Source organism: Bradyrhizobium sp. BTAi1 (genome assembly GCF_000015165.1).
GTDB classification, from domain to species: domain Bacteria; phylum Pseudomonadota; class Alphaproteobacteria; order Rhizobiales; family Xanthobacteraceae; genus Bradyrhizobium; species Bradyrhizobium denitrificans.
The window spans coordinates 4,227,752-4,340,896 of the sequence record NC_009485.1 but is presented as its reverse complement, the minus strand read 5'-3'; the positions used below and the strand labels follow the sequence as shown (position 1 = coordinate 4,340,896).

Sequence of the window (113,145 nt, the reverse complement as noted above, 5' to 3'; positions counted from 1 at the left end):
AGGGCGCGGCGCACCTCGCGCGCAATCTCCACGGCGCCGGCGGTATCGCCGTGAATGCAGACGGTGTCGGTCCGCATCTTCATGACCTTGCCGGTGACCGACACCACGGCCCCGTCCTGAACCATGCGTACGACCCGATCGGCGATCTGCTTGGGGTCGTGCAGCACCGCGCCCGGCTTGCTGCGCGACACCAAGAGGCCGTTGTCGTCATAGGCGCGATCGGCAAACACCTCATGCGCCATCGACAGATTGGCCTTCTCGCCGGCCGTCACCAGCTTCGAGTTGGCGAGCACGACGAAGATCAGGCTCGGATCGACGGCCTTGATCGCCCTGGCGATCGCGTTCGCCGTCATGTCGTCCTCGCAGGCGACGTTCGACAATGCACCATGCGCCTTCACATGCGTGACCTTGTGGCCGGCGGCGGTGGCGATCGCCTGCAGCGCGCCGATCTGATAGGCGACGAGGTTCTCGATCTCCGATGATGTCAGGCCGGGCACCGGGCGCCGGCCGAAGCCGTGCAGATCGCGATAGCCGGGATGCGCGCCGACGCTGACGCCCTTGGACTTGGCCATCTCGACCGTCCTGCGCATGATGTCGGCATCGCCGGCATGAAAGCCGCAGGCGACGTTGACCGACGTCGCCAACTCGATCATCGCGGCGTCATTGCCCATCTCCCACGGGCCGAAGCTTTCTCCGAGGTCGCAGTTCAGGTCGACGGTGCTGGTCATGTCAGGGCTCCGCGCGTTGCTGGGTCCGAAGCGTCAGGGGTGATCAGATGAATCGAGCGCCAATCCGGGCCATGTGGTGACATCAGTTGCGCTGACCGCGTGGCCGGCCACATTGGCCGTGAACAGGGCATCAATGTTGAAGGCGCTGCTCGTAAGCTCGGTGACGCGGCCGGGCAGGCTGCGCAACAGATCCTTGTACCTTCGCAGCTCGGCCTGTGCCTCCGCCATGCTGACGGCCTTGAAGCGAAACGGCGTGCCGGCGGGCGTCTGCGCCAGACGGCCAAAATCGGCCGTGATCACGGTCGCGATCTTCGGATAGCCGCCGCTGGTGCCGCGGTCGGCCATCAGCACGATCGGCGCGCCGTTGCCGGGAACCTGGATGCTGCCATCCACGGTGCCGTCGGAGACGATGTTGTGGCCGTGCAAATGGCGGATGGGCGGACCCTCGAGGCGGTAGCCCATGCGGTCGCTGGTCGCCGAGATCGTCCAGTCGCTGCCCAGGAACTGCGCCTTCATCTCGTCGCTGAACTCGTCGTCCTGCGGTCCCATCACGACGCGGATGGGGCCGCCCGCCTTGGGCAGTTCGAGGCGCAGCTCCGGCGCGTCGCCGGCGGGGGCGACCTCGAAGACATCGCCCGACTGCAACGGCCGAGGATAGGGGCTGCCGAGCCCGGCGCGCGCATTGACCGAGAGGCTGTTGAACATCGGCTCGCCGCTGATGCCGCCTGCGATGGCGAGATAGCTGAATGAGCCACCGCGCGCGAATCCGAGCGTCAGCTTTTCTCCCTCGCTCAGCGTCACCGACGTATTCATCTCGACCTGGCGCTTGGCAACATCGGCAGGCCGGGGCGCGCCGGAGAGGGCGACGCGCACGGAACCGCCTTTCGCTGTGAACGTCGCGCCGAATGGACCGATCTCGATCGCGGCCGCCAGCAGCGCGTTGCCGACCAGACTATTTGCTGCCGCCAGCGACAGCTTGTCCATCGCGCCCGATGGGGTCAGCCCGTAGCGCTGCGCGCCGAACCTGCCGCCGTCCTGGACCGAGCTTGCCGGACCGATCTGTGCGACGACCAGCGTGCTCATGCCGCAATCCGCTCGGCGATCAACTCGCCGCCCTCGGCAGCGCGCTCCTGTTCGGCAAACATCTTGGCGTCCACGGCGGTGAAGCTGACCTCGTCGCCCGGCTCGAGCAGGAAGGTGGGCTGGCGATGAAGCTGAAAGGTGCGCATCGCGGTGCGCCCGAGCAGGTGCCAGCCGCACGGGCCGGCGAGGCACTGGATGCCGGTCTGGATGCCGCCGATCGCGACAATGCCCGGCGGCGTCGCGAGGCGCGGGTTCTGCCGGCGCGACATCTGCAGCGTGGGATCGAGGCCGGACAGATAGGACCAGCCGGGCGTGAAGCCGATCATCGCGACCCGATAGGTCGCGGCGACGTGGCGGGCGACGACCTCGTCGGGCGTCAGGCTCAGCGCCTTGGCGACATCCTCCAGGTCGATGCCGTGTTCGCCGCCATAGCAGACCGGAACCCGCCAGCGCCTGACCTCGGTCTCCGGCGCGAGCGTGCCCGCCGACAAAGCCAGCAAATTTGCGCCGAGCGTCGCGTGATCGATCACGCAGGGATCGTAGTGCACCAGCAGCGAGCGATAGGTCGGCACCGTCTCGGTGATGCCCGCGAGGCTGGCCGCCGCCAGCGCGTGGTCAAGCGCGAGCACGCGGCGGTTGGCGGTCTCGTCGATGGTCCGGCTGAACTCGACGGTCACAGCGCTGTCGCCGCTGGGCAGGAGGCGTGGAGGTGGAAAAGGATCGGCCATGAGTTCGGGGACGGTTCGCGATGTCGCTTCCTGATTAGCTGCTTTTGGCCGCCAGTGGAATTGGGGCGAAGTCAAAAACTCTCGAAAATTCAATAAATTAATCGCATGTCCCGCGATAAGAGAACTTTATCGGGCGCAGCGCAACCCCGCATGCGCTGCGCGCACGCGCATGCCCTTGACGGCGCGACCGTCGCTCGCAAGATGCGCCTGTTTTTTCCGCCAGCCCTGTTGGAGCACCAGTCTCACAATGTCCCTCACTCCCGAAGCCATCGCCACCCTGTCCCAGGTCACCACCGCGACCATCACCACGGTCCTGCTGAAGAAGGGGTTGCGCAATGTCTGGATGCGGGGCGCGAAGCCGCTGCGTCCGGGACAGAAGCGGCTGGTCGGTCCCGCCTTCACCTTGCGCTTCGTTCCGGCGCGCGAGGATCTCGCGACGCCGGAATCCTGGTCGTCGCCGATCTCGACCCGCACTGCGATCGAGGCCATGCCCGAGGGCTGCATCGCGGTCGTCGACGCGATGGGCGTCAAGGACGCCGGCATCTTCGGCGACATTCTCTGCGCGCGCATGGTCAAGCGCGGCGTCACCGCGCTGATCACCGATGGCGTCGTGCGTGACCTCGAAGGCGTGCTCGGCACCGGCCTGCCGGTGTGGTGCGACGGCTATGCGGCGCCGCCCTCCGTCGCGGGCCTGACCTTTGTCGGCTGGGGCGAGGCGATCGGCTGCGGCGGCGTTGCGGTGTTCCCGAACGATGTGGTCGTCGCCGACCAGGACGGTGCGGTGCTGATCCCGCAGGCGATGCTCGATCACGTGCTCGCCGAAGGGCCGGAGCAGGAGCGCATGGAGGCCTGGATCGTCGACGAGGTGAACAAGGGCGCGGTGCTGCCGGGCCTCTATCCGATGAATGCCGAGACCAAGGCGCGCTACGCCGCGTCGAAGAAGTAAGCTCGAACAGCCGCAGAAAGGCACATTATGGATTTCCACCCCGCAGGCTCGCGCGCGACGCGCCGGGCGCCCGCCGAATACTTCACCGGCAACGTGCTGCAGGATCCGCTGATCATGGCGCCGGCACCGGCACGGCTCAATGCCTCGCGCGTCTCGTTCGCGCCGGGCGCGCGCACCGCTTGGCACACCCATCCGCTCGGGCAGACACTCTATGTGATCTCCGGGATCGGCCGCATCCAGGCCAAGGGCGGACCGGTGCGCGAGATCCGGCCGGGCGACGTGATCTTCATCCCGCCGGGTGAGAAGCACTGGCACGGCGCCTCGCCGGACAATGAGATGACGCATATCGCGATGCAGGAGGCGCTCGACGGCGTCTATTCGAACTGGATGGAGCACGTCACCGACGAGGAATACGCCACACCGGTCGGCTGAGCGGCCTCTGACGAAATGCGAGTGCGCGGTCGCAGGGCCGCGCGCTCGTTGTCGGCAGCGAGCGCTGCGCTCAGTTCACCCGCGTCCAGGTTTGGCCGCCGCAGAACATGCCGCCAAAGGCGCAGCCCTGCACGCGCAGGCTGTTCGAGCCCTTCAACGCGATGGTCGAATCGTAGGTGCTGCCGCTGTTGGGATCGAAGATGCGGCCGCTCCACTTCTTCTCCTGCGACTTGTCGCTCGGGCGCATGTTGATCAGGATCTGCTCGCCATTCTGGTTGGTCTTCGCGTCGATCGAATAGCCACAGAGATTGGCGCCGCACGGCTCGATGCGGATCTTGCCTTCCTTCTCCTCCGTCAGCCAGATGCCGATCGGCGAGTTCGGATCCTGCGACGCTGCGGGCGCGGGCGACGGCGGCAGCGCGGCTGTCGTGACCGCGGACGGAGCTGGAGCCGGCCCAGGCACCGCCGCAGGAGCAACCGGCGGCGTCACCGGCGCCGTTGCCGTGGGTGCGGCAGCGGCCGGTGCGACTGGCGCGGCAACCGCTTGTGCTGGCGGAACTGGGTCGAGGGGAGCCGCCGGCAATGGAACCGCCGGAGCGGCGGCCTGCACCGGCGCCGCCGGAGCTGGCGCCGGTGGCAGGCTTGCGGGGGCGGCAGCTGTCGTGGCGGGAGCGGGTGCAGGCGCAGTGGCAGCTGTCGCTGGCGGCTGAGGCGGAGGTGCCGGCGTGACCGCCGCCTCGGCAGGCGCCTGGGCGGGCTTGTCTGCTGCTGCCGGCGATTTGCGCGTCGCATCCTGCTCGCGCTTGGTCTTCTTTGCCTTTTTCTGCTCGGTATTGTCGTAGACGCCTGGGATCGACACCGTGCCGCGCTCCGGATCGATGCGGATGGTGTTGCCGCCATATTCGATGACGTATTGCGCGTGCGCGGCGCTGCTCGCCAGCACCAGCGCGGCAACAGCCAACAACCTCTTCATCAGGATCTCCGCCATGTCCGTTGCTGAGGTGAGCGAGCTCACGCGCTGGTAAGTCGCCGGTGTGGCGGCCTCGGTTCAATCCGCGACCCGCTTAGAAATCGAGCGGCGCATTGTCGACCACCTCCTTCATCACGAAGAAGGTGCGCGTCTGGCGCACGCCGGGCAATGAGATCAGCTGATCGCCGTGCATGCGGTTGAAGTCCTGCATGTCGCGGACGCGGATCTTCAGGAAGAAGTCGAAATCGCCCGCGACCAGATGGCAGTCGAGCACGAATTTCAGCTTGCGGATCGCGGCCTCGAAGGTGCGAAAACTCTCCGGCGTCGAGCGGTCGAGCACGACACCGACCAGCACCAGCGCGCTACGCTCGACCTTCTCGGGCGCGATCTGCGCGCGCACGCTTCTGATGTAGCCCTCCTCGAACAGGCGCTGGGTGCGGCGATGGCAGGTCGCGGGGCTGACATGGACCGCGGCCGCCAGCTCGGCATTGCTCATGCGGCCATCCTTCTGCAGCAGCTGCAGAATGCGGCGGTCGACGCGGTCGAGAACGGGCTCGGAAGTTTCTTTCATCAATAGACGATCTAGCGAGAGGAAATTTCGCCATAATGGCTCATCTCCGACGTAAGCACGAAAGAAGAGGCCAATAAAGAGAGCACCTTTCTCAGGCTTTCTCGTATGTTTCCGCGGCCCTTTCACCCATCCACGGAGAGATCCCGTGCTTCGGCTCGACAAGTTCAAGAAGTATCCACTCACCTTCGGCGCGACCCCGATCGAGCATCTCCCGCGCCTGACCGCGGCGCTCGGCGGCAAGGTGCAGATCTACGCCAAGCGCGACGACTGCAATTCCGGCCTCGCGATGGGCGGCAACAAGCTGCGCAAGCTCGAATACATCGTGCCCGACGCGATCGAGTCGAATGCCGACACGCTGGTGTCGATCGGTGGCGTGCAGTCCAACCATACCCGCATGGTGGCGGCGACCGCGGCCAAGATCGGCATGAAGTGCGTGGTGGTGCAGGAGAGCTGGGTGCCGCACGAGGACGCGGTCTATGACCGCGTCGGCAACATCCTGATGACGCGCCTGATGGGCGCCGACAGCCGCATCGTGCCCGACGGCTTCGACATCGGCATCCGCAAGAGCTGGGAAGACGCGATCCAGTCGGTGAAGGATGCCGGCGGCAAGCCCTACGGCATTCCGGCCGGCGCCTCCGTGCACAAGTTCGGCGGTCTTGGCTATGTCGGCTTCGCCGAGGAGGTGAGGGCGCAGGAAGCCGAGATGGGCATCAAGTTCGACTACATCATCGTCTGCGTGGTCACCGGCTCGACCCAGGCCGGCATGATCGTCGGCTTCGCCGCCGACGGCCGCGCCGACCGCGTCATCGGCATCGACGCCTCCGGCACGCCGGAGCAGACCCGCACCCAGGTGCGGCAGATCGTCGACAACACTGCTGAGCTCGTCGAGCTCGGCCGCAAGGTGCGCGACGACGAGATCGTCATCCTCGAAGACTACGCCTATCCGGCCTATGGTGTCCCGAGCGCCGAGACCAACGAGGCCATTCGGCTGGCCGCCCGCACCGAGGCGATGATCACCGACCCGGTCTATGAGGGCAAGTCGATGCAGGGCATGATCGACCTGGTCAAGAAGGGCTACTTCCCGGAGGGCTCGAAGGTGCTCTACGCCCATCTCGGCGGCGCCCCCGCGATCAACGGCTACAGCTACACGTACCGCAACGGCTGAGGGCAATTCGAATTGCGCCGGCTGCTTCGGGGTGAGCCGGGCGTCCGCAAACATACTCCGCTGTCGTCCCGGCCTTGAGCCGGGACGGCGAACGGCTTGTGTGATGAACTCGGCCAGGCCAGCGCCTCGAATGCCTTCAAACGTGTCGAGAAGGCGCATTCTTCCTTAAACAACATTTGTCAGATGTTTCGGCGGCTTGAGCCTTTTGAGGACGATCGCCGAATGACAATTCGCTTCCTTGCCATCGCCCTCATCTGTCCGGCCTTGTTGTGGGGCGCTTGGCGGCTCGGTCATTTCAGGTTCGCCGCTGAGTTCGTCGTCGTCGCGGTCATTATGCACGTGCTGACCCGGATTCAACGAGGCAAGTTGCCGGCCGTGGCAGGTGAGTGGAAGGTCCTCCGCGTCGGGTTGATGGAACGGCTGGCCATTGGTCTTGGTACAGTCCTGACGCTGCTGTTTGCCTACATCTTCTTCTTCGTGGGCTCGGGGAGGCAGGACGCTGAACAGCAGATGTTGATACTGAGACTGCTGCTCATCGCGTTTGCGCTGATGACCGCCTATGTCTCGTACTTGGCACTCATGGTCACAATCCGCTGGAACACGCGGCAGATCGAACAGGACGCCTCCGTGTTCGGCAAGCGTTCGATTCAGTTTGCGGACATCGCTCAGCTGTCCCCACTGCGCTGGGCGGACATGCTTCGGATCACCTCGATCGACGGCACCCGCATCTACGTTCCCCTCTACAGGAATGGTGCTGACGTGTTCATGGATGAGCTGGCAGCCAAGCTCGGGCTGGGCCAGGGACAAAGCCCCGACCAAGATCGGACGACGGACCGCTAACTGCCGCGGACCAATGATCGGCTCGTCACACCTGGAAGATCAGGCAGGTGGTCGTGCCATGCGCAAGCAGGCGGCCGCCTGCGTCCGTGATCCGGCCCTCGGCGCTGCCGATGCGACGACCGCAGGTGAGGACGTTCCCCTCCGCGCGGAGCACCCCCGTTGCCGGTGTGATCGGCCGCAGCAGTGAGATCTTGAACTCGAGTGTGGTCTGAGCCACGCCCTTGTCGAGCATCGACCAAACCGCCAGGCCCATGCAACTGTCGAGCAGCGTTGCTGACAGGCCGCCATGCACGGTGCCGGCCGGATTGAGGTGGGCCTCCGTGGGCATCGCGGTCACGACGACCCGTCCTTTCGACGCCGCGGTGACGTCATAGCCAAGCGTGCGCGCGATCGTGTTGAGCGGCAGCGTCCCGTCTGCGAGACCCTGGACGAATTCGAGGCCGCTCATCTCCTGGCGCCTGGCGTCGTCGACCGTCCCGTAGTGTCGGTCCGACATGTCAGATCCCTTTATCGTTGCTGCATCGATCTTGGCTTGCGCGGGCGCAGCTTCGACGGCGGCCGACCGTAGAGAGCGACAAATGTCGCGCTCATGCGGCGCGCACTGGAGAAGCCGGAGCGGCTTGCGATGCGCGCAACCGGAAGATCGGTCTCATCCAGCATCCGCTTGGCGCGCTGGATGCGCAGCGATTGCGCGATCTGCGTCGGCGATGCGTCGAGATGCGCCGCGAACAGGCGCGCCAGATGACGCGCAGACATCCCGAGGCGATCCGCCAGCGCATCGATTCCGTCATGGTCGAGCGCGCCGGCCTCGATCAAGGTCAGCGCCCGTTCTACGGTGCTCTGGGTTCCCTTCCAGGCCGGACAGAACGGCGCGGTCTCGGGCCGGCAGCGCAGGCAGGGGCGATAGCCGGCGCCTTCGGCCGCTGCAGCGCTCCGGTAGAACAGGACGTTACGCGCCAGCGGCGTCCGCACCCGACAGACCGGCCGGCAATAGACGCCGGTCGTTCTGACCGCGACGAAGACGCGGCCGTCGAGGGCAGGATCGCGACGACAAAAGGCTTGGTAGAGAGCTGCAGGGTCTTGCATGACATGCAGTGTACCCCGATCGGCCGCCGGTTGTGAGCTGCGGCCGATGATGAGGTCCGAAAACGACCGTTGCGGGCCCGCTGCCTTTGCCTCACTCGAACCAGATCTTGTAGATCGCCTGATAGCTGCCGTTCTCCGTCGAGATATGCAGCCACTGATCGACGAACGCCTTGAGGGCGACGTCGCGCTGCAGCCAGTAGGCCTTCTCGGAAAAGTCGAACGGCTTGTCGGGGTGGACGGCGCAGAGCACGCCGGGATGCAGCTTCTGCTGGTAGCGCGTCTCGGAGGCGTCGGTCATCATCAGGTCGGCATCGCCCTTGGCGATCTCCTCGAAAATGGTGACGTTGTCATTATGGACGCGGATGTCCGCCGCCTTGACGTTGGCGCGGGCAAAGCGCTCATTGGTGCCGCCGGGATTGACGATGACACGGGTGCCCGGCTTGTCGATGTCGGACAGCGTCTGGTATTTCGAGGTATCGCTGCAGCGGGCGATCGGAGTCTTGCCCTCGCGCATGATCGGCGTCGAAAACAAGCCCTTCTTCTGGCGGTCGAGGGTGATCGACACCCCGCCCATCGCGACGTCGAACTTGTCGGCCTCGAAATCCTTCATCAACTGCGGCCAGCTGGTCGGCACGAACTCCACCTTCACGCCGAGTGCCTTGCCGAGCGCCTCGGCCATGTCGACGTCGAAGCCGGAGAACTTGCCGGTGGCCTTGTCGAGATAGGTAAAAGGCTTGTAGTCGCCGGTCATGCCGACTCGAAGGCTTCCCCGCTGCATGATCTCGTCGAGGCGCGAGGCCTGCTCGGCCAGCGCTGCGCTGGCGACTCCCCACAACAGCGCAATCCCGGTCAGGGTCGCGATCGTCCGGTCGAAAAATCCCATATCGAGGCACCTCGGTTCGTTTGGCCGGCCTCTTCTTAGCGGAGGTCGGCACGCGCGACGAGGGGGGCGGAGAGGCAGCCGTCAGCAGGCCAGCCGGCGGGGGCAGGGCCGGGGCGCTGGCGGTTTGAGAAAGGCGCGATGGGGTATTCGGATCGAACGACAGCCAGGCCGGCTGCAGCGCCTAACGCGATCCCAACGGGTTGACAGGACCGGCCGGGCCCCTGCCGGTCATCTCGTTCTTCAGCGCCTCGAAGCGGTCTTCCGCCTCTCGCGCGCGGGTATCGACCAGCTTGATGGCGGCTTCGGCGCTCAGCGGACCGCTGCTCACGGCGATCGAAGCGGGGCCGACCGTTTCGTCGACATAGTAGCCGTCCTCACCGCGCCGCACCGTCCAGCGGAAGCGGATCGCGGAAATCGGACCTGGACCGAGCTTGGTGTAGCCATCGGCCTGTCCGAACGGCACCACCGTCGCGCCAGCCTGCTTCGGCGGCACCGGCTTGTCGGCCTGCCTGGCGGTTTCCTGCTGATCCAGAATGCTCGCTATTGTTGCGAGCGCGTGCTCCGTCGCAACACTCATGACCGCCTCTGTTCCTATTGGCGCGCGCCGTGGCTGGCGCCAATAGTCATAGTTGTAGCGGCCTTCGGGCAGGATGCAAGAAATGCGTTGAAAATGGGGCAAGAATGCGGTGGACGGACGCCGGTCCTCAGGCTGTCAGCCGCAGGGCTCCTGACGCCGTCCCATCTGTGAAGGGGGAGGATCCCCGCGATCGATACCGCTCGCGCGTCTACAGCACGTCCTGATTGATCACGTTCTGCCGGATCGGATCGCCATCCAGCACGCTGAGGATATTGCGCGCGGTCTGTTCGCTCATGCGATCGACGGCTTCACGGGTGACGCCGGCGACGTGGGGCGCCATGATCACGTTGGGCAGCGCATGCAGCGCATGCCCGACCGGCGGCGGCTCCTGCTCGAATACGTCGAGACCGGCGCCGGCCAGCCGGCGGGACGAGAGCGCGTCGTACAGCGCGGCTTCGTCGATCAGGCCGCCGCGCGCGGTGTTGATCAGGTAGGCGGTGGGCTTCATCAGCCTGAGACGGGCGGCATTGAACAGGCCGATGGTCTCCGGCGTCTTCGGACAATGGATGCTGACGAAGTCGGCGCGCGGCAACGCGGCGTCGAGATCGGCGACCGGCTCGCAGCCGGCAGCGGTAATGTCGGCCGCGGGCTTGTAGGGGTCATAGACCAGGACCTGCATCTCCATCGCCTGGCAGCGCTTGGCGGTCCGGGTGCCGATGCGGCCGAAGCCGATGATCAGCACGGTCTTGCCGTAGAGATCGAACGGCAGCACGCCGAGCCGGCTGCCCCAGGTGCCGTCTCTGACCATCGCATGCATCTCGTTGGCGCGCTTGGCGAGCGTCAGCATCATGAACAGAGCCTGTTCGGCGACCGACGGCGAGTTCGCGGTGCCGGCTACCATCAGCGGCACCTTGTGCTTCGACAGCGCGGGAACGTCGACCGCGTCGAAGCCGACGCCGATCCGGGTCACGACCTTCATGTCGCCGGCCGCCAGCAGCTCCGGCTCGCCGAAGCGGGTGGCGCCGAGCGCGACACCGTGGACGGGCGCATGGGATTTGAGCAGCGCAGAGAAATCAGCCGCCGAGATCATGTTGGGGAACTCGATCATCTCGACATCGTCGCGCGCCGTAAGCAGTGCGCGGCCCTTGGCCGAAAAGGATTCCGTGACGAGGATCTTGTTCTTGTTGGTTGCCGTCCTGGTGGTCATGTCCTGCCCTTGAAGCTTCTTGTGCTCGTCAGATCACGAGCCCGGTCGCCTCATTTAACAGGTGCATGTTGTTGAGGTCCATTGCCATGCGCAGAGGGCTGCCATCTCGCGCGCCTGCATTGGGACTGACCCGGCCGCAAACCGGTGCCTCGTTCAGGCCGAAGTAGACCAGGGTTTCCATGCCCATCGGCTCGGTGACGTCGAGCATGGCCTCGAAGGGCTCGACTCCCGGCTCGGCATGCGGCTTGGTCTCGGTGATATGCTCCGGCCGGATGCCGAGCAGCAGCCGGTCATTCCGCGACACGGATTGATAGCGCGCAGCGCGCAGCGGCGGAAGCGGGAAGGCGATGCGGTCGGTGAGCCGCACATGGAGCCGGCCATCGGTCTCCTCCAGCCGGCACGGCAGGAAGTTCATCGCGGGCGAGCCGATGAAGCCGGCGACGAAGCGCGTGGCCGGATGATGATACAGCTCGTTCGGTGTACCGATCTGCTCGATGCGACCCTTGTTCATGACAACGACGCGGTCCGCGAGCGTCATCGCTTCGACCTGGTCGTGGGTGACGTAGACCGTGGTGGTGCGGACCTTCTGGTGGACCTTCTTGATCTCGATGCGCATCTGCACGCGGAGCTTGGCGTCGAGATTGGACAGCGGCTCGTCGAACAGGAACACTTTCGGATTGCGCACGATGGCGCGGCCCATCGCCACCCGCTGGCGCTGGCCGCCTGAAAGCTGTTTCGGCTTGCGGTCGACGAGGTCTGCAATGTCGAGCATGCGCGCGGCCTCCGCCACGCGGCTCTTGATCTCGGCCTTTGGATAATGTTTGAGCCGCAGCCCGAACGACATGTTCTCGGCTACCGTCATATGCGGATAGAGCGCGTAGTTCTGGAACACCATCGCGATGTCGCGATCCTTCGGCGGCACGTCGTTGACGACATCGCCGCCGATGGTGATGTCGCCGTCGGAGATGTCCTCCAGTCCTGCGATCATCCGCAACGTCGTGGACTTGCCGCAACCGGATGGGCCGACCAGCACGACGAATTCGTGGTCGGCGATGTCGAGATCGATGCCCCTGACCGCCTCGACGTCGTCGTAACGTTTCACGACCTTGCGCAAGCTCACTTCAGCCATCTGTGGTCAACCCCTCATCAACCCTTGGTCGCGCCGGCCGTCAGTCCGGCGATGTAGTAGTCCATCAGGAATGCGTAGATGATCAAGGGCGGCGCGGCGCCGAGCAGCGCGCCGGTCATGATCTGCCCCCAGTTGAAGACATCACCCTTGATCAGCGTGGTGACGATGCCGACCGGCAGCACCAGCTGGTCGGCCGAGGTCGTGAACACCAGCGGATAGAGGAACTGCGCCCAGGATACGGTGAAGGCGAAGATCGTCGCGGCGATCAGGCCGGGCAGGGCGACCGGGATGAAGATGCGCGTCAAGGTCTGCAGCCAGGAGGCGCCGTCGATGATCGCGGCCTCGTCGAGCTCCTTCGGGATCGAGGCGAAATAGCCGATCATGATCCAGGTGCAGAACGGCACCGTCAGCGTCGGATAGATGAACAGCAACACGTACCAGCGGTTGATCAGCTGGATGCCGGTGACGTCGCCGATCAGCGCGAACATCTTGAACAGCGGAATGAACAGCAGGCTGTCCGGGATCAGATAGGTCAGGAACACGCCGGTGGCGAGCGTGGCCGAGCCCCAGAACTTCATCCGTGACAGCGCGAACGCGGCGGGGATGCTGATCAACATGGTGATGATCACGACGATGATCGAGACCATCGCCGAGTTGAAGAAGAAGCGCAGGAACTGGTTCGAGGTCAAAAGCCCGGCATAGTTCTCCAGGGTCGGATGGAACACCCACCACGGATTGGTCGCGGCGGAGATCTCCGCGCTGCCCTTCAATGATGTGATCAGCATATAAAGCGGCGGCACCAGCGAGAAGATCGCAAACAGCGTCAGGAAGAAATACGACCAGCGCAGCGCCCAGGCGCGGTCGCGGCTCATCGAGCCGTATTTGACGGTGCGGGTCGGGCCGGCCTTGTCGACGGTCATCGTGCTCATCAGGACTCGTTCCCCCGCTTGGAGACATCGCGCAGGATGAAGATCGCGGCCACCGCCAGGATCGGCACCATGAACAGCGAGACGCTGGCGCCGAGCGGGATATCGCTGCCCTCGATACCGACGCGGAACGCCCAGGTCGCGAAGATGTGCGTCTTGTCGAGCGGGCCGCCGGCGGTGAGGATTCGGACGATGTCGAAATTCGCGAACGTCACGATCAGCGAGAACAGCGTGGTGATGGCGATGATGTTGCGCATCATCGGCAGTGTCACGAACCAGATCCGCTGCCACCAATTGGCGCCATCGATGGCGGCGGCCTCGTAGAGTTGCTCCGGCACCGATTTCAGCGCCGCCAGATACATGATCATGAAGAACGGCGCGCCATACCAGACATTGACCAGGATCACCGAGAACCGTGCCCAGGCGGCGTCGCCCGTCCACGGGATCGGACCGATGCCGAAAAACGCGAGCGTGTAGTTGAAGGCGCTGTAGGACGGGTCGAACAGCCACAGCCAGGCGAGCGTGCTCATCGCCGGCGGGATCACCCAGGGCACCAGCAGCATGCCGCGCCATTTGCGCTGCCCCTTGGCCGGGATGTTATGCACGAAATGCGCGACGATGAAGCCGATCAGGGCTTTGAACACCACCGCCGTGATCGCGAAGATGCAGGACTGCTTGACGACCAGCCAGAACGTGTCGCGCTTGAAAAGGAACTCGAAATTGCCAAAGCCGACGAAGCGCTGCATCGACTTGTTCAGGGTCGCCAGATGCACCGAATAGGCCGCGGGATACACCACGAGCAGCGTGATCAGCAGGATCAGCGGCAGGGTCAGCAGGAAGGCGACGGTCGATTTTCGCTTCAGCGCATGGCGGAGGCCTCTGCGGGTGGCGGCCCTGCGCGGGCGGGCAACGGTGTCTTCGCCGATCGCGGCATCAACCATGAGAACAGGCTCCTCGTGAGACTCCCGGCAGGCCGGGTTTCACTGGGCGGGCAAGACAATGCGCGGAGGGAGGCGGCCCGCGCGATGCGGACCGCCGGATTTGCGAGAGGGCCGCTCAGCTGCGCATGAAGCCTTCGCACTCGCCCTCGGCCCAGGCGAGCGTCGTTTCCATCTTCTCGCCCTGGGCATAACGCAGGCACATCTTGGTCATCGTCGCCTGTGCGTAGATCTGCTGCGCGATCTTGGGCGGAGCAGGGGAGGCCGCGATCGACAGCGTCTGATGATTGTAGGGATTGGGGTAGTGATAGAGCGTACCCTTTGGCGGTCCCTGCTCCTGCCAGACCTTGAGCGTGGTCAGCTTCTCATAGGCTGGCAGGTCATAACCGCCGCTGGCGACCACCATCTTCTCGATCGAGGCTGGCTTGGACAGATGGACGATCAGACTCTTGGCGGCCTCCTTGTTCTTGGAGAACGACCAGACGCTCCAGAAGTAGGGCAGGAATGGCGCGAAGCGGCCCTTCGGTCCGGCCGGGAAGCCGTGGGTCCAGCACTGCTCGGCGATCTGCGGCGCGTCGCGCTTGGCCACCGCCCAGGCGCTTGGCGGATTCATGATCATGGCGCCCTTGCCCGACACCAGCCATTTGTTGTTCGAGGCGTCGTCCCATGAGGCGACATCCGGCGGCAGCGCCGCGATCAGCCGCTTGTAGAATTCGAGCGCCTGGCGGACGGCGTCGGTCTTCACGGTGACATCGCCCTTGGCATTGACCAGCTCGGCCCCGAACGCCTGGAAAAAGGCGCCTGCGGAATCGACGCTATCGGTGGTCTCGCCGAGGCCGATGCCGAAGGGAACGCCGGCCTTCTGGCAGGCTTCCGCCGCCTTCAGGAAAGTTTCCGTCGTCCAACTGTCCGCTTTCGGCGGGCTGCCGGCCGGGTAGAGCTCCTGCACGTCGATCCCGGCGTGCTTCTTCATCAGGTCGATGCGGGTGCAGGGACCCTTGATCTGGCTGCCGACGCAGGCGGGCACCGCGAGCCATTTGCCGCCCGATTGCCCCAGATACTTGACGGTGCCGTTCACCTCGCCGTTCTCCTGGATGATCGGTCCCATGATGTCGTTGACCGGTTCGAGCAGCTCGGCATGCGCATGCGGCCACCAGGTCGGCATCGCGATCAGATCGTGTCCCGATTTCGCCGCGGCTTCCGCGGCGATGGTCAGCTCGATCTTCTTGCCCTGGCTGGTGATGTAGTCGATCGACACCTCGACCTTTTCCTTGGCGGCCCACTCATTGACGAGATCGGTCGAGGCCTGGTTGGCACCGGGAACCCAGTGGTCCCAGAATCCCATCGAGAGCTTGCCTGCGGCATAGGCGCCGCGAACATAGGGGGCGGCGATCATGACCGCGGAACTGGCAGCGGTCGCAGCAACGAATTGTCGGCGGTTCAGCTTCCTCCGTGACATGGCGTTCCCTCCCTGGTGAGCCAAGCATGCGGTTGATGCGAATCCGTCTTGTTAGTTATTGCGTCGCGTCATGCGCGCACGGATTTCGCTTGAATGCAATCAGAGCAGAATTGCACGCCACTGTCGAGAAAGCAGGTGAGGCAAACCCTTGAACTAATGGCGGGTACGCGGTGCTGCGGCAGCGTGTCGCGATCGCGGTGCAGCGATCGGCCGCTGCAATGCAAATCAGAGCTGACGGTGCTTTCACGCCGGAGGCCTTGCGGGGAGCGCGAGGCTAACCGCATGCGAACATGGACTTGCGCGCTGCGGCAACGCTACACTGAGCAGGAATCACAGCGCCCACTCACTGACGTCGGCTCCGTCCGGTCAGGCCCTGTCGTGCGGAGCCTTCACTGATGATCGTGAAACGGATGATCACGAAGCAACCGGCCAGCCGGCGGCGCCCGTTGCTGTGCATTGCGGCAGGAGTCGGAGTGGTGCTGGCGGGGCTTGTGTGCCTGCCGCGTCAGGTTGACGCGCAAGGCCTGTTCAAGGGCATGGAGCAGGGGGCTCGCGAGGGCAACAGGGCCGCCGGTCCGGTTGGCGGGGTGCTGGGCGGCGCGATCGGCGGGGTCGTCGGCGTGGTCACCGGCGTTACCGGGGTACTCACCGGAAATGAGGCACAGCCCAACCCGCGCAGCGCAGCTCCGCCGGAGGGCAACCCACCGGCGGAAGCCAAGAAGGGCAAATCGTCCAAGGTCGCCAAGGCCAGCAAGCCTGCCAAGGCCGCGCCGATGCTGACGCAACAAGGTACGCCGCAACTGACCGCCGAGCAGATCGTCGCCAACAGCGACAGCAATGTCGAGCGTCTGAAGGTCGGTCTCAACCTCACCGCGGAGCAGGAAAAGAACTGGGCACCGTTCGCCAATGCGATGCACGCGCTTGGCCGCAACGGCGCCGATCGCTTGAACCTGCGCATCGCGCGGTCGAAGCGAGATCCGCCGGATGACATCATCGAGCAGATGCGCAACGAGGCGCAGTTCCTGGTCGATCGCGCCGCCGACCAGCGCGCGGTGTCCGACGCGGCGGAGCCGCTCTTCACCAGCCTGGATGACAAGCAGAAGCAGATGTTCATCGACGAGATGGTCCGTCTCAGCCACGAGCGTGGGCTGGACTGAGATCGCTACCGAGCAGCTCGCCCACTTAATCTCTGGCGCCATCGAGACGAGATGCGCGCCCGATTCAGCGAGCAGGATAGATCGGATCCCGTCAGGCATGCTTGCGCGCGGCGTCCACGTGCCCGACGGCACCTGCCGGCCGGAGCGCCAGCATCAGCAGCAGTCCGAATGTGGCAACGTCCCTGCCTGCGTTGCGAGACAGATCCCGAAGCGTGTCGTGGCAAAAAGATAGCGGTCACTTCCCGCAAGCAACAGCAGCCAGGCTGCCTCGATCGGCACATCGAGCAGGCCGCGAATGACCGGGATCAGCGACAGCATCGAGGTTGCCAGAACCACAACGCCCATGGATCAGATCTGCTCAACTCAATTTTCGAGCGACGTGAAGCCAAGCGAATCAGTCCTCATTATCCTCCGCCACACAGATGGGATTGAAGAAAAGGACAATCATTCGCCGATCTGCTGATGATACCCCGAGACCCGCCAGCATCGATGTTGTTAGCGGTCAGAAGTTCATTGGCTTGTCGTGACGTTGACTCGGAACATATTGCGCGTTCGGAGAGACGTCCGGCCTCTCCCCGTGAACCGAGGACGTCGTCGGTAGAAGCGTGGATCAACCGAAATCGTCTGGTGGGCAGGGGATTGTTGTCGAGCTCGCGGTGCGTGGACGCGAGCAGGGCGGGCGTGCCTACAACACCTGTGTGAAAACCGATTTGTGTTGTTGAACGATCTGTCGACAGCTGTCCTGCGCGATAGACGAACGAATGTCCGATCTGTGCTTGATGACGACGGGCGATGAGGCATCCGCCTCGCGGAGGTCGGTATTCTCAACGCGTAGTTGGGATGCTCGGCAAGCAAGGTCGAATTGCTATCATAAGTTGTCTACGGCAACGGCCTTGACACCAAAATTAAAACGAAGTCTGCCGACAAACCGCCGAGCCGAAAAATCCTGCTCCGTCATGACCAGAATGTGCATGCTCAGTAGTCTCCATGCGCACGCTCGAAGGGGGGCTCTCGAACTGAGCTGCGGATTGTTCTGGTCCGTCTTGAAAAAATGACTCACATGCTGATCGTCAATCGATTGCAGGGATCCTGATCATCCCTCTCGATCCTTCGCTCAAGAGCCGGGGTCCGATAGACGATCACCCGATGAATATCGTCTGCTGGCGCTTCGGAGTGACCCAGTCATGAGAGACTCCCGAGGATACTCGTAGTTTATCACAGTTCGCTGCAGACAGGTCGATGGCTATATGATGTCCGCAGATCGGACAATCTCGGCGGAGGCCATGGCCACAACTAAGACCGAGTCTTCCAATCGTTGTTCCAAATGTGAACGTCGCGCGATTTTGATTAGCGACCTCTGAACGCGCCGCTCTACTATCAACTTCCGGGCATCACTCCGTGAGCTCAGCGTGAGTTCTGCGAACGCTTCGGAGTCGTCTGATGGTGTAGATGTAAAACTTGGAGGTTTTGATACAACCTTAGATGGTACCAAGAATGTCGTGAACGTGGAGGAAATTCTCCGGACGGCTCTCAAAATTCAGTAAGTAACCAACGGTCAGTAGGCACGATGATCTTCACCGCCAATGCAATGGTCCGACGGCAATATCGCCAAGAGGGACCAGAAGTGTCGCCACATCACGCAAATCGGTTCTGGATCAGCTTGAAGAAGGGCAAGGCTGTTTTGGGTAGGGGGGCGCATGAGGATATTTGAACAGTTCGTTCAGACTCTCCCGGCATGCGACACCACGCATGAAATTGAGAATCTTTTGCGACAAACCTTGGAGCAATATGGCTTCCCATGCTTCGCCTATCTCAGTTTCGCGCCGCGCGGCGACGAGGATGACGCGCTGGCAATCACGACCTATCCGAGCGCCTGGGTGGAGCAGTACCGTGCAAATCGGTACGACAGGATCGATCCGGTGATCGCCCGCTCGGTTGCAACAACGCTTCCCTTCGCGTGGTCAACTGATCAATTCGATGCGCTAAACAATCGGCAGAAGTGGTTCTTGGAAGAGGCCAGCGAGTTCGAGATTCGACATGGTGTCACGATTCCGATCCATGATCGTCAGGGCAAGGTTGCAACGCTCACGCTCGCTGCTTGCGAGGCCCGTTCGGCGTTCGAAGCCCAAATCAGCAAGTACCGCCATGAACTGCATCTCATTGCGATCTACCTCTATGCTCGATTGCGGGACGTAACGCCCACGCCCGCATCACCGCTTCGTCCATGCCTGACTCAGCGCGAGAGGATCTGCCTGCAATGGGCCGCGCGCGGAAAGAGCGCTTTGGATACGGCGGAAATCATCAACGTCAGTCGACGAACGGTTGTGTTTCATACCCAGAACGCCAAGCGCAAGCTCGGAGTTGCGACCGTACAGCAGGCGGTCGCCAAGGGACTGGCGTACGATATCATCGGCATGTAGCCATCCGTCGGGCAGTCTAAGGTGCCGTGACCTGAGAGTAGCGGCACCTGCGCTTGCCGATGTGTGTCTGGTAGGTGTGTCTCGGAGACCGTGTCCTGCTCCTCTTGCTCTCCTTGGAGCGATTCTTGGAAGTGGAGTCCAGGAGCAGGACCATTGAGTCTGCGTCCGTCGGTAAGACCTTGGGTGTGTGGGCGACGCATGTTCGGTGTTGTCCGCCATATCCGCCGTCTTTGCTGAGGCGCCGGCGCGCGCGACCACCATAGGGCTGCGGATGGCCGGATGCCAGTGGTCGCCAGTACGCTGGAGGCCGTGCTGGTGAACTTAGCTGTCCTGGCGCTGTCGAAGATGAGCGGCTTGCCGAGCCGCGACGGCGCGTCTTCCGCGGCATCAACGCAGAACGGCACTTGCACCGTATCGTACAGGCGCCAATTCAGCACGGCGCGGCTCACGCAATCGATCGCAGGCATCCGATAAGCAAGTGGCGCCCCATCCAAGAGCTGACGCTTCGAGGTACGATCTGGTTGGGGGGCGCCTCGTAGCATAGCCCCAGATCGGTCATGCTCACTTGTTCGAGTAACGCCGCCAAGGCGATCGTCGCCTTCAGCACCGTGTCGATCTTCCGTCTCGTCTTCTTAGTTCTCGTCAGCTCCGTCTACCGAACGGAGAGAGTCAACGACACTGAGACCGAATTGTAGGGCAGTCGCAGACCGCAGGATACCTGCAAAGGTAGACAGCTCGAGTTGATGTAGCTGCCGGATAATGTCCAGCCTGACGGACGGGACGGGGACCCAGATGCTTCGAATTGTCACGAAAGACAATGCAGGACGCCACATCAGCAGCTTGTACCAAATGCATCGCCTTCGGAAGACGGTCTTCAAGGACCGCCTGGGTTGGGACGTCATCGTCAGCGGCGAACTTGAGGTCGACAAATATGACGCCTTGTCGCCCCGCTATCTGCTCTCGATGGACAGACACGGTATCCTGAACGGTTGTGTCCGCCTTCTGCCGACGACCGGTCCGAATATGCTTCGCGATGTCTTCCCGTCCCTTGTGACCAGAGCAGCCGTACCTTGCGGAGGACGCGTGTGGGAAGCCAGCAGATTTGCGGTGAGCGGAAACACCGCCGTTACTCAATCGGGCATATCGCGAACGACCTACGAGTTGCTGATCGGGGTTCTGAAAGTCAGCCTGTCGAACGACATAAACACCATCGCCTGCGTCGTCGACGTGGGTATGGAGCGTGTCCTGCGGCGGTCCGGCTGGCGACTCGAGCGCCTCGGTCCCGCGCGCCGGATCGGCGACACCATCGCCATGGCTGGACAGCTTCACGTGTCCACACAAACCCTTCGACAGCTTGAAGCACGGTTGGGCGTCGCGCACGCGGCTGCAGCCTGATCGTCAGCATCGAACTGAGCGCAATCCCTCGCCGAAATCGGAGCACGAGACGTGAGCAATCCTTTCGACGATCAGGGCGGCAGCTTCGTCGTCCTGGTCAATGATCAAGGACAACATTCGCTGTGGCCCGCAGCAGCGGAGGTCCCGGCCGGCTGGTCTGCGGTCTGCGCACAGAACAGCCGCCAGGCCTGCATCGACTACATCGACACGAACTGGACGGACATGCGTCCGAGAGCCCGCGGTCACAACCGTACGGCATAGCCACAGAATCGATATTCGAACATTCTCTTAACTCATACATCGGTGGGGAAGTCGTGAACGCGATCAACGAGTTTTCACAGGTGTTGCCACTCTCCGCGGCTCAGACGGGCATGTGGTTTGCGCAGAAATTCGGCTCGTCGGATTCGATATTCAATCTTGCGGAGTCCATAGAGATCCACGGGCCGATTGATCCCGTGTTGTTCGAGGCGGCCTTGCGGCAAGCCGGGATGGAAGCGGACACCGTGCGAGTGCGGTTCATCGAGCAGCGAGACGGAATCCGCCAGACGGTCTCGCGCACCTTGAATACGACCTTTCCGTTCATCGATGTCAGCTCCGAACCTGACCCGCGGGCGGCGGCTGAAAGCTGGATGATGGCAGAGTTGACTCGGCCGGTCGATCTGCTGACAGGGCCGCTTTGGACCTGCGCCCTGTTCAAGGCCGCGGCGGATCATTATTTCTGGTATCATCGCAGCCATCATATCGTCATGGACGGTTTCACCGGCGGGCTGTTCGCCCGGCGCGTCGCCGAGATCTACACGGCGCTCACCGAGGGACGGTCTCCCGGACAAAGTACGTTCGGTCCCTTGGCGCTTCTCCTTGAGGAAGAGAACGCGTATCGAAGCTCCGAACGATTTGCACGCGACCGCGAGTACTGGCTGAAACAGTTCGCCGATCGCCCGGCTGCGTTTAGTCTCGCCGGTCAGCGGAGGCAGAATGTCGGTGGCCTTCTCCGTCAGACAATCCATCTCTCGGCGGAAAGTGTGGCGGCGCTGCGCGCAACGGCGCAGGCCAGCGGCGCAAGTCTTCCACAGATCATCATCGCCGCGACCGCAGCCTATCTTTATCGCGTGACCGGGATCGACGATCTGGTCATCGGCCTGCCAGTGACAGCCCGGCCCAAGGGACGGCTGCGGCGTGTTCCCGGCATGGTCGCCAACGCGGTGCCGCTCCGTTTGGCCATGAGTCCGGACATGAGCGCGACGTCTCTAATTCGCGACGTGGGGAGGCGAGTTCGCGACGCTATACGACACCAATGCTACAGATACGAGGACCTCAGACGGGACCTCAACCTGCTTTCCACGAACGGGCACCTTTTTACGACGGTCATCAATATCGAACCATTCGACTACGATCTCTGCTTCGGCGGCCATTCCGCAACGACGCACAACCTGTGCAATGGCTCCGGCGACGACCTTGCGATTTTCGTCTACGACCGCGGTGATGGGAAAGGGCTTCGAATTGATTTCGACGCCAATCCTGCTCTTTACACCGCGCAGGAGCTGGCCTGTCATCAGCAGCGTCTCGTGAGATTTGTCGAGGCGATTGCACAGGATCCCAGTCGGCCGATTGGCGCAATTGACATTCTTGATGCGGCGGAGCGGCGCCGGGTGCTGGTGGAGTGGAACGACACGGTCCGCGCGGTGTCGCCGACGACATTGCCGTCGCTGATCGAGGCTCAGGTCGCGCGGCGCGGTGACGCCACCGCGCTGGTGTGCGAGGATACCACGCTCAGCTACGCTGTCCTCAATGCGCGCGCCAACCGGCTGGCGCATCTGCTGATCGCACAAGGCGCTGGTCCCGAGCAGATCGTCGCGCTCGCCCTGCCGCGCTCGGCGGAGCTGATCGTCGGCCTGCTTGCCATCGCCAAGAGCGGCGCCACCTATCTGCCGCTCGATCCGGACTATCCGGCTGACCGTCTGGCCTTCATGCTCGCCGACGCCAGGCCGGTGTGCCTGGTCACCAGCAATGCCATTGCCGAGCGCCTGCCCGAGGCGGGCCGGCGCCTGCTGCTGGATCATCCCGACACCGCCGACCTTCTTGCCCGGCAGCCCGACACCAACCCGCGGGACCAGGATCGCATCGCGCCGCTGACCCCGGTCAACTCCGCCTACGTCATCTACACCTCCGGCTCGACGGGAATCCCAAAAGGCGTCGTCGTCTCGCATACTGGCATCACGAGCCTTGTCGAAGCTCAGATCGAGCGGCTCGGCATCACGCCTGACTCGCGCGTCCTGCAATTCTCCTCATCCAGTTTCGACGCGTCGATCATGGAAGTGCTCATGGCGTTTCCCGCTGGAGCTGCGCTTGTCGTTCCGCAGGCTGGCCTCATGGCCGGCAAGGTACTTGCCGATACGCTGACCCGCTACGCCGTCAGCCACGCGCTTATTCCGCCGGCGGTTCTGGCCGGCATGCCGACCGAGCAGCTCGCGCAGTTGCGCACGCTGATCGTTGGCGGCGATGCCTGTCCGCCCGATCTGGTCGCGCGCTGGTCGGAAGGGCGGCGGATGATCAACGCCTATGGGCCGACGGAAACGACGATCTGCGCCACGATGAGCATGCCGCTCTCCGGCGCGGCGGATCCGCCGATTGGGCATCCGATCTGGAATACGCGGGTCTATGTTCTGGACGATGGTTTGCAGCCTGTTCCGGTCGGGGTGGCGGGCGAGTTCTATATCGCCGGCAGCGGTCTGGCGCGCGGCTACCTCAACCGTCCGGGCCTGACCGCCGAGCGTTTCGTCGCCGATCCGTTCGGTCCGCCGGGCAGCCGCATGTACCGCACCGGCGACCGTGCGCGGTGGCGGCCGGAAGGCACGCTGCATTTTCTTGGCCGTGCCGACCATCAGGTCAAGATCCGCGGCTTCCGGATCGAGCCCGGTGAGATCGAGGCCACGCTCGGTCAGCATGAGAGCGTCGCCCAGGCCGCCGTCATCGCTCGCGAAGACCGTGCCGGCGATAGGCGCCTCGTCGGCTATGTCGTTCCCGCTGCTGGTCATGCACCGCATGCCATGATGCTGCGCCAACATCTTACGCGCACCCTGCCGGACTACATGGTTCCCGCCGCGTTCGTCGTGCTTGACGCGCTGCCACTCACCCCCAACGGCAAGCTCGATCGCAACGCTTTGCCTGTTCCTGACCACCAGCCGGTGACCGAATACACCCCGCCGCGGACGGCACAGGAAGAGAAACTCTGCGCTCTGTTCGCCGAGACCCTCGGGCTCGAGCGCGTCGGGATTCATGACAGCTTTTTCGATCTCGGCGGCCATTCGCTGCTGGTGACGCATCTGGTCTCCAACATCCGTGCTGCGTTTGGAGTCGAGCTGCCGTTTGCGACGCTGTTTGAAGTGTCGACCATCGCCGGGCTCGCTGAACGGCTCGACCCTGATGGATCTTCGACGGGCGCCGTGGACTTGTCGCACGACATTCTCCTGCCGGCGCATGTCAGGCTGACCGGCGGGCGGGCGCCGCAGAACCCCAAACGCATTTTTCTGACGGGAGCGACCGGCTTTGTCGGTAGTCACCTTCTCTCCGCGCTGATCCAGGAGACGGATGCGCAGATCGTGTGTCACGTCCGCGCCGCTGATCGGCAATCGGGCGAAGCCCGTTTGCGGCAGGCGCTCGACAAGCGAAAGCTTTCGGTGAGCGGGGACGAGCATCGCATCGAGGTTCTGACCGGAAATCTCGGACATCCGGCGCTCGGACTCGATGAAAGGGGAATCCGCATTGTGCGTGACGAGTGCGAGGCGATCTATCATTGCGGAGCGAACGTCGATTTCCTCCGTCATTATGCTGCGCTCAAACCCGCCAATGTCGACAGCGTCCTCACGCTGCTCGATTGGACCGCGAGTGGACGACCAAAGCGACTGCACTATGTGTCCACCCTTGCGGTGATCGACAAGTTTCAGGCCGGTCCGGTGTCGGAACTCACTGATCTGACCTCGTGGCAGGGACTCACGAGCGGCTATAGCCAAAGCAAGTGGGTCGGCGACACGCTTGTCCGGCAAGCGCAGCTTCGCGGCCTGCCGCTGGCGATCTATCGCCTGAGCAGCGTCACCGGTGATCGCGCCAATGGCATCTGCAACGAAACGGACCTGATGTGGCGCATTGTCCGGCTTTATGCGGAACTTGGCGCAATTCCCGACCTGGACTTCAGGCTGAACATGACGCCGGCCGATGACGTCGCGCGAGCGATCGTCCGGCTCGCGGGCAGCGAAGCGTCCTGGGGCAGTGTCTATCATCTCATGAACAGTCAACCCGTTGATGTACGCGAGGTCCCACGCATCTTCCGCCGGCTCGGCGTTCCGATCGAAATCGTGCCGCTTGATCAATGGATCGACATCGGGCGACGGCGGCTGGCCGAAACACAGGACAACGATCTGGCGGCCATCCTGTCGATCCTGTCAAAAGAGGATACGTCGCGATCGCACCCGGAAGTGACCTCGGACCTCACGCAGCAACAATTGGCTGCGGTGGGCGCGCCGATCGGTCCGGTCAGTTCGGCCCTTCTCGATCGCTATTTTGGCAATCTGCGGCTTGTGGAAACCGTGCCTGATGTTCGGTTGCCGGAAACAGCGGAATAAGCGGCGATCGGTTGGTGGGTTAGGATAGGGGAGAGCACAACATGGCGCGGTTTCTCATCGCGGCTACGGCGCTACCTGGTCACGTCTTTCCTTTGTTGGCCGTATCCCAACTCCTCGTGAGTCGGGGCCACGAGGTCGTCGTCAATACCGGCAGTCTGTTCAGGGAGCGAGTGGAGGCGACCGGCGCACGATTCGTCGCGTTTCGCCCGGAGATCGATCACGATTATCGGAAACTCGACGAGCACTTTCCCGAACGCCGCAAGATTGCACCTGGTCCCGCGCTGCTCTCCTTCGGACTGAAGCACATCTTTGCGGATGCAATACCGCATCAGGCCGCCGGGATACGCGACTTGCACCGCGAGTTTCCTTTCGATGCGATCATCACCGATACGATGTTCTGCGGGACGTTTCCGCTTCTGCTGGGCCCGCCGGAAAAAAGAGTCCCGATCATCGGGCTTGGGATCACGGCGCTCGCTCTGTCGAGCGCAGACACCGCCTTCTTCGGCACCGCGCTCCCGCCATCCATCACGCCGGCCGATCGCGCGCGCAATGCTGCGATGAATAGCCACCTGCAGAACGTGATGTTCGGCCCGGTGCAGCAATACTTCAACGATGTCCTCGTGAGGATCGGGGCGCGCCCTCTGCCGGCATTCCTGTTCGATAGCATGATCACGCTGCCTGACCTGTATTTGCAGCTGACGGCCTGGGAGTTCGAATATCCGCGTGGCACGATGCCAAGCAGCATCCGCTTCGTCGGCCCGCTGCTGCCGCCGCCATCGACCGGCTTCCGCCCGCCGCCTTGGTGGGACGAGATCGACAATGCCGGCCCGATCGTGCTGGTCACTCAAGGCACGCTCGCAAACGAGGATCTTGGGCAGCTTGTCGGGCCAACGCTGAGGGGCTTGGCGAACGAGGACCTGACGGTGATCGCGTGCACCGGCGGCCCACCAACCGAATCGATCCCGGTGGTGGTGCCGCCCAATGCGAGGGCGGCGACATTCCTGCCGTTCGACCGCCTGCTCCCGAAGGTGAGCGTCATGGTGACCAATGGCGGCTATGGCGGCGTCAATCACGCGCTCAGTCTCGGTGTGCCGTTGGTCGTCGCCGGGGATAGTGAGGAAAAGCCTGAAATTGCCGCGCGCGTCGCGTGGGCGGGCGCCGGCATCAATCTTGGGACCGGCCGGCCATCCGCCTCGCAGATTCGCGACGCGGTCCGCGCCGTGCTCACCACGCCGCAATACCGGCAGCGTGCACAGGCGCTGCGCGCCGCGTTCGCCAGCTACAACGCTCGTAACGAGATTGCGGAAAGGGTCGAACAGCTCGCGGCCACCGGATTGCCAGCCAGCTCTCAGGGAGATCCACCTCGCAGGTTCGACCTTGTCGGGACTCCTGCGGAGCCTGCAAGTCGCTGAGCGCGATCGATTTCGACGCTGGCCTGAGGCGCGGGACGTCGGGACTGGGTTGATTCGCCCCTATTTTCGAATCGGGCTTCGGGCTCGTCTCCGAACGCAGTCGATCGCGGATGCAGACTGCCGGAGTCGGGCGTCATGCCGACTTCGCGGTCGGATCCAAAGGAAGGTCGTCGCGTGAAAAGGCCGCTGTCGAGGTTCGCGTGGATCGCCTTCCCAATGCTCGCCGTAACAGTCTGCGCCGCCATGTTCGCTGTGAGCGGCGCGAGGCGCCAGCAGGTCGAAGCGGCCGCAACGCAGATCTCCGATCCGCGACGGGACGCAGGCGAACGTTCGGGTGCGGCACCGATCGCGACGACGCTTGCCCGCGCCGAACGGCAGTCGATCACCGAGACGCTGGCCGTGACCGGATCGCTTGTGGCCCGCGAGGAAAATGTTGTCGGTGCGGAGGTCGACGGGTTGCGCATCGTCGAACTGCTGGCCGACGTTGGCGATCGCGTGGAAGCAGGGCAGGTGCTCGCTCGCCTCGACGGCACGATGCTCCGGACACAGCTCGCGCAGAACACCGCGATGATCGCGATAGCCCAAGCGTCGGTCGCGCAGATGCAGGCCTCGATGGCGGAGATGCAAGCCAACGAAGCCGAAGCGGCCGACGCGTTGAATCGCACGCTGACCTTAAACTCCACCGGCACGATATCTCCAGCGCAACTCCTGGCGCGTGAGACCCAGGCCAAGGTCGCCGCGGCAAAGTCCACCGCAGCTGCGGAGAATTTGCGCATGGCCAAGGCCGAGGAAGCGTTTGCGGAGGCGCAACGTGGTGAGATCGAGCTGAAAATCGCGCGGACCGAACTGAAGGCGCCGACTGCGGGGATCATCTCGCACCGCGCCGCTCGCCTCGGCGCGGTGACCGGCACGGCGGGCGAACCTCTGTTCCGCCTCATACGTAACGGTCAGATCGAATTCGATGCCGAGGTTCCGGAAACCGTGCTGCCGCAGATCGAGCCGGCCCAGGACGTGGAAGTTTGGTTGCCCGGCGTCAGCCAGTCCATCCGCGGCCGCGTGCGGCTGGTCGATCCCACTGTCGACAAAGCGAGCCGTCTCGGTCGCGTCGCGGTCGCGCTCTCTCCCCATGCGGCCATGAGGGCCGGTGTTTTTGCCCGCGGCAGCATTACACTCGGCAAGCGACAAGCCGTCACCGTACCGCTGTCCGCCGTCAGCTTCAGCAAGAATGGCAGCTATGTTCAGCTCGCGACCAACAATGTCGTCGAACTCCGGAATGTCCAAACCGGACTTGCACGCGGCACCCGTGTCGAAATCGTAAGCGGGCTGATTGAAGGCCAGGAGGTCGTCGTTCGAGCCGCCGCTTTCGTCAGGCCGGGCGACCGGATCTTGCCGGTCCGCAGTGATGCCGGATCTGCGGGAGAAGACTGAGATGGCCCTCAACATCTCCGCCTGGTCGATTCGGAAACCCATTCCATCGCTGGTGCTATTTGGCGTCCTGATTGTGCTCGGTGCGGTCAGCCTGAAGACCCTGCCGATCACGCAGATGCCCAATATCGACATCCCCATCGTCACCGTCACGATCGCCCAGACCGGTGCTGCGCCGAGCGAGCTGGAAACGCAGGTCACGAAGAACGTCGAAAATGCGGTCACCGGGGTCGTCGGGGCCAAGCACGTCACGTCGAGCATCTCTGACGGCGTGTCCGTGACGACAATCGAGTTCCAACTGGGGACGCCGGCCGATCGTGCGGTCAATGACGTCCGGAACGCGATGGCGAATATCCGGTCGGAGCTGCCGCAGAGCATCGAGGAACCGTCGATACAGCGGGTCGAGGTCGGAGGGATGGCCATCGTCACCTATGCCGTGTCGTTTCCCGCTTGGACAGCCGAGCAGGTGTCCTGGTTCGTCGATGACGTCATCACGGGAGCTCTCCAGGGCGTTCGCGGCGTCGCGCAGGTGAAGCGCGCCGGCGGCGCCGATCGTGAAATCCGGGTGTCGCTGCAGCCCGACCGGCTGATCGCGCTCGGCATCACAGCGGCGGACGTGAACGCGCAGCTGCGAGCGACCAATGTCGATCTCTCCGGCGGGCGCGGTGAAGTGGGGGCGGGAGAGCAGACCATACGCATGCTCGCGGGGGCCGCGACGATCGACGGACTGGCCAATACCGCGATCGTGCTGCCCGGCGGCCGAAGGACTGCGTTGAAGGAGATTGCCACGGTCATCGATGGCGCGGCCGACGCCCGCAGCTTTGCTCGCCTCGATGGACGACCGGTGGTCACCTTTGGTGTCTTCCGTGCGAAGGGCTTCTCCGACGTGGCCGTCGCAGAGGCCGTCGGGAAGAGATTGGAGCTACTCGCCAAGGAGCATCCCGATCTGTCCGTATCCGAGATCGACAGCACGGTGCGCTACACCAAGTCCGATTATAGAGCCACCATGCAGACGTTGACCGAAGGCGCCATCCTCGCGGTCGTCGTCGTGCTGATTTTTCTGCGCGACCTTCGCGCGACGGCAATTTCCGTGCTCGCGATACCGTTGTCGATCCTCCCGACGTTCTGGGTGATGGACATCATCGGGTTTTCGCTGAACGCCGTCAGCCTGCTCGCAATCACGCTGGTCACCGGCATCCTGGTCGATGATGCGATCGTCGAGATCGAGAACATCGTCCGCCACATCCGGATGGGCAAATCAGCCTATCGCGCCTCGCTCCAGGCGGCCGACGAGATCGGACTCGCGGTCGTCGCGACGACCATGACCATCGTCGCCATGTTCATGCCGGTCAGCCTCATGGACGGCATCGCCGGTCAATACTTCAAGCAGTTCGGCCTCACGGTCGCCATCGCAGTCACGTTTTCCTTGCTGGTCGCAAGGCTGATCACGCCGCTGCTTGCGGCATATTTCCTTCGCGCCCCTCAGCGCCATTCCGAAGGGCATGGAGTGCTCATGCGGCACTATCTCCGCATGCTCGAATGGTCGCTTCGCCACCGCTTCGTCACGCTCGCGTTTGCTGGCCTGGTCTTCCTGGGCTCGTTGATGGTCGCAGGCGCCTTGCCGCTCGGCTTTCTGCCAACCGATGACCTGTCGCGTTCGGTTCTCCTGATCGAGCTGCCACCGGGCTCGACGATCGCGGATACCGTGGCCGCCACGGACCGCATCACGGCCCTGCTCAAGAAGCGGCCGGAAGTCAGGAGCGTCTATGCGGTCGGCGGCACCGCCGGCGCCCACGGGCTGAGCGTCACCGCGGGTGACGTGCGCAAGGCCACCATCATCGTCGACCTCGTTGCGCGCAGCAACCGGTCGCACGGCCAGAAGGCCTTCGAGCACGACATGCGCGCGGCGCTCGGCGCGATCCCGGATCTTCGCTACAGCTTCGGCAACGGCGGCGGCGGACGCGAATTCACGCTGATCCTGTCCGGACGCGATGGCGCCGTGGTCGAGCAAGCGGCGTTCGCGGTGGAGCGGGACGCCCGGCAGAACGTGTCCGTGCTCGCGAATGTCGTCTCGACCGTGGCTCTCGCCCGGCCGGAGATTCGCATCCTGCCGAGGCTGGAGGAGGCTGCCGATCTTGGAATCTCCGGGACGCAGATCGCCGAAGTGGCGCGGATTGCGACGATCGGCGATGTCTCCGCGCGTCTGGCGAAGTTCTCGGCCGTCGACCGCCAAGTGCCAATCCGCGTGCAGCTCGACGAGCGAGCTCGAGGCGATCTATCGACCCTTGATATGCTGCGGATCAAAGCCAGGAACGGCACCGTACCGCTGGCCACGGTCGCCGAAATCGGCTTTGGCGAGGGGCCGATGACCATCGAACGCTATGACGGCAGGCGTCGCGTCGCCATCGAGGCCGACCTCGTCGGAAGCACCCCGCTGGGCGAGGCCATCGCGCAAGTGATGGCGCTGCCCTCGGCACGCAACCTGCCCGCCGGCGTGACGATTGCGAGGTTCGGCGATTCAGAGATCATGGACGACGTGTTTTCGAGTTTTTCGTTCGCGATCGCTGCCGGGGTACTCATGGTGCTCGCCGTCCTCGTTCTGCTCTTCGCCGACGCGATGCATCCGATCACCATCATCTTCTCCATGCCGCTGTCGATCGGCGGAGCGCTGCTTGCGCTGCTGCTGGCCGGCCATGCCATCAACCTCTCGGCCATTATCGGATTCCTCATGCTCATGGGAATCGTGACGAAAAATGCGATCCTGCTCGTGGACTTCGCCATCACAGAGGTCGCGAGCGGCGTCGAACGCACGACGGCGTTGCTCGAAGCCGGCCGCAAGCGCGCTCAACCCGTGATCATGACGACAGCGGCCATGACGGCAGGGATGGTTCCTTCTGCATTGGGGCTCGGCGACGGCGGCGCGTTCCGTTCCCCCATGGCGGTCGCATTGATCGGCGGGCTGCTCGCCTCGACCTTTCTCAGCCTTGTCTTCGTGCCGGCCGCCTTTACGATCATGGACGATTTCGGCCGGCTTCTCGACAGCAAGCTCTCGCGCTTCATCGGACCGAAGGACGACATCAAGCTCTTGGGCAATTCTCAGGTCTGAGCCGAGGAGAAAGAGTTCAAGGCGCTGATCGTCGGATGCGCGATGAGGTCGTGGCTCAGGATGGGCTCCCGCGGCACGACCTAGCGGTCGCCATCGCCGTGGAGACGCGCTGGGGGCCCCGGACTTCGATCAGGACTGGCGGAAGGGGTGGGATTCGAACCCACGGTACCCTTGCGGGCACGCCGGTTTTCAAGACCGGTGCCTTAAACCACTCGGCCACCCTTCCATCCTGTGCTGGTCCGGAGCAGCGCGATCGCATGCGTCGCCGCGCACCAGCCTGACCACGCTTGTTTAGGGTGTTGCCTTGCGGCTCGTCAACGGCGCTGCATCAGAGATGCGCGCCATCATGCGTTGCGGAATTCGTTCTGAACCAGGCCCGGTCGAGGCTGATGGCGACCGGGGGCGATCATTCGGCCGATGTCAGGCCGGCAGGGCATGGCGCCGCTCTCGTGCGGGCCGTACCGAGGCCTCCTCACCTGAACGCAAGGGCGACCAGGCCAGAGCACAGGATTGCCGTGCTCACCGCTGCCAGGGCGAGAAATCCGCCCGAAAGCATATCTTGATGTTGCATCCACCACCGCCTGCGTTCTGCCGCTGTCACGCGCGCGCTCGGCGGCTGGACAAAGGCAATGTGCAAACGGCCAACTTGCACAACTGCTGCTTCAAGCCGTCTCTGAAGCAGCCCGGCCCGTTACGCGGGCCCGTTCGACATCAGGCCCGGAAACGCACGCCCTCAAAGGCGTGAGCGAGGAAGATCCCGGCGCCAACCAAGCCCATCACTGCGGTAACTGCTTCGATCATAGCGAACACATCCTGTTGCGCCCCGCGAGAAGGAAACGACGTGCAGCCCTGCACAGTCAAAATGATTCAGGTCCCGGAAAATGAGATCAGACTGAGCTGAGGATTTCGAGCAACATATGTGACCAAAAAGGTGCACTCGAAACACGATCGTGCTGTCTGGGTGGGGGACGAGAGCGGCCTTCTCGTCTCAGTTGCAGTCGGAAAGCTCCGGTTAACCACGGCGAGCCCACCCCATTTCCGCCGTGTTCGGGTTGCGTTATCCTTACTTGATGAGTTGCGGGGATGCGACTCGGGGACAAGCTGGGACGATTCGAGCCTGATCGCGTGCTCAGGCGCTGCCGGCGAAGTGGTAATTGGGGTCGATGGGGATTGGTCAAACACATCCGGTCGAGAGAGCGGTGCGTAGCGCTGTCGCCGTCCTCGCCTGCCTGATGGTCGCGAATTGCGCCTCGTCGAACAAATTCGCCAGCAAGGTCGATCCGAAATACGGCGTGTCGTCGAGCCCGCGCGTGGTCGGCTTCGGCGAGCCGGTGCCGAAGGGCGGTGGTGTCTACCGGGTCGGCAAGCCCTATACCGTCGCCGGCAAGACCTATGTGCCCGAAGAAGACACCAATTATCGCGCCGAAGGCATGGCATCCTGGTATGGCGATGACTTCCACGGGCGCCTGACCGCCAATGGCGAGGTGTTCGACATGGCCTCGCTGACGGCGGCGCATCCGACCCTGCCGATGCCGAGCTATGCCCGGGTCACCAACCTCGCCAATGGCAAATCGCTCATCGTCCGCGTCAACGATCGCGGCCCGTATCATGCCAACCGGTTGATCGACGTCTCCAACAAGGCGGCTGACCTGCTCGAGTTCAAGGGCACCGGCGTCGCCCGCGTGCGCGTCGAATATGTCGGCCGCGCCCCCCTGGAGGGGTCCGACGACGTCCAGCTGATGGCGACCTTGCGCACGGGCATCCCGGCGCCGGCGCCGTCCCTGGTCCGCGTCGCCTCGGCCAAGCCGTTCGTGCCGGACGTCGGCGCGGGCCGGCCGATTCGCGGCGAGGTCCCGCTGCCGGAGGGCCGTCCCTATACGCTGGGCAATGGCTCGGCCGACCTGGCCTCGATCGCCGCAACGTCGGAAATGTCGGCGTCCAGCAGGACGCGGGGGCGGAGCCTCGATAATCCGCGCGCCGTCTCCTATGATCAGAACGGCCGCTACGCCGCGCAGGGCAGGGCAGAGGCCAATGATGGCGCCGACGAAGCCCGAGACATCATGAGCGGTCGCGGGCTGTACTGATTGAGGTCCGCTGACATCGACGAAGCGCCTCGCGTCGGCTGACGCGGCCGGCTTGGCGCGACCAGTTGCGCCCCCATTGTCGAGGACATCCGCTGTCGAGCGCGGCCAGGGATAAACCGGCAGGGATAAACCGGCTCGCAAAAGGCCAGGGCTTCGCCCGCGCGCTCGATCCGGGATTCGGTGTTACCGTGCCGGCCTTCAGGCCGCATCGGGAGGCTGCGCATTCGTCGCTGAGTTCCACCGTGACGGCCCGCAGTCGATGTCATGTCGACGGCCGGCAGTGGATCGGCTAGCTAGGCATCCGCGATAGTTGCGGCTGCACCGGCGTGATTCGCCATTGTTCAAAAGCCATCGGCGACCCCGACAATGTTTTCGAGCACATTATCGACCTATATGAACCTCGTGCGCGGGATCGCAGCCATGGCTGTGGTGCTGTACCATATCCGCGACAACGGACTGAGCCCCGTCTGGCTTCGCCCGTGGCTCCCGCCGAACGGCCAGGCCTATGTGATGATCTTCTTCGTCATCAGCGGCTTCGTCATCGCGCATCTGGCCGACCGCAAGACCGCCTCGGAGTTCGTCACCGATCGAGCGGTTCGGATCTTTTCGGTTGCGCTGCCGACATTGGTGATCTGCGCGCTGCTGTCGGTTCTGCTTCCGGGCGCCTCGACGAAATATCCTGAAGCGCTCGCGCATCCTTTCGCAAGCTTTGCGCTATGCGCCGTATTCCTCAACGAATCGGTGGCATTGGACATTCATCCATTTCTGGATGGACCATATTGGTCGCTGTCGTTTGAAGTGTTCTACTACCTGATTTTTGGCCTGTGGATCTATGCGGACCGTTTCAAGCTGCCGTTGACTGCGCTGGCCTGTGCGGCCGCCGGTCCGAAGATCCTCTTGCTGTTTCCGTGTTGGCTCGCCGGCGTCGCCGTCCATCGTGCGACGCGGATCAGCAATGACAACGCGCTGCTGACCTGGACCGCCGTCATCGTCGTTCCGCTGCTCTTGCTGGCCCTGCTTGGCATCAGCAAGCAATCCTTGAACGTCGTGTCGCGCGACCTGGTCGGCTATGTCGAGCACTCCGGAGAATTCCTGCGCAATTGGCTGGTCGCTGCCGCCTTTGCCGTTCACCTGTGGGGCGTCTCGCGTCTGCATGCCCGCATCCCGGCGTTTCTTGCCGACGCCGCGAACCGCTTTGCGGGCATGTCGTTCAGCCTGTACCTGCTTCACCTGCCGATTCTGCTCGCGGTGTTCGCGCTGCTGAGGGATCAACAACAAGCCGACCAACCGGGCATCGGCGTCGTCCTGATCGCACTGTCGGCCGCCGTGGCGGGCTCATTCATGTTTTCACAGGTGACCGAGCAGCGTCGCCATGTCGTCCTTGCGTTCGTCCGTCGGCAGTTGGTGCGCGTGCGCGCGACGTACGCTGCCGTTCCGAGCGGGAGTTGAGATGCCCCAACGGTGGGACCGGCTCGCGCCCCCATGACGAGCGTTAGCTCTGCGGCGCCACCTCGCGCAGGAATGCGATCAGCGCCGCGTTCACTTCGTCGGGCCGTTCCTGCTGGATCCAATGCCCCGCGCCGGCGACGATCAGCTTGCGCCGGAGATCGGGAAGCACGCGCTCCATGTCCTGGACGCGCTTGGCGCCGATCAGTCCGGTCACGACCGCGTCCTCGCCGCCTGCGATGAACAGCGACGGTTGTCGGATCTGCGCATCCTGCCAGGGCGCGGTGAGCTCCCAATTGCGATCGATATTGCGGTACCAGTTGAGGCCGCCGCGAAAGCCGGAGGCGCGATAGGCGTCGACAAAATAGGCCAGGTCGTCCGCGCTGAGCCACGCCGGCAAGGGCAGGTCGGGATCGACCTCGCCGAGGAAGCCTTTATCTGGCGTGACGAACAGCGACTGCGGATCGGAGAAGCCGCGGGCCAGCATCGTGCGCATCGTCAGCGCGATGTCGCGTTCGAGCTCCGCCTCGGCGACACCGGGCGCCTGAAAATACTGCCAGTAGAAGGTTTCGATGCCACCAGCCCGCAGCATGTCGAGCGGCCGGGCGCGGCCGCGGAACGGGGGAGGGACGCTCAGGCCTGCCACGGCCTTGAACAGGTCCGGCCGGAACAAGGCGGCGTGCCAGGCCACCGGCGCGCCCCAATCATGGCCGATGATCACCGCGTCCTGCGCTCCGAGCGCGCCCACCAGCGCGACCATGTCGCCGACGATGTCGAAGATCGAATAGGCGCCGATCTCGGCCGGCGCCTGCGAACCGCCGAAGCCGCGCATGTCCGGGGCCACGACGCGATAGCCCGCGGCGGCGAGCGCCGGGATCTGATGCCGCCAGGAATAGGACAGTTCGGGCCAGCCGTGGCACAGCAGCACGAGCGCACCTTCGCCTTGCTCGCGCACGCAGAGTTCGATGCCGTTGGCCTTGATCATCCGCGTCGATGACATCGCTTCCCCCTCGATTGATTGATTTTTTATCGCGCTCCCGGAATGCTATCGCACCCTGCGCGAGGCGGCGCAAATTCCGGGACAGCGGCCGCCTCCGCAGGACTGCCGTGTTGTTTGCGCCGCAGCCAGCTGTTAGAAACGGCCCGCGCGCTCCAGGGCTTGGCCGATGGCTTTCATGACCTCACCGTTCCGCCGCTCCGGTTTCATGACCGGCCGGATAACCCGCGCGATCGTGGCCTTGACAGCGGCCGTGGCGATCGGCTGGAGCGGGATGCTCTACGCCGCCAATCAGAGCGTGCAGGGCGCACGCAAGGAGGAGGGCGGCTTCGACGGCGACGCGCCGACCGCGATCCTGATGGAGGCCAATAGCGGCAGCGTGCTGTTCGAGAAGAATGCCGACGAGCTGCGCGCGCCGTCCAGCATGATGAAGCTGATGACCGCGGAGGTGGTGTTCAACGCCGTCAAGGAAGGTACGATCAAGCTCAACGACGAATACCGGATCAGCGAGAATGCCTGGCGCCGGGGCGGCGCGCCGTCCGGCGGCTCGACGATGTTCGCGGCCCTCAACAGCAAGGTCTCGGTCAGCGACCTCCTGCATGGCGCGATCATCCAGAGCGGCAACGACGCGTGTATTGCGCTGGCCGAGGGCATGGCGGGCAACGAGAAGATCTTCGCCGCCGACTACATGACCAAGCGGGCGCGCGAGCTCGGTCTCACCAAATCGACCTTCGCCAATTCCAACGGGCTGCCGGATCCCGGCAACAAGATGACCGTCCGCGAGCTGGCGATGCTCGCCCGCCACATCATCCTCGACTTTCCCGAATTCTATAAGATCTTCGGCGAGAAGGAATTCACCTGGAACAAGATCCGGCAGCAGAATCGCAATCCGCTGCTGAATGCGATGGAGGGGGCCGACGGCCTGAAGACCGGCTTCACCAAGGAGGGCGGCTACGGCATGGTCGGCTCGGCCGTGCAGAACGGCACCCGGCTGATCGTCGTGGTCAATGGCCTCGAGGATCCCGAGGACCGCGCCACCGAGGCCAAGAAGATGCTGGAATGGGGGTTCCGCAATTTCGAGACCCGGACCCTGTTCGCCGCCGACCAGCCGATCGGCTATGCCAAGGTGTTTGGCGGTGAGAGCCGCTCGGTCAAGCTGTCGAGCCCGGTGCCCGTCAAGGTCATGGTGCAGAAGAATGGCGGCGACAAGCTGATCGCGCGCATCGTCTATAGCGGGCCGGTGCGCGCGCCGGTCGAGCCCGGACAGAAGGTCGGGGTTGTCAGGGTCTGGCGCGGCCCCAATATCGCCATGGAGGCGCCCGTCTATGCCGCGGAGGCGGTGGAGAGAGGATCGACGATGCGGCGCGCGATCGATGGGGCCAGCGAGCTCGTGATCGGCATGTTCCGCGCCGGGGCCGAGAAGCTTTAGAGAGATGGCGGATGTAGCTTTGAAACGTGGTCCTGGCCGCGGCCGATTCGTCACCTTCGAGGGCGGCGAGGGCGCCGGAAAGTCGACCCAGATCAAGATGTTGGCGGCCCGCTTGGAGAGCGAGGGGATGCGCGTCGTGCTGACCCGCGAGCCCGGCGGATCGCCCGGCGCCGAGATCATGCGCCACCTCGTTTTGTCGGGCATGGGCAAGCTGCTGGGCGCGGAAGCGGAGACCCTGCTGTTCGCCGCCGCGCGCGACGACCACGTCCGCAACGTGATTCTCCCGGCGCTGAGCCAGGGCAGCTGGGTGCTGTGCGACCGCTTCTTCGACTCGACGAGGGCCTATCAGGGCAGCCTGGGCAAGGTCGCCCCCGACGTGCTCAATGCGATGCAGCGGGTTACGATCGGCGACCTCAAGCCGGACCTGACCCTCATCCTGGATGTGCCGGTCGAGGTCGGCCTGAAGCGGGCCGCGGCGCGGCGCGGCGCCGGAGCGCCGGACCGGTTCGAAGCCGAGGACATCAAGTTCCACAAAGGGCTGCGCGACGCCTTCCACAAGATCGCCGACGACGATCCCAAGCGTTGCGTGCTGATCGATGCGACCGCCGGCCCGGACCCGGTGTCGCTGCTCGTCTGGGACGCGGTCCGCGAACGCCTGTTCACGGCCGTGGCGGCGGCGTCATGAGCGCGCGCAAGGTCGAAGCCGAGATCGCGGTCCGCCATCCGCGCGAGACCACCGCACTGTTCGGCCACCGCGACGCCGAAGCCGCGCTGCTGGCGGCCTATCGCAGCGGCCGGATGGCACATGCCTGGCTGATCGGCGGCCCGCAGGGGATCGGCAAGGCGACCTTGGCCTACCGCATGGCGCGGTTCGTGCTGACGCATCGCGATCCCAGCTCGCCTGCGGTGCGCGCGGCCACTTCGCTGCATGTCGAACCGGATGACCATGTCGCCCGCCTGATCGCCTCGGAAGCCCATGGCGGGCTGCTCACCTTGGAGCGCTCGGCCAACGACAAGGGCGTGCTGCGGACCGTCATTACCGTCGACGAAACCCGCGAGACCATCTCGTTCTTCGGCTCGACCGCGGCGGTCGAGGGCTGGCGCGTGTGCATTGTCGACACCGTCGACGAGCTCAATCCGAATGCGGCGAATGCCTTGCTCAAGATCCTCGAGGAGCCGCCGCAGCAGTCCCTGTTCCTGCTGGTCAGCCACGCGCCGGCACGCGTACTCGCCACCATCAAGTCGCGCTGCCGGCGGCTTGCGCTGCGGGCGCTGTCGACCGACGATGTGATCAGCGCCGCCGCCGAGGCCACCGGCATGGCGGCTGGAGATCCCGCGCTCCGCGACGCCGCCCGGGCGTCCGAAGGCAGCGTCGCGCGCACCCTGATGCTGATGGGCGGCGACGGGCTGCAACTGCAAAGCCGGACGACGGCGCTGCTGGCGAGCTTGCCGCGAATAGACCCCGGCGAGCTGCATGCGCTCGGCGATGCGCTCGGCACCAGCGACCGTGTGGCGCTTGCAAGCTTCCTCGACAGCATCGAGCGCTGGGTCGCGGAGCGGCTCCGGACTTCAGATCCCAATGCGGAACTGCCGCGCCTTGCACGGCTGGCGGAGGTATGGGAAAAGATCGTCCGCGCCGCGCGCGACACCGAATCCTATAATCTGGAACGAAAACCGCTGGTTTTCTCGGTGTTCGGGATGCTCGCCGAAGCCACGCGGTAACCGCGCCGACCATCATCCCGGGATCGCCAGGATCAATCCGTCGACCGACGTCGTCAAAGAGGAATTTGCCGTGGCCAAGGCCAGCAAGACCACCGTGAAGAAGGGCAAGCCCGCGAGCGCCGCGAAGAACAAGGCTGCCGCCAAGTCGCCCGCAAAAGCCAAGTCGCCCGTGAAGGCCGGCGCCAAGACCAAGGCGAAGGACAAGGACGCCAAGGACAAGGCCACCAAAGCAAAGGCTGCCAAAGGCAAGGCGGCCAAGACGGCGCCGGCCAAGGCCAAGACCAAGGCCAAGAGCAAAGCCCCGAAGGCCAAGGCGACCAAAGTCGTCGCCAAGAAAGCCGTGAAGGCGCCTGCCAAGAAGGTCGTCGCCAAGCCGGCCGCAACTGCAGCCAAGAAGCCGGCCGCAACGAGCAAAGCCGCGCCTGCGAAGAAGCCCGCGGCCAGCAGACAGCCGGCCGCGCCGAAGGCGGCTGCGCCGGCCGTTGCAGACGTGCCGAAGCCGCAGCGCGCCGCCAAGCCGAAAGCGCCGCGCAAGCCGAAGGTCGAAGCTGCCGAGACCGTTGAGATCGAGACCGTTGAGATTGAGGTTTTTGAGATCGAGGCCCCTGAGAGCGAGGCTGCCGAGGGCGAAATCGCTGAGACCAGCGCACCGGAGGAGGTGAGCGCCGCGGCGCCCGCCGCAGTCGCGCCCGCAGACAACAACACGTTCTACGTCACGACCGCGATCGCCTATCCGAACGGCAATCCGCATATCGGCCACGCCTATGAGGCGATCGCGACTGATGCGATCGCGCGCTTTGCGCGGCTCGATGGCAAGGACGTGTTCTTCCTGACCGGCACCGACGAGCACGGCCTGAAGATGGTGCAGACCGCGCAGAACGAGGGCCTGACGCCAGGTGAGCTCGCGACCCGCAATGCCGGCCGCTTCCGCGACATGGACGAGCGGCTGAATGTCTCGTTCGACCGCTTCATCCGCACCACCGAGCCGGCACACCACAAATCGGTGCAGGCGATCTGGAATCGCATGCTCGAGAACGGCGACATCTACGCCGACACCTATGCCGGCTGGTACTCGGTGCGCGACGAGGCCTATTACGCCGAGGACGAGACGGTCGTCGGCGAGGACAATGTCCGCCGCGGTCCGCAGGGCACGCCGGTCGAATGGGTCGAGGAGAAGAGCTACTTCTTCCGCCTGTCGGCCTATCAGGACAGGCTGCTGGCGCTGTATGAGAGCCAGCCGGACTTCATCGGTCCGGATGCGCGGCGCAACGAGATCATCAGCTTCGTCAAGGGCGGTCTGAAGGACCTGTCGATCTCGCGCACGACGTTCGACTGGGGCGTCCGCGTGCCCCATGACGACGAGCACGTGATGTATGTCTGGGTCGACGCGCTGACCAACTACATCACCGGCGTCGGCTTCCCCGACGAGAACGATGCGAACTGGAAATACTGGCCGGCCGACGTCCACGTCATCGGCAAGGACATCATCCGCTTTCACGCGGTGTACTGGCCGGCCTTCCTGATGTCGGCGGGCGTGCCCGTGCCGAAGCGGGTCTATGCCCACGGCTTCCTGTTCAACAGGGGCGAGAAGATGTCGAAATCGGTCGGCAATGTCGTCGATCCGTTCAATCTCGCCGACCAGTATGGCGTCGACCAGCTGCGCTATTTCTTCCTGCGCGAGGTGCCGTTCGGCCAGGACGGCAACTACAATCACGAGGCGATCGTCGCGCGCATCAATGCCGACCTTGCCAATGACCTCGGCAATCTCGCGCAGCGCTCGCTGTCGATGATCGCAAAGCAGCTCGGAGGCCAGCTGCCGGAGCCCGGTGAGTTCTCGGCCAACGACAGAGCGATCCTGGCGGAGGCCGATGCGATGATCGGCGCCGCGCGGAAAGCCATGGCGACGCAGCAGATCCACCAATGGCTCAACGCCGTCTGGTCGGTCGTGGCCGAGGCCAACCGCTATTTCGCCGGCGAGGCGCCGTGGGCGTTGGCCAAGACCGATCCGAAGCGCCAGCACACCGTGCTCTACGTCACCGCGGAGGTGATCCGGCAGGTCGCGATCCTGACCCAGCCGGTGATGCCGACCGCGTCCGCAAAGCTGCTCGACAGCCTCGGCATCCCCGAGGATGAGCGCAACTTCGCGCGGCTCGGCGGCGAGATCCGGATTGCCGCCGGCACGCAGTTGCCGGCACCACAGGCGGTGTTCCCGCGCTACATCGAGCCGACGGCGGCGTGATGCTGGTCGACTCTCACTGCCATCTGGATTTTCCGGATTTCGCTGAGGATCTGGATGGCATCGTCGCGCGCGCCGCCGCTGCCGGCGTCGGCCGCCTGGTGACGATCTCGACCCGGGTACGCCGGCTGCCCGAGTTGCTCGCGATCGCCGAGCGGTTCGAGAACGTGTTCTGCTCGGTCGGCACCCATCCGCACAATGCGGATGAGGAGGACGGCATCCCGGCCGCGGAGCTGATCGCGCTGACCCGGCATCCCAAGGTGGTCGCGCTCGGCGAGGCCGGGCTCGACAATTTCTACGACCACGGCTCCAGGGACGCCCAGGAACGCGGGTTCCGCGCGCATATCGCAGCCGCGCGCGAGACCGGCCTGCCGCTGGTGATCCACACCCGCGAGGCCGATGACCAATGCAGCCGCATCCTTGAGGAGGAAATGGCGCGCGGACCTTTCAAGGCCGTGCTGCATTGCTACACCGGCGGACGCGAGCTGGCGATGAAGGCGATCGATCTCGGACTGCACATCTCGTTCACGGGCATCGTGACGTTCAAGAAGTCGGAGGCTTTGCGCGCGCTCGCCGCCGAGGTGCCGGCCGACCGCATCATGGTCGAGACCGACGCGCCGTATCTGGCGCCGGGCAAGTTTCGCGGCAAGCGCAACGAGCCGGCCTATGTGGTGGAGACCGCGAAGGTGCTGGCGGAAACCCGCGGCGTCTCGCTCGATGAGTTCTCGCGCCAGACCACCGAGACCTTCTTCAAGCTGTTCTCCAAGGTGCCGCCGCCAAAGGAGGCTGCATGACGCTGACGCTCACCATCCTCGGCTGCGGCTCCTCGGCCGGCGTACCGCGCCCGGCGCTGGGGTGGGGCGCCTGCGATCCCAACAATCCCAAGAATCGCCGCCGGCGCTGCTCGCTGCTGGCCGAGCGCCGCGCGGCGCATGGCGTGACGCGGGTGGTCATCGACACCTCGCCCGATCTGCGCGAGCAGCTGATCGACACCCAGGTCGATCACATCGATGCGGTATTTCTCACCCATGAGCATGCCGACCAGACCCATGGCATCGACGATCTGCGTTCTGTCGTCATGCACCAGCGGCGGCGCATTCCGGTCTATTTGAACCAGTCGACCGCCAAGGACATCATGCACCGGTTCTCCTACTGCTTTGTCTCGCCACCGGGCAGCGACTATCCGCCGATCCTGACCCAGCATGCGATCGAGGCCGGCGAGACCCAGGCGGTGGAAGGCAAGGGCGGCGAGTTGAAGCTGACGGCCTTCCTGGTCCAGCACGGCAACATCCCCGCGCTCGGCTACCGCATCGGCAATGCCGCCTACACGCCTGACCTCAACGACATTCCCGAGGAAAGCTGGGGCGCGCTGGAGGACCTCGATGTCTGGATCGTCGACGGGCTGCGCCCGGCGTCGCATCCGAGCCATTTCTCGGTCAACGACGCGCTCGCCTGGATCGAGCGTTTCAAGCCGAGGCGCGCCGTCATCACCAACATGACCGCCGATCTCGACTACGAGGTGCTGCGCCAGAGCCTGCCCGACGGCGTGGTGCCGGCGTATGACGGCATGCGGCTGGAAGTCGGATAGGGCATTCGTCCGTCGGTCGGCCAAGGCCGTCATTGCGAGGAGCCAAAGGCGACGAAGCAATCCAGAGTCGTCGGAATGACTCTGGATTGCTTCCACCTTCGCTCTACGAGCTACGGCGGACAAGTCGCCGCGCTCGCAATGACCATCATGCGCGGCCGGCTGCGATGGCCACCGCGTTTGAAGTTCAGCCGACGTCCAATAATACGGAGACGCTGCCATGCTGTCGCTGTTCTTCGAGGTCGAGGTCAAGCCGGGCCGGCTCGATCAGTATCTGCAGCTCGCCGCCGCGCTGCGGCCGGAGCTCGATGCGCTCGGCGGCTGCCTGTTCCTCGACCGTTTCCGGAGCCTGTCGCGCGACAACCTGATCCTGTCCTATCAGATCTGGCAGGACGAGGGCGCCATGACCGCCTGGCGCGTCCACGCCCATCACCACGACATCCAGACGCTCGGCCGCGACAAGGTGTTCTCCGACTACCGCCTGCGCGTCGCCGAGATGGCCCACGAGGTAAAGCCAGGGCATGCGGCCTGGCAGCCGGAGCGGCGAGGCACCTACAATGATCCGAAGCGGCGTGCGCCGACCTATGTGCTGGCCGTCGAGACGGCGGCCCCGCAATTGAGCGGCGTGAAGGACCTGCCGGTCGCGAGCTTCTCCAGCGTCTACCGGGAAGGACGCTTCGCGCATCTCGTCGAATTGCCGGACGAGCCGACCGGCCTCGCGCTGAGCACGCAGCTGCTCGCCGAGCCCGACGTCGACAACATCCGCGTCGTCGAAGTCACTCGCGACTACGGCATGTACGACCGCCGCGAGGCGCCGCAATTTTATCCCGAGAAGAGCAGGGATATCTAATTTAGTCTCCGCCATTGCGAGCGCAGCGACTTGTCCGCCGTAGCTCGTAGAGCGACGGTGGAAGCAATCCAGGGGCTCAGCAAGGATTCTGGATTGCTTCGCTCCGCTCGCAATGACGGCTTGGCTGGTATCGCGCCCCGCTTAAGCCGAGATGGCCTTGGCCGAGTTCACTTCGTTGCGCAGCAGGAACTTCTGGATCTTGCCCGTCGACGTCTTCGGGATCGGGCCGAACACGACCACCTTCGGCGTCTTGAATCCGGACATGTGGCTGCGGCAATAGGCGATGATCTCGGCTTCGGTCGCTTGCGCGCCGTCCTTCAGCTCGATGAAGGCGCAGGGCACCTCGCCCCATTTCGGATCGGGTTTGGCGACGACGGCAGCGAACAGCACGGCGGGGTGCTTGTAGAGAATATCCTCGACCTCGACCGAGGAGATGTTCTCGCCGCCGGAGATGATGATGTCCTTGGAGCGGTCCTTGATGATGACGTAGCCGTGCGCGTCGAGCACGCCGAGATCGCCGGTGTGGAACCAGCCGCCGGCAAACGCGTCCTGCGTCGCCTTCTCATTCTTCAGATAGCCCTTCATGACGATGTTGCCGCGGAACATCACCTCGCCGATGGTCTCGCCGTCGCGCGGCACCTCCTGCATCGTCTCTGGATTGAGCACGGTGACGGCTTCCTGCAAGGGATAGGGCACGCCCTGGCGGCGCTTGAGCTGCGCGCGCTCGGCCGGCGGAAGATCATCCCAGCCAGGCTGCTCGGCGCAGACGGAGGCGGGGCCATAGACCTCGGTCAGGCCGTAGACATGGGTCAGCTTGATGCCGATGTTCTCGGCGCCTTCGAGCACCGCGACCGGCGGTGCGGCGCCGGCGATCAAGCCAATGACGGGGGTCTCGCGCTTGCCCTTGGGCGCATCGGGCGCGTTGATCAGCACGTTGTAGACGATCGGCGCGCCGCACATATGGGTCACGCCGTGGGTCTTGATCAGCTCGAAGATTTTCGTGGGGTCGACCTTGCGCAGGCAGACATTGATGCCGGCGGCGGCGGCCATGGTCCAGGGAAAGCACCAGCCGTTGCAGTGGAACATCGGCAGAGTCCAGAGATAGACCGGATGCTGACCGAGCCCTCCCGCAAGGATGTTGCTGACGGCGTTGAGATAGGCGCCGCGATGATGGGTGACGACGCCCTTGGGGTTGCCCGTGGTGCCCGATGTGTAGCTCATCGCGATCGCGTCCCACTCGTCAGCGGGACGGCGCGGCTCGAAGCCGGGATCGCCGGCGGCGACCGCGACCTCATATTCGATCTCGCCGATACGGCTGCCACCGGCATAGGAGGCATCGTCGACGTCGATGACGAACGGCTTGGGGCCGCTCATCAGCTTCAGCGCCTCGCTGATCACGCCGGAGAATTCCGGGTCGACCAGGATGATCTTGGCCTGGCCGTGATCGAGCTGGAACGCGATCGACGGAGCATCGAGGCGGATGTTGAGCGTGTTGAGCACGGCGCCGGTCATCGGCACCGCGAAATGCGCCTCGTTCATCGCCGGGATGTTCGGCAGCATCGCGGCCACGGTGTCGCCCTCGCTGATGCCGCGGCCCGCGAGATAGGACGCGAAGCGCCGGCATCGCTCATAGGTCTGGCGCCAGGTGAAGCTGCGGCCCTCATAGACCGTGCTGACATGGTCCGGATAGACGGCCGCGCTGCGCGCCAGGAAGCTGAGCGGGGTCAGCGGCACGTAATTGGCCGCGTTCTTGTCGAGTCCGAGCTGATACTGGTTCGTGCTCATCGTCACCCTCCGTCATCGCCTGAAGAGTTTACAGGAACCCGATCGAAATCCACGGAAAAATCGCAACGATGATCAGGCCGATGAGAAGCGCCAGCAGGTAGCCCCAGATCGGGCGGATGCCCTCGGCGGGATCGACCCGGCCGATGGCGCAGGCGGCGTAATATCCGACCCCGAATGGCGGCGCGAACAGGCCGATTCCCATCGCCAGGATGATCACCATGGCATAATGCACCTCGTGTACGCCGACGGCCCGGGCGATCGGAAACAGCAGCGGCCCGAACAGCACGATCGCCGGAATGCCCTCCAGCACGCTGCCGAGGATGGTGAAGGCCACGATCGAGACCGCGATGAACGTCGCCGGGCCGCCCGGCAAGCCCGTCATGGCCGCTGCCAGCGCGCGCGAGAAGCCGGACTGGGTCAGGCCCCAGGCCATGCCGGTCGCCGTGCCGATGATCAGCAGGATCGCGCCGGACAGCGCCGCCGTCTCGATCAGCATCGGCATCAGCCGACGCCAGTCGAAGCGGCGATAGACCAGGAGGCCGGCGAGCACGCCATAGACGATGCCGATGGTCGAGACTTCCGTCGCTGTGGCGATGCCCTCGACCACGGCGGCGCGGATCACGAAGGGCAGGGCCAGGGCAGGGAGCGAGACGATGAACGCCTTGCCGATCTCGGCGCCGGTCGCGCGGCGCACCCCGCTCATGTCCTCGTGGCGATAGCGCCACCACACCAGCGCGCACAGCGTGACGGCCAGAACCACGCCCGGCAGCAGGCCGCCGGTAAACAGCGCCGCGATCGACACGCCGGTGACCGAGCCGATCGTGATCAGCACCAGGCTCGGCGGAATCGTCTCGGTCTGCGCGCCGGTGGCGGCGAGCAGGGCGACGAGATCGCCGGGACGGGCGCCGCGCGCCTTCATCTCCGGAAACAGCACCGGCGCGACCGCCGCCATGTCGGCCGCCTTGGCGCCGGAAATCCCCGAGACGAGATACATCGCGCCGACCAGCACGTAGTGTAGTCCGCCGCGGACATGCCCCAGCAGGCTCGCCAGGAACGCGACCATCGCCCGCGCCATGCCGGTCATCTCGATCAATAGGCCCAGGAAGACGAACAGCGGCACCGACAGCAGGATGAGGTGACTCATGCCCTCGTCCATGCGCCCGACCAGCACCATCAGTGGCGTGCGCGTCGTCAGAGCCAGATAGCCGAAGATCGCGAGCCCGAAGGCAAAGGCGATCGGAACGCCGGCGAACACGCAGAAGCCGACCACGCCGACGAAGAAGATCACGAGATTGAGGTTGCCGAGCGGCTTCAGCACCGGCTGCGCCACCCAGAACAGCGCCACGATGGCCGCAATCGAAAACACCGCCAGCAGCATCGTCCTGGGACGCGCGGCGCGGGCGAGGCGGATCAGCGCGAACAGCGCCATCAACCCGATGCCGACCGGCAACGCCGCGGCGCGCCAGATGTTGGCGATCTGCAGCGCCGGCGTCGTGATGTAGCTTTCCTCGTAGGCATACTCCCATGACGGCCAGGCGATCATGACCAGGAAGGACAATGCGGCCGCCGTCGCGACGAGATCGAGAAAAGCGCGCAGGCCGGGACTCGCGCGCGCCACCAGTGCCGTCATGCGCATGTGCTCGCCGCGGCGGAACGCGACCGCCGCGCCGAGCATCGCGAGCCACAGGAACAGGATCGAGGCCAGTTCGTCCGACCAGATCAGCGGCTTGTGCAGCACATAGCGGGCAACGACGCCCGCGAACAGGATCACGATCTCGGCGACCACCAGCAGCGCGGCCGGAATCTCCACCAGGAGACCCAGCCCCGCCTCGAGCGTATCGAGAAAGGATCGGCGGCGATGGGTCTCGATGACCACCTCGCTGATCGCAATTTCCGTGAACTCGGCATGCGCCATGACGTCACCCGAACGCGCCCTACGCAATCATTGTCCAGGTTACGACAGCTTGCCGACGGCCTTTTCGAGCAGCGCCCAGGCCTCGTCGCCATACTTGCCCTTCCACTCGGCATAGAAGCCGGCGCTGCGCAGCTTGTCGCGGAATGGCGCCACGTTGGGCTGGTTGAAGGTCAGTCCCTTGGACGCGAGTTCCGCTTGCAGGCCGGCATTGAGCTTGGCGACGTCCTCGCGCTCCTTCACGGCGGCGGCGTTGATGTGCTTGGCGACGATCGCGCGCATGTCGGCCGGCACGGCTTCCCAGGCGCGACGGTTGGCCAGGAACCAGAAGCCGTCCCACATGTGGTTGGTCAGCGAGCAGTATTTCTGCACCTCGTAGAGCTTGGCGGTCGAGATGATCGCCAGCGGGTTCTCCTGGCCCTCGACGACCTTGGTCTGCAGCGCCGAATAGACCTCGCTGAAATTGATCGAGGCGGGCGCGGCCTCGAACGCCTTGAACATCGAGGTCCACAGCGGCGAGACCGGCACGCGGATCTTGAAGCCCTTGAGATCGTCGGGACCATTGATCGGCTTGGTCGACGACGTCGTCTGGCGGAAGCCGTTGTCCCAGATCTTGTCCATGACCATCAGGCCGGCCTTGTTGATCTGGCCGCGCACATAGGCGCCGAGATCGCCGTCCATGGCCTTCCAGACCGTGTCGTAATCCGGGAAGGCGAAACCGATGCCGTTGATCGAAGCGGCCGGCACCAGCGTGGCCAGGATCAGCCCGGACAGCGTGAAGAACTCGACGCCGCCGGAGCGAATCTGGCTCAGCATGTCCGTGTCCGAGCCGAGCTGGTTGTTCGGGAAGATCTGCAGGTCGAACTTGCCGTTGGTCTCGGCCTTGATCGCTGCCGCCATTTCCTTGGCGCGGACGTTGAGCGGATGCGTGTCGGGCAGGTTGTTGGCGTATTTATAGGTAAACTCGGCGCTCTCAGCGCGCGCGACATGCGGGGCCGCAATCCCACCCAGGACGGCCGAAGCCGCTGACATCCTCAACAGCGCGCGTCGTGACAGGCTCATTCTCGTTTCTCCCTGAGAAGCTTCTTCTTGTTGCATCGGACGCCATGACAGCGCGGACGAATCCGGCGACGCTATCGACGTCATCTGCGCTTATTGCAGCGATGAGCCGCAGCAGCAATATCGGCGTTCGCTGCACGCGCTCCGGCACGGCCGTCCAGCGGGAGGGAGCAGCCGCATGGTCCGGGGCACAGGCCGCACCAACCTTGAACCTGCCGCATATCCAATTCGCATAAGGTATATTATGGAATATTTATATGATCAGGAGAATCATGGACTTGCGGCCAAATGTTCGGATTTCAATCCAGCCGTAATCGTCCGGCCGCGAATCCAGCGCCATGCTGGCGGCGTCCCGGCCGCTGTGCCAAATCGCCTCTCGCTTGTCACCACCCAGTCTTGGTTTGGTCAAAGCCCTTGGGTCAAAGCGCTACCCGAGGTTTGGGCACGGGCGTATCGCGAATGGGACCGAGGACATGCCAGTTCAGTCGGCGCCGAAGGAAGTTGATCCGGGTGATGTCGCGCTGTCGCCCGATCATGAGATCTGCGAGGAGATCTATCAGCGCGTCCTGACCGAGGTGCGCGCCCGGATCGATCAGCGGATTGCCGATATCGAAGCCCAGGCGGTGTCGCTGCCCGTGGAAGCCGGCGATCCGGCCGAGGACGGCGAGCCCCGCGGCCTGCAACAGCCGCCCCGCCGACGGCCGTTGTTGCGAGCCGTCGTGACGCTGGTGGCGTCCGCCGGCCTGGTCGGGGCTGTCGTCACCTTGGCGCGAGACCATCGGGAGACCATCCATTCGGTCACCGAGCGGATCGATGCGGCTGTCCAGGCCGTGCGCGACAGCTTTCCCAAGGCGGCGTCAGGCGCCGGGCCGGAGGTCGCCACCAGCGCAACGACCGCCGCCGTCGTCGCGCAGCCGGCTGCGGTCGCGCTAGCACCATCGACAGCACCATCGACACCTGCCCCCGAGCCTCCGATGACGCGGTCGAGCGATCCATCCTCCGCGATGGCGGAGGCTCCGCCGGAGCGAGACACGCCGCCTGCACCGGAGCGCGATCTGGTGCCCCTGCTCGACAAGATCGCGCGTGACGTGACAGATCTGCAGACCGGGCTTCGCGAACTCAAGGCCAGCCAGGACCAGGCCAGCCGCGATCACAGCAAGGCGATCGAACAGCTGCAAGCCAGCCAGGATCAGCTCGCACGGGCGTTCCGGGCCGCGAAGAACGACGCCGTTGGTGCCGCGACCCCGGCACGCCTGCCACCGCGACCGCCTCCGCCGCGCTCGCCTCGATTTCCCTGAGGCCAGGGGCAGGGTGGCAGAGACTACCCTGCCCCCCTGGCCCGTCTCACTTGTCCTGCCTCACAGATAGGTCGCCGCGGCCTCGGCCTCGAACCGGTCTGGCGGCCCTTCCCAGACGATCTTGGCATGATCGAGCACGTAGACGCGGTCCGCGTGCGGCAGCGCGAAGGTGACGTTCTGCTCGCCGAGCAGCACCGTGATCTTGGTGGTCTCGCGCAGGCGATCGAGCGCCTTCGACAGCGTCTCCAGGATGACCGGCGCGAGGCCCAGCGTCGGCTCATCGAGGATCAACAGCTTCGGCTTCATCATCAGCGCCCGCGCGATCGCCAGCATCTGCTGCTCGCCGCCGGACAGCGTGCGCGCCAGTTGCGGCTGCCTGGTCCTGAGGATCGGAAACAGGCCGAACAGCCATTCGAGCCGCTCGGCGCGCTCGGCATCGGACAGCGCATTGCCGCCGAGCTCGAGATTTTCACGCACACTCATGTCGCCGAACAACTCGCGTGTCTCCGGGCATTGTACGATGCCCGCGCGCGCGATCGCCGCCGCCGTGCCGCCGGCGAGGCTGCGCCCTGCCCATTTCACGTCGCCTGAATATGGCACGAGCCCGGAGATGGCGTTGAACAGCGTCGTCTTGCCGGCGCCGTTGAGGCCGACCACGGAGACGAACTCGCCCTCATGGACATGCAGCGAGACGTCCTGCAGCGCCTGCGCCTTGCCATAGAGCACGCCGACCTTGTCGACCTGCAGCGCCGGTGTCACGTCCTTGAAGCTCGCCTCGGGACGCGCGGTCGACACCAGGGCGCCGCCGAGATAGACGCGGCGCACCGTCTCGTCCTGCATCACCTCGCTCGCTTTGCCCTCGGCAATCCGTTCGCCGAGATACATTGCGAGCACGCGGTCGACCAGCGCCGACACGCTCTTGACGTTGTGGTCGACCAGCAGCACGGCGCGGCCGTCATCGCGGAATTCGCGGATCAGGTCGGAGAAGTCGGCGACTTCAGACGCCGTGAGGCCGGCGAAGGGCTCGTCGACCAGCACCAGTTTCGGGCTGCGCGCCACCGCCTTCGCAAGCTCCAGCCGGCGCAGATCGGCGAAGGCCAGCGTCGGCGGCCGCCGGTCGATCACGCCGCCGAGGCCGACACGCTCGGCGATCGCCCGCGCTCTGGCATCGACATCCTTGTCGGCGAACAGCCGCGTCAGCTTGTCCGGCAGCAGCGCGACCTTGATGTTCTCCAACACGGTCTGGCGCGCCAGCGGCCGCGAATGCTGAAACACGAGCCCGACGCCCATGCGTGCGATGCGGTGCGACGGCAGGCCGGCCAGCTCCACGCCGTCGAGCTTGACCGAGCCCGCGGTCGGCCGCTCCACGCCCATGACGCTTTTCATCGCCGTCGATTTGCCGGAGCCGTTCGGCCCGATCAGGCCGAGGATCTCGCCCGGCCGGATCGAGAAGCTCAGATTCCTCACGGCGACGAGGCCGCCGAAGCGCTTGGTGAGGCCGCTGACTTCCAGCATCGGCGCGCCGCTCATGGTCTCGCTCATGCTTTGGCCCCTCCCCTGATGATGCCGAGGAAACCGTCGGGGAAGAACAGGATGACCACGAGCGCGATCACCGACACGATCAGCGTGGCAAGCTCGCCGAGCGGCCGCAGCAGCTCGCCCATGCCGATCAGGAAGATGGCGCCGATCGCGGCGCCGATCACGGTGCGCCGGCCGCCGAGCACGGCCGCGATGATGATCTGCACGCCGACGCCGACATCGACGAAGGTCGAGACCGAGGCGGTGCCCATGTAGAACACCATCAGCGCGCCGGCGAGACCGGAGAAGAACGCGCTGACGACGAAGGCGGCGAGCTTGTGCTTCGTCACGTTGAAGCCGAGGGCGCCGGCCTGGATCTTGTCCTGCCCGCTCGCCTGCAGGATCAGGCCAATGGCGCTGCGCGACAGGCCGAACAGGATGGCTCCGCTCACCAGCATGAAGCCGAGCGCGATCCAGTAGTTGGTCTTGGCGTCGATCGAGATGACGTCAGGCACCGCGAGGCCGATCTCGCCGCCGGTCAGCCCTGCCGCGACGACGATGAAATTCTGCAGCATCAGCACTGCAACCAGGGTCGTCAGGCCGAAATACGGCCCGCTGACGCGGAGCGCTGGGAGCGCCAGCACGACACCGCCGACCACGGCCGCCAGCGCGCCGGCGGCGATGCACAGCCAGATCGACAGGCCCGGCGAGAAATGCGCGTCGAGAATGCCGGCCGTATAGGCGCCGACGCCGATCAGAAAGGTCGGCCCGAAATTGACCTCGCCGGCAAAGCCGAACAGCAGGTCCCAGGACATCGCAAAGACGGCCGTGTAGTACGCGACCGTCAAGAGGCCGAGGACGTAGCCCGAGACGTAGGTCGGCAGCACCAAGGCGACGATCACGGTGAGAGCGCCGATCCAGAACAGCCGCGAGGTGACAAAGTTCGGCATGCTCACCTCCGCCCGAACAGCCCTTGCGGGCGCAGATACATGACGACCACGAGCAGCAGCAGCGCCGGGATCGTCCGGTAGGCCGGCGAGATCAGATAGGCCGTGCCGGTCTCGAGATAGCCCACCACATAGGCCGCGATCAGCGAGCCGGAGACGCTGCCGAGGCCGCCGAGCACGACGATCGAAAACGCGCTCGCCGTCAGCGGCCCGACGCTGTAGGAGCTGACGCCCAGGAACATCCCAAGCAGGATTCCCGCGACGCCGGCCAGCAGCCCGTAGATCGCCCAGACCGTGAGGTAGATCGACGACAATTCAATGCCGAGCAAGGTGACGCCACGTGGGTTCATCGAGGCGGCCATGACGGACTTGCCGCGTCGCGTGCGGTTGACCAGGAACCACAACAGCCCGATCGCGACCCAGCAGATCACGGCGGTGAAGTACTCGTTCCGCGGCGTCCGCACCCCAAACACCGTGGTGACACCCTCGACGATCGGCAGCACGGTCTTGGCGTTGTTGGTGAACAGATAGGCGATCGCCTCCTGGGTGATGATGCCCCAGAGCAGCGTCGCGGTCAGGATGAAGATCTCCTTCTCCGACTCGGCGATCGCCTTGGAGCGCTGGATCGGCCTGACGGCGATGAAGTAGGTGGCGAAGGCCAAGATGAAGCCGGCGAGGATGCCGATCAGCGCGCCGGTGTAGGGCCCGACGCCGAATTCGCTGGCGGCCGCCCAGGCTGCGACCGCGGCGCCCACCATGATGGCGCCGTGAGAGAGGTTGAGCACGCCCGAAACGCCGAAGATGAGCGTGAAGCCGGTCGCGCCGAGCGCATACAGCGCGCTGATGGCGAAGCCATCAATCAAGATCTGCCAGAACAGCATTGAAAACCCAAAACGTCGGACTGAGGCACCAGAAAAATGGGCCGCCCTCTCGAGCGGCCCCGCGATGCGTCAGTTGCTGGCCGCCTTGAGCTTGATGAAGGACGGCCAGGTGATCGTGCCGGCCGCGAGCTCCTTCGGCCAGACATTGACCTGCTTTCCGCTCTGCCATTGCAACATGAGACCGGTGATGTAGCCCTTGCCGGTGCGCAGCGCGTGCGGGTTTGGATCGCCCTTCGGCTTGAACGCGATGCGGCCGATCGTACCGACATAGTCGGTCGCCTCCATCGCCTCGACCATCTTGTCGGGATCGGTGCCGCCGGCCCGATGGATCGCGTCCGCAATCATGTAGACGTCATCATAGGACGTGTAGCCGGCATAGGACGGGAAGTTGCCGAACTTCTTCTGAAAGGCCTCGACGAAGGGCAGCGTCTTCGGCGTCACCGCAACGCCCGGGCCCGACACGGCATTGTAGAACACGCCTTCGACAGCGCCATTGGTGTCCTTCCAGAACGTCGAGTTGGTGGCCTGCGAGGAGATGCCGAACATCGGGATCGGCACTTGCTGGCTCTTCCATTGCACGGTCGGCTGGGTGCCGACATGGGAGATGCCGGTAATCATCACGTCCGGCTTCAGGCCCTCGATCTTGTTGAAGATCGGCGTAAAGTCGGTGGTGTCGGGCGACATCCGGATGTGGTCGACGACCTTCAATCCGATCTCCGGCAGGCACTTCTCGTAGCCGGCATCGAGCGGCGTCGTCCATGCGGCGTCCTCGCTCATGATCACGGCTGTCTTCATCTTGTACGGCTCGACCAGCAGATCCTTGGCGGCGTCACAGACCAGTCCGGCCAGCGAGGTCGAGGTCAGATAGCCGTGGAAGGTGTATTTCAGCTGGTCGTAGTTCTTGGCGATGTTCTGGGTGATCACGTCGGACGCCGCACCCGGCGTGACCATCAGGGTCTTGAGGCGCCCTGCCCACGGCTCCAGCGCAAGCACGACTTCGGAGATGTAGCTGGCGATGACCGCATTGACCTTGTCTTCGCTCACGGCGCGCTGGAACGCACGCACCGATTCCGCCGAGGAGGAATGATTGTCGTAGACGACGATCTCGATCTTGCGACCGTCGACACCGCCCTTGGCGTTGATCTCCTCAGCGGCGAGCTGGGCTGCAGGCGCGATCGACGAGCCGGCGACGGCTTGGGCCTCGGCGATGACCCCGATTTTGATCGGATCAGCAGCCCATGCGGCCGAAGACATGAGCGCAGTCGCGCAGCTCGCAAGCAAGAATGACTTGAGCGAAAACATGAGACCTCCCGATTCCTTATGCCTCTGACGGGCACCGGGACTTTGGTCTCCCACATGCCACGGAGCAAGGGCGCACTCCCACTCCTGCTCTGCGTTCAGTGCAATGTGATGGAGCGCCGCGCTCATGGCTGCATAAAGTCTCATGAGGCAGTGAGGTTCCTTGTTGCAACGCGTAACACACGCTGCATTGCAGCGGCACAGACACGCGCCTGCACTCATGCGTAGCATGCCAACTACGTCGAACTACGCGGAACCTGCTGAGGTTGGCGGTCGGCTGTGAGTACGTTCCGCCGTCTTTGCGTTAGACAGCGCAGCTCGTCGTCATCAACGGATTGGCGGGAATCAGCGCGGCGCTGATCTTTCGACCCCGGTCGAGCAGTGGAATATTACCGCGAGCCCTCATCCCTCCAGCACGATCAAGTCTGCGCCGGACGCTCGATCGCGGTCCGCGCCAACGGGGAAGATTGTCCGAAAAGGCCCCCTCCTCGTCACGACGCTGTCTTGCTTTCGGCCAAAGCGGCGGGTCGAGTCACGTTTGAAAATTCAAAGACAAAACAGCGTCGGCGGCGGGCGTTCAGGGTTTGGGGATCACCAATGCAGTCCACACAGAATGTGCAACAGATCGATCCGAGCGAAGTCGGTCTCGCCCCGGAGAAGCCGGGCAAGGCCAGCTACGATCAGCTGTATCGGCGGGTCCTGCGCGAGGTCCTGACACGGATCGACACGCGCTTGGCGGCGATCGAAAGGCCTGGCGTGGCGGCAGATGCTGCGGCGGCCGCCAGCACCGCGGAGGCGACCAGCGCCGAGGGCGGGCGCTGGGCCCGACTCAAGGTCAAGATTCCGCTGGGCAAGCTGCGCGGTCGCACCGGCGTGGGTCTCGCTCTGTTGGCCCTGTTGGTCGGCGGCTCCGTCGCGTGGTCGCAACGCGATGCCACCACGTCGTTGATGGATCGCTGGATGCCCTCCTCGGCCGAAGCGTCGCAGGATGAGGCCTCCGGCCAGGGCCATGAGGACGGTATGATGTCGAACGCCTCGTTGAGAGGATCGGATGACGGAGCCGCGAGCGGCGCGGGTGGCGGTCCGACCACGATGATGCAACGCATGGCCCGCGACATCGCCGAGCTGCAGCAGGGCATCGAACAGATCAAGGCGACGCAGGACCAGGCCAGCCGCGACCACACCCGCGCCATCGAACAATTGCAGGCCGGCCAGGATCAACTGATGCGCCTGGTCTCGCGGATGTCGAACCAGGCCGCACAGGCGCGCGGCACGGCGCCGCCGCAGCAGCAGATCATCGTCAACCCGCAGCGCACCACAACGGGGCTGGCGCGACCGCAGCCCGCTCAGCCGCAGCAGCAGGGATCGACGATCGGCACGTTCCTGACCCGCAACACGTCAGGCATCCAATCGCCGATGCCGCGCTGATCTGTCGACCAGTCGCGGCTGGCGACATCGCGCCACGATACGTCGCGCTATGAGCAGCTGTGGACGCGCCCGTCATAGCCGCGATAGGTGCCGCTCTCGGCATCATAGGTCCGGTAGGTCTTGCAGTTGCCGCTGCTCCGCCGCTTGCTGACGTGGTGCTTGCGCCGCGGGCGGTCGTCCTCATGCGCATGGTGCCGGTGCGCGTGAGCCTGTTTCTCGGGCTTGGCTTGGTCCGCGCCCGCTTTCGCGCTCGATTTGTCCTGCACGGCAGCTGGCGCAGCGGCTGCAGCCGCCGGCTCGGTCGTCTTGGGCTCGGCGGGCGCCGGCTTCACGTCCGCCGCGGCGGGCGCGGCCATGGCAGGCTTGCTCTCGTCCGTCTTCCCTTCGGCCTTGTCCGGCGCCGGGGCGTCCTTGGCGACGACCGGCTGGGCCGCCGGCTCCGCTGGTTTCGTCTCGGTCACGGCCGGGGTCTGCGCCGCGGCGGCGTCGGACTTGGTGTCAGATTTCGCATCGGCCTTTGCCTCGGATTTGGCCTCCGATGGTGCGTCGGACGTCGCGCTCTCCTTGACCTCGGCCGGCTTGGTGTCGGCAGCCGGTTCCGCCGAAGCCTTGGCGGGGGTCGCCGGCGTGTCCGGAGCCGGTGGCTTGGCCTCGGCTTCGCCCGGCTTGGCCTCCTCGGCGGCGGCAGGCTTCGGCTGGGGGTCGGCAGGCTTGTCGGCTGGCGCCGTGGCGGATTGTTCGGTGGCGGGCTTGGCCGCATCGCTTGCGGCGCTCTGGGCCCAGGCGCTTGGGCTCGCGATCGCGCCGACGACGCAGAACAGGATGCCGGCGCGCAGGACGACGGCAGACGGACGAACAACGAACAGGGGCATACGGAAGATCTCGATTGAGGGACCGGCAGATGGCCGTTTACGGCAAATCCCCGGGGCTTTCCGCTGCAAAACAGCGCGCGCGCAAAAGAGTCGCACGCGGTGTGCTTTCCTCACCATGCCCTTGCAATCGGCGGGTGAAGATCGGGCGAAATCAATCAAACCCGGCGCCGCATCCCACCACCATCCGAGATCACGCACTCACGGCATTGCGCGTGATGACGTGACGATAATAGGACGCGCTGAGCTTGGGTGTACGCAGCTGGGTGTCGAAATCGACATGATAAACACCGAAGCGCTGCTTATAGCCGAACACCCATTCGAAATTGTCCATCAGGCTCCAGAGGAAATAGCCCTTCACCGGCACGCCTTCGGAGGTTGCGCGCTGCAGCTGCGCGAGATAGTTGCGCAGATACATCACGCGATCGAGGTCATGAACCTTGCCGTCCGCCGTCACCTTGTCATCCGACGAGGTGCCGTTTTCGGTAATGTAGATGGTCTTGAGGTTCCAGATCTTGGCCGCGAGCTTCGGCACCCAATAAGCGGTCTCGGGTCCGACCAGCAGCCAGGGCGAGCTCATATGCGGGAACGAGGACGGCATCGGCAACACGTCGAACCCCGGCGCGCGCTCAGACGCCACGACATAGGCCTGCGGCGCGTAGATGTTGAGGCCGACGAAATCGACCGGCGTGGAGATCGTCTTGAGTTCGTCCGCGGTGAATGTCGGCGCATCCTTGCCCGACCAGGCCAGGAACGCGTCGGTGTAGCGGCCCTCGAGGATCACGTTGAGGAAGCCCGCATTCATCTCGCGCGTGGCGATCTCGGCGGCGCGGATGTTCTCTGGCGTATCGATCGCGGGCAGGCAGGCGGTGATGTTCTCGGCCATGCCGACGCGCGTACCTGCCCTCCCCTTGGCACGGATCGCCTGCACCGCGAGGCCATGCGCCAGCGCCACGTGATGGCGCGCCTGGTTGACCTCCTGCTGCGGCAGTTTCAGCCCGGGCGCATCGATGCCGAGACCATAGCCGAACGGAATGAACCGGCCGCATTCGTTGATCGTGAAGATGGTCTTGACCCGGTCGCTCAGAGTCTGGGCCACATATCCGGCATAATGCGCGAACGCCGCTGCGGTCTCCGCCGAGCGCCAGCCGCCGACGCGGTCCTGCAGCGCCTGCGGCAGATCCCAATGATACAATGTCGCATAGGGCTCGATGCCGTTCGCCAGGAGCTCGTCGACGAGGCGGCTGTAAAAGTCGAGCCCCTTCGGATTGGGGGTCAACCCGCCATCGGGAAACAGCCGCGGCCACGCAATCGAGAAGCGATAGGCGCGGCAGCCAAGCTCCTTGATCAGCCGCACATCGTGCTTGTAGCGATCGTAATGATCGCAAGCGACGTCGCCGGTGCTGCCGTCCTCGATCTTGCCGGGGGTGTGGGTGAAGACATCCCAGATCGATGGTCCGCGGCCATCGGCGGTGGCGCCACCTTCGATCTGGTAGGACGAGGTGGCCGTCCCCCAAACGAAATCAGAGGGAAAACGACGCCCGGCATCATCCGTCACCGCAGCCTCCTCCGCGTGCGCGGGTCCGGCCGCCGCCCCCATGGCAGCCAGTCCGGCCAGCTTCGCAAGATCACGGCGGGAGACGTCGTTCGGCATTGATGGACCTCAATCATGTGGTGCTTTCGCCTCGCATTGGCAGGCGAGCGTCGCAGGGAACCATATCCGGGCGCCGATTTGAACAGGGGGAACCGGGCCGAATTGAAGCTCCGCCCAGGCCCACGCTGCGCCGTCCGCGGCCGGACCACACGCCTTGCTCGACAACCCCCCAGGGTTACCCTTATTTTGATCGGATGACCGACCACCACCACGATCATCATCACCACGATCACTCGGAATTGTCCGAGACCGACCTGCGCGTCCGCGCCCTCGAGAGCATCCTGACCGAAAAAGGGTATATCGATCCGGCCGCGCTCGACGTGCTGATCGAGACCTATGAAAGCAAGGTCGGCCCGCGCAACGGCGCCCGTGTCGTCGCGCGCGCCTGGACCGATCCGGCGTTCCGCGCGCGGCTGTTGTCCGACGCCACGCCCGCGATCGGCGAGCTCGGCTATGCCGGTCGCCAGGGCGAGCACATTGTCGCCGTCGAGAACACGCCGGAGCTGCACAACATGGTCGTGTGCACGCTGTGCTCCTGTTACCCCTGGCCCGTCCTCGGCCTCCCGCCGGTGTGGTACAAATCCGCGCCCTACCGCGCCAAGGCCGTCAAGGATCCGCGCGGCGTGCTGCAGGATTTCGGCTTTGCGCTGCCGGCGACGACAAAAATCCGGGTCTGGGATTCGACAGCCGAGATCCGCTATTTCGTGGTGCCGATGCGCCCCGACGGCACGGAAGGCTGGAGCGAGGATCAACTCGCCGAGTTGGTCACCCGCGACAGCATGATCGGCACTGGCCTGGCCAAGCGGCCCGATGAGGTGACGCGCTGATGGACGGAGCGCACGACATGGGCGGTGCCGCCGGATTCGGCCCGGTCCGTCCCGAGCCGAATGAGCCGGTGTTTCACGCGGCGTGGGAACGTCGTGCCTTGGCCATCACCTTGGCCATGGCGATGCCGGGCGGCTGGAACATCGACATGTCGCGCTTCGCGCGCGAGAATCGTCCGCCGGCCGACTATCTCGGCATGAGCTATTACCAGGTCTGGCTCGCCGGTCTGGAGCGCCTGATGCAGGAGCGTCATCTGGTCGAAGCGGATGAACTCGCCGCCGGCAAGGCGCTGCATCCGGCCCGACCTGTCGCCAAGATCCTCACCGCCGACGGCGTCGCCCCGATGCTGCGCCGTGGCGGTCCGACCGAGCGAGCCCAGACCAGGCCGGCGCTGTTTGCGGTCGGCGATCGCGTGCGCGCCAAGACCATGCACCCGCCGACGCATACGCGACTGCCGCGCTATGTGCGCGGTCATGTCGGCCGCATCGACGCGATCAGAGGCATGCACGTGTTTCCCGACAGCAATGCGCATGGCCACGGAGAAGACCCGCAATGGCTCTACACCGTGTCCTTCAGCGGCACGGAGCTGTGGGCCGATGCCCCCGATCCGCTCCTGGAAGTGACCGTCGATGCGTTCGAGCCGTATCTGGAGCGCGCATGACCGCTCCCGATCGGCACGCCGCCTTGGCAGCAACCCGCGCTTTGCCCGGCATTCCGGTCGACCAGGACGGGCCGGTGTTTCGCGAGCCTTGGGAAGCGCACGCCTTCGCGATGGCGGTGACGCTGCACGCGCGCGGCCTGTTCACCTGGCCCGAATGGGCGGCTGCGCTCGCCGAGGAGATTTCCCGCGCCCAGGAGGCAGGCGACGCGGATTGCGGCGACACCTATTACCGGCATTGGCTGGCGACATTAGAGCGGCTGGTGGCGGAAAAGGGCGTGACCACGCCGGCCCATCTCGCGCGCTACCGCGACGCCTGGGATCACGCCGCCGATCGCACCCCGCATGGCAAGCCGATCGAGCTGCGGCCTGAGGACTTCGGCGGTTGAGCGCCTGCGGCCAGTGACATCGTTAAATTCGCGTGACCGGTTTGCGAGGCATTCGATGATCCCGTCTTAACGGGCAGGTATTCATGATGCGAAGAGCCGTATTTGTTCGAAATTGAACGTTCATCAGTGTGCCCATAGCGTCCCGCATGCTTTCTGAGGAAGTTGAGGGGACGTCGTAATGCCTGCGCCTGAGTCTTTCGCTTCTATCGTCGACACGCTCGCCGGCGTGCGTCGGGACTATCACGAGAAGCTCAAATCGATCCCGCAATATGAGGCCTTCCTGCTGATCGAGAGCTCGACCGAGAAGGCCGCCGGCGCGCTGCACGGCACCGAGGCCTCAGGCTCCAGCATTGCCGCCGACGTGATCGACTCGCTGCAATATGCGCGCAACCGTTTCGAGCAGCACATGACCTCGATTCCGGAATACCGCGTGCTGATGGCCATCGACAAGGTGATCAAGGAGATCTCGCAGCATCTCGGACTGGCCACCAATGATGACGCGGCAGCCGAACCGAGCAGCGCGGCGGAATCGGAGTCACAAGCGCCGGAGACCGCGGCAGTCGCGCCCAGCGCACAAGCCGATGACGCCGAACTGGAGGCTCCGGCAGAAGAGCTCGCTTCCGCCGAGCCGGACATCGAGACCGCATCGGTGAGCGACGCGGACGCGGCCGTCGAGGCTGAGGTCGCGGATGAAGACGTCGCCGAGCCGGAAGAAGCTGGCGCACCGGCGCTGCGCGTCGTCGAAGCGGCCGTCGAGTCGCCCTCGATCGTTCCCGTCGATCATGACGCCGAGGCCGTCCATGACGATGACATCATCGTGCTCAACGCGCCGGCCTGGGAAAAGGCCGGCCGCGACGGCAATGACGACATCACGGCACGTCTCGCCGCGAAGGCCGCGTCCGCTGCTGCGAACGATGTCGACGATGGTCACGACGTTGCAGACAACGATCTCGTCATCGTCAGCCAGCGCGAGCCGTCGGACCACGAGGCAGCCTGAGTTCAACCGCCAATCACGCCTACGCTGGGCCTCCTGGCCCGCGTCGGGTCAGGACTGTGCGCTCCCTGCGATGTATTCGTGCCATCCTCTGGCGCGCAGATCGCAAGCGGGGCACGCACCGCAGCCATAGCCCCAATCGTGGCGCGCACCTCGCTCACCGAGATAGCAGGTGTGTGACTGATCCCGGATCAGGTCGACCAGATCTCTTCCGCCGAGATCATAGGCCAGCTGCCATGTCGCCGCCTTGGAGAGCCACATCAACGGCGTGTGCAGCTCGAAGGGGCGCGCCATGCCGAGGCTGAGCGCACCCTGCAGCGCCTTGATGGTCTCGTCGCGGCAGTCGGGATAGCCGGAATAATCCGTCTCGCACATGCCGCCGACAATGTGGCTGATGCCGCGCCGATAGGCCAAGGCGGCGGCGAAGGTCAGGAACACCAGGTTGCGGCCTGGGACGAACGTATTGGGCAGGCCATCGGCGCCCATCTCGATCGCGACATCGCGCGTCAGCGCGGTCTCGGAGATCGCGGACAGCGTTGGAATCTCCAGCGTGTGACCATCGCCGAGCTTACCGGCCCATTCCGGCCGCAGCTGCGCAAGTCCGTCCAGCAGACGGGCCCGGCAATCGAGCTCGATCGCATGGCGCTGACCGTAATCGAAGCCGATCGTCTCGATGCGTGCGAAGCGGTCGAGCGCCCAGGCCAGGCAGGTCGTGGAATCCTGCCCGCCCGAGAACAGCACCAGGGCCGTCATGTCATGCGTGTCGCTCATCTGCATCGCTTAGCACCATCGCCTGGTGCGGCCAACCCGCTGTCCTGCGGCGTTGCATCGCCTTTTCGCTGGGAGCTGCGGAAGGGTTGAGGCATACAGGAGCGGAACGACAGCTGCTTCAGGACCTGCCATGCCCCCTTCCCGCGACATCTCACGCCTGATCGAGATCATGGCGGCGCTGCGCACCCCCGTGACCGGCTGTCCATGGGACGTCGAGCAGACCTTCCAGACGATCGCACCCTACACGATCGAGGAAGCCTATGAGGTGGCGGACGCGATCACGCGCAACGATCTCGACGACCTCCGCGAGGAGCTCGGCGACCTGCTGCTGCAGGTGGTCTATCACGCCCGCATCGCCGAGGAGCAAGGCGCGTTCGCGTTCGGCGACGTCGTCGAGGGCATCACCAAGAAGATGATCCGCCGCCATCCGCATGTCTTCCCGGACAAGGATGGCAACGTCACCCAACCGACCAAAGGCACCTGGGACCGCATCAAGGCCGAGGAGAAGGCCGAGCGCGCCGCGCGTCGGCCGCCCGAGGAGCAGACCGGCAAGGCCTCGCTGCTGTCGGGCATCAAGGCCGGACAGCCGGCGTTGGTGCGGGCGATGGAGCTGCAGCGCAAGGCGGCGACCGTCGGATTCGACTGGAAGGATCCGCGCGCCGTGCTGCAGAAGATCCGCGAGGAGGCCGACGAGATCGAGGCCGCGCTCGACAAGAGAGATGCGACGGAGCTGAGCGCAGAGACCGGTGATCTCCTGTTCGCCCTGGTCAATCTCGCCCGTCATGCCGACGTCGATCCCGAGACCGCCTTGCGGGGCACCAACGCCAAGTTCGAACGCCGCTTCGCCTTTATCGAGCAGGCACTGGCCGCGAACGGCCGCACGCTGGAGGAAGCCTCGCTCGACGAGATGGACGAGCTGTGGAACGAGGCGAAGCGCCTGGAGACCTAGCGCCGCCGCTCCGCGGCGGCATCAGCCAGCCTTGTTCGAGAGGAGGTCTTTTGCGATCTCCACAAAGCGCTGTGCGGCCGGCGACAATCCAAAGTCGGCGCGGCTCAGCAAGGAGACGTGTCGATAGATCGTCGGCTGCGACAGGGGGACGGCGGCCAGCGTCGGGAATTGTGCCTTCGGCAGCATGTGCCCGGGCAGGATGCTGATGCCAGCCCCTTCGGCAGTGAGCGCCAGCGCGGTCGTGATCAGCGACACTTCCCACGCAGGCTTCAGCGCTCGCCCGGTCTGTGCCAGCGCCTCGTCGATCTGACGGCGGATTCGCGTGCCATGGCGCATCATGATCACGTCCGCGCTCATGATGCCGTCCCATGTCAGACGACGTTGCTGTTCGAACTCGCCATCCTTGATCCCGATGGCCGACAGCGGACTTCGCATCAGCGTTTCGACACGCGCCTCCGGCACCCCCTCGTCCTCGACGCTGCCGAGGCCGAATTCGGCACGCCCATCCATCACGACAGCGAGCAGTTCGTCGGGCGCGACGTCGAGCAGATCGATGCTGACCTCCGGATGGCGCGAGCGAAACGTCGAAAACACCCGGGGCAGCAGCGCCGAAGCGACGCCGGCTGATACGGCGATGGAAATCCGCCCGGCCTTGATCTCGGCAAGATCGCGCATCCTGCGCGACAATCCCTGCGCCCCCGCCAGGATGCGCTCGGCAGCCATGATCGCTTCCCGGCACGCTGCCGTCGGATGCAGGGCGCGCGTCGTCCGGTCGAACAGCTTGAGCTGAAAATTCTCCTCGATCTGCCGGATCAGCAGGCTGATGGCCGATTGCGTGACGCGCATTTCGGCGGCGGCCTTGGTGATGCTGCCGAGCCGATACACCAGGACCAGCGCCTCCAATTGCCGCAGGCTCGGGGGCATTAGCTTTCCTCATGAATGAATGAGAATTTTGTGGCTAATCGAAAGAGTTTGATCATGCAACATATTTGCAAAACCGCCTGTGCCGCGACGGGCGGGACGGTTGCAACAACAACGCAAAACGGGGGAGGAACACTTGACGCAAGGGATCAATCTCACGCGCTACGTCGACGAACGACCGCTGTCGGCATTTCAGATTCGTGTCGTCTGCCTGTGCGCGCTCGTGGTCGGGCTCGACGGCTTCGATGCCCAGGCGCTCGGCTTCGTCGCGCCCGCGCTCAGCAAGGACCTGCATCTCGCGCCGGGCGCGCTCGGTCCGGTGTTTGGCGCATCCCTGTTCGGCGTGATGATCGGCTCCTTGGTGTTCGGCGCCCTCGCCGACTATCTCGGGCGCAAATGGCTGGTGATCGCCGGCGTTCTCGTCTTCGCGCTCGGCTCGCTGGCGACGACCCAGGCGACCAGCGTGTCCGACCTCGTCATGATCAGGTTCGTCACCGGCATCGGGCTCGGCGGCGTCCTGCCCAATACGATCGCCCTGACCGGCGAGTATTCGCCGCAGCGTCGCCGGACCCTGTTGATCATGCTGATGTTCATGACGGTGTCGCTGGGGTCGGCGATCGGCGGCGCGGTGGCGGCCCGGCTCATCACCGCCTATGGCTGGCAGGTCATCTTCCTGATCGGCGGCGCTCTGCCACTCATTCTTTGTCCGATCCTGATCATCTGGCTTCCGGAATCGTTGTCGCTGCTCGCGCTCGACACCAGCAAGAGCGATCGCGTGCGCACCTTGCTGATGCGCATCGATCCGTCGGCAATGCTCCCCGCCGATGCGCGTTTCACAATCGTCGAAGAGAGCGGCAAGGGTTTTCTCCTGCCGCAGCTGTTCACCAAGCGGCGGCTGCTGCCGACCCTGCTGCTCTGGATCATGTTCTTCATGAACATGATGGACATCTATTTCCTCAACAGCTGGCTGCCGACGTTGACGCATGGTGTCGGGCTCGACGTCCAGGCGGCGATCGCCGTCGGCATCGCGTTCCAGCTCGGTGGGATGCTGGGCACGATCGGACTCGGCCTGCTGATCGAACGGTTCGGCTTCGATCGCGTGCTGTTCGCGACCTACGTCGCGGGCTTCCTCTCGATCGTCACCATTGGCATCGCGGGCGCATCATTGCCGATCCTCGTGCCAGCCGTCTTCATCGCCGGCGTGGCGGTGATCGGCGGACAGATCGGCTGCAACGCCTATGCCGCGCGCATCTACCCCACCTACATCCGCGGCACCGGCATCGGCTGGGCGCTGGGCATCGGCCGCTTTGGCTCCATCCTCGGCGTCACCCTGGGCGGCTTGATGCTCGCCGCGCATTGGGATGTTGCCGCGCTGTTCCAGGCCAGCGCGGTGCCGCAGCTGTGTTCGGCGCTGGTGATCCTCGGCCTCGCCCTTCTCGGCATGCGCGGCCGTCTTCCATCCTCCGACGACGCGCAACCGGGTGTGCTCTCCACACCTGAGCGGGCCTAGATCCAAAGCAAGAGAGACTGACATGAAGACGATTCAAACCCAGGTCCTCATCGTGGGCGCCGGTCCGGTCGGACTGACCGCCGCCATGGACCTTGCCTCGCGCGGCATCGACGTCGTGGTCGCCGAAATCAGGCGCGCCGGCGAGCCGCCCAACGTCAAATGCAACCACGTTTCCGCGCGTTCGATGGAAGTGTTCCGCCGTCTCGGCATCGTCCGGGAGGTCCGGGAGGGCGGCCTGCCGGCCGACTTTCCGAACGACTGTGCCTATCGCACCGCGGTCGTCGGCCGCGAACTGACGCGCATTCCGATCCCATCCCGCCAGGACCGCTACACGGCGACGGGAGGACCGGACACCGATTGGCCGACGCCGGAGCCGCCCCACCGCATCAACCAGATCTATCTCGAGCCCATCCTGTTCGCCTGTGCGCAGGCGCAACGCGAGATCCGAATTCTCAACCGGGTCCAGCTCGATCATTTCGACCAGCGCGACGACGGCGTGATCGCGCGGGCGCGCGATCTGGACGCCGATCAGGAGATCGTCATCGCCGCCGATTATCTGATCGGCTGCGATGGCGGCCGCTCCACCGTGCGCAAGCTGATCGGCTCACGCCTCAGCGGCACCGACGTGGTGCAGCGGGTGCAGTCGACCTACATTCACGCCCCGGCGCTCAAGGAGCTGATCACCCAGAAGCCGGCGTGGATGACGATGTCGCTCAATCCGCGCCGCTGCGGCACCACGGTCGCGATCGATGGCCGCGACAACTGGCTGATCCACAACCATCTCGCGGCGGAAGAGGTCGAGTTCGACAGCGTCGATCGCGATTGGGCGCTGCGCACCATTCTTGGCGTCGACGACCGCTTCCAGTATGAGATCATCAGCAAGGAGGACTGGATCGGCCGCCGCCTGGTCGCCGACCGCTTCCGGGATCGCCGCGCCTTCATCTGCGGCGATGCTGCACATCTGTGGATTCCCTATGCCGGCTACGGCATGAATGCCGGCATCGCCGATGCGGTCGATCTGTGCTGGATGCTCGCCGGCGTCATCAGCGGCTGGGCCAGCCCTGCCCTGCTCGACGCCTATGAAGCGGAGCGGCAGCCGATCACCGAGCAGGTCTCGCATTTCGCGATGAACCACGCGCTCGCCGTCATGAGCCAGAGACGCTCCGTGCCGGCCGAAGTCGAGATCGATGGTCCGGTCGGCGACGCGGCGCGCAGCAAGGTCGGCCAGGCCGCCTATGATCTCAACGTGCAGCAATATTGCTGCGCCGGCTTGAACTTCGGCTACTACTACGACCGGTCACCGGCGATCTGCTACGACGGCGAAACGCCGCCGCCCTACGGCATGGGTCATTTCACCGCGTCGACGGCACCGGGCGCCCGCGCACCCCATGTCTGGCTGCCCGATGGGCGCTCGCTGCTGGACGCGCTGGGGCCGGCCTACACGCTGGTCCGGTTCGACCTGGCCGTCGATGTCGCAGGCCTGGTCGATGCGGCCGCCCGCCACGGCGTCCCGCTGGCGCTGGTCGACGTCGATCGCGCCAGGGCCGGTTATGGCTTTGCGGAAAGTCTGCTCCTGATACGGCCGGATTCGCACATCGCCTGGCGCGGCATGACCGCACCGCATGCACCCGGACGCCTGTTCAATCGCCTGCGCGGCAATGCCAACGAACTGGGGACCACGCACCGTGACGAAGCTGCCCTTGCCTGATCCGCAGTCCCGCGCCACCACGCACCATCGCACCGCGCATTACTTCCTCGAAGCCCTCATCGATCTCGGCGTGGAGTACATCTTCGCCAATCTCGGCACCGATCATGTCTCGCTGATCGAGGAGATCGCGCGCTGGGACAGCGAAGGTCGACGGCACCCGGAGGTGATCCTGTGTCCTCATGAAGTGGTCGCGGTGCACATGGCGATGGGCTACGCGATGACGACCGGCCGCGGCCAGGCCGTCTTCGTTCACGTCGATGCCGGCACCGCGAATGCCTGCATGGCCATTCAGAATGCGTTCCGCTATCGGCTGCCGGTGCTGCTGATTGCGGGACGAGCCCCGTTCGCGATCCATGGCGAATTGCCGGGCGGACGCGACACCTATGTTCACTTCGTGCAGGACAGCTTCGACCAGGGCAGCATCGTGCGTCCCTACGTGAAGTGGGAGTACACGCTGCCCTCGGGCGTGGTCGTCAAGGAGGCGCTGACCCGCGCCGCCGCGTTCATGCACAGCGACCCGCCCGGGCCGGTCTCCATGATGCTGCCGCGCGAAGTGCTTGCCGAAGCCTGGGACGACGATGCGATGCCGGCCTACCCGCCCGCGCGCTATGGCAGCGTCAGGGCCGGAGGCGTGGATCCGGAGCGCGCTCAGGCGATCGCTGACGCGCTCATGACTGCGGAGAACCCTATCGCCTTGACCGCCTATTTGGGCCGCAGCGCCGAAGCCGTTTCGGTACTGGATCGACTGGCGCTCGTCTGCGGCATTCGGGTCGTCGAGTTCAACCCCATCACGATGAACATCTGCCAGGACTCGCCCTGCTTCGCCGGCTCCGACCCGGCGGCGCTCGTCGCAGACGCCGACCTCGGTCTGCTTATAGACATCGACGTACCGTTCATTCCACAGCTGCTGAAGTCAGCCGATCGGTTGCGCTGGATCCAGATCGACATCGACGCCCTCAAGGCCGACATCCCGATGTGGGGATTTGCGACCGACCTTCGCATTCAGGGCGATTCCGCGGTCATCCTGCGCCAAGTGCTGGAGATCGTCATCGCCCGAGGCAACGATTCCTACATGCGGAAGGTGCGTGATCGGATCGCCAGCTGGAGGCCTGCGCGCGAGGCCGCACAGGCCAAGCGGATGGCGGCCGCTGCAAACAAGGGATCCCCCGGCGCAATCAACCCGGCCTATCTGTTCGCGCGGCTGCAGGCATTGCTGTCGGAGGACGACATCGTGGTCAACGAGGCTGTCCGCAACGCGCCGGTGCTGCAACAGCAGCTGCGCCGCACCAAGCCCATGACCTATGTGGGCCTCGCCGGCGGCGGGCTCGGCTTCAGCGGCGGCATGGCGCTCGGATTGAAGCTCGCCAATCCCTCGCACCGCGTGGTGCAGATCGTCGGCGACGGCGCCTTCCATTTCGCTGCCCCGGATTCGGTTTATGCCGTGTCGCAGCAGTACCGGTTGCCCATCTTCTCCGTGATCCTCGACAACAAGGGTTGGCAGGCGGTGAAGGCGTCGGTGCAACGCGTCTATCCGGACGGCGTCGCGCAGCAGACGGATTCGTTCCTGTCCCGGCTCGCCACCGGCCGCCAGGACGAGCAGCGGCGGCTTGTCGACATCGCCCGCGCCTTCGGCGCCCATGGCGAGCGGGTCGACGATCCTGATGAGCTCGATGCTGCCATCCGGAGCTGCCTTGCAGCCTTGGACGATGGCCGCGCCGCGGTGCTGCACGTCAACATCACGCCGTTGTAGCTGCATCTGCAGGGAGAGCAGAAAAAAGGGCAGCTCACGCGACCCTGGGCACGCCGTGATAGCGCTCGACGACGATATCGCGCTTGGTCGCATCCACACGCACCGTCATGTCGTAATGCCCCTCGTGCAGCTCCTTGCTCAGCACCTCGGCATTGCGATGGAGCCAGGAGATGCCGGCGCCGTCGGCGGCGTCGATGGTCAGATCGAGCGTGGTCCGGGCCGCGGCAAGCCGGTCCTCGATGGCCTGCAGCAGCGCGTCGACGCCCTCCCCGGTATGGGCAGACACCAGCAGGCATGGCCGCTCCGGCGGCCGGCGGCTCGCGATGTTGGCGAGGTTCTCGCGTGCCGCCTCGTCGAGCCGGTCGATCTTGTTCCAGACTTCGATGATGGTGTCGGTCGCTTCGGGATCGATGCCGAGCTGACCGAGCACCAGCTCGACATCATGCTGCTGCGCCTCGGCGTCCTCATGCGACATGTCGCGCACGTGCAGGATCACGTCGGCCTCCAGCACCTCCTCGAGCGTGGCGCGGAATGCCGCGACGAGCTGCGTCGGCAGATTCGAGATGAAGCCCACGGTGTCCGACAGCATCGCCTTGCCGCCATGGGGCAGCGTGATCGCCCGCAAGGTCGGATCGAGCGTTGCGAACAGCATGTCGGCGGCCTGCACGTCGGCGCGGGTGAGACGGTTGAACAGCGTCGACTTGCCCGCATTGGTGTAGCCGACCAGCGCCACCACGCGATACGGCACGCGCTGCCGTCCGGCGCGGTGCAGCCGCCGCGTCGCTTGGACCTTCTTCAGCTCGTTCTCGAGCCGGGTGATACGGTCGCCGATCAGCCGGCGGTCGGCCTCGATCTGGGTCTCGCCCGGACCGCCCATGAAGCCGAAACCGCCCCGCTGGCGTTCGAGATGGGTCCAGGACCGTACCAGGCGGCTGCGTTGATAGTTGAGATGCGCGAGCTCGACCTGCAGCGCGCCTTCCTTGGTCTTGGCGCGGCGGCCGAAGATCTCAAGGATCAGCCCGGTGCGATCGAGCACCTTGGTGTTCCAGGCCTTCTCCAGGTTGCGCTGCTGGATCGGCGACAGCGCGCAATCCATCACGACGAGCTCGGCCCCCTGCCCGGCGATCACGCCCGCGATCTCGTCAACCTTGCCTTTGCCGAGATAGGTCGCGGGGCGGATCTGTGCGATCGGCGCGAGGATCGCCTCCGTGACGGTGAGATCGATTGCTCGCGCCAGGCCGGCGGCCTCGTCGATTCGGGCTTCGAAATCACGCATGTCGGCGTGGCTCGCTTGCGCGCCATCGTCGCCGCGGCGCGCTCGCAAGTAAGGGCCGACCACGACGACCAGCCCGCTCCTCTTGTTGTCATCTGGCCTCGCGAGGCCGATGGTCCCTTCGCGATCGCGGGGTTCCAATCAGGTCACTCTCACGCAGAAGCGTCCTCGCCGCCCTCGAACAGCTGGATCGGCGCGCCGGGCATGATGGTGGAGATCGCATGCTTGTACACGAGCTGCGAGTGACCGTCGCGCCGGAGCAGCAGGCAGAAATTGTCGAACCATGTGACAATCCCCTGCAGTTTCACGCCATTGACCAGGAAGATCGTGAGCGGCGTCTTGGTTTTGCGAACATGGTTGAGAAAGGTGTCTTGAAGGTTCTGTGCGCGGTCTGCCGCCATCGTTGTTATCTCGCAGTCTTGTGCTTTTTCTTATTGATCCCATGACGCTCCGATTGCAGGTCTCGGAACCGCCGCGGTGGCCCATGATCCATTGAGATCCCCCTCGAGGGATCATGGGACGTTGGATTAGAAGACAGGCGAGCATATTAGGCAAGCCGAATGCAGGGAAACCGGTTCCAAAAGACCCGGATTCGTCCGTAAAACTTCGGGGCCGGACGAATTTTCCAACGTAAATTCGTCCCGCCCGGCAAGTTTGGCCGACCTGGAACCGTCAGCCCACCCCAAGGGCCTTGAGCTTGCGATGCAGCGCTGATCGCTCCATGCCCACGAACTCGGCAGTGCGCGAGATGTTGCCGGAGAACCGGCTGATCTGCGCAATCAGATAGTCGCGCTCGAACACTTCGCGCGCCTCACGCAGTGGAAGGCCCATAATGTGCTCGCCATTGTTGCTGGTGGGCATGGCCGGCACCATCGACCCCACATCCGGCGGCAGCATGTCGGCGGTGATGATCACCTCGGGCCCGCCGGCCGCGAGAATCATCACGCGCTCGACATTGTTGCGGAGCTGGCGGACATTGCCAGGCCAGACATGCGACTGCAGCACCGCCATCGCATCCTGGCCGATCTGCCGCTTCGGCAGTCCGGTCGTGACCGAAATCTGGTCCATGAAATAGTCGATCAGCTCGGGAATGTCCTCGCGCCGCTCGGACAGTGGCGGGACGCGGATCGGGACCACGGACAGGCGGTGATAGAGGTCCTCGCGGAAGCGGCCGGCGGCGATCTCCTCCTCGAGATTGCGCGCGGTCGACGAGATGATGCGCACATCGACGTGCACTTTGGTGGTGCCGCCCGCACGCTGGAAGGTCTGGTCGACCAACACGCGCAAGATCTTGTTCTGCGTCTCCCGCGGCATGTCGGCGATTTCGTCGACGAACAGCGTGCCGCCATGGGCTTCTTCGAGCGCGCCAGTCTTGCGTGACTGCTCGCCGTTGGACTGCTCGACGCCGAACAGCTCCTCCTCCATCCGCTCCGGCGTGATCGCCGCAGCGTTGATGACCACGAAGGGTCCCTCGGCGCGCGGCGATTGGGCATGCAGCGTGCGCGCGGCGAGCTCCTTGCCGGAGCCGGGCGGACCGACGATCAGAATGCGGCTGTTGGCCTTGGCGGCGCGCTCGATGGTCTGGCGCAATTGGTTCATCGACGGCGAGCGGCCGGTCATCGTGCTCGCGGTCGGTGCCAGCTGCTTCAGCTCGCGCACCTCGCGCTTGAGCCGCGACGTCTCCAGCGCGCGTGTCGCGACCAGGATCAGGCGGTCGGACTTGAACGGCTTCTCGATGAAGTCATAGGCGCCGCGCTTGATCGCGGCGACTGCGGTCTCGATGTTGCCGTGACCCGAGATCATCACGACCGGCAGGTCCGGATGATCCTTCTTGATCTGCTCCAGCAGCTGCAGGCCGTCGAGCTTGGAGCCCTGCAGCCAGATGTCGAGAAACACGAGGTTGGGTCGGCGGCCGGCGATCTCGGCCAGTGCCGAATCGCTGTCGCGAGCGGTTCGCGTCGTGAAGCCCTCGTCATCCAGGATGCCGGCTACCAGCTCCCGGATATCGGCTTCATCGTCGACAATCAGAATATCACTCGCCATGGTCACGCCTGTCTCGTCAGCCGCGTGTTGCGGCCTGGATTTTTGGTTCGCTATTGGTCGTTTCAACCGGGCCCGCGGTTTCCCCCGCGGACTCATTTGTTGGTGCGCCGTCGGTTGCGGCGATTGCAGCGGGCTGCTCCTTGGCACCCGCCTTGGCGGCCTGTCCCGACACGGCAAAGCGCAGCCGCATCCACGCGCCGCGCTGGCCAGGACGGAAATCGGCGGCGTCCTTCAGCTCCAGCCGGCCGCCGTGATCCTCCAACACACGACCGACGATCGCGAGGCCGAGGCCGGTGCCCTTTGCCCGTGTCGTGACATAGGGCTCGAGCAAACGCTGCCGTGCCACTTTCGGCAGGCCGATGCCGTTGTCGATCACGTCGATCGTCACATCGTCGCCCTCGCGCGACGCGACGACGTCGATGCGGCCCTTGCCCAGCTCCTCTTCCGGCACCACCTCGATCGCCTCGGTCGCGTTCTTGATGATGTTGGTCAGAGCCTGCGAGATCAGGCGCCGATCGAATTGCGCGCGCAGCGGGTCCTGCTTGATCTCGGTCTCGATATCGATCTCGGGATGCGCGACCTTCATCAGGAAGACGGCCTGGCGCACCGTGTCGGCGACGTCCTCGCCCTCCATCACCGGCTTCGGCATCCGGGCGAAACGCGAGAACTCATCGACCATTCGCCTGATGTCGTCGACCTGCCGCACGATCGTCTCGGTGCACTGCTCGAATACGGCCTTGTCCTCGGTGATGACCTTGCCGAATTTGCGGCGAATCCGTTCTGCGGAAAGCTGAATTGGCGTGAGCGGATTCTTGATCTCATGGGCGATGCGCCGCGCGACGTCGCCCCAGGCGGACGTGCGCTGCGCCGAGACGAGTTCGGTGATGTCGTCGAGCGTGATGATATAGCTGTCGCGGGCCTGATTGGTCTGCTCGGCGGTGACACGCACCGACAGGTTCCGCTCATGGCCGTCCCGCTGGATGGTGATCTGCCCCTGCACCAGGCGCTGCTTGCCCTCGCGCGCGGTCTTCATCATGTCGTCGAGCTCGGGCAGCACCTCCGACAGCGGATGATCGAGCACCTCCTGCTCCGCATGTCCGATCAGCTTCTCGGCCGAGCGGTTGAGGATGCCGACACTGCCCGAGGCATCGACGCCGATGATGCCGGCCGAGGCCGACGACAGCACCGCCTCGATGAAGCGGCGCCGGCTGTCGATCAGCTCGCTGGCGCTGACCAGTTCGTCGCGCTGCGTGCGCAGCTCCTGCGTCATCTTGTTGAAGGTCTGGCCGAGCTGGGCGAGATCGCCTTCCGAGCGGTGCACGGGAACCTGGACGTTGAGATCGCCGGTCGAGATCACATGCGCGGCATTCATCAGCTGGCGAATCGGGGCGACCAGCCAATTGGCGAAGTTCAGGCCGATCAGCACCGAGGCCATCAGAATGGTCAGCGCGATCACCGCGAACATCAATGCGAAGGCGACCTGGATGCCGAACCGCCGCGCCTCGACCTGGGCATATTCGGCGACCGACAGCTCGGTCTGTTTGAGCTGGTCGACGACCTGCGGATCGAGCGGGCGCGCGACATAGAGGAAGGTATCGTTGAAGGCGCGCAGCCTGATCACCGCTGCGACGTAGTTGGACTCCGGCAGAACCGCGATCTCCGGCTCCTGCTCGCCGACATTGTTCAGGAATTCGGGCGCCGGCGGCGAATAAGCCAGCTGCACACCGCCGGTCTCCGCCCACACGATCGGGTTGGTGTTCTTGTCGATGATCATCGCGCCCGGCAGGTTGCGCGAGGCGGCGCTGGCGGTCAGCAGCTCGCGGAAACTGGCGCGGTCCTGGTCGAACAGCGGCCGGGCCCGGGCGATGTCATTGGCCATGCCGAGAATGTCGCCGCGGATGAACTGCGCATGCTCCTGCATATAGGCGCGGGCGATGGTCAGCGAATTCTGGATCGCGACCTTGGCCGGCCCGGAAAACAGCCGATCCAGGCCGCGGTCGATGGTGACGTTGGCGACGACGGCGACCAGCACCGCCGGCAGCACGGCGATGACGGAGAACAGGCTGACGATCTGGACGTGCAGCCGCGCTGCCGCCCGGCCCCGTCGGCGGGCCTGCACGACCTGCCAGACCTCACGGATGATGATGCCGACCAGGATCAGGATCGTGCCGGCATCGATCAGATAGAAGGTTTTGACCACCTCGGTCGTCGGCTCGATCGGGCTCAAGCCCACCAGCACGATGAAGGTGAGGAAGCCTGAGGACAGCGCGACAGCCACCGCCACCGGCGCCAGCCAGGTGCGCCAGGTCCAGCGCCGCCCCTCAGGGGGCGAGGCATCGAAAGGGGTGGCCGAGGTGTCTGCGCTGGTCATTCCGGCAATTGGTGATGGTGGCACGTCCGAAGGAATCGGACTGATGCATTCCTACCACGCTGTTGCCAAATTGCGACAATTCCGCGGCGCACAGCCACGCCGCGGATTTGTCTACATAAATTCTCAAGTCCGGCGGTATCGCGGCCTGCCCGGAGGGCTATAATACCGCTCTAGCCGCCACTGCGGTAGACCTGGATATCGAGGTCGCGAATCTTCTTGCGCAGCGTATTGCGGTTCAGGCCAAGCAGATCGGCCGCGCGGATCTGATTGCCGCGGGTGGCCGCCAGGGCGGCCGTGAGCAGCGGGATCTCGATCTCCTTGAGAATGCGGTGATACAGGCCCGGCGGCGGCACGCCATTCGGGAAGCCCTGGAAGTGCGAGGACAGATAGGCCTCCACGGCGCCGCCGAGATTGTCGATCGAGGTCGGCGTGCTGGACCCGGTCGTGACCGCGGGCGGCGCCAGCTCGCCATCGATCACCGAGGCCGTGATGACGTCTTGCGGATACAGCGCGGCGAGGCGGCGGGCGAGATTTTCCAGTTCGCGGACATTGCCCGGCCAACGGTGCTGCTTGAGCCGCTCGAGCGCGGCGGCGTCGAGCTTCTTGGGCGGCAGCCCGTCCTTCTCGGCGAGCGCGAAGAAGTGCCGGACCAAGTCCGGCAGGTCCTCGATGCGCTCGCGCAACGGCGGCAGCCGCAGCGGTACGACGTTGAGGCGGAAGAACAGGTCCTCGCGGAACAGCCCCTGCTGGATCAGGATGCGCAGGTCCTTGTTGGAGGCCGCGACGATGCGCACATCGGTCTTGATCGGGGTGCGGCCGCCCACGGTGGTGTATTCGCCCTGCTGCAGCACGCGCAGAAGCCGCGTCTGCGCCTCCATCGGCATGTCGCCGATCTCGTCCAGGAACAGGGTGCCGCCCTCGGCCTGCTCGAAGCGCCCGGAGGCTCTCGTGTTGGCGCCGGTGAAGGCGCCGCGTTCATGGCCGAACAGCTCGGATTCGATCAGGTCGCGCGGGATCGCCGCCATGTTGACCGCGACGAACGGGCCGTTGCGGCGCTTGCCGTAGTCGTGCAGCGCGCGCGCCACCAGCTCCTTGCCGGTGCCGCTCTCGCCCGAGATCATCACGGTGAGGTCGGTCTGCATCAGACGCGCCAGCACGCGGTAGATTTCCTGCATCGCCGGCGAGCGGCCGACCAGCGGGATCGATTCGAACTCGTTGTCGTCGGGTTGGCTCGCCGCCCGCTCCTTCGGCTCCGCCAAGGCGCGGCCGACGATCGCGATCAGCTCCTTCAGGTCGAACGGCTTCGGCAGATATTCATAGGCGCCACGCTCCGAGGCCCGGATCGCGGTCATGAAGGTGTTCTGCGCGCTCATGACGATGACCGGCAGGTTGGGCCGCATCTTCTTGATCCGCGGCAGCAGGTCGAACGCGTTCTCGTCCGGCATCACCACGTCGGTGATGACGAGATCGCCCTCGCCCTGACTCACCCAGCGCCACAGGGTGGCGGCATTGCCGGTCAGCCGCACCTCATAGCCGGCGCGTGACAGCGCCTGGTTCAGGACCGTGCGGATGGCCGTATCGTCGTCGGCAACGAGAATGCTACCTGCAGGCATAGATGGTCCTCAATTTGATCCCTGTGAGGCATGCAACGGCGTTCCCGAAACGTCATCGCCATGGCTGTTCTTTGGGCTTTGGTCTGGTTGTTTGGTTGCGCTGTACATCGGCATCAGCACCCGGAAGGTCGTCTTGCGCGGCTGCGACTCGCATTCGATGATCCCGCCATGGTCGCCGATGATCTTCGCGACCAATGCAAGACCGAGGCCGCTTCCGGTCGGCTTGGTGGTCACGAACGGATCGAACAGATTGGGCATCAGGTCTTCCGGCACGCCGGGGCCGTTATCCTTGACGCAGAACTCCAGCGGCAGCGATACGCGGGACTTCTTGCCGGGCACCGACAGCCGCACGCCCGGGCGGAACGCGGTGGTGAGCTGGATCTCGGCGTCGGCGCCGAGGTCGACGACCGCTTCCGCGGCGTTCTTGACCAGGTTCAGGAACACCTGAATCAGCTGATCCTGATTGGCGAGCACCGGCGGCAGCGACGGATCGTAATCCTCGATGAAGCGGATGTTGCGGGCAAAGCCGGACTGCGCCAGCCGCTTCACGTGATCGAGCACGGAATGGATATTGACCGGTCCGCGCGCCACCGGCCGGTCGTCGCCGAACACCTCCATGCGGTCGACCAGCGTGACGATGCGATCGGCCTCGTCGCAGATCAGCCGCGTGAGCATGCGGTCCTCGGAGGAGGCCTGTTGCTCAAGGAGCTGCGCGGCGCCGCGGATGCCCGACAGTGGGTTCTTGATCTCATGCGCGAGCATCGCGGCCAGCGCGATCACCGAGCGCGCGGCGCTGCGATGGGTCAGTTGGCGGTCCATCTTGTCGGCGATGGTGCGCTCCTGCAGCATCACGACGATGGCGCCGGGCCGTTCGGGAAGCGGAGCGACATGCAGGTCGACGAGGCGGTCGGCGCCGGTCCGCGGCGTCCCCAGGTCGACCTTGTACTCGTTGACCGGCGCGCTCGTGGTGCGGACCTGATCGATCAGCGCCAGCAGCGGCGAGCCGAACGGCACCAGCTTCTTGAGCGATTGCCGCTGCAGAAACTGGGTCGAGGAATCGAAGAACGATTCGGCCGCCATGTTGGCGTCCATGATCATGCCATCCGGGCCGATGACGAGGACCGGATTCGGCAAGGCGTTGAGGATGGCGTCGCCATCCGATGGAAGTCGCTTGCGCTGTTCTGCGGCTGAGCTCATGCGGCTGCACTCCAGGCAAAATCGTCGAACGCGTCTCGCAGCGCCCCCTGCACCAGAGCCGGCTGCTCCGACGTCAGGATACGCTCGCGCCAGGCCTTCAGTTTTTCAGCCGGCGCCTTGGCGTGCCGGGCAGCCACGTCCAGCCCCCAGCTGAGATGTTTGCGGGCGTGGCGCAGGCCGACACGCTCGCCATAGTGGCGGCAGATCTCGTCATAGAGGGCCGTCAAATAAGCGAGCTGCTGTGACAGCGCGGGCGCGCCCTCTTCCGCGCCGCCGTCGAGCCGACGGCCGATCTGGCCGGGCAGCCAGGGCTGCCCCTGCGCGCCGCGGCCGATCATGACGGCGTCAGCGCCGGAGGCGTCGAGCGCCTCGCGCGCATCCTCGTAGCTCGTGATGTCGCCATTGACGACGACCGGCAGGTCGACCGCCTGCTTGACGGCGCGCACCGCGCTCCAATCGGCCTCGCCCTTGTAGAACTGCTGCCGCGTGCGGCCATGCACCGTGATCAACTGCACCCCGGCCGCTTCCGCGCGGCGCGCCAGCTCCGGCGCGTTGAGGCTACGCTCGTCCCAGCCGAGGCGCATCTTCAAGGTCACCGGCACGTCGACAGCCTCGACCGTGGCCTCGATCAGCGCGAGCGCATGATCCAGGTCGCGCATCAGGGCCGAGCCGGACTGGCCGCCGGTGACGTGGCGCGCCGGGCAGCCCATATTGATGTCGATGACATCGGCGCCGCCATCCTCGGCGACCTTGGCACCCTCGGCCATCCAATGCGCCTCGCAGCCGGCCAGCTGAACCACATGCGGCCCGACGCCGCTGGCTTCGCAGCGCAAGCGAGATATCCACCGCCCTCTGACGAGATCGTCGCTCGCGGTCATCTCGGAGACGACGAGCCCGGCGCCGAGATCGGCTGCGAGTCGGCGGAACGGCGCGTCGGTGATCCCCGACATCGGCGCAAGAAGAGCCCGGTTGGCGAGAGAAACCTCACCTATTCTCAAGGACTTGGCGGTAGGCTTTACCGGACCGGTCACGGACGACTCATGATCTCATCAGACGCACCATTGCGCCGCCCTGCACTTTCGAGCACAATTCTTGGGCAGTCAAGCGTCATGCCTACACTTTAGACAAAACCGTCAACGTTTCAAGTGCAGTGCAGCAAAATATGCTTGTTCGGCAGTCATGGTAAACCCTTGAGCCGCTGGATTTTTGCATGGCTGAAGGCCGCGCGCTCCTGTCCCTCCCCGCTCTGTGGCGGATCGGCGCAGCGGGCCCCGGAGCGACGGGTTCTGCGACTGCGTCGGACTCGCGGTCACGATGCAAGCAACGTGTGATCCCGCTCGCTTAACTTTCGCTGCAGATGTAAGAAGCCGCGAAATCCCTCACCCGATCTTCTTCATCAGCATCGATACCCTGTTCCCATGACGATTTCTCAGCGGACTGCAGCCATTCTCGTCGCGGCCGGACGCGGCCTGCGCGCCGGCACCGGCGGTCCGAAGCAATATCGCGCGATCGGCGGCCGCACCGTCATCCACCGCGCGCTCGCCGCCTTTTCGGAGCATCCTGACGTCGCCGTCGTGCAGCCGGTGGTGAACCCCGATGACATCGACGTCTTCAATGCCGCGGTCAGTGGCCTGCGCCACGAGGTGCCCGCGCATGGCGGCGCGACACGGCAGGCGTCAGTGCTCGCAGGCCTGGAAGCGCTGGTGCCGCACCGACCGGACATCGTGCTGATCCACGACGCCGCGCGCCCGTTCGTGACATCGGCCGTGATCTCGCGCGCGATCCAAGCGGCCGGCAAGACCGGCGCGGCCATTCCCGTCGTGCCCGTCACCGACACGATCAAGGAGGTCACGGCGAGCGGCGACATCATCGCGACACCGGAGCGCGCGAAGCTGCGCATCGCGCAGACGCCGCAGACCTTCAAATTCGAGGTCATCCTGGAGGCGCATCGGCGCGCCGCGCGCGACGGCCTCACCGAGTTCACAGATGATGCGGCGATCGCCGAATGGGCGGGATTGACCGTCGCGACGTTTGAGGGCGATGTTGCCAATATGAAGCTCACCACACCCGAAGATTTCGTGCGCGAGGAAGCGCGGCTCGCCGCTCAGCTCGGCGACATCAGGACCGGCACCGGCTACGACGTGCATGCCTTCGGCGAGGGCGACCATGTCTGGCTGTGCGGCCTGCGCGTGCCGCATAGCAAGGGCTTCCTGGCCCACTCCGACGGCGACGTCGGATTGCACGCCCTGGTTGACGCAATTTTGGGCGCCCTGGCCGATGGTGACATCGGCTCGCATTTCCCGCCCTCGGACATGAAGTGGAAGGGCGCCTCGTCCGATCAGTTCCTGAAATACGCGATCGAGCGGGTCACGGCGCGCGGCGGACGGGTGGCCAATCTCGAGGTGACGATGATCTGCGAACGGCCGAAGATCGGTCCCCTGCGCGACCAGATGCGCGCACGCATCGCCGAGATTTCGGGAGTCGATATCTCGCGCATCGCGGTGAAAGCCACCACCAGCGAGCGCCTCGGCTTCACCGGCCGCGAGGAAGGCATCGCCGCGACCGCAAGTGCGACGATCCGGCTGCCGTGGAGCGCATGACGCCGGCGGCGTCGAGAATGTGAGATCGAAGCGATCGATACGCGAGGGGACGTCGACCGCTAAGTTGAAATACGAGATCGAACTGATCTCTGGAAGTTGGAATCGAGCTATCACCGCGAGCGCGGTGCGCTCCCTCGCCCCGCCTGCGGGAAGAGGGTTGGGGTGAGGAGGACTCTCCACGAGCGCGGTGCGCGGAGAGTCCCCCTCACCCGGATTGCATCTTGCGATGCAATCCGGCCTCTCCCCGCGCGCGGGGGAGAGGCCGAGTTCGCGGCGCCATCTCGAACTCGTCAAAAGCCATCGCTTTGGTGGCGAATCCTGAAGTCTCGATCGGTATCGAGGGAACGCTGTTCATGGCGAGCGAACGTCAAATCGGCTCCACCAGCGCGCTGGCCCGCTCGCTGCTCGACCTCTGCCGGTCGCGCAAGCTGATGATCGCCACCGCCGAATCCTGCACCGGCGGCCTCGTCGCCGGCGCGCTGACCGAGATCCCCGGCTCCTCCGACGTCATCGACCGCGGCTTCGTCACCTATTCCAACGAGGCCAAGCGCGCGATGCTCGGCGTCGAAGCCTCGACGCTGCAGACCTTCGGCGCGGTGTCCAAGGAGACCGCGATCCAGATGGCGGTCGGCGCGCTGGAGCGGGCCGATGTCGACCTCGCAGTCGCCATCACCGGCATCGCCGGCCCCGGCGGCGCCACCCCCGGCAAGCCGGTCGGCCTGGTCCATTTCGCCGTCGCCGCCCGCGACGGCCGTATCACCCACCGCGAGCACCGCTTCGGCGCCATCGGCCGCAGCGCTGTGCGCACGCGCTCGGTCCTCGAGGCCCTGCGCCTGCTGATGGAGCTGGCGCGGCCGCAAGGAGCCGTGAAGCCGAAGCGCGCCGCCGCGACGCGGCTGCGCCCGCGCGTCGCGCGGGCGCCCCGGCTGCATCCGGTGAAGCGCCCGAGGCGACCGCAGACGTAAGCAATGTTGTCACGAATCTGTCCCGGCCCGTGTTGAACTTCGAGGAAAGCCTAGCGACAGACTTGGAGTTGAAACGCCCTGATGGCGGCGACAAGCTCGGCGGTCCGTTGCGCACGCCGTAAATTGTCAACACACCTTTGGCTGGGGCGCGCCGAGTCAAACGTCTGCAGGAGACCGTGGTGCTACGCATATTCGCTGCGCTTTCGTTCAGCCTCACAATTTTGTCCTCCTCCGCGAACGCCGCAGGGCTTCAGCTCCTCGACGCCGACCCGAAGCTCAAAGGCGCGATCTGGACGCCTTGCGCAAAGGCAGACGAGAGCGTACCGCTCGGCGGCCTTGCGATCACCGGCGAGAATTCCCTGCCCGGCGTCAAGGACTGCCCGATCAAGGGCACCAAGCTGCCGCTGATCGTGTTCTCGCATGGCCGCGGCGGCTGGTTCGGCCAGCATCACGATCTCAACGAGGCGCTGGCCGATGCCGGCTTCATCGTTGCCGCGATCAGCCATCCCGGCGACAGTTTTGGCGATGACGCAGCGCGCGAGAGCCTGTCGACCTGGGCGTCGCGTCCCGCCGACATCGTACGCCTGACGGATTTCATGCTGAACGACTGGAACGGCCGCACCGCGATCGATCCCGACAGGATCGGATTCTTCGGCTTCTCCAAGGGCGGCTATACCGGGCTGGTGCTGGCCGGCGCTGATCCGGACATGCAGCGGGTCGCCCAGTACTGTACCCAAGCGAACCCGTTTTGTACGCAGGTCCGCGGAGGCGACACTCCGACAAGCTGGACGCATGATGCGAGGATCAAAGCGGCCGTGCTCGCCGATACGGCGCCGTCGACGCCGTTCACGCAACCCAATCTGGCTGCGATCAAGATCCCGCTGCAGATCTGGCGATCCGAACTCGGGGGCAACGGCGCCGACCCGGGCGGGACCGCGCGGGTTGCTGACGCGCTTCCTGGCCATCCCGAGGTTCACACGGTCCCCGCAGCGCATTTCGCCTTCCTCGCGCCCTGCTCCGCGGAGTTGGCCGCCGCCGTGCCGCGCATCTGCGCCAATACGCCCGCCGATTTCGACCGCGCCGCATTTCATCGTTCGTTCGATGCCGAGGTCGTCAGGTTCTTCGTCGAGCATTTGGCCGGCAGATAGGCGCCGCGTTCGCTTCACGCCCGCCAGAACGGACGGCGGCACAGCCGGCGCGCCTCGTCGCGCGTGAGGCCGTAATCCGCCAGCACCTCGTCGGCGATCCAGGGTAGCTCCCGGGCGAAACGGTGACGCTCGCGCCAGCGCTTCCACCACAGCCGCAGCAACGGCGTGGGCTTCGATTCGGCGTGGCTTCGGTCAGGGACCGAGCGCACCAAGTAGTAGACGTTCGCGCCGGGCTTGGACGGAATCGGATGGCTCGGGGAGCGTCCGCGCCCGAAAAGAACCGGTGATCGCGAGGCGTCACGAAGTGTGCACGCCTCGATGGCGCTGATGCTCGGATCGTCGGTCGTGCTCGGCATATCGGGCTCCCCTGGAAACGAAGAACCTGCCGGCAACAAAAAAGCCGCCAGGTCCTGGCGGCTGTTCGGATCAGATGCTGCAAATCGTCAGATTGAGCGCGATCCTCCCGCCGCCAGCGAGCTACGGTGCGTGATGCGACCAAAACGATGAGTGGCGACGGTGATCATGGCCGGCTGTATAATCGATCCATCTGAGGTTGTCATCCGCAAACCGGGGCAGGCAAGCTCCATCCCCGAACCGATCAGGACGGAAAGGTCCCAACAGTTCGTGCGAGCTGCCGCGCCAACGGCCCGGGCAATGTCTGATCGAAGATGAGGCTCAGCGTGCGGTAGTACCAGATCGTGCCGTCCCGTCCGCCGCTGAAGCGCTGCCACACCGCATCGCCGATCTCATCATAGTCCTTCGCGATCGCCTCCGCATTGTCGACCTTGTCGGCGAGCGAGACCAGCAGCGACGTTACTGGCTTGTGCGGCAGCTTGGCAAGGTAGGCGTCCTTGCGGGCCCGCCATGCCGGCTTCGGTTCGACCCAGGAATCCGTGCAGTCCGCCACGATCTCGGCAACGCCGTCGCCGAACCGCCGGCGGATCTCGTCCAGCGTGGCCTGTCCGCCCTGATCCTCGGCGGCGTCGTGCAGCAGTCCGGCGATGGCCTGCACCTCGTTGCCGCCCGCCGTCAGCACGCGACTGGAGACGCTGAGCAGATGCGCGATATAGGGCACCCGACTGCCCTTTCGCACCTGGCTCCGGTGCAGGTCCGCCGCATAGACCAGCGCTTCATCATAAAGAGAGGAGAGTGACATCGGCTTGCTTTCCAAGCCGGCTGACCTGCGGTCACGCCGGCGACTTGTCATGAACTCAAGGGCATGATTCCGGACCCTGCGTCCGACATCGAGCGGCATGATAGCCGATCTCCTCGGCCGACCAGGCAGCAGGCGGCGCAACCGAGCGACCTTTTGCTATGCGGCGACGCCGGGGTCCGGAATTTTACGGGATTGAAAATTTACGTGGAGCTTAGAAACCGACTTTTAAGGTGCGGTGGTCCATCAGAAGTCGACACACAGCCGCGCGGGGACCATGCTGAACGAACTTCTCGTGATCGAAGATGCCGACGTTCATCTGTCGATCCTGCGCAAGATCGCCGTGCAGGCGGGCTTTGCGACGACCGGCGTGAACTCGGTGGACGGCGCCATCAACGTGCTGCGTCGGCGCAACTTCGAGTGCATCACCCTCGACCTCAACCTCGGTGAGCGCTCCGGCACGGAAGTGCTGCAGCTGCTGGCCGACATGAAATCCCGCACCCCCGTCCTGATCATCAGCGGATCCGACGACCAGACCCGCGACGTCACGGTCCGTGCCGGCAAGATCCTCGGCCTGAACGTCTATCCGCCGTTCTGCAAACCGGTCGATCTCGCGCTGTTGCGCCAGACGCTGCGTCAGATCGCAGCCGACACCGACCGTCAGCGCCTCGTGAAGGCCAATATTCGCTAGCTGGCGTCTCCCACCTCGCCTCTGTGTTCGCTCGCGTCCGGCAGCGCCACGCGGCCGCCATCGGCATTTCATCTTTGATGCAGATCAAGGCGGTGCGCTCCAGGCGACTATTGGCTGTGAGGCGCCCAGGGAAACGAGATGCGATGACGGCAGCCAATTCAGCCAGCGAAGCCCATTCAACCGACGCTATCGTGGTCGAAGCCACGCCATACGAGCTCATCGGCGGCGAAGCCGGCGTGCGGCGCCTCGCCGATCGGTTTTATGCGATCATGGACGAGGAGCCGGATGCCCGGAAGATCCGCGCCATGCACGATGCCGACCTCGGTCCGATCAGGCAATTGCTGTTCGAGTTCCTGAGCGGCTGGCTGGGCGGGCCTGCGCTCTATTTCGAGCGTGCCGAACATCGCTGCATCATGTCGGCGCACCGTCCCTATGCCATCGGAGACGCCGAGCGCGACGAGTGGATGACGTGCATGCGCCGGGCGATGTTCGATTGCGACATCACCGGCGACATGTACGATTTGCTGGATCGGGCGTTCCTGCGCATGGCGAACGCTTTCCGGACGCGTCCCGCAGGCTGAGCTGGGGGAGCCGGCAGCTCAGCGACGCTTTTCGGCGGCTTCGCGCGCCAAGCGCTCGGCCCGGAGTCGCTCGCGGTTTTTATAGAAGGCCCGCTGGGCCTCCTCATGTTCTCGCATGGCCTGCTCGGCATCGGCCCTGCGCGTGGCATCGCGCGCCCGACGCTCTTCAGGCGTAAGGACGCGTGGCGGTCTGGCTGTGCTTTCGTAAGTCATGACCAGACAACGTCCGACCTCGCCAGTTGTTCCACTTTCGGCTTCAATTACAGCCTGAAGTGCAGGCGTGAACGTCGGTGTCCCGATAAGATCATCGCTCGCGATGCCGGACAAGATCAGGGCGCGGCTCTCTGAACCGGCATCTCGACCTAATCCGCTTTGCGCGGAAACAGACGGTCGCGAATATAGCGCGAGGTTGGTGTCAGGCTGAGCCCGTAGGGCTTTTGCCAGACGGCGCGGTCGATCTCATTTTTGTCGCCGATCTCCAGCCGCCCCCTGGCATTCTTGGCGATGAAGATCGCGTCGCTCATCTTGCGTCCCGACCGCTTGTTCTTCGCCGTGACTTCTTTCCACAGGCGAAGACGGCCGAGCTTGAGCTTCGGCAGCTCCTCCTTGATCTCGCGCTTCAGGCAGTCCTTCGCCGTCTCCCGTGCGCGTTTGCGGCCGCCCGGGAACATCCAGCGCCCGTCGATGCGGCGTCGGACCAGGAGGACTTTTCCGCCCTTGGCGGCAACAAGCTTGGACGCCTTGGTCATCGCTCCAGAACTCTCACTGAGACCAGCACGGAAGAGGACCTTACCAGGATTCGTTCCAACTCCGGCTCCGGACCTTTGCGGAGCATCAATCGCAACGCACGGCCGGAGAGCGGAAACCCATGCACATCTCTGCGGACCGGCGTGAGCTAGTAACAGGAGCGCGGATCGACAGCGACATACTCTCCCGAGGGGTAACGGTAGTAGCAATTGCCCTGGGACAGATAATAGCCCGGCCGCGCCGCTGCCGTCGCACCGGCGATCGCGCCAGTCGCGCCGCCGATCACGGCCCCGGCGGCAGCGCCGCCCGCCTTGCCAGTCAGAATCCCGCCGAGCACGCCGCCGATGATGGCCCCGCCGAGCGCGCTGGCGCCTGGATCCGGGTCGGACGGCGGCGGTGGCGGAGCCGGCTCATAGGCGACCGGCGGCGGCGCCTGATAAGCAGCAGCCGGCGCGTAGACGACGTCGTCGGCGTAATCCTCGGAGACGTAGGTCGGCGGACCTTCCATCGGCTCAGGATAATAATACCAGACCCCGCCGACATCCCACCACCAGCCGGGCCGGCCATTGTGGACTTCGTGACGCCAGCGCCCCCCTTCCCAGCCGACGCGGCCGCGATAACGCTGTCCGCCATAATCGCGCATTGCAATCGCGCCGCGGCTGTAGCGCGCGTCAGGCGCCCGGCCCGTGGCCGCAGGTCCGCGGTCATAGCCCGGTCCGGGTGGCCGCGCCTGTGGCGCAGCGGCGGCACGCGGTCCGGGCCCGCTTGGCTGTCCCGCAACCGGCCCCGACCCTTGGCGGGGGGGCTGAGCATGGGGCTGTCCGCCCGGTTGAACGGCGGCGGCCGGCGGCTGCCGGATGACGCTGGGCGGGCGCCCCTGCGGGGGGTGAGCGGCACCGGGACCAACCTGGTCCGGAGCCTGGGCCCGTACTTGGAGGGGCGAAGAGATCACCGACAAGACGGCCAGCGCCGGCAGCCAGAACCTGGTCTGATCGAACAATGCCATTCTCATCTTCCCCTCACTGGCCCGCCGTCCGCGCTGCCTACGGCCTTGGTCGGCGTGCGATGAAACCCGGTTCACTGGTCCCCACGATATGGCCAGAACGGGCATGAATTGCGGGACAGACTGGGACAAACCCGACAATTTTGCGGCACGCCAGCGACGCCCCGCAACATACAACCGAACGGCGGCGATTCGCCGCCATCATTCTTGCACCGCGATTCGCGGCGGAGCGTTGAGCGGATGACCCGCGGCCGGCCCCGGCGTCAGCGTGCGGGCTCGATCACGTTGCAATTGCTGCGGCCGGACATCAGGCAATCCTGCATCTTGCTCGCTGCCGTCAGGCTGTGGGCCAGCCACAGGCCGAAGCCGACCACGATCGCCGCAAACAGCAGCCCAGCAATCGCTCCTCTCCGGCCTTGGCCTGCGTCGCGCTCACTCATGAAACGGTGCCCCTAGACCGGCTGCGGATTTGCCGGGTCGTCGAAAGCCGGACCGAGGCGGCGGGAGGCAGGTGAAATCGGCGCGACACGCGTGCAGCTGGTCACCCAGAACAATTGACCGCACTCCCACTCCGAGCCGAGCAACCGGCTCGGAGCCGCCGCCGGGTGGGCGAACACGGCAGTCATGACGAGCGCGCTCACGGCCGAGCCGAGAAGCACGAGCATGAGCGCAAGGCGTCCATGCCTCCGAAACACCGAGGTCATGCCGGTAAACTCCGCTGGAAGCAGGCCATCCTGGCCCGCCGATGCCCGCTGGTGTGAAGCAATTCACACCCGACTGACCTGTGTCAGCGTGGCGGGGGTGCTTACATAGCCAGCGGCGCGCGTCATGCAAGCGCCAAACGTGCGGCATGTGAAGGAATGGCGATAAAGCATTTGTCATCGACGCGTGCGATCCTATACACACGGCCTCGCGCTCGCCTCCGCCGATATTCACGACAACGTGGATGAATGTCGGGCAGCGCATGCAGCCTGATCGAACCACACCAATCCAAACCAGTAGCGAAGTGACGACGTCTCCATGAGAGGATTCAAGGAACCCGGATTTGCCGATCGGCAAAAGGCCGCGCAGCAGGCCCGCCAGGGCATTCTGCAGAAGTTCAAGGCGCAGCCGGGACCGGATGATCCCGAAGTCGTGAAGCGGCGGCAGGAGCGCGAAGCGGCCGCCGCCCGGCGCGAGCAGCAGCGTCTCGAGCGAGAGGCCGCCAAGGCCGAGCAGAAGCGCCTCGAGGAAGAGGCCAAGGCCGCCGAGGCCGCCCGGCTCGCCCGCGAGGCGGAAGAAGCAGCCGCTCGCCTGGCCGAGATGGAGGCCGAGCAGAAGGCCAAGCGCGATGCGCGTTATGCCGCGCGCAAGGCACGTGGCAAGAGGAAGTGATTGCCCCCGAGCGTCGCGTCCGCGCGACGATCTCGATGATCGCGCGATGACGTCATGAGATCTGCGACAGGGCGGCCTCGCCGCCCCATCGCATGACGACGATCAACGACGATAAGAAGCCTAGTTCTTCTTCATCATGCCGTCGTCCTTCTTCATCCCGTCCTTCGACATGGCATCGCCCTTCTTCATCTCGTCTTTGCCCATCGCGTCCTTCTTCATCGAGTCGTGGGACATCGCCCCCTTCTTCATCGCATCATCCTTGCCCATCTTGTCCTCGGCGAACGCCGCGGGCGCGATGGCGACGTTGAAGGCGAGAGCAGCGGCAGAGAGGCCGAGGACGAGACGATTACGATAGGTCATGATGATCGCTCCTTCGAGAGACGGGGTTGGACGGCGACCGATGCGCCGCTCCTCCATGTCGACGTTCCAATGAGGGAGATCGTTACGGCCCAACTGAAAATTTTTGGCTCGATCAAATTTGATTCGAGTTTTGCGGTGTTTGAACCTCGACACAATTTCGCCCGTCGGGCGAATGTTAGTACAACCCGCGCTAGGGATTCACAGGCATGTGCATCGCAGCAATATGTCGCGTCCCGTGCATTCGCCCTCGAACCAACTGTATTGTTCGGCTAGAGGTAATTCCTGCACTCCGGCTCCTATAAGGGCTGCTTACGAACCGGATCGGGAACCCAACCAGACGTTGTCCAGGGGAACTCTCATGCTTTCACGCCGCACTGTCCTCGCGTCCGCGCTCGCTGCGCCCGCCATTCTGCGTTTTGGAACCGGAACCGCTCGGGCGGCGACCACGCTGAAGATCTCCCATCAGTTCCCGGGGGGAACCATCGACAAGGGCGACTTCCGCGACCGGCTCTGCCGGATGTTCGCCGAGGAAGTGTCGAAGCGCTCTGGCGGCGAGATCGCGGCCGAGATCTATCCGAACTCGTCGCTGATCAAGACCGTTGCGCAGTTCTCGGCGATGCGGAAGGGCGCGCTCGACATCAGCCTCTATCCGATGCCCTATGCCGGCGGCGAGGTTCCCGAGACCAATATCGGACTGATGCCGGGCCTCGTCACCACGTACGATCAGGGCCTGCGCTGGAAGAACGAGCCAGTCGGCAAGGCGCTCAGCGACTTCCTCGCCGACAAGGGCATCATCCTGCTGACCTGGGTCTGGCAGGCCGGCGGCGTCGCCAGCCGCTCGCGGCCGCTGGTCACCCCCGACGACGCCAAGGGCATGAAGGTGCGCGGCGGCTCGCGCGAGATGGACATGGTGCTGCAGACCGCCGGTGCGTCGGTGCTGTCGGTGCCGTCGAACGAGATCTACACGGCGATGCAGACCGGGGCCTGCGATGCCGGCCTGACCTCCTCGACCAGCCTGATCTCGTTCCGCCTCGAAGAGGTCGCGAAGGCTCTGACCTCCGGCGCCAAGGCGTCCTATTGGTTCATGCTCGAGCCACTGATGATGTCGAAGGCGACGTTCGACAAGCTGCCGAAGAACCAGCAGGACGTCCTGCTCGCCGTCGGCGCCGAGCTCGAGGCCTTCGGGCGCAAGGGCGCGCAGGACGACGACATCGAGGTCGCCAAGGTCTATGAAAAGGCCGGCGCCAAGGTGGCCGAGCTCGACCTCGAGACCGTCAACAAGTGGCGCGACATTGCCCGTGATACCGCCTGGAAGGACTATGGCGGGAAGTCCGCGAACTGCGCCAAGCTCCTGAAGCTCGCCTCCGACGTGGCGGCCTGATTGATGCACGCGCCCGTCTCCGATAGCGAGGCCACGCCCACCGGCGCCAGCGGACCGCTGGCGCCGCTTCAGCGTGTGATCTCGATGCTCAACAGCATCATCGTCGTTCTCGCTGCGATCGCATTGATCGCGGCCTGTGTCATCCTCAGCTACAGCGTGGCGGGTCGCGCGCTGTTCAAGGCCGCCAACTACTGGCAGGACGAAGCCGCCGTGTTCCTGCTCGTCGGCGCCACCTTCATGACCGCCGCCTATGTGCAGGAGCATCGCGGCCACGTCAGCATCGAGGCCTTTGTCGGCCTGATGTCGCCCTTGGCGAACAAGATCAGGCTTTGGCTCGTCGACGTCGCCAGCTTTTTGTTTTGTGCCTTCTTCACCTGGAAATCCTGGACCCTCACCCATGAGGCCTGGGAGGACGGTCAGGTCTCGAACTCGATGTGGTCGCCACCGCTCGCCATTCCCTATGCCCTGATGGCCGCCGGCATGACCCTGCTCTGCCTGCAATTGCTGCTGCAGATCGTGGCGCCGCTGACCGGAGCGCGGCGATGAGCGTGTTCGGGATTGGGATTGCCTACGGGGCTGCCACCCTGTTTGCGATGTTCGCCGGCATGCCGATCGCGTTTGCGCTCGGCGCCGTCGCCGTGGTGTTCATGGCGATCTACATGCCCTCCGCGTCGCTCGATACGGTGACGCAGAACGTCTATGAGGAAATGGCGTCGATCACGCTGCTGTCGATCCCGCTGTTCATCCTCAAGGGCGCCGCGATCGGCCGCTCCCGCGCCGGCCAGGATCTCTACTCGGCGCTGCATGCCTGGCTGCATCGTGTGCCCGGGGGCCTCGGCGTCGCCAACGTGTTCGCCTGCGCGCTGTTCGCGGCGATGGCCGGCTCGTCGCCGGCGACCTGCTCGGCGATCGGCTCGGCCGGCATCCCGGAGATGCGCAAGCGCGGCTATTCCGGCGGGTTCGCCGCGGGCATCATCGCCGCCGGCGGCACGCTCGGCATCCTGCTGCCGCCCTCGATCACGATGATCCTGTTCGCGATCGCCGCGGAGAAGTCGCTCGGACGGCTGTTCCTGGCCGGGATCGGGCCGGGGCTGCTGCTGGTCACGCTGTTCGGCGTCTATGCGGTGGTGCGCTTCCGCCAGGAATACGCGCAGGCGAAAGCGGTCTACGAGAAGTCGGGCACCTGGTCGGATATCCTGATCAAGGACGAATACACGATGGCACAGCGCTTTTCGGTGCTGCCGCGCGTGATCCCGTTCGTGCTCTTGCTGACCGGCGTCATGGTGGCGCTCTATGGCGGGTTGGCGACGCCATCGGAGACCGCCGGTCTCGGCGGCATTCTCGCGCTCGCCTTGATCGCGCTCATCTACGGTGTCTGGCGTCCGACCGACCTCGCGCCGATCATGCGGGCGACCTTGCGTGAGTCGACGATGCTGATGCTGATCATCGGCATGTCGCTGCTCTACTCCTACGTGATGAGCTATCTGCACATCTCGCAGTCTGTCGCCGAATACATCGTGGCGATGCACCTGCCGCGTTGGGAGCTGCTGTTCGCGATCCTGCTGATGGTGGTCGTGCTCGGCTTCTTCCTGCCGCCGGTCTCGATCATCCTGATGACCGCGCCGATCATCCTGCCGCCGCTGCGTGCGGCGAATTTCGACATCATCTGGTTCGGCGTCGTCATGACGATCGTGATGGAGATGGGCCTGATCCACCCGCCGGTGGGCTTGAACATCTTCGTCATCCGCAACGTCGCACCGGACATCCCGCTGCGCGAGGTGATCTGGGGCACCCTGCCCTTCGTGCTGCTGATGATGGCCGCGGTGCTGCTGCTCTGCTTCGTGCCGCAGATCTCGACGGCGCTTCCGGACCTTGTGATGGGGCCGGATCTCAGCCGGTGACGCGGCGGCGAATAGACAATAGCGAGTTGCGAATAGGGATCCCGCGAATGGACCCCTACTCGCCATTTGCTACTCGCTATTCGCCCTCTTCGCTTTCGCATTCAGCGCGGCGGCAACGCGGCTGACCGGGGGGCGGCCGAGCAGCCGGCTGATCTCGTTGGTGGCCGCCAGCAGCCTGGTCATGTCGACGCCGGTGCGAATGCCCATGCCTTCGAGCATGTAGACGACATCCTCGGTCGCGACATTGCCGGTCGCGCCCGGCGCGAACGGGCAGCCGCCGAGACCGCCGGCGGCGGCATCGATGACGCGGACCCCCTCCTCCAGGCCGGCGTAGAGGTTCGCCAGCGCCTGCCCGTAGGTGTCGTGAAAATGCATCGCCAGATGCGACACCGGCACGTCGTCGCAGACCGCGCGCAGCATCTGCTTGGCCTTGAGCGGCGTGCCGACGCCGATCGTATCGCCCAGCGAGACCTCGTAGCAGCCGAGATCCCACAGCGCCTTGGCCACGTCGGCCACCGCCTGCGGCTTGATCTCGCCCTCATAGGGACAGCCGAGAACGCAGGAGACGTAGCCGCGCACCTTGATGCCGTCGGTCCTGGCGTGCGCGACGACCGGCTTGAAGCGCTCCAGCGACTCCTCGATTCCGCAATTGATGTTGGCGCGGGAGAAGCTCTCCGAGGCCGCGGTGAACACCGAGATCACCTTGGCGCCGGCCGCGTGGGCGGCCTCGTAGCCCTTCACATTGGGCACCAGCACATGGAACTCGCCGGGCAGCGCGGCGACGCTGCGCATCACCTCATCCGAGCCCACCATTTGCGGGATCGCCTTGGGCGAGACGAACGCGCCGACCTCGACCGTGGTCAGGCCGGCCGCGACGAGCCCGCGGATGAAGGCGATGCGATCGGCGACGCTGACCTGGGTCTTCTCGTTCTGCAGGCCATCGCGCGGGCCCATTTCGATGATGCGCACGCTCTCGCTCATGCTGCCCTCTGGGGTTGGAGGATCAGGCGGAGGGTTCGACTTCCGCCAGTTCGACACCTTCCTGCACGATGTCGCCGACCTTGCACTTGATCGCCTTGAGCACGCCCGCGAACGGCGCGCGCAGGGTCTGCTCCATCTTCATCACTTCCAGCGTCAGGATCGCCGCGCCCTTCTCGAGGACGGCGCCTTCCTGCGCCAGCAATGCCACCACGGTGCCTGGCAACGGCGCGACGATCTTGTCCTCGCCGGCCTGTTCCTCGTCATCGCCGCCGAACGGATCGATCCAATGCAGATCGAAGCGGCCGTTGCGGGAGCGCAGATACAGTTCGTGCCCCTCGATGACCGCCACCACATGGGATTTGACGCCGTCGCGCACAAGGTCGAAACCGCCATCCTCTGTCGGGATCGCCGAGAACGCCGTCACCCGGCCATCGATCGACAGCGTCCGCACGCCCGGTCCATAGGTCAGCGTCACCGTCCGCGGATCGCTGCTCCCGCTCTGGCGGAACGAGAAGACGCGCTCCCGCAAGCCGACCGGCATCCAGCCCTGGGCACGCCAGGGCGATCCCACCTCATGGGAAGCGGCCTTCTGCTCATCGATCAGAACGGCCGCGACCGCCGCGCAAAGCTCGACATCCCCGGCAGCAGCGCCCGCTTCTGTCAGACGCTCCAGATGGCGCTCGATGAAGCCGGTGTCGATGGCATTCGCCGCGACGTCGGGATGCGTCAACAGTGCCGACAGGAACGGAATGTTGCTGACGATGCCGCGGACATCCGTGTCCTCGAGGCCGCGGTTGAGCCGCTCGATGGCGACGTCGCGCGTCGGCGCCCAGGCGATCATCTTGGCCAGCATCGCGTCGTAATAGGGCGAGACGGCATCACCCTCGCGATAGCCGGCATCGATGCGCAGGCCGCCGGTCTCCGCCGGCAGCCGCCAGGTCTTGATCGTGCCGACCGAGGGCATGAAGTTCTTCGCGGGGTTTTCCGCGTAGACGCGTGCCTCGATCGCATGTCCATTGAGCTTGATCTGGTCCTGCGTCAGCGGCAGCGGTTCGCCGAAGGCGACACGCAGTTGCCATTCGACCAGGTCGACGCCGGTGATCAGCTCGGTGACGGGATGCTCGACCTGCAGGCGCGTGTTCATCTCGATGAAGAACACGTCGCGGCCGTCGGAGACGAACTCGATGGTGCCGGCGCCGACATAGTTGACCGCGCCCGCCGCGCGCCGCGCCGCGGCGCAGACCGTCTCGCGCTGGGCCGGCGACAGCGTCGGCGACGGCGCCTCCTCGATCACCTTCTGATGGCGGCGCTGCAGGGTGCATTCGCGCTCGAACAGCGAGACCAGATTGCCGTGGCTGTCGCCGACGATCTGCACCTCGATGTGGCGCGGATTCTCGACGAACTTCTCGATCAGCACGCGGTCGTCGCCGAACGCCGCCTTGGCCTCGCGCTTGGCGCTGGTGACGGCATCGGCGAGATCGCCGGCCGCATGGACCACGCGCATGCCGCGGCCGCCGCCGCCGGCGGAGGCCTTGATCAGCACGGGATAGCCGATCCGCGCCGCCTCATCGGCGAGCGTCGCCTCGTCCTGCGCCTCGCCGTGATAGCCGGGCACCAGCGGCACGCCGGCCTGCTCCATCAGGAATTTGGAACCGGACTTCGAGCCCATCGCGGTGATCATCGCAGCCGTGGGGCCGACGAACACCAGCCCGGCATCGAGACAGGCCTGCGCGAACTCGGCGCTCTCAGACAGGAAGCCGTAGCCGGGATGCAGCGCCTCGGCGCCGGTCTGCCGGGCGGCCTCGATCAGCCGTTCGATGTTGAGGTAGGAATCGCGGGCGCGCGCGGGGCCGAGCAGCACGGCTTCATCGGCGAGCGCGACATGCAGCGCATTGCGGTCGGCCTCGGAATAGACAGCGACGGTCTTCAATCCCATGGCCCGCGCAGTGCGGATGACACGCACGGCGATCTCGCCGCGGTTGGCGATCAGGAGCTTGCGAAAACGACGATACATTCCGGGATGGGCCATGATCACATCCTGAACAGGCCGAACTTGGTCGGCTCGACCGGGGCATTGGCGGCGGCGGACAATCCCAGCCCGAGCACGAGCCGGGTGTCGGCGGGGTCGATCACGCCGTCGTCCCATAGCCGCGCCGTCGCGTAATAGGGATTGCCCTGCGCCTCATATTGCGCGCGGATGGGGCTGCGGAATTTCTCTTCCTCTTCCGTCGACCAGCTCTCGCCCTTGGCCTCGATGCCGTCGCGGCGGACCTGGCTCAGCACCATCGCCGCCTGCTCGCCGCCCATCACCGAGATACGCGCATTCGGCCACATCCACAGGAAGCGCGGCGCATAGGCCCGGCCGCACATGCCGTAATTGCCGGCGCCGTAGGAGCCGCCGATCACGACGGTGAATTTCGGCACCGACGCGGTCGCGACCGCGGTCACCAGCTTGGCGCCGTCGCGGGCGATGCCGCCGGCCTCGTATTTCTTGCCGACCATGAAGCCGGTGATGTTCTGCAGGAACACCAGCGGAATGTTGCGCTGGCAGCACAGCTCGATGAAGTGCGCGCCCTTCAATGAGCTCTCGCTGAACAGGATGCCGTTATTGGCGATGATGCCGACCGGATAGCCGAAGATGTGGGCGAAGCCGCATACCAGCGTCTGGCCGTACAGCTTCTTGAACTCGTCGAACTCCGAACCGTCGACCACGCGCGCAATGATGTCGCGCACGTCGAACGGCTTGCGGCCGTCGGCGGGCACCACGCCGTAGATCTCCTCCGCGGGATAGCGCGGCGCGCGGACCTCGCGCATGTTGAGCACCGCCCGCGCGCCGGGCGGCTTCAAGGTGCCGACGATGCGGCGCGCGATGCCGATCGCGTGCGCATCGTTCTGCGCGTAGTGGTCGGTGACGCCGGACTGCCGCGAATGCACGTCGGCGCCGCCGAGTTCCTCGGCACTGACGACCTCGCCGGTGGCGGCCTTCACCAGCGGCGGGCCGCCGAGGAAGATCGTGCCCTGATTGCGCACGATGATGCTCTCATCCGACATTGCCGGCACATAGGCACCGCCAGCGGTGCAGGAGCCCATCACGATCGCGATCTGCGGGATGCCTTGCGCCGACATCTGCGCCTGGTTGAAGAAGATGCGGCCGAAATGCCGTTCGTCCGGAAAGATCTCGTCCTGCAGCGGCAGGAACGCGCCGCCGGAATCGACCATGTAGACGCAGGGCAGATTGTTCTGCCGCGCGATGTCCTGGGCGCGCAGATGCTTCTTCACGGTCATCGGATAGTAGGTGCCGCCCTTGATGGTCGCATCATTGGCGACGACCACGCATTCGCGGCCGGCGATGCGGCCGATGCCGGTGACGATGCTGGCCGAGTGCACGTCACCGCCGTACAGCCCGTGCGCCGCAAGCGGCGACAGCTCCAGGAACGCGGTGCCGGGGTCGAGCAGCAGATCGACCCGCTGACGCGCCAGCATCTTGCCGCGCGCGAGGTGGCGCTTGCGCGAGGCTTCGCCGCCGCCGGCAGCGACCTGCCCGAGCTTGGCCTTGAGATCTTCGACCAGCACGCGCATGGCCTCGGCGTTGCGCGCGAAATCGGCGGACGAGGGATCGATCGTGGAATGAAGCGTCATGATCGGCGTTTTCGTTGCTTGAGCCGGATGGGAAGCCGTGAACGCACGCGTCAGACCGCGCGCGGCCTGAGGAGCCGCGGCACAAGCGGGTGTATCATCTCTGCCGGCATGCTGTCCTCCCTGGCCGTTGGCAGCCTGGCGATATGGCCGCGTCCTTTGCTCTCGAATTAAACGATCATACGTTTTTAAATTCAATTCTCAAGCGGATTGTCGTACAGTTCGAAAGAGCGCCGTCCGCATTGAGAACATGACGCTTTCCGTGGCCCAGGGCGGTTGCTGGTGTCAGGTCGTCGGACCTGCAGCGTTCGGTGAGGATGAGATGGCGCGCACGATCGGGTCTCATGGTCCGACCACGATGGAGGCGATCCGCAAGGCCGGCTTGCGGCTGATCTTCGAGCATGGCTACGAGGCCATGAGCTTGCGCCAGCTGGCCGCCGAGGTCGGCATCCAGCCCGGCTCCCTCTATAATCACATCAACACCAAGCAGGAGCTGTTGTCGGACCTGATCCAGGACCACATCAACGATCTGCTGCGCGAGCTCGAAGAGGCGCTGCGCGACAAGCAAACTCCGGTGGAGCGGCTGCGGGCGTTCGTTGCCTTCCATGTCAGCTATCACATGACGCGGAAGCGCGAGGTGTTCATTGCCAATTCGGAGTTGCGCAGCCTGGAGCCGCGCAATTACGAAGCGGTCGTGGCCCTGCGCGGCGCCTATGAACGCCGGCTGGCCGACATTCTGAGCGACGGCATGTCAGACGGGGTGTTCGACGTGGTGGACGTCCAGGTCGCGACCTTTGCCATCATCGCGCTGCTGACCGGGTTGTGCAGCTGGTATCGTCCGGGGGGACGGCTGACCAAGGAGGCAATCATCGCGGCGCATGAGAAGCTCGTACTCTCCGGGGTGATGCCGCAGGGCACGTCACCCGGCGGCGGCCATCCCGGCCAAGGTACCAGGGAATAGGGATCGCGGGGCCATGGCGGAGCGTCCCGACCTCGACGAGATCGACCGGAGGATCCTGGCGGAGTTGCAGGCAGACGGCCGAATCCGCGTCAATGAGCTCGCCGACCGGGTCGGCATCTCGCAACCAAACTGCCTGCGCCGGGTCCGCACGCTACGCAGCCGCGGCGTGATCAAATCGATCCGCGCCGCCATCGACGAGCGGGCGTTGGGCTATGAGGTGGTGTCGTTCGTCTCGATCCAGCTCGACAGCCAGCATCAGACGGCGCTGGAGGCGTTCGAGGCCGCAGTCATGCCGCTGCCCTGGGTCCAGCAATGCTGGCGGCTGTCGGGGGACGCGGATTTCCTGCTGAAATGCGTCTCGACCGGCGTGGACGGCATGAGCCGACAGCTCCGGCAGTTCGCCGCCCTGCCCGGCGTCCGGGCCATCCGCAGTTTTCCGGTGCTGGGCCTTTCGAAAGACGCGCCGCTCCCGATCCCCAGTGACCCGCGCGCCAACGGCTAGATTCATGACCAGTCACCGTTCCTCGGCGGGGCCCGATCAAGGCCATCCGATCGGTGGACGCGATTCAAAGCGTCCGGATCAAGGCGTCCAGATCAATGCGTCCAAGGCTCGCCGCGGCGGAATGAGAAATTGTCGGCATAGGCGATCTGCCGCTTCACCGGCTCCTTCGGCTCGATCACCTGGTACGGAATGCCCTTGCGCTCGCAATAGGCGATGGCCTCTTCCTTCGAGTCGAAGCGCAAGGTGACCTGCTGCTTCATGTCCGACGAGGAGGTCCAGCCCATCAGCGGCTCGACCGCGCGGGGCAGCTCCGGCTCGTAATCCAGCTGCCAGTCCCGGGTCTTGGCCTTGCCCGATTGCATCGCGTTCTTGGCGGGCTTGAAAATGCGTGCGGTCATGGCTGAAAGAGCCCCTCGGAGCAGCGGTTCGTCATGCGTTTGGCGGAAACGGCCGGGATGGGGTACACGCACGCTTCAGCACGGAACGGTGATTCCCATCCTGGACATGACCGTCTATCGTGCACGGTATAGTCATTCTGCCGTCCCGTGACAATCTCGGTCGACTGCCACGGCGCCTTCCGCTCCCCGAACTTTCCTCATTCAAAAACAGTGCGTTGAAGCGGCCATGAAAATCAATGCGACGCTGCCCGAGAGAGGGCGCGACCTGCGGCTCGACCTGTTCCGCGGCATCGCCAATTGGGCGATATTTCTCGATCATATCCCCGACAATGTGGTGAACTGGATCACGACCCGGAATTACGGCTTCAGCGACGCCGCTGACCTGTTCGTGTTCATCTCCGGCTATACCGCGTCCTTCGTCTATGCCCGCATGATGATCGACCGCGGCTTCATCGTCGGCGCCACCCGCCTGTTCAAGCGGGTGTGGCAGCTCTACGTCGCTCACATCGTGCTGTTCGTCATATATATTGTGGCCATCAGCTATCTGGCGACACGCTTCGGCGTCTCCGAGATCATCGACGAGTTCAACGTTGCCGGACTGGTCGACCATGCCAGCGATACGCTGGCGCAGGGGCTCATCCTGAAGTTCAAGCCGGTCAATCTCGACGTGTTGCCGCTCTATATCGTGCTGATGGGTTTCTTTCCGCCGGTGCTGTGGCTCATGCTGCGGCAGCCGGATATCACGATGATCGCCTCGATCGTGCTTTGGCTCCTCGCGCGCCAGATGGGGTGGAATTTCGCCGCCTATCCGGCCGGCACTTGGTATTTCAATCCGTATTGCTGGCAGGTGCTGTTCGTGTTCGGCTCGTGGTGCGCGCTCGGCGGCGCGCGCCGCTCGATGGGCATCATCATGGCCCCGGCGACACTCTATTTCTGTCTGGGCTACCTGCTGCTCGCATTGATCATGACCATGGCCGGCCGCTTTCCGGACTATGGCACGATGTTGCCGCACTGGCTCTATTCGGCGTTCAATCCGAACGACAAGACCAATCTCGCGCCCTACCGTTTCCTGCATTTCGTGGTGATCGTCATCCTGGTGATCCGCTTCGTGCCGAAGGAATGGCCGGGCCTGGAATGGAAGGGCTTCGATCCGCTGGTGGTGTGCGGTCAGCAATCGCTCGCGGTATTCTGCGTCGGCGTCTTCCTGTCCTTCATCGGCCATTTCACGCTGATGCTGAGCTCGGGCTCGCTGCTGGCGCAGATCCTGGTGAGCGCCGCAGGGATCGCGATCATGACGACGGTGGCCTATTACATCTCGTGGTCGAAGCGCCAGGACAAGCCGCTGCCGAAGCCAGCCACACCCAAGACCGCCGCGGCGAAGTGAGGCGGTGCCGGGAGGCCGCCCGCACGCGGCGGCCTTCCCGTTGACCTGCATCAAGCCGGGCCTGGTCCGGGCTGGCTAAGGTCGTCAGCACAATGGTGCCGCGTGCCGCGGCGCGCGCTCCCTGAGCGCACGTGCCGCCTGCTCACGCGGCGATTTGCTGACAAGGACCAGATCATGCCGACTCATTTTCATGCCGTCGTGTGGCTCGACCACAGCGAGGCCAAGCTGTTCCATATCGGTCTCACCGGTTCCGACGAGTTGACGCTGCATCCGCATCTGCAGACCAAGCATCTGCACCACAAGGCGAACGCCATCGGCAGCGGCCATGCCGCGCCCGACAAGCATTTCCTGGAGGAGATCGCGGCCGCGCTCAACGATGCCGGCGAGATCCTGATCATCGGTCCAGCGAGCGCGAAGACGGAGCTTGCCAAGTACCTGCACGAGAAGCATCCTGCGGTCGGCAAGCGGATCGTCGCCGTCGAAGCCGCCGATCATCCAACCGATCGCCAGATCGTCGCCTATGCCAAGCAGCACTTCAAAATGGCGCCGCCTCGCGTTGCGACGGGCACCGCGGGCTGAATAGAAGCTGCCTTCCCGTCGCAGGGTCCAGTCGACCATGGACATGCTGACGCCGGATCGATCCAGCGCGATTGCCGCCAACCATCCACCTGCCCCGCCGGCCGCCGACCGCGGCCGGCGTCGCTTTCCCTGGCCTGGCCTGCTCACGATGCTGCTGGCTCTCGCCGCGACGGCCGCGCTGGCGGCATGGTGGCTGCGCGGACCTGCGATCACGGTCGTTCGCATCACGCGCGGCACGGCCGCCGAGATCGTCTATGCCACCGGAGCGGTCGAGCCGGAGACATGGTCGCGCACCACGCCGCTGGTGCGCGGCCGCATCGTCGAGCGCTGTCGCTGCGAGGGCAAGGCGGTCAAGGCTGGTGACCTGCTGGCGCGACTCGACGACAAGGAGGCGCTGGCCACCCTGAACGATCTGCGCGCGCAGGAGGAGTTTCAGCGGCACGAATTCGAGCGGCAGTCACAGCTGCTGGCGCGCGGCGCGTCCACGTCGCAGGCCTATCAGCGCTCCGAAAGCGACCTCGCCCGCATCCGCGCCCAGATCGCGGCGCAGAGCCAGCGCCTCGATTATTTCAGGCTGGTGTCGCCGATGGATGGCGTCGTGCTCAAGGAGGATGGCGAGGTCGGCGACATGGTCGACCCCGGCACCATCCTCTATCGCGTCGGCCTGGAGAAGCCGCTCTGGGTGATCGCCGACGTCAATGAAGAGGACATCCCCCGCGTCCAGGTCGGGCAGAAGGCGCTGCTGCGCAGCGATGCGTTCGGCAGCCAGGCGCTGCCCGGAACGGTGAAGCAGATCACGCCGGCGGGCGATCCCGTTGCCAAGACCTTCCGCGTCCGGATCGGCCTGCCCGACGACACGCCGCTGCGTGTCGGCATGAGCGTCGAGGCCAACATCGTCAGCCGCGAGAAGGCCGATGTGCTGCTCGTGCCGGCCAATGCCGTCGTGAATAACGGCCTGCTGGTCATTGACGACGGCCGTGTGCACCGTCGGAAGGTCCGCGTCGGCATCAGAGGCTCCGCGGCCGTGGAGATCCTCGAAGGCGCGCAGCAGGGCGAGATGGTGGCAGCCCCCGCGACTGCCGACATCAAAGACGGCGAACGGGTCCGGCCGATGGAGATCGAGACTGCAGCGCCATGAGCCTGGTCCTCACCATCGCCTGGACCCATGTGCGTCATCGCGCTCGGCAGACGCTGGTCGCGATCGCCGGGGTGATGACCGGCGTGGCGTTCTCGGTGATGATGGCGGCCATGATGGAGGGATCCCAGGACGATTTCATCCGCACCCTGGTCGACGCGCTGCCGCACATCTCGATCACCGACGAGCTGCGCGAGCCGAGCCGTCAACCGGCCGATCAGATCTATGCGGCCGCCGAATTCCACGGCCTGAAGCCGAATGTGCGGCGCCCCGGCATCAAGAACCCGATGGCGACGATCGCCTCACTGCAGGGCTGGGTGCCCGGTGCACTGACGGCGTCCGTGCAATCCAAGGCGGTGTTGCGCTTCGCCGGCCGCAATCTCACCGTCGCGATCATCGGCATCGACCCGCGCACCGAAAACGAGGTCTCGACCCTTGCCAGCCATATGCGCCAGGGCAGCCTCAATTCGCTGTATCGCTCGTCGCACGCAATCCTGCTCGGCGACCGGCTCGCGGCCAAGCTCGGGGCGCGCGTGAACTCCAACATCACGCTCGCCTCCGCCCAGGGCATCAGCATGAACGCCACGGTCGTCGGCACCTTTCACTCCGGCTTCCGCGCCACCGACGAGACCACCGGCTATGTGCTGCTGCGCACCGCGCAGATCCTCGAGCGCCAGACCGGCATCATCAACGAGATCCGCATCCGGACCAACGATCCGATGCAGGCCCGGCTGATCAGCGAACGGATCGGGGAACAGACCGGCTACAAGGCGATCTCCTGGCAGGAGGCGCAGGAGGATCTGCTGTCGGCGATCACGCTGCGCAACGTGCTGATGTACACGATCGTCGGCGCCATCCTGCTGGTCGCGAGCTTCGGCACCTACAACATCATCTCGACGATCACGCATGAGAAGACCCGCGACATCGCGATCCTGAAATCGCTCGGCTTTCGCGACCGGACCATCCGCAGCATCTTCATCATCGAGGCGCTGTTCATCGGTCTGACCGGCGCGGCCTTCGGCTGGGTGCTCGGCTATCTCCTGACTCGCGGGCTTGCCTCGCTCGAGTTCAAGACGCCGTTCTCCGACTACAATCACCTGCCCGTCTTGTATTCGTTGAAGCACTATCTGCTCGCCACCGCCGTGGCGCTGCTGTCGAGCGTGGTGGCCGGCTACTTCCCGGCCCGCGCCGCGGCGCGGCTGCATCCCGTCGATATCATCCGGGGTGCGACGTGAGCCCCCCGCTGATCGAAGCGCGCCAGGTAACGAGGATCCTGCCCGGCGAGGTGCCGGTGACCCTAGTCGCCGACATCAACCTTGCGATCGGCGCGCGCGAATTTATCGCGATCACCGGCCCGTCCGGGTCGGGCAAATCCTCCCTGCTCTACCTTCTGGGTCTGCTCGATCTTCCAACCCGGGGCGACGTGCTGATCGATGGCCGCTCCACGACCGCCATGACCGAGGACGAACGCGCGGAGATGCGGCTGTCGCGTCTCGGCTTTGTCTTCCAGTTTCATTTCCTGCTGCCGGAATTTTCGATCACCGAGAATGTCGCGCTGCCGATGCGGGCACTGGGGCGGCTGTCGGCCCGGGGCATCACGCAGCGCGCCGAGGAGCTGCTCGCCTCGCTCGGCCTCGCCGACCATTTGCGCAAGACGCCGGACAAGCTGTCCGGCGGCCAGCGTCAGCGCGTGGCCGTGGCCCGTGCGCTCGCCAACGATCCACCGGTGATCCTCGCCGACGAGCCGACCGGCAGTCTCGACACCGCAGCGACGGCGCAGGTGTTCGGCATCCTGCGTGACCTCGTGATCATGCGCGGCAAGACGGTCGTCGCCGTGACCCACGACCTCAATCTCGCCGCGCAGATGCAGCGGCGCGTCCATATCGTGGACGGCCGCCTCGCGGACGACGTGCAGGCGCAACCGCCAGTGCGCTGACGGCCTGCGGCCGCCGGTCCGCCTGCCTTCTATGTATTTGATTTAGCGCAAAGACGCCCCAAGGCCTTTCCGCTGTTGTGCGGCTTGGCGGATGTTCCTTCCCCGGATTCACCCGCTCCACTTCGGATGCTCTCGGGTCTTGCCGCTGCGAGGGCATCCGAATTTTTTTGGGGGGATGCGCCGCGCTCCGACGCGGCGAGCTCCGGCGCTTGCTCTGACGGGCATATCCGGATGAGGGAAACCCGGCGGCCGTACCGCCTGGGAAATGGTCGGGGCAGCTGGATTCGAACCAACGACCTGCAGTACCCAAAACTGCCGCGCTACCAGGCTGCGCTATACCCCGATCTCCTGGAAGGACCACGTCACTACACGCTCGCGGGCTCCGCAGCAAGACCGCGGACGGTCTGCTCCCGGCGGGCGGTCGAGAGACGGGTGGCCAAGACACGCTTCCGCAAGGCGCCGGCTGAGAACGCATCAGCCCCGGGAAGAGGTCTCCCCGGGGCTGCCGAATTCCGCAGTCGCTGCGTTCCGACCCTTGGCTCAGTGCGACGACAGCGCCGGAGAGCCAGTCTCGGGATGGATCTCTGCCGCCATCATGCCCTTGGAGCCCGGCCCATAGCGGACCAGCACCCACTGGCCGGGCCGCAGCTCGGTCATGCCGAAGCGGCGCAAGGTCTCCATATGGACGAAGATGTCCGGGGTCCCCTCGCCGCAGGTCACGAAGCCGAAGCCACGCAGCCGGTTGAACCATTTGACCTGCGCACGCTCCAACCCGCTGGTCGGCGTGACCGTCACATGGGTACGCGGCGGCAGCATCTGCGCCGGATGGATCGCGGTCGACTCGTCCATCGAGACGATGCGAAAGGCCTGGTAGCCCTTGGCGCGCTGAACGCACTCGACCACGAGTCGAGCGCCTTCATAAGCCGTCTGATAGCCGTCGCGCCTGAGCACCGTGACGTGCAGCAGCACGTCCGGCCAGCCATTGTCGGGAACGATGAAGCCGTATCCCTTCGACGCGTCGAACCATTTGATGACGCCGCTGATTTCGACGAGGTTCTCGCCAAGACCGGCTAGCGCATCGATCGCTGCGTCGCGCGCGACACCGCCTTGATAGTCTGCCCCGAGACGGTTGGGTGCGGACACACCAGCAACCGGTAACCCGAGCTTCTTGGACTCAAATCCGTCCGACCCCATAACCCCGGACCTCACAGATAAATTGTGAGCCGCCACCCCTGCAACGGCGTTCTTAACCGCATGATCACCACTTATACCCACGGCGAGCCACGCGAATCTCTCGAATCAAAGATAACATTCCCTCGTGCCGCGCATAGACAAAAATCGGTTTCAGTGAGGCATATGAACAGACATGCAGGCAAAAATGCATCAATTTCCGTTCAATTACGGAGGAACGGACCAAGCACTTCGCCGATGTCATCGTGAATGACGAGATCAGCAACGTCGTCCTGATCAGTCGGTTCCCGGTTGATGATGACAAGTCGTGCACCCGCCTGCTTTGCCATCAATGGAAAGCCCGCCGCCGGCCATACAACCAATGACGAGCCGATCGCGATGAAGAGATCGCAATGCTGCGCCAGCTCGGTCGCGCGCTGCATCTCCGTTTCCGGCATCGCCTGACCGAACGACACCGTCGCCGTCTTCACCGGCGCGGCACAGGCCGGGCAGTCGGGCGCAGCGTTGTCGGCGGCATAGCGCTGTTGCACCCAGCCGATCTCATAGCGTTGCCCGCATCCGATACAGCGCGCGTAAGTGGTGTTGCCGTGCAACTCGACGACGTGATCGGGGGCGAAGCCGGAGTCCTGGTGCAGATTGTCGATGTTCTGCGTGATCACCGCGGGGATCTTGCCGGCACGGTAGAGCGCGGCGAGTGCGCGGTGGCCCCGGCTTGGTCGCGCCGCCGCAAACGTTTCCTGCATCGCAAAGCGCCGGCGCCAAGCCTCATCGCGGGCATCCTGGCTGGCGACGAACTCCTGGAAGTCGATTGGCCGGTTGCGGGTCCATAGCCCTCCGGGCGAACGGAAGTCGGGGATGCCGGCCTCCGTCGAAATGCCGGCCCCCGTGAACGGCACGATCACCTTGGCGGCCGCGATCATATCGCCCAAGCGGTTCACGCCATCCTGCAGATCAGATCGGATCATCGCGGCTCACCCGAACCAGTCATTCATTGCTGCGAGTTTAGCACGGCCGGCGACCAAGTCTCATGCGCCCGAACCGAGGCTGGGTCGCCGCGATGCAAGCGATACGAGTCCGTGGCTGCGTGTTCTACTGGAGCCAGGCATGGCGGCGCTGCTGTCCCCAGCCAAATGGTGAGCGGGCATGTGATGGCGACCGGCGTCCGCAATCACGCCCCAATCGGGCACCCACATCACGACAGCGATTCGCCAGGAAGTTTGTCATGCGTCTCAGGGCGAGCCTCGTCGGATTTGACCAGAGCAGAGAACATCCGTGGGACACAAAGAGACGCAAGACGATCGGCGTGCGCAGGAGCGCGCCGAAATCACCGCCCGCATTGCGCGGTTCAGATCAACCCAGGAGAGGTTCGCGCGCGAACGCGAGGAATATGCGAGCCTTGCCTGGAAGCGAGCCGATCGCGGCGAAGCCGCCGAGTAGCGCGCTGCTGCACGGGCGCCGCCATCCCGCGCTGGGCCAAGGCCCGCGCCCACATCGCGCGCAAATCGAAGAGAGCCCGGGGGCCGGGCCTCCGGGCTCTCTCGCATTCATAGTTTTACCAATGGTGCCGCCAGTGGTGGTACCGATGGTAGTACGGTCCACCATAATAGGCGTAGGGACCGGGCCCGTAGACGTAGCGCGGGCCGTAATAGCCATAGCCCGGACCATAGTAGCCATGGCCTGGACCGTAATCATAAGCGCCGGAGGCTGCGAGCGCGCCTGCGGTCAGCGCGCCTGCGGCCAGACCGAATGCCAGGCCAGGCCCGAGTCCACGCGCCTGCGCCGGGGCCGGCGCAGCGAGGGCGGTGGCGGCGACGGCGCCTGCAGTCGCCAGAGCGGCTAATGCGTTTCTCATCGTGTCCTCCAAATCATATGCGACCAAGCAACGCAGACGCCGGGACATTGGTTGCACTCCGCACACTGTCGTGAGGACCGGAACCCACGAGGCCGGTGGCAGGTTCACTCCCGGATATGGCCGGCCACGCGAACGCGGCCAAGGAATCTGAAATGGCAAGTTGGCTGGAACTTCTGTTCAACATCATCGGCTATGGCGGCTTCGTCGTGATCGCCTCCTGCCACCCAGGTGGCGAGCCGGCCGGCACAGAGAGCGCCATCGACGACATCACGCGCCCGATCAATCGCTGAGCCGACCGCCCCAAGCCATCCACCGCTTGTCCGCAGCCTATCCACAAGCCCGGCTTGCCCGCATTGGCGCGCCGCTGGAACGGCTTGCTGCGCAGCATGCCACGATTTGTCCCCACCGGCCTGCGACCCCGCTGAGCTGCGGCGACGGACTGCCTCACGATGAGCCGTCAGCGCGTTGAACCTTTTGGCGGACCGCCGATACACATCAGCACTGGGGATTTCAGGGCCCAGTCTTCGAGGTGGCGCCAGGCGACGAAGATATTCCGTCGCGCTGGCGCTGCTGTCGTTCCGGCAGCACCGGCCATTGCGCGAGAAACCATCGCGCAACAAAAAGGCCCCCTTGTCAGGGGGCCTTTGATGTCGCTCAGAACGTGGCGGGTCGGATCAGGCGACCGCATCCTTGGCGGCCTTGACCGGGCGCGCGCGCACGATCTTGCGGGCCGGCTTGGCCTTGAACATCATCTCTTCGCCGGTGAAGGGGTTGGTGCCCTTGCGCGCCTTCACGGCAGGCTTCTTGACGACGACGAACTTCGCGAAGCCCGGCACCAGGAACACGCCGTTCTTCTTCAGCTCCTTGTGGCCGACATCCGTGAGAGTCTCCATGACGTTCTTGACGTCACGCTTGGACAACTCGGTGGTGGTCGCAATCTTCTCGATCAGCTGCGACTTCGAAAGTTGGGTAGCCATCGTATCTCCTTAGGATTGGTACCGGTGAATGACGAGACGACTGCGCGGCTATCAGCGCATTGCTGCGCAGACTGGTCGGGGCTTTCTGGCTGCATTGCACAGCCGTGACTTGAGTCGTCTGGTGGCGTATTACCCCGCGTTTTTTCGGGATTCTCCTGCATTTCAAGGGGCCCCGAAGCACCCACAGCGGCGCCAAAATTCCAACGGAGCGCCGAGAAGTCAAGCTGCGATGACGATCGAAGCGAGCGGTCGATTCATTTTCCCCTATATTTCCAGGCATTTTCGACCGTCATGCGTGATTTTGGCCGCACATCACAGCCAAAATGCCCTGAAATTCCTGGATATGGGCGCATCCCGCCCGTGCATCGCGGTCGCGAATCACTGCCAAAATAGGGATTCGCGGCGTGCCTGCCGGCGGCGCGAAACATCCTGCAACGAGCGCGATGCGCGGTGGTCGCGCGGAAGATCCGTGCGCAGTCGCAGCACCCACACGCCCTTGCCCTGCTGCGCCAGACAACGATTTGCTGCTATGGATCGACGTCCATGGGCGTTCGTTGAACATCCGCTTCAAGCTCGAAGGAGACCAGAACGATGCGTTATCTCCACACCATGCTGCGCGTGCGCAATCTCGACGCGGCGCTCAAATTCTATTCCGATGCGCTCGGCCTGAAGGAGGTGCGCCGGATCGACAACGACAAGGGACGATTCACCCTGGTGTTTCTCTGCGCGCCCGAGGATGAACACCTGCTGAAGAGCCTGCCGCCGACACGCGGCGCGCCGCTGGTCGAGCTCACCTATAATTGGGACGAGGAGAGCTATGGCGAGGATCGCTTCTTCGGCCATCTCGCTTATGAGGTCGACGACATCTATGCCACCTGCGATCGGCTGATGAAGCTCGGCATCACCATCAACCGTCCGCCGCGCGACGGCAACATGGCATTCGTCCGTTCGCCCGATCTGCACTCGATCGAGTTGTTGCAGAAGGGCGAGCCGAAGGCCCCTGCCGAGCCCTGGCTGTCGATGCCGAACACCGGGCATTGGTGACGCCCCCACTCGCTGAGGCCCCGCTCTGCGGCAGCCGCGCCACGCGCGGAACATCGCCGAGCCCCTCGCGTTGTCGCTTCGATTGACGAAGAGGACATGAGGAGGCCGAGATGGGTCGAGGAATTCTGCTGTGGTTGTTGGGCGTGCCGATCCCCGTGATCATTCTGCTGTGGCTGTTCTTCGGCCGCTGATCACCGCGCGCGACGCGCTTAACCGAAAAGCCCCGCCCGCAGCGGGGCTTTTTGCTTGAGATGCGCTATCAAGCTCGCCGACAGTGTCATGCGAGACAGGAGCCGATGATGCCCGCCGACAGCAAGCTCACCCTCTGGGGCCGCGCCAACTCGGTGAACGTCCAGAAGGTGCTGTGGTGCATGGCCGAGCTCGATCTCGCCTTCGAGCGGATTGATGCCGGCATGCAGTTCGGCCGCAACACCGAGGCGGACTATCTCGCCATGAATCCCAACGGCCGAATTCCCACCCTGGTCGATGGTGACCTCGTGCTCTGGGAGAGCAACGCGATCATGCGTTATCTCTGCCTGGCCTATGGCGGGACGACGCCGCTGTACCCGTCGCTGCCGCGCCAACGTGCGGCGGTCGAGCGCTGGCTGGATTGGACGCTGTCCACGGTGCAGCCGATCGAGCGTCCGCTGTTCTGGGGTCTCGTGCGCACCCCGCCGGCGCAGCGCGATATGATCGCGTTGCAGAAAGCCGCCGACGACGCCGCGGCGATGTGGCGCATCCTGGACGCCCATCTCGGCACGCGGAGCTATGTCGAGGCGGAGACGTTCACCCTCGCAGACATCGCGCTCGGTGCCTATGCGCGGCGGTGGTTCGGCGTCGAAGGCGTGGTCAAGCCGGAGCTGCCCCATCTCGACAGCTGGTATCAGCGGCTATCACAGCGTCCCGCCTTCATCCGCCACGTCGCGCCGCCGCTCTCGTAAGGCAGCCGCCAGATTCAACGGCCGAGTCCCGTGCCTGTCTCGACGCGCACGGCGCCGCCGACCTTCATGCACGTGCCGGTTCCCTCGATCCGCACGAAATTGGCGCCGTAGGACGCACAGGGATTGCGGCTGGCTTTGCTCGGCCGTGCTGCCGGCCGCTCCGCGTTGGGAACGCTCGGAGACAACAGGGACGGGCCGACGCTGCCGGCGCAGGCGACGGTCACCACCAGCATGGAGGTGATCGTTCCGCAAAGGATGGATCTGAACATGGCAGCTTGTTAGCGCATCTTCGCCGATTGCGCTGCGCGAAATCACCGCCCCCGCGCAGCCGCGATACGCTGGCTACTTGCCGATGAACTTGACGCCGACCGATGCGCCGCGGCGCCACACCACCTGGCAGAGCCGGCCCGTGCGCGCATCGCGGGCAAAGGCGAGCCGGATCGTTCCCGGCAGGGCCGCCGCATCCTCGAGGGTCAGCTTGGCGCCGGCGCTGGAGATGTCTTGAACCAGGCAATGACGCACAGCGAAGCCACCATCCAGCGTGATCCACGCTGGCTGCTTCATCGACTTTCGGGCTTCCCGCTTCTTGGGCGCGGCCATCATCCTGCTCCTGCTTGCCCGTTGCAGTACGGCAAGGACCCTAATGGAGGGTTGACCGGATCGAACACAGCCAATGCGCCGATGGCCTGACAGGGCTGCGCGAGGAGCCCAATGGTCCGCTGCAGGGAGGCACGGAACGATGGGAGGACGGATGCGGGGTGGCGCTCCCTAGCGGAATCGAACCGCTCTCTCCACCGTGAAAGGGTGGCGTCCTAACCGATAGACGAAGGGAGCAAGACGCACGATGCAGCGAGACCATCGGCCCCGGCGTCATCGCCGTTTGCACGTTCTTGGCAAAACCTTCAGCAAATCAGCGGGTTAAGGCTGAGATCTGCGAGGCCGGCTGAACCATCGAGGATGATTCCGCGCCGCGCGCGCCGAACGTATAGAGGCGTTTGGTCGGCCGGGCAAGCGGCCCGTGCGCGTCGTCCCCGACCTGAACGGCGCGGCTCAGCGTGCGGCGAACGACGGAGAGATGCCATCGGTGTCGATATAGACCACCCCGTCCTCGACCTTGACCGGATAGGCAGCCAGCGCGCTTTCCTGCGGGTGCAGCGGCAGACCGGTCTGCGCATCCCAGGTCCAGTGATGCACAGGGCAGCTGAGCACACGGCCGTCAAAGCCGGCCTCGGCCATCGGCGCCGCCGTATGGGGGCACACGCCCTGGAACGCTTTGAGCTCACCATCGTCGGGCCAGGCGAGGATGATGAGGTGGGCATCGGCGATGACGAGACGCATCCCGCCTTCATCGATCGTGTCGGCCTTGCAGACCCGGGTGAACATGCGGGGCGAAGCTCCGTTGCCAATTGTCGAATCGCAAGCAGCCCCAGCAAGACTCGTTCCGGCGCGGTCGGAAGCCCGCAAGACGCTGATGTCATGGCACCCTTCTTGCTGCCCTCCTCTGCACGTCTCGCCGGCGCCCCAGCGATGTCAGAAAGCTGACATCGCAGCGGACAGGCCGGCGAGCGACAGCCACGGAGTGCGAGATGACCGACATGTCGGAGCTGCGAACGCGCAAGGAGCCGCTCAATCTCGCGATCGTGCATGTCGATCCCGAGGCCTTCATTGCCCACCTGATGGGTTGGCTCGAGATCACCGCCTTCATCAAGGCGCAGCGCGCCGGCGAGGCCACGGTGCCCGCAGATGGCAGCACGCCTGCTTTGTCCGCCGCACAGCTGAAGACCGGCGGCGTGCACGAGGTCGGCAATGACGCGCTGTTCGCCTTCGCCATGACGGCGTCATTGAAGGGCGACAAGGCTGCGCTCGACCAGGTCGAGACCGCGCTGCTCGCTCAGATGGGCACCGACTTCCCGGGCTCGTTCGCGCTGTGGCACTTCCGCGCCACGATCGATGCACCGACCACCTTGGATGACTTCGTCGGACAGGCCGGCAAGAAGATGCTGGCCGGCGACCTGCCGCCGCCCCCGCTCCGCGCCAAGGAGTATTGGAGCGCTGGCCTGCGCTTCTTCGAGAAGGCGCGCAAATCCAACTTCATCCATGAGGTCATGTACCCGCTGGCGAAATGGACGCGGGCGCGCTGGACCGAGACCGCAGAAAAAGGCGTCGCCTTCCTGCATCACATCGAGGACAACGTCCCGGTCCTCCGCGAGGTGCTGGAGGAGCCGCGCAACGACCAGGCCTTCATCGCGAATGCGCTGCTGAGACTGGCGCCCGCCGTCGACATGGAGCTGAACGAGGAATACCAGGGTTTTCTACGTTCGCTGGCACGGCGCAACTGAGCGCTTTGGCGATGGCCATGGCCGTTGCGTTGAGTTTGCCGATCGATCAGCAAAAAGGCCGGCGGGCGTTACGCCGCCGGCCTCTTGTCGCGACTGTCGGCTCCGGCCGTCCGATTCCGTCGCACTCCTGGGGGAGCATGCGAACAGGGTCGCGCGACCTGGTTAATGATGCGTTAACGCTGATGGCGTGAATGAAAACGATCTCACGCGCCGAGCACCGCAACCGAGATGCCGCCGGCACACCGTCACGTGGTGGCGGAGCGGCTTGGCCTCAGCTCAGCACCAAGTCAGCTCAGCACCAAGGCGCGCTTCTTCTCGCGCCGAAGCTTGAGCTCCTGGCAGCCGGACAGCCGGACAAGCTCCTGCGGATACATGTCATAGCCGTGGTTGCCGAACGCGTTCTGCCGCGACATCGGCATCTGCGCCGGTTTGGCGGCCGCATCCGCGGCGCCTCTGGCCATCGAGCTCCGGACCGGCTCGAGCCCAGTATTCAAAGCGGTCATAGCCAACTCCGAGAAAGAGTGCCTTGCCCCATGGGCAACTATAATGGTCTGCCTGCCCGGCGCAATTGAGACAAAGCGCCGGTGAGACAGGATGTCACTTCAGGATGTCACTTGGCGGCCGCGAGGCGGGCCTGCTCGGCCTCCTGCTCCCAGCGCAATATGGTCCGTTCGAGGTTGTGGAATTTCTCCGCCACGTCGCCGTCGAACAGCGGATCCTTCTCGTCGGACATGCGGGCGTCGATGTCGGCCCAGTCCTCGGCCCGCAGCGCATGCAGGGCCGCCGGAAACAGCAGCGTCTCCTCCTTGCGCAGGTGCTCGCGCTGGCTGTCGATGAACTGGTGGACCGCGGCGTGGAAACTCTCGCGCAGGATCTCCTGGTCCGCCAGCACCGCGTTCACCGCATCGGCAAAGCCGCGCAACCGCTGCGCCTCGCTCTCATGCTCGTCGTCGACGTCGCCATAGGTCGCGGCCGCCGCCGGATCGCGCTCGCGCAGCCTGCTGAAGATCATCTCTTCCTTGGGATGGTGACAGCGCTGCGGATAGTCCTCGAAATAGGCGATGATGCTCTGCAATATGTCGTAATCCGGCCGCCGGTTGTGGTCGAACAGATCGAGCTCGTGCTCGAGCACCGCGAGCAGCTTCTCGATATTGCCGTGCTCTTCCAGCAGCGCTTCAATGATCTTGGCCATGGGCTGCCTCGCCTGTTTGCCGGCCGGGCCCGGCCGAGCCGGCTTGTTCCCCGATCACAAAAGACTACGCCCGCGCGAGCGCTGGCGGCATTGCGGCAGATCAAACTGACAGGGCTGCGTGACAGTCAGCTGGGACAGGCCTATTCGGCGGCCAGCGCCTGCGGCGCGCGGGCGAGACCGAGGCGGTCCCAGACGTCGACCAGCGCCTCGGCGAGCGCGTCGATCAGGCCGTCATCATGGTAGGGCGACGGGGTGATCCGCAGCCGCTCCAGCCCCCGTGGCACCGTGGGATAGTTGATCGGCTGAATGTAGATGCCGTGCTCGGAGAGCAGCAGGTCGGACGCCGTCTTGCACTTCTCGGGATCGCCGACATGCACCGGCACGATATGGGTGTCGGACGGCATCACCGGCAGGCCCGCGGCATTCAGCACGGCCTTGAGCCGGGCAGCCCGATCCTGGTGCCGGTCGCGCTCCCATTGCGACGTCTTGAGGTGGCGGATCGCCGCGGTCGCGGCGGCGCAGACCGGCGGCGGCAGCGCCGTGGTGAAGATGAAGCCGGGTGCATAGGACCGGACAGCGTCGATCAGATTGGCGTTGGCGGCGATGTAGCCGCCGAGGCAGCCGAACGCCTTGGCCAGCGTGCCCTCGAGAATGTCGATCCGGGCCATCGCGCCATCGCGCTCGGCAATGCCGCCGCCGCGCGGGCCGTACATGCCGACGGCATGGACCTCGTCGACATAGGTCAAGGCGCCGTAACGCTCGGCAAGATCGCAGATCCGATGCAGCGGCGCGACATCGCCATCCATCGAATACAGGCTTTCGCACACGATCAGCTTGGGACGGTCCGGATCGGCTGCCCGCAGCAGCTCTTCGAGATGCGCGATATCGTTATGCCGCCAGACCTGCTTCTCGGTGCCGGCCTTGCGCACGCCCTCGATCATCGAATTGTGGTTCAGCGCGTCCGAGAGCAGCAGGCAGTTCGGCAGCAGCTTGGCGATGGTCGAGATGCCGGTCTCGTTG

The 113,145-nt window shown here is 64.9% G+C and carries 107 protein-coding genes, 3 tRNA genes and 1 pseudogene (2 of these 111 only partly in view); 51 read left to right on the top strand and 60 right to left on the bottom strand.

The window, feature by feature from the left end; genetic code table 11:
* The 3 genes in view from BBTA_RS19375 to pxpB are tightly spaced (at most 33 nt apart) and all read right to left on the bottom strand, a layout consistent with a single transcriptional unit that may run on beyond the window.
* A protein-coding gene (locus BBTA_RS19375) for a LamB/YcsF family protein (protein WP_012044198.1) crosses the window boundary here: on the bottom strand, positions 1-728 show its 5' portion. Its footprint begins 46 nt before the window's first position; the window shows 728 of its 774 coding nt (coding positions 1-728); the start codon lies at positions 726-728; its stop codon lies beyond the left edge, outside the window.
* Positions 729-761: 33 nt separating this feature from the next.
* Positions 762-1,811 (bottom strand): biotin-dependent carboxyltransferase family protein, encoded by a 1,050-nt coding sequence (locus tag BBTA_RS19370; RefSeq protein WP_012044197.1) that lies wholly within the window; start codon positions 1,809-1,811, stop codon positions 762-764.
* Positions 1,808-2,539 (bottom strand): 5-oxoprolinase subunit PxpB, encoded by a 732-nt coding sequence (gene pxpB / locus BBTA_RS19365; protein WP_012044196.1) that lies wholly within the window; start codon positions 2,537-2,539, stop codon positions 1,808-1,810. The genes BBTA_RS19370 and pxpB overlap by 4 nt, the downstream gene beginning before the upstream one ends.
* Before the next feature lie 247 nt (positions 2,540-2,786).
* Here pxpB and BBTA_RS19360 point away from each other — a divergent pair, with 247 nt between their 5' ends.
* Together BBTA_RS19360 and BBTA_RS19355 are read left to right on the top strand one after the other, a co-directional pair.
* Positions 2,787-3,485, top strand: coding sequence for a ribonuclease activity regulator RraA (locus tag BBTA_RS19360; RefSeq protein ID WP_012044195.1), 699 nt, complete (start codon positions 2,787-2,789; stop codon positions 3,483-3,485).
* 27 nt (positions 3,486-3,512) lie between these two features.
* Positions 3,513-3,917 (top strand): cupin domain-containing protein, encoded by a 405-nt coding sequence (locus tag BBTA_RS19355; protein ID WP_012044194.1) that lies wholly within the window; start codon positions 3,513-3,515, stop codon positions 3,915-3,917.
* A 70-nt stretch (positions 3,918-3,987) separates the two neighbouring features.
* Here the strand turns inward: BBTA_RS19355 and BBTA_RS19350 are convergent, their stop codons facing one another.
* Entirely contained in the window at positions 3,988-4,890 is a 903-nt protein-coding gene (locus BBTA_RS19350) for a DUF2147 domain-containing protein (protein WP_012044193.1), read from the bottom strand.
* Between the two features lie 91 nt (positions 4,891-4,981).
* Positions 4,982-5,458 carry an Lrp/AsnC family transcriptional regulator gene (locus BBTA_RS19345; RefSeq protein ID WP_012044192.1) on the bottom strand — a complete coding sequence of 159 codons (477 nt, stop codon included), beginning with the start codon at positions 5,456-5,458 and terminating at the stop codon, positions 4,982-4,984.
* A gap of 145 nt (positions 5,459-5,603) precedes the next feature.
* Between BBTA_RS19345 and BBTA_RS19340 the strand changes: the two genes are divergently transcribed.
* Both BBTA_RS19340 and BBTA_RS19335 read left to right on the top strand, forming a co-directional pair.
* Positions 5,604-6,623 (top strand): 1-aminocyclopropane-1-carboxylate deaminase, encoded by a 1,020-nt coding sequence (locus BBTA_RS19340; protein ID WP_012044191.1) that lies wholly within the window; start codon positions 5,604-5,606, stop codon positions 6,621-6,623.
* A gap of 96 nt (positions 6,624-6,719) precedes the next feature.
* On the top strand, positions 6,720-7,463 hold the full coding sequence (locus BBTA_RS19335; protein WP_148221475.1) for a hypothetical protein: 744 nt from the start codon (positions 6,720-6,722) through the stop codon (positions 7,461-7,463).
* A gap of 25 nt (positions 7,464-7,488) precedes the next feature.
* Here the strand turns inward: BBTA_RS19335 and BBTA_RS19330 are convergent, their stop codons facing one another.
* From BBTA_RS19330 to BBTA_RS19290, 9 genes are all read right to left on the bottom strand, one after another.
* Complete coding sequence (locus BBTA_RS19330; protein ID WP_012044189.1) at positions 7,489-7,959, bottom strand: PaaI family thioesterase; 471 nt, start codon at positions 7,957-7,959, stop codon at positions 7,489-7,491.
* 11 nt (positions 7,960-7,970) lie between these two features.
* Positions 7,971-8,549: a bifunctional transcriptional activator/DNA repair enzyme AdaA gene (locus BBTA_RS19325; protein WP_012044188.1), complete on the bottom strand. Its 579-nt coding sequence runs from the start codon at positions 8,547-8,549 to the stop codon at positions 7,971-7,973.
* A 91-nt stretch (positions 8,550-8,640) separates the two neighbouring features.
* Positions 8,641-9,432, bottom strand: a complete 792-nt coding sequence (locus BBTA_RS19320; RefSeq protein WP_012044187.1) for a transporter substrate-binding domain-containing protein — start codon at positions 9,430-9,432, stop codon at positions 8,641-8,643.
* 181 nt (positions 9,433-9,613) lie between these two features.
* Positions 9,614-10,009: a hypothetical protein gene (locus BBTA_RS19315; protein ID WP_012044186.1), complete on the bottom strand. Its 396-nt coding sequence runs from the start codon at positions 10,007-10,009 to the stop codon at positions 9,614-9,616.
* A gap of 208 nt (positions 10,010-10,217) precedes the next feature.
* The gene (locus BBTA_RS19310; RefSeq protein ID WP_012044185.1) at positions 10,218-11,216 is read right to left on the bottom strand and encodes a hydroxyacid dehydrogenase; all 999 of its coding nucleotides are present in this window, start codon (positions 11,214-11,216) and stop codon (positions 10,218-10,220) included.
* 28 nt (positions 11,217-11,244) lie between these two features.
* Complete coding sequence (locus tag BBTA_RS19305; protein ID WP_012044184.1) at positions 11,245-12,345, bottom strand: ABC transporter ATP-binding protein; 1,101 nt, start codon at positions 12,343-12,345, stop codon at positions 11,245-11,247.
* Between the two features lie 17 nt (positions 12,346-12,362).
* Positions 12,363-13,274, bottom strand: coding sequence for a carbohydrate ABC transporter permease (locus tag BBTA_RS19300; RefSeq protein ID WP_012044183.1), 912 nt, complete (start codon positions 13,272-13,274; stop codon positions 12,363-12,365).
* Complete coding sequence (locus BBTA_RS19295; RefSeq protein WP_012044182.1) at positions 13,274-14,212, bottom strand: carbohydrate ABC transporter permease; 939 nt, start codon at positions 14,210-14,212, stop codon at positions 13,274-13,276. Before BBTA_RS19295 ends, BBTA_RS19300 begins: the two co-directional genes overlap by 1 nt.
* A gap of 115 nt (positions 14,213-14,327) precedes the next feature.
* Entirely contained in the window at positions 14,328-15,668 is a 1,341-nt protein-coding gene (locus BBTA_RS19290; RefSeq protein WP_012044181.1) for an ABC transporter substrate-binding protein, read from the bottom strand.
* 410 nt (positions 15,669-16,078) lie between these two features.
* Between BBTA_RS19290 and BBTA_RS19285 the strand changes: the two genes are divergently transcribed.
* Positions 16,079-16,825, top strand: a complete 747-nt coding sequence (locus BBTA_RS19285) for a Spy/CpxP family protein refolding chaperone (protein ID WP_049795502.1) — start codon at positions 16,079-16,081, stop codon at positions 16,823-16,825.
* A 153-nt stretch (positions 16,826-16,978) separates the two neighbouring features.
* Here BBTA_RS19285 and BBTA_RS40810 read toward each other — a convergent pair whose 3' ends face one another.
* Complete coding sequence (locus BBTA_RS40810; protein ID WP_168167908.1) at positions 16,979-17,143, bottom strand: hypothetical protein; 165 nt, start codon at positions 17,141-17,143, stop codon at positions 16,979-16,981.
* A 1,379-nt stretch (positions 17,144-18,522) separates the two neighbouring features.
* Between BBTA_RS40810 and BBTA_RS19275 the strand changes: the two genes are divergently transcribed.
* The 7 genes from BBTA_RS19275 (at position 18,523) to BBTA_RS19240 (ending at position 31,202) form a co-directional block, all read left to right on the top strand.
* On the top strand, positions 18,523-19,245 hold the full coding sequence (locus BBTA_RS19275) for a LuxR family transcriptional regulator (RefSeq protein WP_083780682.1): 723 nt from the start codon (positions 18,523-18,525) through the stop codon (positions 19,243-19,245).
* Between the two features lie 792 nt (positions 19,246-20,037).
* A complete protein-coding gene (locus BBTA_RS19265) occupies positions 20,038-20,640 on the top strand; it encodes an acyl-homoserine-lactone synthase (protein WP_041751528.1) in 603 nt (200 codons plus the stop codon).
* Positions 20,641-20,691: 51 nt separating this feature from the next.
* Positions 20,692-20,901: an MbtH family protein gene (locus BBTA_RS19260; RefSeq protein ID WP_012044178.1), complete on the top strand. Its 210-nt coding sequence runs from the start codon at positions 20,692-20,694 to the stop codon at positions 20,899-20,901.
* Between the two features lie 53 nt (positions 20,902-20,954).
* Positions 20,955-25,259: a non-ribosomal peptide synthetase gene (locus BBTA_RS19255; protein WP_049795385.1), complete on the top strand. Its 4,305-nt coding sequence runs from the start codon at positions 20,955-20,957 to the stop codon at positions 25,257-25,259.
* 41 nt (positions 25,260-25,300) lie between these two features.
* Positions 25,301-26,671, top strand: a complete 1,371-nt coding sequence (locus BBTA_RS19250; protein ID WP_012044176.1) for a glycosyltransferase — start codon at positions 25,301-25,303, stop codon at positions 26,669-26,671.
* A gap of 174 nt (positions 26,672-26,845) precedes the next feature.
* On the top strand, positions 26,846-28,099 hold the full coding sequence (locus tag BBTA_RS19245; RefSeq protein WP_041751525.1) for an efflux RND transporter periplasmic adaptor subunit: 1,254 nt from the start codon (positions 26,846-26,848) through the stop codon (positions 28,097-28,099).
* A gap of 1 nt (position 28,100) precedes the next feature.
* Complete coding sequence (locus tag BBTA_RS19240; RefSeq protein ID WP_041751524.1) at positions 28,101-31,202, top strand: efflux RND transporter permease subunit; 3,102 nt, start codon at positions 28,101-28,103, stop codon at positions 31,200-31,202.
* A 136-nt stretch (positions 31,203-31,338) separates the two neighbouring features.
* Here the strand turns inward: BBTA_RS19240 and BBTA_RS19235 are convergent.
* A tRNA-Ser gene (locus BBTA_RS19235) sits at positions 31,339-31,428 on the bottom strand.
* 937 nt (positions 31,429-32,365) lie between these two features.
* Between BBTA_RS19235 and BBTA_RS41830 the strand changes: the two are divergent.
* Positions 32,366-32,902 (top strand): annotated as a pseudogene (locus BBTA_RS41830) (septal ring lytic transglycosylase RlpA family protein); the annotation flags it as partial.
* A 173-nt stretch (positions 32,903-33,075) separates the two neighbouring features.
* On the opposite strand, the gene BBTA_RS41825 reads toward BBTA_RS41830, so the two are convergent.
* Positions 33,076-33,144, bottom strand: a complete 69-nt coding sequence (locus tag BBTA_RS41825) for a hypothetical protein (protein WP_371260210.1) — start codon at positions 33,142-33,144, stop codon at positions 33,076-33,078.
* 508 nt (positions 33,145-33,652) lie between these two features.
* Between BBTA_RS41825 and BBTA_RS19225 the strand changes: the two genes are divergently transcribed.
* Positions 33,653-34,735 (top strand): acyltransferase, encoded by a 1,083-nt coding sequence (locus BBTA_RS19225; RefSeq protein ID WP_012044172.1) that lies wholly within the window; start codon positions 33,653-33,655, stop codon positions 34,733-34,735.
* 43 nt (positions 34,736-34,778) lie between these two features.
* On the opposite strand, the gene BBTA_RS19220 is transcribed toward BBTA_RS19225, so the two are convergent.
* Complete coding sequence (locus tag BBTA_RS19220; RefSeq protein ID WP_041750760.1) at positions 34,779-35,732, bottom strand: alpha/beta fold hydrolase; 954 nt, start codon at positions 35,730-35,732, stop codon at positions 34,779-34,781.
* A gap of 166 nt (positions 35,733-35,898) precedes the next feature.
* On the opposite strand from BBTA_RS19220, the gene BBTA_RS19215 reads away from it, so the two are divergent.
* From BBTA_RS19215 to BBTA_RS19185, 7 genes are all read left to right on the top strand, one after another.
* Positions 35,899-37,158 carry a D-alanyl-D-alanine carboxypeptidase family protein gene (locus tag BBTA_RS19215; RefSeq protein WP_041750759.1) on the top strand — a complete coding sequence of 420 codons (1,260 nt, stop codon included), beginning with the start codon at positions 35,899-35,901 and terminating at the stop codon, positions 37,156-37,158.
* Between the two features lie 4 nt (positions 37,159-37,162).
* Entirely contained in the window at positions 37,163-37,843 is a 681-nt protein-coding gene (gene tmk / locus BBTA_RS19210) for a dTMP kinase (protein ID WP_012044169.1), read from the top strand.
* Positions 37,840-38,880 carry a DNA polymerase III subunit delta' gene (locus BBTA_RS19205; RefSeq protein WP_012044168.1) on the top strand — a complete coding sequence of 347 codons (1,041 nt, stop codon included), beginning with the start codon at positions 37,840-37,842 and terminating at the stop codon, positions 38,878-38,880. The genes tmk and BBTA_RS19205 overlap by 4 nt, the downstream gene beginning before the upstream one ends.
* Positions 38,881-38,950: 70 nt before the next feature.
* Positions 38,951-41,119 (top strand): methionine--tRNA ligase, encoded by a 2,169-nt coding sequence (gene metG / locus BBTA_RS19200; RefSeq protein WP_012044167.1) that lies wholly within the window; start codon positions 38,951-38,953, stop codon positions 41,117-41,119.
* The gene (locus BBTA_RS19195) at positions 41,119-41,910 is read left to right on the top strand and encodes a TatD family hydrolase (RefSeq protein ID WP_012044166.1); all 792 of its coding nucleotides are present in this window, start codon (positions 41,119-41,121) and stop codon (positions 41,908-41,910) included. The genes metG and BBTA_RS19195 overlap by 1 nt, the downstream gene beginning before the upstream one ends.
* Complete coding sequence (locus BBTA_RS19190; protein ID WP_012044165.1) at positions 41,907-42,704, top strand: MBL fold metallo-hydrolase; 798 nt, start codon at positions 41,907-41,909, stop codon at positions 42,702-42,704. Before BBTA_RS19195 ends, BBTA_RS19190 begins: the two co-directional genes overlap by 4 nt.
* Positions 42,705-42,921: 217 nt before the next feature.
* Positions 42,922-43,551, top strand: a complete 630-nt coding sequence (locus BBTA_RS19185) for an antibiotic biosynthesis monooxygenase (protein ID WP_012044164.1) — start codon at positions 42,922-42,924, stop codon at positions 43,549-43,551.
* Between the two features lie 141 nt (positions 43,552-43,692).
* Here BBTA_RS19185 and BBTA_RS19180 read toward each other — a convergent pair whose 3' ends face one another.
* Genes BBTA_RS19180 through BBTA_RS19170 form a run of 3 tightly spaced genes read right to left on the bottom strand, consistent with a single transcriptional unit; the run spans position 43,693 to position 48,310 of the window.
* Positions 43,693-45,336, bottom strand: a complete 1,644-nt coding sequence (locus tag BBTA_RS19180; protein WP_012044163.1) for an acyl-CoA synthetase — start codon at positions 45,334-45,336, stop codon at positions 43,693-43,695.
* A 28-nt stretch (positions 45,337-45,364) separates the two neighbouring features.
* Entirely contained in the window at positions 45,365-47,251 is a 1,887-nt protein-coding gene (locus BBTA_RS19175; protein ID WP_012044162.1) for a TRAP transporter large permease subunit, read from the bottom strand.
* 39 nt (positions 47,252-47,290) lie between these two features.
* A complete protein-coding gene (locus BBTA_RS19170; RefSeq protein WP_041750758.1) occupies positions 47,291-48,310 on the bottom strand; it encodes a TRAP transporter substrate-binding protein in 1,020 nt (339 codons plus the stop codon).
* A 470-nt stretch (positions 48,311-48,780) separates the two neighbouring features.
* On the opposite strand from BBTA_RS19170, the gene BBTA_RS19165 reads away from it, so the two are divergent.
* Positions 48,781-49,605, top strand: coding sequence for a hypothetical protein (locus tag BBTA_RS19165; RefSeq protein ID WP_012044160.1), 825 nt, complete (start codon positions 48,781-48,783; stop codon positions 49,603-49,605).
* Positions 49,606-49,665: 60 nt separating this feature from the next.
* Here the strand turns inward: BBTA_RS19165 and BBTA_RS19160 are convergent, their stop codons facing one another.
* From BBTA_RS19160 to BBTA_RS19145, 4 genes are all read right to left on the bottom strand, one after another.
* Positions 49,666-51,135, bottom strand: coding sequence for an ATP-binding cassette domain-containing protein (locus tag BBTA_RS19160; protein WP_012044159.1), 1,470 nt, complete (start codon positions 51,133-51,135; stop codon positions 49,666-49,668).
* A gap of 8 nt (positions 51,136-51,143) precedes the next feature.
* Complete coding sequence (locus BBTA_RS19155) at positions 51,144-52,073, bottom strand: branched-chain amino acid ABC transporter permease (protein WP_012044158.1); 930 nt, start codon at positions 52,071-52,073, stop codon at positions 51,144-51,146.
* 2 nt (positions 52,074-52,075) lie between these two features.
* Positions 52,076-52,951 carry a branched-chain amino acid ABC transporter permease gene (locus tag BBTA_RS19150; RefSeq protein ID WP_012044157.1) on the bottom strand — a complete coding sequence of 292 codons (876 nt, stop codon included), beginning with the start codon at positions 52,949-52,951 and terminating at the stop codon, positions 52,076-52,078.
* A 69-nt stretch (positions 52,952-53,020) separates the two neighbouring features.
* Positions 53,021-54,307 carry an ABC transporter substrate-binding protein gene (locus BBTA_RS19145; protein ID WP_012044156.1) on the bottom strand — a complete coding sequence of 429 codons (1,287 nt, stop codon included), beginning with the start codon at positions 54,305-54,307 and terminating at the stop codon, positions 53,021-53,023.
* Between the two features lie 540 nt (positions 54,308-54,847).
* Between BBTA_RS19145 and BBTA_RS19140 the strand changes: the two genes are divergently transcribed.
* Entirely contained in the window at positions 54,848-55,678 is an 831-nt protein-coding gene (locus BBTA_RS19140) for a hypothetical protein (RefSeq protein ID WP_012044155.1), read from the top strand.
* 47 nt (positions 55,679-55,725) lie between these two features.
* On the opposite strand, the gene BBTA_RS19135 is transcribed toward BBTA_RS19140, so the two are convergent.
* Positions 55,726-56,550, bottom strand: a complete 825-nt coding sequence (locus BBTA_RS19135; protein ID WP_012044154.1) for a BA14K family protein — start codon at positions 56,548-56,550, stop codon at positions 55,726-55,728.
* Positions 56,551-56,740: 190 nt separating this feature from the next.
* On the bottom strand, positions 56,741-58,201 hold the full coding sequence (locus BBTA_RS19130) for a GH1 family beta-glucosidase (RefSeq protein WP_012044153.1): 1,461 nt from the start codon (positions 58,199-58,201) through the stop codon (positions 56,741-56,743).
* Between the two features lie 194 nt (positions 58,202-58,395).
* Here BBTA_RS19130 and nthA point away from each other — a divergent pair, with 194 nt between their 5' ends.
* The 4 genes from nthA to BBTA_RS19110 all read left to right on the top strand — a co-directional run bounded on the left by nthA (position 58,396) and on the right by BBTA_RS19110 (position 61,070).
* On the top strand, positions 58,396-59,028 hold the full coding sequence (nthA, locus tag BBTA_RS19125) for a nitrile hydratase subunit alpha (protein ID WP_012044152.1): 633 nt from the start codon (positions 58,396-58,398) through the stop codon (positions 59,026-59,028).
* Positions 59,028-59,687 (top strand): nitrile hydratase subunit beta, encoded by a 660-nt coding sequence (gene nthB / locus BBTA_RS19120; protein WP_012044151.1) that lies wholly within the window; start codon positions 59,028-59,030, stop codon positions 59,685-59,687. The genes nthA and nthB overlap by 1 nt, the downstream gene beginning before the upstream one ends.
* Positions 59,684-60,073, top strand: coding sequence for a nitrile hydratase accessory protein (locus BBTA_RS19115; RefSeq protein ID WP_012044150.1), 390 nt, complete (start codon positions 59,684-59,686; stop codon positions 60,071-60,073). The genes nthB and BBTA_RS19115 overlap by 4 nt, the downstream gene beginning before the upstream one ends.
* A gap of 178 nt (positions 60,074-60,251) precedes the next feature.
* Positions 60,252-61,070: a hypothetical protein gene (locus tag BBTA_RS19110; protein WP_012044149.1), complete on the top strand. Its 819-nt coding sequence runs from the start codon at positions 60,252-60,254 to the stop codon at positions 61,068-61,070.
* Between the two features lie 48 nt (positions 61,071-61,118).
* On the opposite strand, the gene queC is transcribed toward BBTA_RS19110, so the two are convergent.
* On the bottom strand, positions 61,119-61,838 hold the full coding sequence (gene queC / locus BBTA_RS19105; protein WP_041751522.1) for a 7-cyano-7-deazaguanine synthase QueC: 720 nt from the start codon (positions 61,836-61,838) through the stop codon (positions 61,119-61,121).
* A gap of 130 nt (positions 61,839-61,968) precedes the next feature.
* Here queC and mazG point away from each other — a divergent pair, with 130 nt between their 5' ends.
* Entirely contained in the window at positions 61,969-62,787 is an 819-nt protein-coding gene (gene mazG, locus BBTA_RS19100; RefSeq protein WP_012044146.1) for a nucleoside triphosphate pyrophosphohydrolase, read from the top strand.
* A gap of 21 nt (positions 62,788-62,808) precedes the next feature.
* Here mazG and BBTA_RS19095 read toward each other — a convergent pair whose 3' ends face one another.
* On the bottom strand, positions 62,809-63,711 hold the full coding sequence (locus BBTA_RS19095) for a LysR family transcriptional regulator (protein WP_012044145.1): 903 nt from the start codon (positions 63,709-63,711) through the stop codon (positions 62,809-62,811).
* A 133-nt stretch (positions 63,712-63,844) separates the two neighbouring features.
* Here BBTA_RS19095 and BBTA_RS19090 point away from each other — a divergent pair, with 133 nt between their 5' ends.
* The 3 genes from BBTA_RS19090 to BBTA_RS19080 are packed head-to-tail and all read left to right on the top strand — an operon-like array spanning position 63,845 to position 68,676.
* A complete protein-coding gene (locus BBTA_RS19090) occupies positions 63,845-65,218 on the top strand; it encodes an MFS transporter (protein WP_041750756.1) in 1,374 nt (457 codons plus the stop codon).
* A gap of 22 nt (positions 65,219-65,240) precedes the next feature.
* On the top strand, positions 65,241-66,926 hold the full coding sequence (locus BBTA_RS19085; protein ID WP_041750755.1) for an FAD-dependent oxidoreductase: 1,686 nt from the start codon (positions 65,241-65,243) through the stop codon (positions 66,924-66,926).
* Positions 66,841-68,676, top strand: a complete 1,836-nt coding sequence (locus BBTA_RS19080; protein WP_012044142.1) for a thiamine pyrophosphate-requiring protein — start codon at positions 66,841-66,843, stop codon at positions 68,674-68,676. Before BBTA_RS19085 ends, BBTA_RS19080 begins: the two co-directional genes overlap by 86 nt.
* A 34-nt stretch (positions 68,677-68,710) precedes the next feature.
* On the opposite strand, the gene hflX is transcribed toward BBTA_RS19080, so the two are convergent.
* From hflX to dusB, 7 genes are all read right to left on the bottom strand, one after another.
* Complete coding sequence (hflX, locus tag BBTA_RS19075) at positions 68,711-70,090, bottom strand: GTPase HflX (RefSeq protein WP_012044141.1); 1,380 nt, start codon at positions 70,088-70,090, stop codon at positions 68,711-68,713.
* A gap of 11 nt (positions 70,091-70,101) precedes the next feature.
* Positions 70,102-70,350, bottom strand: a complete 249-nt coding sequence (hfq, locus tag BBTA_RS19070) for an RNA chaperone Hfq (RefSeq protein WP_006613906.1) — start codon at positions 70,348-70,350, stop codon at positions 70,102-70,104.
* A gap of 271 nt (positions 70,351-70,621) precedes the next feature.
* Positions 70,622-71,992, bottom strand: coding sequence for a sigma-54 dependent transcriptional regulator (locus BBTA_RS19065; protein ID WP_012044140.1), 1,371 nt, complete (start codon positions 71,990-71,992; stop codon positions 70,622-70,624).
* A 16-nt stretch (positions 71,993-72,008) separates the two neighbouring features.
* The gene (locus BBTA_RS19060; RefSeq protein WP_012044139.1) at positions 72,009-74,363 is read right to left on the bottom strand and encodes a PAS domain-containing sensor histidine kinase; all 2,355 of its coding nucleotides are present in this window, start codon (positions 74,361-74,363) and stop codon (positions 72,009-72,011) included.
* A 170-nt stretch (positions 74,364-74,533) separates the two neighbouring features.
* Entirely contained in the window at positions 74,534-75,976 is a 1,443-nt protein-coding gene (gene ntrC / locus BBTA_RS19055; protein WP_012044138.1) for a nitrogen regulation protein NR(I), read from the bottom strand.
* Between the two features lie 9 nt (positions 75,977-75,985).
* Positions 75,986-77,173, bottom strand: coding sequence for a nitrogen regulation protein NR(II) (locus tag BBTA_RS19050; RefSeq protein ID WP_012044137.1), 1,188 nt, complete (start codon positions 77,171-77,173; stop codon positions 75,986-75,988).
* Positions 77,170-78,123, bottom strand: a complete 954-nt coding sequence (dusB, locus tag BBTA_RS19045; protein ID WP_012044136.1) for a tRNA dihydrouridine synthase DusB — start codon at positions 78,121-78,123, stop codon at positions 77,170-77,172. The genes BBTA_RS19050 and dusB overlap by 4 nt, the downstream gene beginning before the upstream one ends.
* A 468-nt stretch (positions 78,124-78,591) precedes the next feature.
* On the opposite strand from dusB, the gene BBTA_RS19040 reads away from it, so the two are divergent.
* The 3 genes from BBTA_RS19040 to BBTA_RS19030 all read left to right on the top strand — a co-directional run bounded on the left by BBTA_RS19040 (position 78,592) and on the right by BBTA_RS19030 (position 81,886).
* The gene (locus tag BBTA_RS19040) at positions 78,592-79,773 is read left to right on the top strand and encodes a bifunctional 2-C-methyl-D-erythritol 4-phosphate cytidylyltransferase/2-C-methyl-D-erythritol 2,4-cyclodiphosphate synthase (RefSeq protein ID WP_012044135.1); all 1,182 of its coding nucleotides are present in this window, start codon (positions 78,592-78,594) and stop codon (positions 79,771-79,773) included.
* 353 nt (positions 79,774-80,126) lie between these two features.
* Entirely contained in the window at positions 80,127-80,738 is a 612-nt protein-coding gene (locus tag BBTA_RS19035; protein WP_012044134.1) for a CinA family protein, read from the top strand.
* Between the two features lie 179 nt (positions 80,739-80,917).
* The gene (locus tag BBTA_RS19030) at positions 80,918-81,886 is read left to right on the top strand and encodes a prolyl oligopeptidase family serine peptidase (protein WP_041751520.1); all 969 of its coding nucleotides are present in this window, start codon (positions 80,918-80,920) and stop codon (positions 81,884-81,886) included.
* 14 nt (positions 81,887-81,900) lie between these two features.
* Here the strand turns inward: BBTA_RS19030 and BBTA_RS19025 are convergent, their stop codons facing one another.
* Together BBTA_RS19025 and BBTA_RS19020 are read right to left on the bottom strand one after the other, a co-directional pair.
* A complete protein-coding gene (locus tag BBTA_RS19025) occupies positions 81,901-82,242 on the bottom strand; it encodes a DUF1127 domain-containing protein (protein ID WP_041750754.1) in 342 nt (113 codons plus the stop codon).
* A 242-nt stretch (positions 82,243-82,484) separates the two neighbouring features.
* Positions 82,485-83,042 carry an HD domain-containing protein gene (locus tag BBTA_RS19020; RefSeq protein WP_012044130.1) on the bottom strand — a complete coding sequence of 186 codons (558 nt, stop codon included), beginning with the start codon at positions 83,040-83,042 and terminating at the stop codon, positions 82,485-82,487.
* A gap of 274 nt (positions 83,043-83,316) precedes the next feature.
* Between BBTA_RS19020 and BBTA_RS19015 the strand changes: the two genes are divergently transcribed.
* On the top strand, positions 83,317-83,730 hold the full coding sequence (locus BBTA_RS19015) for a response regulator (RefSeq protein ID WP_012044129.1): 414 nt from the start codon (positions 83,317-83,319) through the stop codon (positions 83,728-83,730).
* Between the two features lie 143 nt (positions 83,731-83,873).
* Positions 83,874-84,311 (top strand): group II truncated hemoglobin, encoded by a 438-nt coding sequence (locus BBTA_RS19010; protein WP_012044128.1) that lies wholly within the window; start codon positions 83,874-83,876, stop codon positions 84,309-84,311.
* A gap of 18 nt (positions 84,312-84,329) precedes the next feature.
* On the opposite strand, the gene BBTA_RS39010 is transcribed toward BBTA_RS19010, so the two are convergent.
* From BBTA_RS39010 to BBTA_RS18995, 5 genes are all read right to left on the bottom strand, one after another.
* Positions 84,330-84,524, bottom strand: a complete 195-nt coding sequence (locus BBTA_RS39010; RefSeq protein WP_083780679.1) for a hypothetical protein — start codon at positions 84,522-84,524, stop codon at positions 84,330-84,332.
* 149 nt (positions 84,525-84,673) lie between these two features.
* Entirely contained in the window at positions 84,674-85,060 is a 387-nt protein-coding gene (locus tag BBTA_RS19005) for an NUDIX hydrolase (RefSeq protein WP_012044126.1), read from the bottom strand.
* Positions 85,061-85,206: 146 nt separating this feature from the next.
* Complete coding sequence (locus BBTA_RS41375) at positions 85,207-86,064, bottom strand: hypothetical protein (RefSeq protein WP_012044125.1); 858 nt, start codon at positions 86,062-86,064, stop codon at positions 85,207-85,209.
* A gap of 260 nt (positions 86,065-86,324) precedes the next feature.
* Positions 86,325-86,501: a hypothetical protein gene (locus tag BBTA_RS40805; RefSeq protein ID WP_012044124.1), complete on the bottom strand. Its 177-nt coding sequence runs from the start codon at positions 86,499-86,501 to the stop codon at positions 86,325-86,327.
* Positions 86,502-86,513: 12 nt separating this feature from the next.
* The gene (locus BBTA_RS18995; protein ID WP_012044123.1) at positions 86,514-86,765 is read right to left on the bottom strand and encodes a hypothetical protein; all 252 of its coding nucleotides are present in this window, start codon (positions 86,763-86,765) and stop codon (positions 86,514-86,516) included.
* A 316-nt stretch (positions 86,766-87,081) separates the two neighbouring features.
* Here BBTA_RS18995 and BBTA_RS18990 point away from each other — a divergent pair, with 316 nt between their 5' ends.
* Positions 87,082-87,435 carry a DUF6481 family protein gene (locus tag BBTA_RS18990; protein WP_012044122.1) on the top strand — a complete coding sequence of 118 codons (354 nt, stop codon included), beginning with the start codon at positions 87,082-87,084 and terminating at the stop codon, positions 87,433-87,435.
* 120 nt (positions 87,436-87,555) lie between these two features.
* Here the strand turns inward: BBTA_RS18990 and BBTA_RS18985 are convergent, their stop codons facing one another.
* A complete protein-coding gene (locus BBTA_RS18985; protein WP_041751518.1) occupies positions 87,556-87,795 on the bottom strand; it encodes a pentapeptide MXKDX repeat protein in 240 nt (79 codons plus the stop codon).
* Between the two features lie 358 nt (positions 87,796-88,153).
* Here BBTA_RS18985 and dctP point away from each other — a divergent pair, with 358 nt between their 5' ends.
* The 3 genes from dctP to BBTA_RS18970 are packed head-to-tail and all read left to right on the top strand — an operon-like array spanning position 88,154 to position 91,077.
* Entirely contained in the window at positions 88,154-89,176 is a 1,023-nt protein-coding gene (gene dctP, locus BBTA_RS18980; RefSeq protein WP_012044120.1) for a TRAP transporter substrate-binding protein DctP, read from the top strand.
* A gap of 3 nt (positions 89,177-89,179) precedes the next feature.
* Positions 89,180-89,722 (top strand): TRAP transporter small permease, encoded by a 543-nt coding sequence (locus BBTA_RS18975; protein WP_012044119.1) that lies wholly within the window; start codon positions 89,180-89,182, stop codon positions 89,720-89,722.
* Complete coding sequence (locus BBTA_RS18970; protein WP_012044118.1) at positions 89,719-91,077, top strand: TRAP transporter large permease; 1,359 nt, start codon at positions 89,719-89,721, stop codon at positions 91,075-91,077. Before BBTA_RS18975 ends, BBTA_RS18970 begins: the two co-directional genes overlap by 4 nt.
* A 69-nt stretch (positions 91,078-91,146) precedes the next feature.
* On the opposite strand, the gene BBTA_RS18965 is transcribed toward BBTA_RS18970, so the two are convergent.
* Genes BBTA_RS18965 through BBTA_RS18955 form a run of 3 tightly spaced genes read right to left on the bottom strand, consistent with a single transcriptional unit; the run spans position 91,147 to position 95,697 of the window.
* Positions 91,147-92,058, bottom strand: a complete 912-nt coding sequence (locus BBTA_RS18965) for a hydroxymethylglutaryl-CoA lyase (RefSeq protein WP_012044117.1) — start codon at positions 92,056-92,058, stop codon at positions 91,147-91,149.
* 22 nt (positions 92,059-92,080) lie between these two features.
* On the bottom strand, positions 92,081-94,087 hold the full coding sequence (locus BBTA_RS18960) for an acetyl/propionyl/methylcrotonyl-CoA carboxylase subunit alpha (protein WP_041750753.1): 2,007 nt from the start codon (positions 94,085-94,087) through the stop codon (positions 92,081-92,083).
* 2 nt (positions 94,088-94,089) lie between these two features.
* Positions 94,090-95,697, bottom strand: a complete 1,608-nt coding sequence (locus BBTA_RS18955; RefSeq protein WP_012044115.1) for a carboxyl transferase domain-containing protein — start codon at positions 95,695-95,697, stop codon at positions 94,090-94,092.
* Positions 95,698-96,016: 319 nt separating this feature from the next.
* On the opposite strand from BBTA_RS18955, the gene BBTA_RS18950 reads away from it, so the two are divergent.
* Positions 96,017-96,655: a TetR/AcrR family transcriptional regulator gene (locus BBTA_RS18950; protein WP_012044114.1), complete on the top strand. Its 639-nt coding sequence runs from the start codon at positions 96,017-96,019 to the stop codon at positions 96,653-96,655.
* Positions 96,656-96,668: 13 nt separating this feature from the next.
* Complete coding sequence (locus BBTA_RS18945; protein ID WP_012044113.1) at positions 96,669-97,157, top strand: Lrp/AsnC family transcriptional regulator; 489 nt, start codon at positions 96,669-96,671, stop codon at positions 97,155-97,157.
* Positions 97,158-97,249: 92 nt separating this feature from the next.
* Here the strand turns inward: BBTA_RS18945 and BBTA_RS18940 are convergent, their stop codons facing one another.
* A complete protein-coding gene (locus tag BBTA_RS18940; RefSeq protein WP_012044112.1) occupies positions 97,250-97,555 on the bottom strand; it encodes an ETC complex I subunit in 306 nt (101 codons plus the stop codon).
* Positions 97,556-97,781: 226 nt separating this feature from the next.
* Between BBTA_RS18940 and BBTA_RS18935 the strand changes: the two genes are divergently transcribed.
* The 5 genes from BBTA_RS18935 (at position 97,782) to BBTA_RS18915 (ending at position 102,589) form a co-directional block, all read left to right on the top strand.
* Positions 97,782-98,939 (top strand): OpgC domain-containing protein, encoded by a 1,158-nt coding sequence (locus BBTA_RS18935; RefSeq protein WP_012044111.1) that lies wholly within the window; start codon positions 97,782-97,784, stop codon positions 98,937-98,939.
* 174 nt (positions 98,940-99,113) lie between these two features.
* Positions 99,114-99,518, top strand: coding sequence for a hypothetical protein (locus BBTA_RS18930; RefSeq protein WP_012044110.1), 405 nt, complete (start codon positions 99,114-99,116; stop codon positions 99,516-99,518).
* A 37-nt stretch (positions 99,519-99,555) separates the two neighbouring features.
* Complete coding sequence (locus BBTA_RS18925; protein ID WP_012044109.1) at positions 99,556-100,656, top strand: efflux RND transporter periplasmic adaptor subunit; 1,101 nt, start codon at positions 99,556-99,558, stop codon at positions 100,654-100,656.
* Entirely contained in the window at positions 100,653-101,888 is a 1,236-nt protein-coding gene (locus BBTA_RS18920; RefSeq protein WP_012044108.1) for an ABC transporter permease, read from the top strand. The genes BBTA_RS18925 and BBTA_RS18920 overlap by 4 nt, the downstream gene beginning before the upstream one ends.
* Positions 101,885-102,589: an ABC transporter ATP-binding protein gene (locus BBTA_RS18915; RefSeq protein ID WP_012044107.1), complete on the top strand. Its 705-nt coding sequence runs from the start codon at positions 101,885-101,887 to the stop codon at positions 102,587-102,589. The genes BBTA_RS18920 and BBTA_RS18915 overlap by 4 nt, the downstream gene beginning before the upstream one ends.
* Before the next feature lie 266 nt (positions 102,590-102,855).
* Here BBTA_RS18915 and BBTA_RS18910 read toward each other — a convergent pair.
* The 4 genes from BBTA_RS18910 to BBTA_RS18895 form a co-directional block, all read right to left on the bottom strand.
* Positions 102,856-102,932: transfer RNA gene (locus BBTA_RS18910), tRNA-Pro, on the bottom strand.
* A gap of 197 nt (positions 102,933-103,129) precedes the next feature.
* Complete coding sequence (locus BBTA_RS18905; protein ID WP_012044106.1) at positions 103,130-103,783, bottom strand: cold-shock protein; 654 nt, start codon at positions 103,781-103,783, stop codon at positions 103,130-103,132.
* A 200-nt stretch (positions 103,784-103,983) separates the two neighbouring features.
* The gene (locus tag BBTA_RS18900; protein ID WP_012044105.1) at positions 103,984-104,745 is read right to left on the bottom strand and encodes a Sir2 family NAD-dependent protein deacetylase; all 762 of its coding nucleotides are present in this window, start codon (positions 104,743-104,745) and stop codon (positions 103,984-103,986) included.
* Positions 104,746-105,332: 587 nt separating this feature from the next.
* Positions 105,333-105,632 carry a hypothetical protein gene (locus BBTA_RS18895; protein WP_012044104.1) on the bottom strand — a complete coding sequence of 100 codons (300 nt, stop codon included), beginning with the start codon at positions 105,630-105,632 and terminating at the stop codon, positions 105,333-105,335.
* A gap of 152 nt (positions 105,633-105,784) precedes the next feature.
* Here BBTA_RS18895 and BBTA_RS40800 point away from each other — a divergent pair, with 152 nt between their 5' ends.
* The gene (locus tag BBTA_RS40800; RefSeq protein ID WP_168167905.1) at positions 105,785-105,922 is read left to right on the top strand and encodes a hypothetical protein; all 138 of its coding nucleotides are present in this window, start codon (positions 105,785-105,787) and stop codon (positions 105,920-105,922) included.
* A gap of 384 nt (positions 105,923-106,306) precedes the next feature.
* On the opposite strand, the gene BBTA_RS18890 is transcribed toward BBTA_RS40800, so the two are convergent.
* Positions 106,307-106,609 carry an HU family DNA-binding protein gene (locus BBTA_RS18890; RefSeq protein WP_006614754.1) on the bottom strand — a complete coding sequence of 101 codons (303 nt, stop codon included), beginning with the start codon at positions 106,607-106,609 and terminating at the stop codon, positions 106,307-106,309.
* A gap of 591 nt (positions 106,610-107,200) precedes the next feature.
* On the opposite strand from BBTA_RS18890, the gene BBTA_RS18885 reads away from it, so the two are divergent.
* Positions 107,201-107,653 carry a VOC family protein gene (locus BBTA_RS18885; RefSeq protein ID WP_012044102.1) on the top strand — a complete coding sequence of 151 codons (453 nt, stop codon included), beginning with the start codon at positions 107,201-107,203 and terminating at the stop codon, positions 107,651-107,653.
* A 299-nt stretch (positions 107,654-107,952) separates the two neighbouring features.
* Positions 107,953-108,594, top strand: a complete 642-nt coding sequence (locus tag BBTA_RS18880) for a glutathione S-transferase family protein (RefSeq protein ID WP_012044101.1) — start codon at positions 107,953-107,955, stop codon at positions 108,592-108,594.
* 14 nt (positions 108,595-108,608) lie between these two features.
* Here the strand turns inward: BBTA_RS18880 and BBTA_RS18875 are convergent, their stop codons facing one another.
* From BBTA_RS18875 to BBTA_RS18860, 4 genes are all read right to left on the bottom strand, one after another.
* A complete protein-coding gene (locus BBTA_RS18875; protein ID WP_041750752.1) occupies positions 108,609-108,863 on the bottom strand; it encodes a porin in 255 nt (84 codons plus the stop codon).
* A 73-nt stretch (positions 108,864-108,936) separates the two neighbouring features.
* Positions 108,937-109,194: a PilZ domain-containing protein gene (locus BBTA_RS18870; protein ID WP_012044098.1), complete on the bottom strand. Its 258-nt coding sequence runs from the start codon at positions 109,192-109,194 to the stop codon at positions 108,937-108,939.
* Positions 109,195-109,353: 159 nt separating this feature from the next.
* Positions 109,354-109,428: transfer RNA gene (locus BBTA_RS18865), tRNA-Glu, on the bottom strand.
* Positions 109,429-109,644: 216 nt separating this feature from the next.
* Positions 109,645-109,977 carry a Rieske 2Fe-2S domain-containing protein gene (locus BBTA_RS18860; RefSeq protein ID WP_012044097.1) on the bottom strand — a complete coding sequence of 111 codons (333 nt, stop codon included), beginning with the start codon at positions 109,975-109,977 and terminating at the stop codon, positions 109,645-109,647.
* 203 nt (positions 109,978-110,180) lie between these two features.
* Here BBTA_RS18860 and BBTA_RS18855 point away from each other — a divergent pair, with 203 nt between their 5' ends.
* Positions 110,181-110,933: a hypothetical protein gene (locus BBTA_RS18855; RefSeq protein ID WP_012044096.1), complete on the top strand. Its 753-nt coding sequence runs from the start codon at positions 110,181-110,183 to the stop codon at positions 110,931-110,933.
* Between the two features lie 287 nt (positions 110,934-111,220).
* Here BBTA_RS18855 and BBTA_RS18850 read toward each other — a convergent pair whose 3' ends face one another.
* The 3 genes from BBTA_RS18850 to hemA all read right to left on the bottom strand — a co-directional run.
* A complete protein-coding gene (locus BBTA_RS18850; protein WP_041750751.1) occupies positions 111,221-111,436 on the bottom strand; it encodes a hypothetical protein in 216 nt (71 codons plus the stop codon).
* Between the two features lie 107 nt (positions 111,437-111,543).
* Positions 111,544-112,125 (bottom strand): hemerythrin domain-containing protein, encoded by a 582-nt coding sequence (locus BBTA_RS18845; protein WP_012044094.1) that lies wholly within the window; start codon positions 112,123-112,125, stop codon positions 111,544-111,546.
* A gap of 140 nt (positions 112,126-112,265) precedes the next feature.
* A protein-coding gene (gene hemA, locus BBTA_RS18840; protein ID WP_041751516.1) for a 5-aminolevulinate synthase crosses the window boundary here: on the bottom strand, positions 112,266-113,145 show its 3' portion. Its footprint extends 350 nt past the window's final position; 880 of the gene's 1,230 nt are visible here — the last part of the coding sequence; the start codon falls outside the window, past its right edge; the stop codon is at positions 112,266-112,268.

Coding starts and splice junctions, on each gene's coding strand:
- BBTA_RS19370 (WP_012044197.1), bottom strand. CDS start 1,811: ATGAGCACGCTGGTCGTCGCACAGATCGGTCCGGCAAGCTCGGTCCAG.
- pxpB (WP_012044196.1), bottom strand. CDS start 2,539: ATGGCCGATCCTTTTCCACCTCCACGCCTCCTGCCCAGCGGCGACAGC.
- BBTA_RS19360 (WP_012044195.1), top strand. CDS start 2,787: ATGTCCCTCACTCCCGAAGCCATCGCCACCCTGTCCCAGGTCACCACC.
- BBTA_RS19355 (WP_012044194.1), top strand. CDS start 3,513: ATGGATTTCCACCCCGCAGGCTCGCGCGCGACGCGCCGGGCGCCCGCC.
- BBTA_RS19350 (WP_012044193.1), bottom strand. CDS start 4,890: ATGAAGAGGTTGTTGGCTGTTGCCGCGCTGGTGCTGGCGAGCAGCGCC.
- BBTA_RS19345 (WP_012044192.1), bottom strand. CDS start 5,458: ATGAAAGAAACTTCCGAGCCCGTTCTCGACCGCGTCGACCGCCGCATT.
- BBTA_RS19330 (WP_012044189.1), bottom strand. CDS start 7,959: ATGTCGGACCGACACTACGGGACGGTCGACGACGCCAGGCGCCAGGAG.
- BBTA_RS19325 (WP_012044188.1), bottom strand. CDS start 8,549: ATGCAAGACCCTGCAGCTCTCTACCAAGCCTTTTGTCGTCGCGATCCT.
- BBTA_RS19320 (WP_012044187.1), bottom strand. CDS start 9,432: ATGGGATTTTTCGACCGGACGATCGCGACCCTGACCGGGATTGCGCTG.
- BBTA_RS19315 (WP_012044186.1), bottom strand. CDS start 10,009: ATGAGTGTTGCGACGGAGCACGCGCTCGCAACAATAGCGAGCATTCTG.
- BBTA_RS19310 (WP_012044185.1), bottom strand. CDS start 11,216: ATGACCACCAGGACGGCAACCAACAAGAACAAGATCCTCGTCACGGAA.
- BBTA_RS19305 (WP_012044184.1), bottom strand. CDS start 12,345: ATGGCTGAAGTGAGCTTGCGCAAGGTCGTGAAACGTTACGACGACGTC.
- BBTA_RS19300 (WP_012044183.1), bottom strand. CDS start 13,274: ATGAGCACGATGACCGTCGACAAGGCCGGCCCGACCCGCACCGTCAAA.
- BBTA_RS19295 (WP_012044182.1), bottom strand. CDS start 14,212: ATGGTTGATGCCGCGATCGGCGAAGACACCGTTGCCCGCCCGCGCAGG.
- BBTA_RS19290 (WP_012044181.1), bottom strand. CDS start 15,668: ATGTCACGGAGGAAGCTGAACCGCCGACAATTCGTTGCTGCGACCGCT.
- BBTA_RS19285 (WP_049795502.1), top strand. CDS start 16,079: ATGATCACGAAGCAACCGGCCAGCCGGCGGCGCCCGTTGCTGTGCATT.
- BBTA_RS40810 (WP_168167908.1), bottom strand. CDS start 17,143: ATGCTGTCGCTGATCCCGGTCATTCGCGGCCTGCTCGATGTGCCGATC.
- BBTA_RS19275 (WP_083780682.1), top strand. CDS start 18,523: ATGAGGATATTTGAACAGTTCGTTCAGACTCTCCCGGCATGCGACACC.
- BBTA_RS19265 (WP_041751528.1), top strand. CDS start 20,038: ATGCTTCGAATTGTCACGAAAGACAATGCAGGACGCCACATCAGCAGC.
- BBTA_RS19250 (WP_012044176.1), top strand. CDS start 25,301: ATGGCGCGGTTTCTCATCGCGGCTACGGCGCTACCTGGTCACGTCTTT.
- BBTA_RS19240 (WP_041751524.1), top strand. CDS start 28,101: ATGGCCCTCAACATCTCCGCCTGGTCGATTCGGAAACCCATTCCATCG.
- BBTA_RS19225 (WP_012044172.1), top strand. CDS start 33,653: ATGTTTTCGAGCACATTATCGACCTATATGAACCTCGTGCGCGGGATC.
- BBTA_RS19220 (WP_041750760.1), bottom strand. CDS start 35,732: ATGTCATCGACGCGGATGATCAAGGCCAACGGCATCGAACTCTGCGTG.
- BBTA_RS19215 (WP_041750759.1), top strand. CDS start 35,899: ATGGCTTTCATGACCTCACCGTTCCGCCGCTCCGGTTTCATGACCGGC.
- tmk (WP_012044169.1), top strand. CDS start 37,163: ATGGCGGATGTAGCTTTGAAACGTGGTCCTGGCCGCGGCCGATTCGTC.
- BBTA_RS19205 (WP_012044168.1), top strand. CDS start 37,840: ATGAGCGCGCGCAAGGTCGAAGCCGAGATCGCGGTCCGCCATCCGCGC.
- BBTA_RS19195 (WP_012044166.1), top strand. CDS start 41,119: ATGCTGGTCGACTCTCACTGCCATCTGGATTTTCCGGATTTCGCTGAG.
- BBTA_RS19190 (WP_012044165.1), top strand. CDS start 41,907: ATGACGCTGACGCTCACCATCCTCGGCTGCGGCTCCTCGGCCGGCGTA.
- BBTA_RS19185 (WP_012044164.1), top strand. CDS start 42,922: ATGCTGTCGCTGTTCTTCGAGGTCGAGGTCAAGCCGGGCCGGCTCGAT.
- BBTA_RS19180 (WP_012044163.1), bottom strand. CDS start 45,336: ATGAGCACGAACCAGTATCAGCTCGGACTCGACAAGAACGCGGCCAAT.
- BBTA_RS19175 (WP_012044162.1), bottom strand. CDS start 47,251: ATGGCGCATGCCGAGTTCACGGAAATTGCGATCAGCGAGGTGGTCATC.
- BBTA_RS19170 (WP_041750758.1), bottom strand. CDS start 48,310: ATGAGCCTGTCACGACGCGCGCTGTTGAGGATGTCAGCGGCTTCGGCC.
- BBTA_RS19165 (WP_012044160.1), top strand. CDS start 48,781: ATGCCAGTTCAGTCGGCGCCGAAGGAAGTTGATCCGGGTGATGTCGCG.
- BBTA_RS19160 (WP_012044159.1), bottom strand. CDS start 51,135: ATGAGCGGCGCGCCGATGCTGGAAGTCAGCGGCCTCACCAAGCGCTTC.
- BBTA_RS19155 (WP_012044158.1), bottom strand. CDS start 52,073: ATGCCGAACTTTGTCACCTCGCGGCTGTTCTGGATCGGCGCTCTCACC.
- BBTA_RS19150 (WP_012044157.1), bottom strand. CDS start 52,951: ATGCTGTTCTGGCAGATCTTGATTGATGGCTTCGCCATCAGCGCGCTG.
- BBTA_RS19140 (WP_012044155.1), top strand. CDS start 54,848: ATGCAGTCCACACAGAATGTGCAACAGATCGATCCGAGCGAAGTCGGT.
- BBTA_RS19135 (WP_012044154.1), bottom strand. CDS start 56,550: ATGCCCCTGTTCGTTGTTCGTCCGTCTGCCGTCGTCCTGCGCGCCGGC.
- BBTA_RS19130 (WP_012044153.1), bottom strand. CDS start 58,201: ATGCCGAACGACGTCTCCCGCCGTGATCTTGCGAAGCTGGCCGGACTG.
- nthA (WP_012044152.1), top strand. CDS start 58,396: ATGACCGACCACCACCACGATCATCATCACCACGATCACTCGGAATTG.
- nthB (WP_012044151.1), top strand. CDS start 59,028: ATGGACGGAGCGCACGACATGGGCGGTGCCGCCGGATTCGGCCCGGTC.
- BBTA_RS19115 (WP_012044150.1), top strand. CDS start 59,684: ATGACCGCTCCCGATCGGCACGCCGCCTTGGCAGCAACCCGCGCTTTG.
- BBTA_RS19110 (WP_012044149.1), top strand. CDS start 60,252: ATGCCTGCGCCTGAGTCTTTCGCTTCTATCGTCGACACGCTCGCCGGC.
- queC (WP_041751522.1), bottom strand. CDS start 61,838: ATGAGCGACACGCATGACATGACGGCCCTGGTGCTGTTCTCGGGCGGG.
- mazG (WP_012044146.1), top strand. CDS start 61,969: ATGCCCCCTTCCCGCGACATCTCACGCCTGATCGAGATCATGGCGGCG.
- BBTA_RS19095 (WP_012044145.1), bottom strand. CDS start 63,711: ATGCCCCCGAGCCTGCGGCAATTGGAGGCGCTGGTCCTGGTGTATCGG.
- BBTA_RS19085 (WP_041750755.1), top strand. CDS start 65,241: ATGAAGACGATTCAAACCCAGGTCCTCATCGTGGGCGCCGGTCCGGTC.
- BBTA_RS19080 (WP_012044142.1), top strand. CDS start 66,841: ATGCACCCGGACGCCTGTTCAATCGCCTGCGCGGCAATGCCAACGAAC.
- hfq (WP_006613906.1), bottom strand. CDS start 70,350: ATGGCGGCAGACCGCGCACAGAACCTTCAAGACACCTTTCTCAACCAT.
- BBTA_RS19065 (WP_012044140.1), bottom strand. CDS start 71,992: ATGGCGAGTGATATTCTGATTGTCGACGATGAAGCCGATATCCGGGAG.
- BBTA_RS19060 (WP_012044139.1), bottom strand. CDS start 74,363: ATGACCAGCGCAGACACCTCGGCCACCCCTTTCGATGCCTCGCCCCCT.
- ntrC (WP_012044138.1), bottom strand. CDS start 75,976: ATGCCTGCAGGTAGCATTCTCGTTGCCGACGACGATACGGCCATCCGC.
- BBTA_RS19050 (WP_012044137.1), bottom strand. CDS start 77,173: ATGAGCTCAGCCGCAGAACAGCGCAAGCGACTTCCATCGGATGGCGAC.
- dusB (WP_012044136.1), bottom strand. CDS start 78,123: ATGTCGGGGATCACCGACGCGCCGTTCCGCCGACTCGCAGCCGATCTC.
- BBTA_RS19040 (WP_012044135.1), top strand. CDS start 78,592: ATGACGATTTCTCAGCGGACTGCAGCCATTCTCGTCGCGGCCGGACGC.
- BBTA_RS19035 (WP_012044134.1), top strand. CDS start 80,127: ATGGCGAGCGAACGTCAAATCGGCTCCACCAGCGCGCTGGCCCGCTCG.
- BBTA_RS19025 (WP_041750754.1), bottom strand. CDS start 82,242: ATGCCGAGCACGACCGACGATCCGAGCATCAGCGCCATCGAGGCGTGC.
- BBTA_RS19020 (WP_012044130.1), bottom strand. CDS start 83,042: ATGTCACTCTCCTCTCTTTATGATGAAGCGCTGGTCTATGCGGCGGAC.
- BBTA_RS19015 (WP_012044129.1), top strand. CDS start 83,317: ATGCTGAACGAACTTCTCGTGATCGAAGATGCCGACGTTCATCTGTCG.
- BBTA_RS19010 (WP_012044128.1), top strand. CDS start 83,874: ATGACGGCAGCCAATTCAGCCAGCGAAGCCCATTCAACCGACGCTATC.
- BBTA_RS39010 (WP_083780679.1), bottom strand. CDS start 84,524: ATGACTTACGAAAGCACAGCCAGACCGCCACGCGTCCTTACGCCTGAA.
- BBTA_RS19005 (WP_012044126.1), bottom strand. CDS start 85,060: ATGACCAAGGCGTCCAAGCTTGTTGCCGCCAAGGGCGGAAAAGTCCTC.
- BBTA_RS41375 (WP_012044125.1), bottom strand. CDS start 86,064: ATGGCATTGTTCGATCAGACCAGGTTCTGGCTGCCGGCGCTGGCCGTC.
- BBTA_RS40805 (WP_012044124.1), bottom strand. CDS start 86,501: ATGAGTGAGCGCGACGCAGGCCAAGGCCGGAGAGGAGCGATTGCTGGG.
- BBTA_RS18995 (WP_012044123.1), bottom strand. CDS start 86,765: ATGACCTCGGTGTTTCGGAGGCATGGACGCCTTGCGCTCATGCTCGTG.
- BBTA_RS18990 (WP_012044122.1), top strand. CDS start 87,082: ATGAGAGGATTCAAGGAACCCGGATTTGCCGATCGGCAAAAGGCCGCG.
- BBTA_RS18985 (WP_041751518.1), bottom strand. CDS start 87,795: ATGACCTATCGTAATCGTCTCGTCCTCGGCCTCTCTGCCGCTGCTCTC.
- dctP (WP_012044120.1), top strand. CDS start 88,154: ATGCTTTCACGCCGCACTGTCCTCGCGTCCGCGCTCGCTGCGCCCGCC.
- BBTA_RS18975 (WP_012044119.1), top strand. CDS start 89,180: ATGCACGCGCCCGTCTCCGATAGCGAGGCCACGCCCACCGGCGCCAGC.
- BBTA_RS18970 (WP_012044118.1), top strand. CDS start 89,719: ATGAGCGTGTTCGGGATTGGGATTGCCTACGGGGCTGCCACCCTGTTT.
- BBTA_RS18965 (WP_012044117.1), bottom strand. CDS start 92,058: ATGAGCGAGAGCGTGCGCATCATCGAAATGGGCCCGCGCGATGGCCTG.
- BBTA_RS18960 (WP_041750753.1), bottom strand. CDS start 94,087: ATGGCCCATCCCGGAATGTATCGTCGTTTTCGCAAGCTCCTGATCGCC.
- BBTA_RS18955 (WP_012044115.1), bottom strand. CDS start 95,697: ATGACGCTTCATTCCACGATCGATCCCTCGTCCGCCGATTTCGCGCGC.
- BBTA_RS18950 (WP_012044114.1), top strand. CDS start 96,017: ATGGCGCGCACGATCGGGTCTCATGGTCCGACCACGATGGAGGCGATC.
- BBTA_RS18945 (WP_012044113.1), top strand. CDS start 96,669: ATGGCGGAGCGTCCCGACCTCGACGAGATCGACCGGAGGATCCTGGCG.
- BBTA_RS18940 (WP_012044112.1), bottom strand. CDS start 97,555: ATGACCGCACGCATTTTCAAGCCCGCCAAGAACGCGATGCAATCGGGC.
- BBTA_RS18935 (WP_012044111.1), top strand. CDS start 97,782: ATGAAAATCAATGCGACGCTGCCCGAGAGAGGGCGCGACCTGCGGCTC.
- BBTA_RS18930 (WP_012044110.1), top strand. CDS start 99,114: ATGCCGACTCATTTTCATGCCGTCGTGTGGCTCGACCACAGCGAGGCC.
- BBTA_RS18925 (WP_012044109.1), top strand. CDS start 99,556: ATGGACATGCTGACGCCGGATCGATCCAGCGCGATTGCCGCCAACCAT.
- BBTA_RS18920 (WP_012044108.1), top strand. CDS start 100,653: ATGAGCCTGGTCCTCACCATCGCCTGGACCCATGTGCGTCATCGCGCT.
- BBTA_RS18905 (WP_012044106.1), bottom strand. CDS start 103,783: ATGGGGTCGGACGGATTTGAGTCCAAGAAGCTCGGGTTACCGGTTGCT.
- BBTA_RS18900 (WP_012044105.1), bottom strand. CDS start 104,745: ATGATCCGATCTGATCTGCAGGATGGCGTGAACCGCTTGGGCGATATG.
- BBTA_RS18895 (WP_012044104.1), bottom strand. CDS start 105,632: ATGAGAAACGCATTAGCCGCTCTGGCGACTGCAGGCGCCGTCGCCGCC.
- BBTA_RS40800 (WP_168167905.1), top strand. CDS start 105,785: ATGGCAAGTTGGCTGGAACTTCTGTTCAACATCATCGGCTATGGCGGC.
- BBTA_RS18890 (WP_006614754.1), bottom strand. CDS start 106,609: ATGGCTACCCAACTTTCGAAGTCGCAGCTGATCGAGAAGATTGCGACC.
- BBTA_RS18885 (WP_012044102.1), top strand. CDS start 107,201: ATGCGTTATCTCCACACCATGCTGCGCGTGCGCAATCTCGACGCGGCG.
- BBTA_RS18880 (WP_012044101.1), top strand. CDS start 107,953: ATGCCCGCCGACAGCAAGCTCACCCTCTGGGGCCGCGCCAACTCGGTG.
- BBTA_RS18875 (WP_041750752.1), bottom strand. CDS start 108,863: ATGTTCAGATCCATCCTTTGCGGAACGATCACCTCCATGCTGGTGGTG.
- BBTA_RS18870 (WP_012044098.1), bottom strand. CDS start 109,194: ATGGCCGCGCCCAAGAAGCGGGAAGCCCGAAAGTCGATGAAGCAGCCA.
- BBTA_RS18860 (WP_012044097.1), bottom strand. CDS start 109,977: ATGTTCACCCGGGTCTGCAAGGCCGACACGATCGATGAAGGCGGGATG.
- BBTA_RS18855 (WP_012044096.1), top strand. CDS start 110,181: ATGACCGACATGTCGGAGCTGCGAACGCGCAAGGAGCCGCTCAATCTC.
- BBTA_RS18850 (WP_041750751.1), bottom strand. CDS start 111,436: ATGACCGCTTTGAATACTGGGCTCGAGCCGGTCCGGAGCTCGATGGCC.
- BBTA_RS18845 (WP_012044094.1), bottom strand. CDS start 112,125: ATGGCCAAGATCATTGAAGCGCTGCTGGAAGAGCACGGCAATATCGAG.